The sequence below is a fragment of the Fructilactobacillus sanfranciscensis DSM 20451 genome (assembly GCF_001436035.1).
In the GTDB taxonomy this organism is placed as follows: Bacteria; Bacillota; Bacilli; order Lactobacillales; family Lactobacillaceae; genus Fructilactobacillus; species Fructilactobacillus sanfranciscensis.
In genome coordinates, this window is sequence record NZ_AYYM01000003.1 from 1 (window position 1) to 102,942 (window position 102,942).

Annotated in this window: 102 protein-coding genes, 1 tRNA gene and 8 pseudogenes; 70 read left to right on the forward strand and 41 right to left on the reverse strand. The window is 36.5% G+C overall.

Annotation, left to right across the window (positions count from 1 at the left end; translation table 11 throughout):
- The first annotated feature begins 336 nt into the window (after positions 1-336).
- From FD36_RS01575 to FD36_RS06855, 5 genes and pseudogenes are all read left to right on the forward strand, one after another.
- On the forward strand, positions 337-1,434 hold the full coding sequence (locus tag FD36_RS01575) for a carbamoyl phosphate synthase small subunit (RefSeq protein ID WP_056957669.1): 1,098 nt from the start codon (positions 337-339) through the stop codon (positions 1,432-1,434).
- Positions 1,434-4,607: pseudogene (gene carB / locus FD36_RS01580) on the forward strand (carbamoyl-phosphate synthase large subunit). Before FD36_RS01575 ends, carB begins: the two are co-directional and overlap by 1 nt.
- A gap of 201 nt (positions 4,608-4,808) precedes the next feature.
- Positions 4,809-4,946: pseudogene (locus FD36_RS07030) on the forward strand (LacI family DNA-binding transcriptional regulator); the annotation flags it as partial.
- Positions 4,947-4,951: 5 nt separating this feature from the next.
- Positions 4,952-5,260, forward strand: coding sequence for a type 1 periplasmic-binding domain-containing protein (locus tag FD36_RS01585; protein ID WP_056957670.1), 309 nt, complete (start codon positions 4,952-4,954; stop codon positions 5,258-5,260).
- A 93-nt stretch (positions 5,261-5,353) separates the two neighbouring features.
- Positions 5,354-5,497, forward strand: a pseudogene (locus FD36_RS06855) (phosphoglycerate dehydrogenase); the annotation flags it as partial.
- A 56-nt stretch (positions 5,498-5,553) separates the two neighbouring features.
- Here the strand turns inward: FD36_RS06855 and tyrS are convergent.
- Together tyrS and FD36_RS01595 are read right to left on the reverse strand one after the other, a co-directional pair.
- On the reverse strand, positions 5,554-6,807 hold the full coding sequence (gene tyrS / locus FD36_RS01590; RefSeq protein ID WP_056957671.1) for a tyrosine--tRNA ligase: 1,254 nt from the start codon (positions 6,805-6,807) through the stop codon (positions 5,554-5,556).
- A 237-nt stretch (positions 6,808-7,044) separates the two neighbouring features.
- A complete protein-coding gene (locus FD36_RS01595; protein ID WP_056957672.1) occupies positions 7,045-7,839 on the reverse strand; it encodes a tyrosine-protein phosphatase in 795 nt (264 codons plus the stop codon).
- Between the two features lie 145 nt (positions 7,840-7,984).
- Here FD36_RS01595 and FD36_RS01600 point away from each other — a divergent pair, with 145 nt between their 5' ends.
- From FD36_RS01600 to rbsU, 3 genes are all read left to right on the forward strand, one after another.
- Complete coding sequence (locus tag FD36_RS01600; RefSeq protein ID WP_082610573.1) at positions 7,985-8,236, forward strand: hypothetical protein; 252 nt, start codon at positions 7,985-7,987, stop codon at positions 8,234-8,236.
- A 100-nt stretch (positions 8,237-8,336) separates the two neighbouring features.
- Entirely contained in the window at positions 8,337-9,851 is a 1,515-nt protein-coding gene (gene glpK / locus FD36_RS01605) for a glycerol kinase GlpK (protein WP_056957673.1), read from the forward strand.
- 97 nt (positions 9,852-9,948) lie between these two features.
- Positions 9,949-10,860, forward strand: coding sequence for a ribose/proton symporter RbsU (gene rbsU / locus FD36_RS01610; RefSeq protein WP_103450350.1), 912 nt, complete (start codon positions 9,949-9,951; stop codon positions 10,858-10,860).
- Between the two features lie 41 nt (positions 10,861-10,901).
- On the opposite strand, the gene FD36_RS01615 is transcribed toward rbsU, so the two are convergent.
- Complete coding sequence (locus tag FD36_RS01615) at positions 10,902-11,333, reverse strand: hypothetical protein (protein WP_056957674.1); 432 nt, start codon at positions 11,331-11,333, stop codon at positions 10,902-10,904.
- Positions 11,334-11,347: 14 nt separating this feature from the next.
- On the reverse strand, positions 11,348-12,787 hold the full coding sequence (gene rlmD / locus FD36_RS01620; RefSeq protein ID WP_056957675.1) for a 23S rRNA (uracil(1939)-C(5))-methyltransferase RlmD: 1,440 nt from the start codon (positions 12,785-12,787) through the stop codon (positions 11,348-11,350).
- A 130-nt stretch (positions 12,788-12,917) separates the two neighbouring features.
- Here rlmD and FD36_RS01625 point away from each other — a divergent pair, with 130 nt between their 5' ends.
- The gene (locus FD36_RS01625) at positions 12,918-13,574 is read left to right on the forward strand and encodes an ABC transporter ATP-binding protein (RefSeq protein ID WP_056957676.1); all 657 of its coding nucleotides are present in this window, start codon (positions 12,918-12,920) and stop codon (positions 13,572-13,574) included.
- Positions 13,567-14,328 (forward strand): ABC transporter permease, encoded by a 762-nt coding sequence (locus FD36_RS01630; protein WP_014081595.1) that lies wholly within the window; start codon positions 13,567-13,569, stop codon positions 14,326-14,328. The genes FD36_RS01625 and FD36_RS01630 overlap by 8 nt, the downstream gene beginning before the upstream one ends.
- Before the next feature lie 53 nt (positions 14,329-14,381).
- Here FD36_RS01630 and FD36_RS01635 read toward each other — a convergent pair whose 3' ends face one another.
- The 4 genes and pseudogenes from FD36_RS01635 to FD36_RS01650 form a co-directional block, all read right to left on the reverse strand.
- Complete coding sequence (locus FD36_RS01635) at positions 14,382-15,311, reverse strand: NADP-dependent oxidoreductase (protein WP_056957677.1); 930 nt, start codon at positions 15,309-15,311, stop codon at positions 14,382-14,384.
- 153 nt (positions 15,312-15,464) lie between these two features.
- A pseudogene (locus FD36_RS01640) lies at positions 15,465-16,848 on the reverse strand (APC family permease).
- A gap of 225 nt (positions 16,849-17,073) precedes the next feature.
- Complete coding sequence (locus FD36_RS01645) at positions 17,074-17,856, reverse strand: DUF6198 family protein (protein ID WP_056957678.1); 783 nt, start codon at positions 17,854-17,856, stop codon at positions 17,074-17,076.
- Between the two features lie 21 nt (positions 17,857-17,877).
- A complete protein-coding gene (locus FD36_RS01650) occupies positions 17,878-18,891 on the reverse strand; it encodes a zinc-dependent alcohol dehydrogenase family protein (protein WP_056957746.1) in 1,014 nt (337 codons plus the stop codon).
- A 357-nt stretch (positions 18,892-19,248) separates the two neighbouring features.
- Here FD36_RS01650 and rbsK point away from each other — a divergent pair, with 357 nt between their 5' ends.
- The 4 genes from rbsK to FD36_RS01670 all read left to right on the forward strand — a co-directional run bounded on the left by rbsK (position 19,249) and on the right by FD36_RS01670 (position 23,032).
- Positions 19,249-20,871: a ribokinase gene (gene rbsK, locus FD36_RS06975; protein WP_056957679.1), complete on the forward strand. Its 1,623-nt coding sequence runs from the start codon at positions 19,249-19,251 to the stop codon at positions 20,869-20,871.
- Positions 20,872-20,952: 81 nt separating this feature from the next.
- Positions 20,953-21,201: a hypothetical protein gene (locus FD36_RS01660; RefSeq protein WP_014081602.1), complete on the forward strand. Its 249-nt coding sequence runs from the start codon at positions 20,953-20,955 to the stop codon at positions 21,199-21,201.
- Between the two features lie 140 nt (positions 21,202-21,341).
- The gene (locus tag FD36_RS01665; RefSeq protein ID WP_056957680.1) at positions 21,342-22,532 is read left to right on the forward strand and encodes an ammonium transporter; all 1,191 of its coding nucleotides are present in this window, start codon (positions 21,342-21,344) and stop codon (positions 22,530-22,532) included.
- Positions 22,533-22,540: 8 nt separating this feature from the next.
- A complete protein-coding gene (locus FD36_RS01670) occupies positions 22,541-23,032 on the forward strand; it encodes a GNAT family N-acetyltransferase (protein ID WP_041817576.1) in 492 nt (163 codons plus the stop codon).
- Positions 23,033-23,083: 51 nt separating this feature from the next.
- Here the strand turns inward: FD36_RS01670 and map are convergent, their stop codons facing one another.
- The 4 genes from map to FD36_RS01690 form a co-directional block, all read right to left on the reverse strand.
- Positions 23,084-23,881: a type I methionyl aminopeptidase gene (gene map / locus FD36_RS01675; protein WP_014081605.1), complete on the reverse strand. Its 798-nt coding sequence runs from the start codon at positions 23,879-23,881 to the stop codon at positions 23,084-23,086.
- Between the two features lie 72 nt (positions 23,882-23,953).
- On the reverse strand, positions 23,954-24,808 hold the full coding sequence (locus FD36_RS01680; protein ID WP_225361986.1) for a DegV family protein: 855 nt from the start codon (positions 24,806-24,808) through the stop codon (positions 23,954-23,956).
- A gap of 391 nt (positions 24,809-25,199) precedes the next feature.
- Entirely contained in the window at positions 25,200-25,553 is a 354-nt protein-coding gene (locus tag FD36_RS01685; protein WP_146038349.1) for a hypothetical protein, read from the reverse strand.
- Positions 25,554-25,893: 340 nt separating this feature from the next.
- Positions 25,894-26,412, reverse strand: a complete 519-nt coding sequence (locus tag FD36_RS01690; protein ID WP_056957683.1) for a hypothetical protein — start codon at positions 26,410-26,412, stop codon at positions 25,894-25,896.
- A 78-nt stretch (positions 26,413-26,490) separates the two neighbouring features.
- Here FD36_RS01690 and FD36_RS01695 point away from each other — a divergent pair, with 78 nt between their 5' ends.
- Positions 26,491-27,387 (forward strand): alpha/beta hydrolase, encoded by an 897-nt coding sequence (locus FD36_RS01695; RefSeq protein WP_225361987.1) that lies wholly within the window; start codon positions 26,491-26,493, stop codon positions 27,385-27,387.
- A 39-nt stretch (positions 27,388-27,426) separates the two neighbouring features.
- Here FD36_RS01695 and FD36_RS01700 read toward each other — a convergent pair whose 3' ends face one another.
- The 8 genes and pseudogenes from FD36_RS01700 to FD36_RS01740 all read right to left on the reverse strand — a co-directional run bounded on the left by FD36_RS01700 (position 27,427) and on the right by FD36_RS01740 (position 35,844).
- On the reverse strand, positions 27,427-29,346 hold the full coding sequence (locus tag FD36_RS01700) for a M13 family metallopeptidase (protein WP_056957684.1): 1,920 nt from the start codon (positions 29,344-29,346) through the stop codon (positions 27,427-27,429).
- A 103-nt stretch (positions 29,347-29,449) separates the two neighbouring features.
- Positions 29,450-30,151, reverse strand: coding sequence for a VIT1/CCC1 transporter family protein (locus FD36_RS01705; RefSeq protein ID WP_056957685.1), 702 nt, complete (start codon positions 30,149-30,151; stop codon positions 29,450-29,452).
- Positions 30,152-30,163: 12 nt separating this feature from the next.
- Positions 30,164-30,856 (reverse strand): VIT1/CCC1 transporter family protein, encoded by a 693-nt coding sequence (locus FD36_RS01710; RefSeq protein WP_056957686.1) that lies wholly within the window; start codon positions 30,854-30,856, stop codon positions 30,164-30,166.
- 78 nt (positions 30,857-30,934) lie between these two features.
- Positions 30,935-32,085: pseudogene (locus FD36_RS06870) on the reverse strand (DUF3290 family protein).
- 63 nt (positions 32,086-32,148) lie between these two features.
- Positions 32,149-32,598, reverse strand: a complete 450-nt coding sequence (locus tag FD36_RS01725) for a Fur family transcriptional regulator (protein ID WP_014081618.1) — start codon at positions 32,596-32,598, stop codon at positions 32,149-32,151.
- Positions 32,599-32,667: 69 nt separating this feature from the next.
- The gene (locus FD36_RS01730) at positions 32,668-35,019 is read right to left on the reverse strand and encodes an ATP-dependent DNA helicase (RefSeq protein ID WP_056957688.1); all 2,352 of its coding nucleotides are present in this window, start codon (positions 35,017-35,019) and stop codon (positions 32,668-32,670) included.
- 55 nt (positions 35,020-35,074) lie between these two features.
- Positions 35,075-35,416: a hypothetical protein gene (locus FD36_RS01735; RefSeq protein WP_014081620.1), complete on the reverse strand. Its 342-nt coding sequence runs from the start codon at positions 35,414-35,416 to the stop codon at positions 35,075-35,077.
- Positions 35,417-35,472: 56 nt separating this feature from the next.
- Positions 35,473-35,844, reverse strand: coding sequence for a hypothetical protein (locus FD36_RS01740; protein ID WP_056957689.1), 372 nt, complete (start codon positions 35,842-35,844; stop codon positions 35,473-35,475).
- 132 nt (positions 35,845-35,976) lie between these two features.
- Between FD36_RS01740 and FD36_RS01745 the strand changes: the two genes are divergently transcribed.
- The 3 genes and pseudogenes from FD36_RS01745 to FD36_RS01755 all read left to right on the forward strand — a co-directional run bounded on the left by FD36_RS01745 (position 35,977) and on the right by FD36_RS01755 (position 38,949).
- Positions 35,977-36,951: an asparaginase gene (locus FD36_RS01745; protein WP_056957690.1), complete on the forward strand. Its 975-nt coding sequence runs from the start codon at positions 35,977-35,979 to the stop codon at positions 36,949-36,951.
- Positions 36,952-36,966: 15 nt separating this feature from the next.
- The gene (locus FD36_RS01750; protein ID WP_056957691.1) at positions 36,967-38,136 is read left to right on the forward strand and encodes a hypothetical protein; all 1,170 of its coding nucleotides are present in this window, start codon (positions 36,967-36,969) and stop codon (positions 38,134-38,136) included.
- A gap of 1 nt (position 38,137) precedes the next feature.
- Positions 38,138-38,949: pseudogene (locus FD36_RS01755) on the forward strand (oxidoreductase).
- Positions 38,950-39,005: 56 nt separating this feature from the next.
- On the opposite strand, the gene FD36_RS01760 reads toward FD36_RS01755, so the two are convergent.
- From FD36_RS01760 to FD36_RS01780, 5 genes are all read right to left on the reverse strand, one after another.
- Entirely contained in the window at positions 39,006-39,476 is a 471-nt protein-coding gene (locus FD36_RS01760) for a universal stress protein (protein ID WP_056957692.1), read from the reverse strand.
- A 12-nt stretch (positions 39,477-39,488) separates the two neighbouring features.
- On the reverse strand, positions 39,489-39,998 hold the full coding sequence (locus tag FD36_RS01765; RefSeq protein ID WP_056957693.1) for a YbhB/YbcL family Raf kinase inhibitor-like protein: 510 nt from the start codon (positions 39,996-39,998) through the stop codon (positions 39,489-39,491).
- Positions 39,999-40,094: 96 nt separating this feature from the next.
- Positions 40,095-40,580, reverse strand: a complete 486-nt coding sequence (locus FD36_RS01770) for a hypothetical protein (RefSeq protein ID WP_056957694.1) — start codon at positions 40,578-40,580, stop codon at positions 40,095-40,097.
- A 59-nt stretch (positions 40,581-40,639) separates the two neighbouring features.
- The gene (locus FD36_RS01775) at positions 40,640-42,259 is read right to left on the reverse strand and encodes an APC family permease (RefSeq protein WP_056957695.1); all 1,620 of its coding nucleotides are present in this window, start codon (positions 42,257-42,259) and stop codon (positions 40,640-40,642) included.
- Positions 42,260-42,296: 37 nt separating this feature from the next.
- Positions 42,297-42,677 (reverse strand): VOC family protein, encoded by a 381-nt coding sequence (locus tag FD36_RS01780; protein WP_056957696.1) that lies wholly within the window; start codon positions 42,675-42,677, stop codon positions 42,297-42,299.
- A 121-nt stretch (positions 42,678-42,798) separates the two neighbouring features.
- On the opposite strand from FD36_RS01780, the gene FD36_RS01785 reads away from it, so the two are divergent.
- Both FD36_RS01785 and add read left to right on the forward strand, forming a co-directional pair.
- Complete coding sequence (locus tag FD36_RS01785; protein WP_041817583.1) at positions 42,799-44,349, forward strand: ABC-F family ATP-binding cassette domain-containing protein; 1,551 nt, start codon at positions 42,799-42,801, stop codon at positions 44,347-44,349.
- A gap of 129 nt (positions 44,350-44,478) precedes the next feature.
- Positions 44,479-45,495, forward strand: a complete 1,017-nt coding sequence (add, locus tag FD36_RS01790; protein WP_056957697.1) for an adenosine deaminase — start codon at positions 44,479-44,481, stop codon at positions 45,493-45,495.
- Positions 45,496-45,539: 44 nt separating this feature from the next.
- Here the strand turns inward: add and FD36_RS01795 are convergent, their stop codons facing one another.
- A complete protein-coding gene (locus FD36_RS01795) occupies positions 45,540-46,451 on the reverse strand; it encodes a proline iminopeptidase-family hydrolase (RefSeq protein ID WP_056957698.1) in 912 nt (303 codons plus the stop codon).
- Between the two features lie 141 nt (positions 46,452-46,592).
- Here FD36_RS01795 and FD36_RS01800 point away from each other — a divergent pair, with 141 nt between their 5' ends.
- From FD36_RS01800 to FD36_RS01815, 4 genes are read left to right on the forward strand one after another with little or no spacing between them, the layout of a single operon-like run.
- A complete protein-coding gene (locus tag FD36_RS01800) occupies positions 46,593-47,726 on the forward strand; it encodes a cation:proton antiporter (protein WP_056957699.1) in 1,134 nt (377 codons plus the stop codon).
- 59 nt (positions 47,727-47,785) lie between these two features.
- On the forward strand, positions 47,786-48,352 hold the full coding sequence (locus FD36_RS01805; RefSeq protein WP_041817586.1) for a guanylate kinase: 567 nt from the start codon (positions 47,786-47,788) through the stop codon (positions 48,350-48,352).
- Between the two features lie 56 nt (positions 48,353-48,408).
- Positions 48,409-48,924, forward strand: a complete 516-nt coding sequence (locus tag FD36_RS01810; RefSeq protein ID WP_056957701.1) for a hypothetical protein — start codon at positions 48,409-48,411, stop codon at positions 48,922-48,924.
- Positions 48,924-49,721 carry a DUF6681 family protein gene (locus FD36_RS01815; protein WP_056957702.1) on the forward strand — a complete coding sequence of 266 codons (798 nt, stop codon included), beginning with the start codon at positions 48,924-48,926 and terminating at the stop codon, positions 49,719-49,721. Before FD36_RS01810 ends, FD36_RS01815 begins: the two co-directional genes overlap by 1 nt.
- Before the next feature lie 32 nt (positions 49,722-49,753).
- On the opposite strand, the gene FD36_RS06645 is transcribed toward FD36_RS01815, so the two are convergent.
- Positions 49,754-49,900: a hypothetical protein gene (locus FD36_RS06645; RefSeq protein WP_153198628.1), complete on the reverse strand. Its 147-nt coding sequence runs from the start codon at positions 49,898-49,900 to the stop codon at positions 49,754-49,756.
- A gap of 106 nt (positions 49,901-50,006) precedes the next feature.
- On the reverse strand, positions 50,007-50,396 hold the full coding sequence (locus tag FD36_RS01820; RefSeq protein WP_056957703.1) for a hypothetical protein: 390 nt from the start codon (positions 50,394-50,396) through the stop codon (positions 50,007-50,009).
- Between the two features lie 26 nt (positions 50,397-50,422).
- Here FD36_RS01820 and FD36_RS01825 point away from each other — a divergent pair, with 26 nt between their 5' ends.
- Together FD36_RS01825 and FD36_RS01830 are read left to right on the forward strand one after the other, a co-directional pair.
- Entirely contained in the window at positions 50,423-51,796 is a 1,374-nt protein-coding gene (locus FD36_RS01825) for an amino acid permease (protein ID WP_056957704.1), read from the forward strand.
- Between the two features lie 100 nt (positions 51,797-51,896).
- Positions 51,897-52,841, forward strand: coding sequence for an NAD(P)H-dependent flavin oxidoreductase (locus tag FD36_RS01830; RefSeq protein ID WP_056957705.1), 945 nt, complete (start codon positions 51,897-51,899; stop codon positions 52,839-52,841).
- 37 nt (positions 52,842-52,878) lie between these two features.
- Here the strand turns inward: FD36_RS01830 and FD36_RS01835 are convergent, their stop codons facing one another.
- From FD36_RS01835 to FD36_RS01845, 3 genes are all read right to left on the reverse strand, one after another.
- Positions 52,879-54,201: an APC family permease gene (locus FD36_RS01835; protein ID WP_056957706.1), complete on the reverse strand. Its 1,323-nt coding sequence runs from the start codon at positions 54,199-54,201 to the stop codon at positions 52,879-52,881.
- A gap of 258 nt (positions 54,202-54,459) precedes the next feature.
- Positions 54,460-55,725: a GTPase HflX gene (gene hflX, locus FD36_RS01840; protein ID WP_056957707.1), complete on the reverse strand. Its 1,266-nt coding sequence runs from the start codon at positions 55,723-55,725 to the stop codon at positions 54,460-54,462.
- Between the two features lie 11 nt (positions 55,726-55,736).
- Positions 55,737-56,393, reverse strand: coding sequence for a histidine phosphatase family protein (locus FD36_RS01845; protein WP_056957708.1), 657 nt, complete (start codon positions 56,391-56,393; stop codon positions 55,737-55,739).
- Positions 56,394-56,511: 118 nt separating this feature from the next.
- On the opposite strand from FD36_RS01845, the gene helD reads away from it, so the two are divergent.
- Entirely contained in the window at positions 56,512-58,821 is a 2,310-nt protein-coding gene (helD, locus tag FD36_RS01850) for an RNA polymerase recycling motor HelD (RefSeq protein WP_056957709.1), read from the forward strand.
- 2 nt (positions 58,822-58,823) lie between these two features.
- A complete protein-coding gene (coaA, locus tag FD36_RS01855; protein ID WP_056957710.1) occupies positions 58,824-59,738 on the forward strand; it encodes a type I pantothenate kinase in 915 nt (304 codons plus the stop codon).
- Between the two features lie 132 nt (positions 59,739-59,870).
- Here the strand turns inward: coaA and FD36_RS01860 are convergent.
- Positions 59,871-61,198: pseudogene (locus FD36_RS01860) on the reverse strand (Nramp family divalent metal transporter); the annotation flags it as partial.
- A gap of 31 nt (positions 61,199-61,229) precedes the next feature.
- The gene (locus FD36_RS01865) at positions 61,230-61,496 is read right to left on the reverse strand and encodes a universal stress protein (protein ID WP_180337697.1); all 267 of its coding nucleotides are present in this window, start codon (positions 61,494-61,496) and stop codon (positions 61,230-61,232) included.
- Positions 61,497-61,559: 63 nt separating this feature from the next.
- Between FD36_RS01865 and FD36_RS01870 the strand changes: the two genes are divergently transcribed.
- The 8 genes from FD36_RS01870 (at position 61,560) to FD36_RS01905 (ending at position 68,042) form a co-directional block, all read left to right on the forward strand.
- The gene (locus FD36_RS01870; RefSeq protein ID WP_056957711.1) at positions 61,560-61,988 is read left to right on the forward strand and encodes a CopY/TcrY family copper transport repressor; all 429 of its coding nucleotides are present in this window, start codon (positions 61,560-61,562) and stop codon (positions 61,986-61,988) included.
- An 11-nt stretch (positions 61,989-61,999) separates the two neighbouring features.
- Positions 62,000-64,060: a heavy metal translocating P-type ATPase gene (locus tag FD36_RS01875; protein ID WP_225361988.1), complete on the forward strand. Its 2,061-nt coding sequence runs from the start codon at positions 62,000-62,002 to the stop codon at positions 64,058-64,060.
- Positions 64,061-64,106: 46 nt separating this feature from the next.
- Complete coding sequence (locus FD36_RS01880) at positions 64,107-64,412, forward strand: hypothetical protein (protein WP_056957712.1); 306 nt, start codon at positions 64,107-64,109, stop codon at positions 64,410-64,412.
- A 125-nt stretch (positions 64,413-64,537) separates the two neighbouring features.
- The gene (locus tag FD36_RS01885; RefSeq protein ID WP_056957713.1) at positions 64,538-65,425 is read left to right on the forward strand and encodes an RluA family pseudouridine synthase; all 888 of its coding nucleotides are present in this window, start codon (positions 64,538-64,540) and stop codon (positions 65,423-65,425) included.
- Between the two features lies 1 nt (position 65,426).
- Entirely contained in the window at positions 65,427-66,167 is a 741-nt protein-coding gene (locus tag FD36_RS01890; protein ID WP_225361989.1) for a DUF1003 domain-containing protein, read from the forward strand.
- Positions 66,168-66,246: 79 nt separating this feature from the next.
- The gene (locus FD36_RS01895; protein WP_056957714.1) at positions 66,247-66,660 is read left to right on the forward strand and encodes a hypothetical protein; all 414 of its coding nucleotides are present in this window, start codon (positions 66,247-66,249) and stop codon (positions 66,658-66,660) included.
- Position 66,661: 1 nt separating this feature from the next.
- On the forward strand, positions 66,662-67,102 hold the full coding sequence (locus FD36_RS01900) for a nucleoside 2-deoxyribosyltransferase (protein WP_056957715.1): 441 nt from the start codon (positions 66,662-66,664) through the stop codon (positions 67,100-67,102).
- A gap of 34 nt (positions 67,103-67,136) precedes the next feature.
- The gene (locus FD36_RS01905; RefSeq protein ID WP_056957716.1) at positions 67,137-68,042 is read left to right on the forward strand and encodes a cation diffusion facilitator family transporter; all 906 of its coding nucleotides are present in this window, start codon (positions 67,137-67,139) and stop codon (positions 68,040-68,042) included.
- Between the two features lie 53 nt (positions 68,043-68,095).
- Here the strand turns inward: FD36_RS01905 and FD36_RS01910 are convergent, their stop codons facing one another.
- A complete protein-coding gene (locus FD36_RS01910; RefSeq protein WP_056957717.1) occupies positions 68,096-68,443 on the reverse strand; it encodes a hypothetical protein in 348 nt (115 codons plus the stop codon).
- Positions 68,444-68,599: 156 nt separating this feature from the next.
- Between FD36_RS01910 and FD36_RS01915 the strand changes: the two genes are divergently transcribed.
- From FD36_RS01915 to FD36_RS01945, 7 genes are all read left to right on the forward strand, one after another.
- The gene (locus tag FD36_RS01915) at positions 68,600-69,376 is read left to right on the forward strand and encodes a threonine/serine exporter family protein (RefSeq protein WP_056957750.1); all 777 of its coding nucleotides are present in this window, start codon (positions 68,600-68,602) and stop codon (positions 69,374-69,376) included.
- 9 nt (positions 69,377-69,385) lie between these two features.
- A complete protein-coding gene (locus tag FD36_RS01920) occupies positions 69,386-69,847 on the forward strand; it encodes a threonine/serine exporter family protein (RefSeq protein ID WP_056957718.1) in 462 nt (153 codons plus the stop codon).
- Between the two features lie 67 nt (positions 69,848-69,914).
- Positions 69,915-70,208 (forward strand): sigma factor, encoded by a 294-nt coding sequence (locus FD36_RS01925; RefSeq protein ID WP_056957719.1) that lies wholly within the window; start codon positions 69,915-69,917, stop codon positions 70,206-70,208.
- A gap of 325 nt (positions 70,209-70,533) precedes the next feature.
- The gene (locus FD36_RS01930) at positions 70,534-70,737 is read left to right on the forward strand and encodes a DUF1659 domain-containing protein (protein WP_014081660.1); all 204 of its coding nucleotides are present in this window, start codon (positions 70,534-70,536) and stop codon (positions 70,735-70,737) included.
- A 14-nt stretch (positions 70,738-70,751) separates the two neighbouring features.
- Positions 70,752-70,985: a DUF2922 domain-containing protein gene (locus FD36_RS01935; RefSeq protein WP_056957720.1), complete on the forward strand. Its 234-nt coding sequence runs from the start codon at positions 70,752-70,754 to the stop codon at positions 70,983-70,985.
- A gap of 136 nt (positions 70,986-71,121) precedes the next feature.
- Positions 71,122-71,376, forward strand: coding sequence for an orotidine 5'-phosphate decarboxylase / HUMPS family protein (locus FD36_RS01940; protein ID WP_225361288.1), 255 nt, complete (start codon positions 71,122-71,124; stop codon positions 71,374-71,376).
- An 89-nt stretch (positions 71,377-71,465) separates the two neighbouring features.
- The gene (locus FD36_RS01945) at positions 71,466-71,981 is read left to right on the forward strand and encodes a GIY-YIG nuclease family protein (RefSeq protein WP_056957721.1); all 516 of its coding nucleotides are present in this window, start codon (positions 71,466-71,468) and stop codon (positions 71,979-71,981) included.
- 91 nt (positions 71,982-72,072) lie between these two features.
- Here the strand turns inward: FD36_RS01945 and FD36_RS01950 are convergent, their stop codons facing one another.
- A complete protein-coding gene (locus FD36_RS01950) occupies positions 72,073-72,282 on the reverse strand; it encodes a hypothetical protein (protein ID WP_225361990.1) in 210 nt (69 codons plus the stop codon).
- 210 nt (positions 72,283-72,492) lie between these two features.
- On the opposite strand from FD36_RS01950, the gene FD36_RS01955 reads away from it, so the two are divergent.
- Entirely contained in the window at positions 72,493-73,017 is a 525-nt protein-coding gene (locus tag FD36_RS01955) for a hypothetical protein (RefSeq protein ID WP_225361991.1), read from the forward strand.
- Between the two features lie 44 nt (positions 73,018-73,061).
- Here the strand turns inward: FD36_RS01955 and FD36_RS06875 are convergent, their stop codons facing one another.
- Together FD36_RS06875 and FD36_RS01965 are read right to left on the reverse strand one after the other, a co-directional pair.
- The gene (locus FD36_RS06875) at positions 73,062-73,325 is read right to left on the reverse strand and encodes a substrate-binding domain-containing protein (RefSeq protein ID WP_225361992.1); all 264 of its coding nucleotides are present in this window, start codon (positions 73,323-73,325) and stop codon (positions 73,062-73,064) included.
- Complete coding sequence (locus tag FD36_RS01965; protein WP_056957723.1) at positions 73,276-73,839, reverse strand: LacI family DNA-binding transcriptional regulator; 564 nt, start codon at positions 73,837-73,839, stop codon at positions 73,276-73,278. Before FD36_RS01965 ends, FD36_RS06875 begins: the two co-directional genes overlap by 50 nt.
- A 96-nt stretch (positions 73,840-73,935) precedes the next feature.
- On the opposite strand from FD36_RS01965, the gene FD36_RS01970 reads away from it, so the two are divergent.
- Genes FD36_RS01970 through pgmB form a run of 3 tightly spaced genes read left to right on the forward strand, consistent with a single transcriptional unit; the run spans position 73,936 to position 78,216 of the window.
- Positions 73,936-75,258, forward strand: a complete 1,323-nt coding sequence (locus FD36_RS01970; RefSeq protein WP_056957724.1) for an SLC45 family MFS transporter — start codon at positions 73,936-73,938, stop codon at positions 75,256-75,258.
- Positions 75,259-75,281: 23 nt separating this feature from the next.
- A complete protein-coding gene (locus FD36_RS01975; RefSeq protein WP_056957725.1) occupies positions 75,282-77,543 on the forward strand; it encodes a glycoside hydrolase family 65 protein in 2,262 nt (753 codons plus the stop codon).
- A gap of 1 nt (position 77,544) precedes the next feature.
- Positions 77,545-78,216, forward strand: coding sequence for a beta-phosphoglucomutase (gene pgmB, locus FD36_RS01980; RefSeq protein ID WP_056957726.1), 672 nt, complete (start codon positions 77,545-77,547; stop codon positions 78,214-78,216).
- A 426-nt stretch (positions 78,217-78,642) separates the two neighbouring features.
- Here pgmB and FD36_RS01985 read toward each other — a convergent pair whose 3' ends face one another.
- Positions 78,643-79,926 (reverse strand): IS1380 family transposase, encoded by a 1,284-nt coding sequence (locus tag FD36_RS01985; protein ID WP_056957727.1) that lies wholly within the window; start codon positions 79,924-79,926, stop codon positions 78,643-78,645.
- 172 nt (positions 79,927-80,098) lie between these two features.
- On the opposite strand from FD36_RS01985, the gene FD36_RS06650 reads away from it, so the two are divergent.
- A partial coding sequence (locus FD36_RS06650) for a tyrosine-type recombinase/integrase (RefSeq protein ID WP_156402033.1) occupies positions 80,099-80,398 on the forward strand: 300 nt, incomplete at its 3' end.
- Between the two features lie 348 nt (positions 80,399-80,746).
- Positions 80,747-81,669: pseudogene (locus tag FD36_RS01995) on the forward strand (IS30 family transposase).
- Between the two features lie 188 nt (positions 81,670-81,857).
- Here the strand turns inward: FD36_RS01995 and FD36_RS02000 are convergent.
- Both FD36_RS02000 and FD36_RS02005 read right to left on the reverse strand, forming a co-directional pair.
- Positions 81,858-82,688 carry a hypothetical protein gene (locus FD36_RS02000; RefSeq protein ID WP_056957728.1) on the reverse strand — a complete coding sequence of 277 codons (831 nt, stop codon included), beginning with the start codon at positions 82,686-82,688 and terminating at the stop codon, positions 81,858-81,860.
- A 94-nt stretch (positions 82,689-82,782) separates the two neighbouring features.
- Positions 82,783-82,856 (reverse strand) — tRNA-Asn (locus FD36_RS02005).
- 400 nt (positions 82,857-83,256) lie between these two features.
- Here FD36_RS02005 and FD36_RS02010 point away from each other — a divergent pair.
- A complete protein-coding gene (locus tag FD36_RS02010; RefSeq protein ID WP_056957729.1) occupies positions 83,257-84,783 on the forward strand; it encodes a ClC family H(+)/Cl(-) exchange transporter in 1,527 nt (508 codons plus the stop codon).
- 11 nt (positions 84,784-84,794) lie between these two features.
- Complete coding sequence (locus FD36_RS02015; protein ID WP_056957730.1) at positions 84,795-85,346, forward strand: SAV1803-related protein; 552 nt, start codon at positions 84,795-84,797, stop codon at positions 85,344-85,346.
- Between the two features lie 34 nt (positions 85,347-85,380).
- On the opposite strand, the gene FD36_RS02020 is transcribed toward FD36_RS02015, so the two are convergent.
- A complete protein-coding gene (locus tag FD36_RS02020; protein ID WP_056957731.1) occupies positions 85,381-85,992 on the reverse strand; it encodes an SGNH/GDSL hydrolase family protein in 612 nt (203 codons plus the stop codon).
- A 131-nt stretch (positions 85,993-86,123) separates the two neighbouring features.
- Between FD36_RS02020 and FD36_RS02025 the strand changes: the two genes are divergently transcribed.
- The 19 genes from FD36_RS02025 (at position 86,124) to FD36_RS02115 (ending at position 102,683) form a co-directional block, all read left to right on the forward strand.
- A complete protein-coding gene (locus FD36_RS02025; RefSeq protein WP_056957732.1) occupies positions 86,124-86,936 on the forward strand; it encodes a hypothetical protein in 813 nt (270 codons plus the stop codon).
- A gap of 43 nt (positions 86,937-86,979) precedes the next feature.
- Positions 86,980-88,242, forward strand: coding sequence for a NupC/NupG family nucleoside CNT transporter (locus FD36_RS02030; RefSeq protein ID WP_056957733.1), 1,263 nt, complete (start codon positions 86,980-86,982; stop codon positions 88,240-88,242).
- A gap of 74 nt (positions 88,243-88,316) precedes the next feature.
- Complete coding sequence (locus FD36_RS02035; RefSeq protein WP_338029790.1) at positions 88,317-88,724, forward strand: tautomerase family protein; 408 nt, start codon at positions 88,317-88,319, stop codon at positions 88,722-88,724.
- A complete protein-coding gene (gene rihC, locus FD36_RS02040) occupies positions 88,721-89,638 on the forward strand; it encodes a ribonucleoside hydrolase RihC (protein WP_103450351.1) in 918 nt (305 codons plus the stop codon). Before FD36_RS02035 ends, rihC begins: the two co-directional genes overlap by 4 nt.
- Before the next feature lie 128 nt (positions 89,639-89,766).
- The gene (rsmG, locus tag FD36_RS02045; protein WP_014081680.1) at positions 89,767-90,489 is read left to right on the forward strand and encodes a 16S rRNA (guanine(527)-N(7))-methyltransferase RsmG; all 723 of its coding nucleotides are present in this window, start codon (positions 89,767-89,769) and stop codon (positions 90,487-90,489) included.
- A gap of 15 nt (positions 90,490-90,504) precedes the next feature.
- On the forward strand, positions 90,505-91,272 hold the full coding sequence (locus FD36_RS02050) for a ParA family protein (protein WP_014081681.1): 768 nt from the start codon (positions 90,505-90,507) through the stop codon (positions 91,270-91,272).
- On the forward strand, positions 91,262-92,143 hold the full coding sequence (locus tag FD36_RS02055) for a ParB/RepB/Spo0J family partition protein (RefSeq protein ID WP_056957735.1): 882 nt from the start codon (positions 91,262-91,264) through the stop codon (positions 92,141-92,143). The genes FD36_RS02050 and FD36_RS02055 overlap by 11 nt, the downstream gene beginning before the upstream one ends.
- Positions 92,144-92,154: 11 nt before the next feature.
- Positions 92,155-92,343 carry a DUF951 domain-containing protein gene (locus FD36_RS02060; RefSeq protein ID WP_056957736.1) on the forward strand — a complete coding sequence of 63 codons (189 nt, stop codon included), beginning with the start codon at positions 92,155-92,157 and terminating at the stop codon, positions 92,341-92,343.
- A gap of 18 nt (positions 92,344-92,361) precedes the next feature.
- Positions 92,362-93,462, forward strand: coding sequence for a redox-regulated ATPase YchF (gene ychF, locus FD36_RS02065; RefSeq protein ID WP_014081684.1), 1,101 nt, complete (start codon positions 92,362-92,364; stop codon positions 93,460-93,462).
- 8 nt (positions 93,463-93,470) lie between these two features.
- Positions 93,471-94,205 carry a DUF1129 family protein gene (locus tag FD36_RS02070; RefSeq protein WP_056957737.1) on the forward strand — a complete coding sequence of 245 codons (735 nt, stop codon included), beginning with the start codon at positions 93,471-93,473 and terminating at the stop codon, positions 94,203-94,205.
- 137 nt (positions 94,206-94,342) lie between these two features.
- Entirely contained in the window at positions 94,343-95,029 is a 687-nt protein-coding gene (locus FD36_RS02075) for a response regulator transcription factor (protein ID WP_056957738.1), read from the forward strand.
- Between the two features lie 2 nt (positions 95,030-95,031).
- A complete protein-coding gene (locus FD36_RS02080) occupies positions 95,032-96,189 on the forward strand; it encodes a sensor histidine kinase (RefSeq protein ID WP_082610576.1) in 1,158 nt (385 codons plus the stop codon).
- Positions 96,190-96,377: 188 nt separating this feature from the next.
- On the forward strand, positions 96,378-97,148 hold the full coding sequence (locus FD36_RS02085) for an AzlC family ABC transporter permease (protein ID WP_056957753.1): 771 nt from the start codon (positions 96,378-96,380) through the stop codon (positions 97,146-97,148).
- A gap of 14 nt (positions 97,149-97,162) precedes the next feature.
- The gene (locus FD36_RS02090) at positions 97,163-97,498 is read left to right on the forward strand and encodes an AzlD domain-containing protein (protein ID WP_056957739.1); all 336 of its coding nucleotides are present in this window, start codon (positions 97,163-97,165) and stop codon (positions 97,496-97,498) included.
- A 131-nt stretch (positions 97,499-97,629) separates the two neighbouring features.
- Positions 97,630-98,460, forward strand: a complete 831-nt coding sequence (locus FD36_RS02095; RefSeq protein WP_056957740.1) for a hypothetical protein — start codon at positions 97,630-97,632, stop codon at positions 98,458-98,460.
- Between the two features lie 20 nt (positions 98,461-98,480).
- Positions 98,481-99,560 (forward strand): AI-2E family transporter, encoded by a 1,080-nt coding sequence (locus FD36_RS02100; RefSeq protein ID WP_056957741.1) that lies wholly within the window; start codon positions 98,481-98,483, stop codon positions 99,558-99,560.
- A 56-nt stretch (positions 99,561-99,616) separates the two neighbouring features.
- Complete coding sequence (locus tag FD36_RS02105) at positions 99,617-100,315, forward strand: 2,3-diphosphoglycerate-dependent phosphoglycerate mutase (RefSeq protein WP_014081691.1); 699 nt, start codon at positions 99,617-99,619, stop codon at positions 100,313-100,315.
- Positions 100,316-100,449: 134 nt separating this feature from the next.
- Entirely contained in the window at positions 100,450-101,928 is a 1,479-nt protein-coding gene (locus FD36_RS02110) for an MDR family MFS transporter (protein WP_056957742.1), read from the forward strand.
- Positions 101,928-102,683, forward strand: coding sequence for a DUF4811 domain-containing protein (locus tag FD36_RS02115; RefSeq protein ID WP_056957743.1), 756 nt, complete (start codon positions 101,928-101,930; stop codon positions 102,681-102,683). The genes FD36_RS02110 and FD36_RS02115 overlap by 1 nt, the downstream gene beginning before the upstream one ends.
- Positions 102,684-102,942: the final 259 nt, after the last annotated feature.

A 102,942-nucleotide genomic window follows, 5' to 3' on the forward strand; every position in this document is an offset into this window, starting at 1 on the left:
AGGAATCAGCTTACATCCAAAAAAGAGAAACGAAGATAAATAATAAATATTTTTTATAAATTAGTCTAAAAAAGCGATTGAATTCTATCTGAGTTAAATCGCTTTTTGTAATCTATCTTGACTTTTGCACCTTTTAAAAGTAAGATTATGAGAAAAGAACTGATGGTTTTAAGTGCATCCCGTGAGATGTCAAAATCATCTGATTAACACTACGCATATTGTCAATTTAAAGTTTCCAGTGAGGAACCAATTGAAAGCTAATAATGATAATCAATTGGGCTACTAACTCGGAAACTGGTTAGTAGCTTTTTATTTGTCTAAAATTTGGAGGATGGCATGAAAAAACGGTACTTAGTCTTAGAAGACGGAAATATTTATACTGGGGAAGCTTTCGGTGGCGACAAGGAAACAGTCGGTGAGTTAGTTTTCAGTACCGGAATGTCCGGGTATCAACAATCAATTTCAGACCAATCATACAATGGTGAAATTTTAATGTTTACCTATCCCTTGATTGGAAACTACGGGATTAATCGAGACAACCTAGAATCAGCAACACCTACTTGTAAAGGGGTAGTTGTCAGTGAAATTGCACGTCGAACTGCTAACTGGCGAATGAGTATGACCCTTCCAGAATATTTAAAACAAGAAAACATTCCTGGAATTAGTGGAATTGATACTCGTGCAATCACAAAACACATTCGTGAACATGGAGCAATGAAGGCTGCCATTTTAAATCACATTGATGATGATAGTGTTGCTAAATTAAAAGCGACTGAATTAAGTCATAATGAAATTCCAGAAAGTGCCACTAGTAATGCATATCCTGCTCCTGCAATGGGACGTCGGGTAGTCGTAATTGATTTTGGTCTTAAATATTCAATCTTACGTGAATTAGCCAAACGTGATTGTGATGTAGTCGTGCTTCCTCCAACTGCGACAATTCAAGACATCGAAAACTTTAATCCAGATGGGGTCATGCTTACAAATGGACCTGGAGATCCAACTGACGTGCCAGAATCAACGCTTGAAATGATTCGACAAGCTGAACAAAAATATCCTTTATTTGGAATTTGTATGGGTAACCAATTGTTTGCCCTTGCTAATGGTGCTAAAACTAAAAAAATGAAATTTGGTCATCGTGGGTTTAATCATCCCGTCCGTAACCTAGAAACTGGACGAATTGATTTTACTTCACAAAATCATGGTTATATGGTTGACCGTGACTCAGTTAAAGGAACAGATTTAAAAGTCATTTTAGAAGAAATCAACGATGGAACAGTGGAAGGTCTACAACATACTAAGCTACCAGCTTTTTCTGCACAATTTCATCCAGATGCTGCTCCGGGACCACATGACGCTGATTATCTTTTTGATGTTTTCATGAAGATGATGGACGATAAGCAACTCGATTGGACAAGAAAGGTGAGCGAATAATGCCTAAAAGAACAGATGTTAAAAAAATTATGGTAATTGGTTCTGGTCCGATTATTATTGGCCAAGCCGCTGAATTTGATTATTCAGGAACCCAAGCCTGTCTTGCTTTAAAAGAACTTGGTTATGAAGTAGTGTTGGTAAACTCTAATCCAGCTACCATCATGACTGATAAAGAAGTTGCTGATAAAGTTTATATTGAACCATTGACCCTTGATTTTGTTTCTCAAGTTTTGAGAAAAGAACGCCCTGATGCCATTTTACCAACGCTTGGTGGCCAACAAGGTTTGAACATGGCCAAAGAATTATCTGATTCAGGAATTCTTGATGAAATGAAAATCAAATTATTAGGAACTGATTTGAAGGCCATTAACGAAGCCGAAGATCGGGAACAATTCCGTCAATTAATGCGGGACTTAAAGCAACCTGTTCCCAAATCAGTAATTGCTAACACCGTTGATCAAGCGGTTGCTTTTGCTTCAAAACATGGTTATCCAGTGATTGTTCGTCCAGCCTTTACGATGGGTGGAACAGGTGGTGGAATTGCTGATAATGAAGCACAACTCCGTGAAATTGCTGACAATGGTTTATATCTCTCACCAGTAACTCAAGTATTAATTGAACAAAGTATCGCTGGTTACAAAGAAATTGAATTTGAAGTAATGCGAGATGCCGCTGATAATGCAATGGTGGTTTGTAACATGGAAAACTTCGATCCCGTTGGTATTCATACAGGAGATTCAATTGTTTTTGCTCCAATTCAAACTCTTTCTGATGATGAAGTGCAAATGTTACGTGATGCTGCTTTGAAAATTATTCGTGCCCTTAAAATTGAAGGGGGCTGTAACGTTCAATTAGCTTTAGATCCCAATAGTATGAATTACTATGTGATTGAAGTTAATCCACGAGTTAGTCGTTCAAGTGCTTTAGCATCAAAAGCAACTGGTTATCCGATTGCTCGAGTAGCTGCTAAAATCGCAGTTGGTTTAAACTTAGATGAAATTATGAATCCAGTTACGGGAACCACTTATGCAGAATTTGAACCTGCTTTAGATTATGTCGTATGTAAAATTCCTCGTTGGCCATTTGATAAGTTCACAAAGGCTGACAGAACTTTAGGAACACAAATGAAGGCCACTGGTGAAGCAATGGCGATTGACCGAAACATTGAAGGTTCAATTCTAAAAGCCGTGCGTTCATTAGATATTGATTTAACTGACATGGATGATCCTGAATTAGCTAACTTAAGTGATGAGGAATTAGATTGTGGCATTGTGAAGGCTCAAGATGACCGTTTATTCTATCTCTATGAAGCAATCAAACGGGGTTATTCAATTGAAAAATTAGCGGAAATGACTAAGATTCATATTTTCTTCCTTGATAAATTACTTCATATTTATGAAATAGCAGAGGCTTTACGGGAAGGGATTAACGATGTTGATCTTTTACGGATTGCCAAACGAAACGGTTTTTCGGACGAAAACATTGCTAAATTATGGAATCAAACCGCAGATGAAGTTCGTGATTTGCGAGTTAAAAACGACATTATTCCAGTTTACAAAATGGTTGATACTTGTGCTGGTGAATTTGAATCAGAAACACCATACTTTTACAGTACTTACGAATTAGAAAATGAAAGTGTGAAGACAGATCAAGAATCAGTTTTAGTCTTGGGTTCAGGTCCAATTAGAATTGGACAAGGGGTCGAATTTGATTACGCTACCGTTCATTCAGTGGAAGCCATCAAAAAGGCCGGTTACGAATCTATTATTATGAATAATAATCCAGAAACGGTTTCGACTGATTCTTCGATCTCAGACAAACTTTATTTCGAACCACTTACAGTGGAAGAAGTTATGAATGTGATTGATTTAGAAAAACCTAAGGGAGTTGTCGTTCAATTCGGGGGACAAACTGCCATTAACTTAGCTGAACCACTTGCCAAACGCGGTGTTAAAATTCTAGGAACTTCAGTGGCTGATTTAAATCGGGCAGAAGATCGGGATGAATTTGATAAAGTTATCAAAAAACTTGGAATTCCACAACCAACTGGGGGAATTGCTAGTACTGTTGCCGAAGCCATTAAATGTGCGGATGAAATTGGTTATCCAATTGTTGTTCGTCCTAGTTATGTGCTTGGTGGACGGGCGATGGAAATCGTTAACAAACGTGCCGACATGGAAAACTACATGCGGAATGCCGTAAAAGTTTCTAACGATCATCCGGTCTTAATTGATCAATATTTAACTGGTAAAGAATGTGAAGTTGATGCCATTAGTGATGGAAAAGACGTTTTGATTCCTGGAATTATGGAACATATCGAAAGAGCTGGTGTCCATTCTGGAGATTCAATGGCTGTTTACCCAGCGCAAACTCTTTCCCAAAAGGTTAAAGATCAAATTATTAAGTATACAAAAGAATTATCTCTTGAACTGGGTTGTATCGGTTTAATGAATATTCAATTTATTGTGCATAATGAAGAAGTTTATGTAATCGAAGTTAACCCCCGTGCTAGTCGGACCGTTCCGTTCTTGAGTAAAGTAACCGGAATTTCAATGGCGCAAGTAGCAACTAACATTATTTTGGGTCAATCCTTAGCAAAACAAGGTTACAAATCAGGTCTTGCACCAGAAAGTAAATTAATCCATGTGAAAGCACCAGTCTTCTCATTTTCAAAATTAAATGATGTTGACAGCTTATTGGGACCCGAAATGAAATCAACGGGGGAAGTGATGGGTTCTGATGTTACTTTGTCTAAGGCACTTTACAAATCCTTTGAAGCCGCAAAACTTCATGTCCCAGATCACGGTAAAATCTTGTTTACTGTTAAAGATGGCGATAAAGCAGAAACGGATGCTCTAGCAAAACGTTTTTGGGATTTAGGTTACCAAATTTTAGCCACTGAAGGAACTGCCAAAGCCCTTGAAAAGGCTGGTGTTCCCGTAACTACAGTTGGTAAGCTGGGCGAAGAAGATAGTTTATTAAAACAAATGATGGATTAGAAGATTCAAATGGTGGTAAATACTATTTCGAACGAAAAGGAAAGTGAAGATGATGGTGCTCGCATTCGGAGTGCTGCTATTTCTCACGATATTCCATTATTTACCTCTTTAGATACAGTGGAAGCAATCTTACAAGTTTTAGAATCACAATCATTTACAACGCAAAGTTTATAATTTAAGTAAAAAAAGACTACACTACCTGTTAGGTTAAATTAAGTAACATAGCAGATAATGTAGTTTTTTTTACCGAAGTTCAAAAGACTAAATAAAAATCGTATAATTAAAATAATTATAAAATATTATAAAAGTGGTGAAAAAATGAAAAATAATGTAACAATGCGTGATGTGGCTGAACTTTCATGAGTATCAAGTGCAACTGTTTCGAGATATCTAAATGGTAAAAATAAGCACCTATCGTTAAAAACAGCCGAAAAAGTTAAAGATGCGATTAAAAAATTAAAGTATACCCCTGATGAGGCAGCAAGAAATTTAGTAACAAAAAAAGTAATTTAATTGCTGTGTTAGTAGCTAACGTTAACGATTATTTTTCGACTGAAATATTTAAGGGAGTTAGTTCATCATTAAGAAAAAAAGGCTATACAGCAGTAATGCTTGACTCTAATAATGATTTAAAAAATGAATTGGAAATGCTTTTATCAATTAGTACACAGCATATTTTTGGTGGAATAATTTTGCAACCGTTAAATACTAACTTAAATCTTTTAGAAGAAAACTTATTCAACAATATTTCAACTGTAGTAGTTGATCGAGAGATTGAAAATGGTTTATGGTCGAGCGTTGTTACGGATAATTTTTATTGCCTTTGATGTACGTTCCTACACTACTTGCTGTTTCAACTGATATTACTCAGTCTTGGAACGTTTGGGGACTTGATTATATGAAAGTAGCACCACGTAGCTTACTTAAGTTTAGATAATGTATTATTAACTCCTCATATTGCTTCAAATACGGTTGAATGCATGAATCGGATGGCCTATGATGCCGCTAGTGAAATTGTTAGAGTTTCAGAAGGTGAACAACCTTTATGGAATGTTGCTAAATAAGAATATATAAAAAAAGCTAACCACAACAAATTTTGTGATTAGCTTTTTTCGTGATGTTATTTAACTTTTGCTAAGAAATGTTTCTTCTTTCCGCGACGTACAATTACGTATTTACCGTCAAAGTTGTCAGCAGGATTAATTTCAGTTTCGACATCAGTTACTTTAACTCCATTAACGGTGATAGCACCGTTAGTAACGTCTTCACGAGCTTGTCGTTTTGACTTGTCAACGCCTAGTTCCATGATTAAGTCAACGATGTTAATTGGAGTGTTACTAATTTCTGAAGTAGGAACCCCATTAAAGGCTTGCGCAACTTCAGCGGTTGAAAGTTTTTGGACATTACCTTTGAAGAGGATGGCAGAAATTCGTTCCGCATTTTCTACAGCTTCCTTACCGTGCACGAATTCAGTGACTTGTTCAGCTAGGACTTTTTGGGCTTCACGTTTCCAAGGCTCGGCCTTCACTTTTTCAGCTAAAGCATCGATTTGGTCTTTATCCAAGAAAGTAAAGTATTTCAAGTATTTGATAACGTCACGGTCATCTTGGTTAAACCAGAATTGGTAAAATTCGTAAGTAGATGTTTTTTCTGGATCAAGCCAGACAGCACCACCAGCTGTTTTACCGAATTTAGTTCCATCGGCTTTAACCATTAATGGAATCGTTAAACCAAATACTTTAGCATCAGGACCAGCTAAACGATGAATTAGATCAGTTCCAGCTGTAATGTTTCCCCATTGGTCAGAACCACCAATTTCTAGTTGTACGTGATGATTTTTGTATAGGTGGTAGAAATCAAAGGCTTGGAGAATTTGGTAAGTGAATTCTGTGAAAGAAATTCCTTGATCTAAACGACTAGCAACAACGTCTTTCGCTAACATGGTGTTAACGTTGAATAACTTTCCGTAGTCTCGCAAGAAATCAAGTAAACTAACGTCTTTAGTCCAATCGTAATTGTTAACGATGGTAATATCAGAGTTTCTACCAAAGAGTTTTTTCATCTGTTTGGTTAAAGCAACTTCATTATGATGAACTTGTTCCATGGTTTGAAGTTGACGTTCCGACTTTCGGCCACTAGGATCACCAATCGAACCAGTGGCACCACCGATTAAAATGTAAGGGTGATGACCGTAACGAGCAAATCGTTCCAAAATCATGAAGGGAATTAAATGACCGATGTGCATACTGTTACCAGTGGGATCAGTACCACAGTAAAGGGCAATTTTATGGTCAGCAATTTCTTTGGCTAAACCTTCAGCATCAGTTTCTTGATTAATGGCACCACGCCATTGTAAATCTTCTAAAATATCCATGTTATCCTCCAATTTGAGTGTAAAAAAATCCCTATAGCAACTGCTATAGGGACGCAAATTTGCGCGGTACCACCCACGTTTAGACCGAAGTCTACACTCATTAATATTTAATTTTTAAAGGTTAGGTAATTCATTTTATTTCCTGCATGGCTTGCAGCAACCGCCAATTCTCTGACATCACAGAAATAAAACTATTTAATACAGTAATCTTAACATAACACTTAAAATTCGACAATTTTAATCTAAATAATAAGTTTTAAGTTTATCAATATCTTCATCAGTTAAATCTAAACCATCATGTAAGAAATTCTGCATGTTACCATAATGTTTTGTGATTTCCTCTAAAGCAGCATCCAAGAAGACCATGTTAACGCTGTATAGGGTCTTTAAATTGTTAGCAGCGTGTTCAGAAAAACCAGCTGTTCGAACTTCTTGGACTTTTCGTCCAATCACATCTTTGACAACATCGTTGGTAAGAATATAGTCTTTACGGATGGTCTCCATATCGACACCTAATGCAGCTAAAATGAAAACAGCTGACATTCCGGTCCGATCTTTTCCAGCAGTACAATGGAAAAGGACTGATTGACCGTCAATTTTATTTTCTAATAAGACCATGAATAATTCATGGAATGCTTTACGACAAGGAGCTTGGGTAATCATTTGGCGATATACCTCTTCCATGTGTTGCATTCCATATTCGGGATGTTCTTCTACAAGTTGATGAAATTCTTCTGGGTCTTGGGAATTATCAGTTCGATCTTCGTTAAAGACGGGATCAAAAATATAGTGAAGTTTGCTACCATCAACAAGATCTTTAACATCTTTGACCTCTTGAGCAGAGCGAAGATCAACGTCATAACGGACTCCATAATCTTCTAAAAATTGAACTTCGCGATCATTAATGAAGCCTAAGCTACCAGAACGAAGTAACTTATGCCATTTAATGTGGTGACCGTCCATTGTTTGATAGCCACCTAATTCACGAACATTATCGGCATTATCAAGATTAATTACACGTTTGTTTTCCATTATTTCACGTCCTTTTATCTGTATTCAGTATGCCTATTATATCACTGTTTTAGACTCACTTTCATTTGCAAGCTATTTTTGTTTACAAAGCAGAACAATTGGACTAATCTATAAGGATAGAAAACAATTAAGGGGATACATAATTATGGAAATGTCTGAACGTCAAATGATTCAAGAAATTTTGAATACTGTCGATGTAATTTATAACTTTGAAAACGTTGATGAAGATACTAACGAATACACGATTTTAATTAATCGCCAAAATGGTGATGTTCGTGATCTTAACGTGATTAACGATGAAATGAAAAAATACTTTAAAGAAGCTGACTTTGACTACAAAGAAGAAGTTGAACCTGTAGAAGTTGATGCTGATATTCGTGTTCAAATTAAACGTTAATTAGTTAATCGGTAAAAGAGAAGTGACAAATGTCGCTTCTTTTTTGTTGCTAAACAGATCTGATGATTAAACAAATTAAAAGCAGAAAGGAGGGAAACTTGTGGAAGATGACGAAACTAAGTATGTACTAGCAATTGACCAAGGATCAACAAGTACTAGAGCCGTTTTTTATGATTATAGTGGTCGCAAGGTAATTGAAAGTACGAAACCATTGTCCCAAAAAAATGACAAAAATGGATGGGTGGAACAAGATCCTGATTTAATTTGGAGTTCTGTTTTATCAGCAATTTCTAGTGCCATGATTGACGCCCGAATTCATCCTGAAAAGATTAGAGCAATTGGAATTACTAACCAACGAGAAACAACCGTTGTATGGGACAAAAACACCGGTAAACCAATTTATAATGCGATTGGATGGCTTTCAAAACAAACTACTGGGATTGCTAAACAACTTCGTGAGGAAGGCTACAGTGATTTAATTCGGGAAAAAACGGGATTGGTGTTGAATGCATACTTTTCAGCCACCAAAGTTCGTTGGATTTTAGATCACGTTGAAGGAGCCCAAGAACGGGCTGAAAAAGGTGAATTACTGTTTGGAACGATTGACAGTTGGCTGGTATGGAAGTTATCAGATGGAAAATATCATATTACTGATTACAGTAATGCCAGCCGGACAATGCTTTATAACATTCACGAATTGAAATGGGATCGAGATATTTTAGATATTTTGCATATTCCAGTGCAAATGTTACCTGAGGTCCATGCTTCTGATGAGGTTTATGGAACAACCGAGAATTATCAATTTTATGGAGTTCAAGTGCCAATTGCAGGAATTGCTGGGGATCAACAAGCAGCATTGATTGGATCAATGGGGCTTGAACCAGGGATGGTAGAAAGTACCTATGGTGATGGTGCTTTTATCATGATGAACACTGGTACTAAACCAGAAATTTCAGATGAAAAATTATTAACAACGATTGCCTATGGAATGAATGGAAAAGTTTATTACGCATTAGAAGGATCGATTTTTACGGCTGGAAGTGCATTGAAGTGGCTTCGTGACAAATTAGGATTGATTAGTAGTATTCCTGGTTCACGAATTGCGGCAAAACGTTCAAATAATGATAATGAAGTCTATTTGGTACCTGCTTTTACAGGATTAGGTGCTCTATACTGGGATTCAAGCGTCCGGGGTGCAATCTTTGGAATTACTCGCGGAACAAATGATGATGATATCGTTAAGGCAACCCTCCAGTCGATTGCATATAGTACCAAAGATATTATTGATACGATGGAAGCAGATGCCAACATTAAAATTTCACAACTTGGAGCTGATGGTGGGGCTAGTCGGAATAGTTATTTGATGCAATTTCAAGCTGATATCTTAGATAAACCAGTTGAAAGAGCGGCGGATGAAGAAACGACGGCCTTTGGAGCAGCTGTTTTGGCTGGCTTGGCAACTGGATTCTGGAAAGATATTGATGAAGTAAAATCGATTCATGAACCTGGTAAGCTGTTCACCCCCGAAATTAGTTCTCAAGAAAGAGAAAAACTTTATCATGGTTGGAAACGAGCAGTCAAGGCAGCCCAGACTTTTAAACCAGAAATAAATTAAAGTTTTCGTTGAAACCGTTTTCATATAAAGTTTCAGTGCGTTACAATGAACGTGTAATTAAATTCGTAAAAACAGATAAATATTGGAGGATATAATAATGTTAGCTTTATTAATTGGGATTATTCCGATTCTTGGTTGGGGATTCTTTCCCACAGTTTCATCAAAAATTGGTGGTAAACCTTCAAACCAAATTCTAGGTGCAACAATAGGTGCCATAATTGTGGCATTTATTGTATTTCTCTTTACAGGATGCGGTTTCCCAATGGGTTGGAACTTAGTCTTCGGAATTCTTTCTGGTCTTGGTTGGGGATTCGGTCAAATCATGGCCTTTAAAGGATATTCATTAGTTGGTTCATCACGGGTTATGCCTATTACAACGGCATTTCAATTGATTGCAACTACTTCATGGGGTGCCTTTGCTTTAAGTAGTTGGCCTGGGATTATGCACAAAGTGATTGGAATTATTGCATTAGTAGTAATTATTCTTGGTGCTACTTTAACTACCTGGAGCTCAAACAAAGAAAATACTGACGTAGCTGCTTTAAGAAAAGCTACGATTTATCAATTAATTGGGGTAATAGGTTACTGGTTGTACTCAGCTGCACCACAAATTGAAAACCTAAACTGGGCACATAGTTTTATTCCTAGAACTGCTCCAATGAATGGTTTGGAAGCATTCTTACCACAAACTCTTGGAATGTTATTGATGGCTGTAATTTACAGTTTGATGAACCTTAAGTCAGAAAACGTCTTTAAAGAATCTGTTTCATATAAACAAATTGTTGCTGGTTTCTTCTTTGGAATTGCTGCGTTAGCTTACTTAGTAGCAGCTCAACCAGCTTTCTTAGGATTATCAACAGCCTTTGTATTTTCACAAGCTAGTGTTGTTCTTGCAACTCTTAGTGGAATTTACATGCTTCACCAAAAGAAAACAACCAAAGAAATGGTTGCAACGCTTATCGGTTTAGCTTTGATTATTCTTGCAGCAACAGTTACTGCATTCTTATAAAATTGAATAACAAAAAATCCTCTTCGTTAGAAGGGGATTTTTTATTTGCGTTTAACTTTGAAATAATGATTTTCAACTAGTAACTTGAGTGATTCTGGAGTGCCAGCTTTATAACCAATGTTTTGAAGATGTCTAAAATACATTAAGTTATAAATAAATCCCCAAATAACCTGAAATAAAAAGCTAAGTGATTCGGAGGCTTGATCTAAACCAATCCCAGTTACAAAGGTAACCAACATTGAAAAAAATAGTTGGATTCCAATCATACAAGCTAAGTTGTACCAATCAGATCTTAAAAAAGCAGGTAAAACACCAAAAAATAGGGAAGTATATGAAAATCCGACTTTATTTACTTTTGTGTTTTCACCATTAGTAACGATTGCATAGTTGCTAGGTAGTAAAGAATAGAATGCTTTCTTTTCTTCTTCATCTTGATTATTTTCATCATTATTCCCATTGAAAAATGGATCCATAAAACAGATTCCTCCTATTTTTTAAGGGTAAATTTAACGACGATTTCGACGTGAGGGGTTTGTGGCATCATATCAATTGGTTGTAGATAATCAACGTTATATGATTTAGTTAATTGCACTAAATTTTGGGCTAAAGTTGATTGATTACATGATACGTACACAAACTTTTCTGGACGAGTTTGTAAAATAGTATCAATCAACGCCTGATCTAATCCAACTCGTGGTGGATCAACTACTAAAGCGGTTGGACGCCAACCAGCTGCCATCCATTGAGGAAGGACATCTTCGGCTTTACCGTAGAAATATTCTGCATTATCAATGTGATTGATTTTAGCATTTTCGTTAGCATCTTCAATTGCTTCTTTAACCGTATCCATTCCACGAACTTCGGCAACTTGATTAGCTAACGTTAGTCCAATGGTTCCAACTCCGGAATAAGCATCAACTAAATAATCACTTGCATCGAGGTTCAAGGCTTCACCAGCTAAGTGGTAAAGTTTGGGCGTCATGATTGAATTTAATTGTAAGAAAGCTCTAGGAGATAAGTCAAAAGCTAAGCCATCAATTTTTTCGGTAATGGTTTCACTACCAGCTAAATGAATGGTTTCATCGCCCCAGATAAGTGGAGTTTCTCCAGGATTAACGTTTTGCATGATTGAAGTAACTTCAGGGAGTTCTTCGGCAATCCGCATAATTAATTTTTGCTTTTTGATTAACTTGTTTGAATTGGTAATGAAAACTACTTGAACGTCATTTGTGTTTAAAGCAGCACGCACGACAATGGTTTTTAAAATTCCAGAATTAGTCTTTTCATCATAAGTGGGAATCTCAAAATCTTCGACCATGTTAACTACAGCTCTCATGACCTTCATAGTTAATGGGTATTGAACAGAACAAGTTGGCATATTCACAACTTCATGAGTACCTTCTTTGTATAATCCGGCAATCACATAGCCATCAGCATTCGTCCGAACTTGGAACGCCGCTTTATTCCGATATTCATAGGGATTTTCCATCCCGATTGTGGGACGAACATCATACTTTTCAAAACCACGAGGGTGATAGCGACTAAGGGCCTGTTTAACCAAGTCTCTTTTGAATTTTAATTGTTGACTGTATTCTAAATCTTCGAGTTCAAAGCCACCGACTTCACTAGCGTAGGCATCTCGAGGTTCAATTCGGAATTGACTCTTTTTATCGATTTGAACGACTTCACCACGTAAAAATTTAGGCTGAATGTCAGTAATATCAGCTTGAACAACTTCAGTAGGAAGTGCACCTGGAATGAAGATTAACTTGCGACGGTAATATCCGACTCCTTCACCGTTAATTCCAAGCCGTTTGATGGTCACGGTTACCCGTTGACCTAATTTAACTTGTACTCCCGGATTGCTAGGACGACGATTATTAAAGTTGTTTCTTTTGGGCCGATAATTGTTATTTTCGTTTTTCATTTGTGCTCCTTTTGTTTGAATCAATTACTCTAATTATAGCATGATAACGGTAAACATCATTAATTGGCATTTTTCTTGATTATAAATATAGCGTATAATTAGATTGTACATAGAGAATAGGAGAAAATACATGGGACAGTTAGAGACTAAAAAGCTTTGTTATGATGTTGGCCAAACTAAAATCATCAAAGACATTAATTTTTCAGTTGACAAGGCTGATATTGTTACAATTACCGGACCTTCAGGAAGTGGTAAATCAACATTTGCCAAATTACTAGCTTCATTATTGACCCCAACTTCTGGTGCAGTCTATTTTGAAGGCAAGAATATTAAGGAATATGATTCGGTTTCGTATCGCCGTCAAGTTTCTTATGCTGTGCAACAGCCCACTTTATTTGGAGATACTGTTCGAGAAAATTTGGAATTTCCGTATATGATTTGCAAAAAATCGTTTGATGAACAACATGCGATTAAAGCACTTCAAACGGTTGACTTAGGTGCCGGTGATTTAGATCGACAAGTGACTAGTTTATCTGGTGGGGAAAAACAACGAATTGCGTTGTTACGCAATGTGATGTTTGTGCCAAAAGTCCTCATCTTAGATGAGGTTACCACTGGATTGGACAATGCTAGTAAAGATAGTGTCCATAAAATGATTGATTATTTTAACACCAAGCACCAAGTGACTGTCATTATGATTACTCATGATGATGAAGAAATTAAATTAGCAAAACATCTTTATGATATTACCGATGGAGAAATGAAAGAGGTGCGTGGCGATGCATAATTTAATTGTTTCGAATACAGCGTTGGCCCTAACTGGAGTTTTTGTACTATTTGCTTTATGGATTGGATATAAGCAAGATTTAGGGATCGCCAAGTCTTTAATTGTTGCGACAATCCGTTGTGTGGTTCAGTTATTTATCGTAGGATACGTACTAAAATACGTTTTTAAAATTGATAATTGGTTATTAACGATTTGTTTGATTCTCATTATTATCTTTAATGGAGCCTATAATGCTAAAGGCAGAAGTAATGGATTAAAGGATTCTTTCAAAATCTCGTTAACGGCCATTGTGACGAGTACGATTGTTATTTTATTAGTTCTAGTTCTTGATGGATCAGTTAAATTTATTCCTTCACAGATTATTCCATTAACAGGAATGATTGTTAGTAATTCGATGGTGGCTATGGGACTTTGTTTTCGGACGATGAGCTCGATGTTTAAAGATCGGCGTTCACAAGTTATGGAAATGCTTGCTTTAGGTGCAACTCCCATGATGGCTAGTAAAAATATTATTCGTGATTCTATCAAAACTGGGTTACAACCAACGATTGATACCGCTAAAACGGTTGGGTTAGTTGCGTTACCAGGAATGATGTCAGGAATGATTTTTGCTGGTGCCGACCCAGTCTTAGCCATTAAATATCAAATCATGGTCACGTTTATGCTACTCGGAATTACTTCCATTAGTTCAATTATTGGTTGTTACATGGGTTATAAGAGTTTCTTTAATCGTTATGCTCAATTAATTAAATAAGTAAAAAGACGTCATTTAGGCTTTTACCTAAAGACGTCTTTATTTTATTTCTGTTATTTATTAAAATCGATAATTAATTTGCCAACGGCATGATGGCTTTGACTTGTTTCAATTGCCTTACGGATTCCTTCAACTGAGAAGGGGAAGGTTTGACTGATGATTACCTTTACTTTACCTTTACCAATCAAATCAACGATTGGTTGTAAATCGAGATGGTTAAAGTCGGCACTCTCGTCAATCACCCGAATGTGCTTTTTGACTGCTAATTCATCAGCTTTAGCACCTAATGTAGAAACTAACAATCCTTCCGGTTTAAGAACAGCAAAATCATCTGCGACGCTTTCACCACCAATGGTATCAAAGACCACTTCTATGTCCTGTAAGACATCTTTAATGTTAGTGGTGTGATAATCAATGACTTGGTCAGCACCTAATGAGATTAGTAAATCTTTATTTTTGGCACTAGCAGTGGTGTAGACAGTTGCCCCAATTTGATGAAGTAATTGAATTCCAAATGTTCCAAGTCCACCAGCTCCACCTTGGATTAAAACTTTTTGACCGGGAATAATGTGGGCGTGGTTAAAAATTCCTTGCCAAATGGTCATGGATGCTTCAGGAATTCCAGCTCCAGTGACAAAGTCGACATTATCAGGTAAAAGAGCTAAGCGGTTTGGTTTGGCAGCGATGTATTGAGCGGATGCACCAGTTAAAGTAAAACCAGTTACGCGGTCTCCAACTTTAAAAGATTGGACATTTTTTCCAATCTTAGTGATTACACCAGCAAAGTCAGAGTTAGTAATGATTGGGAAGGTTAATTTTAACCAACTTTGAACCATTCCTTTGGCGATTTTCCAATCAAATGGATTAATTCCTTCAGCCTTAGTTTCCACTAAAACTTCGTCATCATTAATTTGAGGCTTCTCAACCTCTAATTCAGTAATATTTTCAGGACCACCGTATGATTTAATTCCAAATGCTTTCATAATTGATCCTTTTAAATTCCTATTAAAATACCATTCTTACCAAGTCAAGCATAGGTCTTTAATCTCAGTCTTTACAATAATATGACTTGAATAATTCCAAGCAAAAAATCCCTACCAAGTGTTGGTAGAGATTTTTAACTGTTTTTTATGTTGTTATTTATTTAAAACTGAATGTTTTCGGCCGTAAACAAAGTAGAAAATCATTCCGATGATCAACCAAACTATGAACCGCAACCATGTTTCCCAATTTAATCCAGCAATTAGAACGAAACAGAATATGATGGCCATGATTGGTGTGAATGGTACAAGAGGAGTTTTGAAACCTCTTTTTGCTTTTGGTTGGGTGTATCTCATTACTAAGATTCCAGCTGAAACGAGAATAAAGGCTGATAAAGTACCAATATTTACTAGTTCTGCTAAGATGTTCAAGTTAATGAAACCACCAGCTAAAGCAGTTACAATTCCAAAGAACCAAGTTACCACAAATGGAGTTTTTCTTTTAGCATCGACTTTACTAAATACTTTAGGGAAGAGTCCATCACGAGCCATTGAGTAACTGATTCTTGATTGACCATAAAGTATTACCAATAGAACGGTTGTCATTCCTAAGATAGCTCCTAGACTAACAATCATTGAAAGCCAGCTTTGACCAGTTTTTACTAAAACAGCTAAGATTGGTGCGTTAAGTTATTTGCTGTAAACTGTGTATTTAACTACTCCTGTCATGATAAGGGTCATCATGATGTAAAGAATTGTAGAAATTAATAATGATAAAAGAATTCCACGGGGGAGAGTTTTACTAGGGTTGATTGTTTCTTCAGCACTTGATGATACAGCCTCGAAACCGATGAATGAGAAGAAAACGATTGAAGCAGCGGGAATGGATTCCAGCTGCAGTACCGTCATGAACAGAGTACAAACCGTAAGGAACAAAGGGGTGCAAGTTAGCTGTTTTGATAAACCAAACAGTACAAACAATAAATAGGATAACTACAGCTAATTTAATAAGTACCATAATGTCATTAACCCGTTTAGTTTGGTTGATTCCCATTGAAAGAATCCACGTGATAAGGATAATAATCAAGAAAGCAGGGAGGTTAAAAATGGTGTGCACTCCCGGAGTAGTTCCAGCAGCTGCAGTTAAGGCTGTTGGAATATGAAGCCCAAAGTTATCGAGTAGGTTCACTAGATAACCCGACCAACCTATTGAAACGGTAGCAGCTCCCAGAGCATATTCCAAAATCAAGTCCCATCCAATGATAAAAGCAGTAATTTCGCCAAAAGCAAATGAGTATGTGTAAGCCGATCCTGAAATTGGAGCCATTGAAGCGAATTTAGCGTAACAAAGTCCAGCAAATCCACAACAGATAGCAGCTAACAGAAACGAAAGAGCTAGTCCTGGTCCAGCAACTAATGCTCCTTTACCAGTTAGCACAAAAATCCCAGTTCCAATAATGGCCCCAATTCCTAAAAAGGTAAGATCCCAAGTTTTTAGAGTTCTTGCTAAGGGAGTTTTTTGTTCTAACAAACCAGTGATGTCTTTTTTTTCTAAATAAAGATTTCATTTTTATTCCTCCTTGTTTGTTAAAATTCTAATTTTTAAGAATATACCACATAAATTAAAAATGTGTCAATGAAATTTAAACGTTTGTTCACGTTGCGAAAACGGACATGTCAAATACTGAAAAATAAAAGATTATATAGAATAAAAAAACGCGTAATCCGAAGATTACGCGTTTTAAAATACTTAATATTTTATTTTTTAATTCTTTTTATTGATATCATCATCAATATCAGTAGCTACAATTGATTCCTCTAGTTCAGGGTCAATATCAACTGCTTGATGCTTTAAGCTAGGAAAGACACGTTTGTCAGCCAAACCAGTGATATTACCTTGGAATAAGAATGCAAAGATGGTACCAATTCCGTAGTAAGTAAACTGATGAGTAATGGCAAAAGCAATTACTCCCATAATGGTAGGAGGAATGTATGAAGCCCACATTGCTTTTCCAGCAGCCCCTTTAAAGTACTTGAAACGCAAGATTTGCATCAAATCATCAGCAGGATGTAAAACAAGGTTAACTCGTTGATAAATTGAGATAGCAATCGCGATTAAAGAAACTCCAAAGAAGTTAATTAAGACATAAAGAATGATTAAGCCAATTGAATGTGCTTCTGGTAATTTGATGGTAGTGGTAAAGAGGGTGTAGAAAGTTTGAATCAACCATGAGAAAGGTACCATGAAGATTACGTTTCCTAATGCACGACCCCAATCCCAACGACCAACCAAAATGGCATTTAAGACGGTAATCACAATTCCTAGAATTAAGAAAGCCCAGAACAAGTTCCAATGGAAAGCAATTCCAAAGTTGGTTTCCGCAGCAGTCCAGTAGGCAGAACCTAAGAATGATGGGAAAACTTTGGCACTAGTAACTAAAGTTAATACGTTACCAAGTGAGTTAATTACTAAGGAAATTACAAAGTAAATAATTGAAGCTTTCATAGAGATTGTACGAGGGGTTTTTTTGTTTTTTTTAACAGCCATGTAAATTCTCCTCGTATTTAATTATTTAAGGTTTGGGTTAACTGCAACAACAGTCTTACCAGTCATAGGTGTAGTCTTGTTCAATACATCTTCAACTTGGTCTAAGCTAATTGTGTTAGCTTGGTATGGTTCAACTTCAACTGCACCAGTTTCAAGTAATGCAAGAGTGTCTTCGAATGAGTTAGGGTTAATCATTGAACCTTTAACAGTTAATTGTTTCTTGAAAATTTCGTAAGTGTTCATTGAGAAAGTTTGGCCTGGTTCACCAACACCGAACATGAATACTTGAGCACCATTGTTAGTGTGTTTAACGGCAGCTTCTTGAGTTTCAGGCTTACCAACGGCTTCGATTACGATATCGTAATCACCAGGAATTTCTTCTTTAGTTGTGTTAACAACGTGGGTTAATTTTAATTCTTTTTGTTCTTTAGCAAGAAGATCGTCATGACGACCAGTCATAGTGATGTTACGGATTCCGTAAGCTCTTAATAATTGAGCAAATAATTTAGCCATGAAACCATCACCAATGATTAAAGCACTCATATGTGGTTGGATGTTTTCCATGATGTGCATAGTGTGAACACCACATGAGATAGGTTCCATTGAACATGCAGCTTTAAGTGAAACTGCATCTGGAATGCGGTAAACAACAGTATCAGGAGCAGTGAAGTATTGTTCCAAACCACCATCACGAGTTACACCAACTGCAGAAAGGTTTTCACATTCTTCAAAAAGACCAGTGTGACAGTAGAAACAGTGACCACAGTAAATGTTAGGGTCAACGGAAACACGGTCTCCTTCTTTAAATTCAGTAACATTCTTACCAACAGCTTTAACAACACCAGAGTTTTCGTGTCCTAAAACAATTGGAGGAACAGCATCTGCTGAACCTGGAAGTCCATTAAAGAGGGCGTCATCAGTTCCACAAATACCAGCGTAAGCAGTTTCAATTAATACTTCGTTGTCTTTTGGAGTTGGAATGTCACGTTCTTCCATTTTCATTTCTTGTTTGCCAGTCATTACTAAAGCTTTCATTTTTTCAGCCATAATAGATCTCCTCTTAAATATAATTTATATAGTTACATTTATGAGCAAGCCTAACAAAATTGCTAATTTGTGTATTGAACGATAAAATTCTGTTTTGCTTGCCCTTTGCTCTTACAAGAGTAAGAGATTTCCTTACTGATTGCAAGGTGTTTTACTGATTAATTTTTATTTCACAAACTTTAAATGCAAAGGTTATAGGGCCAAAGCCTATCATGACAACCAAAAAATCAATTATGTTTTTTCAAAGCTTCGTTTAATATTTCACAAAGTTTTTTAAAATAAGAAAACGCTTACATTGATTAGAAAGTGCGTTATAATTAAGGTGGAAAAGAGGAGGCTACAAAGATGAAAAAAATTATTGTCGTCGGTTCGACTAATGTAGATAAAGTTCTAAATGTTGAAAAATATGCCCTTCCAGGTGAAACTTTGGCTATTAATACTTACCAACAATCACATGGTGGTGGTAAAGGTGCTAACCAAGCTATTGCAGCTGCTCGTTCTGGAGCAGACACTACATTTATTACTAAACTAGGTAATGATGAAGATGCGAAAATGATGGTTAAGGGTTTTAAAGCAGACGGAATGAATATTGACGATGTGATTACAACCACCGATCAAGAAACCGGAAAAGCTTACATCACTGTTGATAAATCAGGTCAAAATTCGATTTATGTCTATGGTGGTGCAAATATGGCCATGACTCCTACTGATGTTGACGCCCACAAATCGGCAATTATTAATGCTGATCGTGTAATTGCTCAATTGGAAATTCCTGTTCCAGCAGTTATTGAGGCCTTTAAGATTGCGAAAGAACATGGCGTACAGACGATTTTGAACCCAGCTCCTGCTAAGGAACTTCCAGAAGAATTACTAAAATTAACAGATATTATTACTCCTAATGAATCAGAAGCAGCAACCTTAACTGGAATTGAAGTTAAAGATGAAACATCGATGTTAGCCAATGCAAAATTCTTCTTTGAAAGAGGAATTAAGATGGTTATAATCACCGTTGGTGGGCGTGGCTCGTTTTTTGCTACCCCAGATGACCATGCTTTAATTCCACCATTTCCAGCAAAGGTAGTTGATACTACTGCAGCCGGAGATACCTTTATTGGTTCTCTTGCATCACAACTAGAAATTGATTTGTCAAATATTCGAAAAGCAATGCTTTATGCTAGTCATGCTTCATCATTAACTATTCAAGTTGCAGGTGCACAGAATTCAATTCCAACCAGAGAAGCAATTTTGAATGTCATTAATCAAGATCAGATGACTAAAACAGAAATTGAAAAACAAAAAGCTCAAGCTGCAGCCTATGCTGCTAAACTTGTTCCTGACCATATTGTATTGGGATTGGGATCAGGAACAACAGCTGCTTACTTTGTTAAAGCCATTAATCAACGAATCAATGATGAGCATTTAGATATTCAATGTGTTGCAACTTCAGTGGGGACAGAAAAATTAGCTGAAAAGTTGGGCATGCGGATGTTAGATGTTAACACTATTGATCAAGTAGATTTAACGGTTGATGGTGCGGATGTTGTTGATCATCAACTTAACGGAATTAAAGGTGGTGGTGCAGCACTACTATTTGAAAAACTTGTTGCTGATATGTCTAAGCAAAATATCTGGATTGTTGATCAGAGTAAATACACCGATTCTTTAGCTGGGCATATTTTAACAATTGAAGTAATTCCTTTTGGTGGAATGGGAGTCTTTCGTTATTTGAAGGAAAATGGATATCAACCAGAATTTCGCTTTAAAGATAACGGTGATATATTGGAAACTGATTCAGGTAATTATTTAATTAACATTATCATTCCAAAAGATGCTGACTTAGAAAAATTATCCATTGATTTGAAGAAGCAAACTGGAGTAGTAGAACACGGGTTGTTCTTAAATGTTTGTGACGAATTAATTATTGGTGGAGATCAAATTAAAACAATTAAGCGTTCAGATCTATCTTAAATAAAATAGTCTAATTTGTGTTAAATTAGAGTGTTAAATTAGAGATGAACAAAGTAAAAGAAAACGTTGGAGGTATACATTATGAAAGAAGTTTCAATTAACAAAATTATTGTGGGATTAATTGCTTATCGAATTGATGATTCACAAGTTATTTACAATGATGGTCAAGGTGTACTTAAATCTGATGATGATATTCTTGATGGTTACATTCGTGATAGCAAAATCATTACAGTCGTAACCCCTTCAGGTAAAGAAGTTAGACTTGAATACAAAGTAGATGTTCCTAACAAACGCGTTTTAATTAATAATTCAGCTGCTGAATTAGCTTAATTAATTTCAAGTAAAAGTTCGATTTTCTTTGGAAAATTGGGCTTTTTTGTTTGATGTCACGATTTATAACACTAAACCTATTCAAGCTAAAAATAAACAGATATACTTGCAACATTAATTGATTAGGGGGAATTTATTTCATGGCAACTAACATTGTGTTTATCTTTGTTTGTTCAGTATTAGTATTTTTTATGACACCAGGATTATCTTTTTTTTATGGGGGAATGGTTCCTAAGAAACAAGTTAACAATACATTGATGTCAGTTTTCATCATGTGTAGTATTCCTGTTCTATTATGGGTAATTTGTGGTTACTCACTTTCATTTTCTGGGAACAACTGGAACTTGATTGGCGATTTACATAATTTCATGTTACATAACGTTAAAATGGGTGCTGTTTCAGCATTAACGGATGGCAAATTAAATAATGTAACGTTCATTATTTTTCAAATGATGTTTGCTGTGATTACACCAGCTTTGTTTGTAGGTGCAATTGTAGGACGGATGGACTTTAAATTTTTGATTTCATTTGTTGTTTTATGGTCAATATTTGTTTACTATCCAATGGTACATATGGTTTGGGGTGGAGGATTTCTTCAAGGATTAGGTGCGCTAGATTTTGCCGGTGGACTAGTTGTTCACATTAATGCTGGTGTTACGGCGTTAATCTTAGCATGGTTCTTGGGACCTCGTTTAGTTAAGCAAAATGCTAGTCCAGCTAACTTAAGTTGGGTAGTTTTAGGTACTTCAATGCTTTGGGTTGGCTGGTATGGATTCAATGCTGGTTCTGCATTGGGAATGAACACGATTGCCATGCAAGCAATGCTTACTACCACAGTTGCAACGGCGACTGCGATGTTAGTTTGGATCATTTTAGATGTTTTCTTTAAGAAAAATGCTTCATTATTAGGAATTTGTTCCGGGGCAGTCTGTGGGTTAGTTGCCATCACGCCAGCCTGTGGTTACGTAACAATCACTGGATCAATGGTAATTGGGTTAGTTGCTACTTTGGCAAGTTACTTATTCATTAATAAGGTTAAGCCAATCATTAAAATTGATGATACTTTGGACGCCTTTGGTTGTCATGGAATTGCTGGAATTGTTGGAAGTATTCTAACTGGATTATTTGCCAGTAAAGCAGTTAATCCAACGATTTCAGAAAGTGGTTTTTTTGAAGGTGGATCTTTACATCTACTTGGAATTCAATTAGGAGCAACCATTTTTACCGTGATTTTCACTGTTGTAATTGTTTCAATCGTGATTTTGGGACTTAAACAAATCATCAGAATGAGAATTTCAAAAGCTGAAGAAAAGCTTCGCGAATTAATGTAGGAGATAAAATGGCAGAATTTGAATTTGCTGATCATAAGGACCTTCCACGGATTGTAGAAATTTATAATCAAGCGATTCCTGGTCGCTTAGCAACTGCAGATACCGAACCGATAACCGTTGCCAGTAGAGAAAAATGGTTTCAGGAATTTAATCATGATCATTACCCAATTTGGGTAATTAAAGTTAATCATCAAATCGTTGGTTGGATTTCGCTCGAAGCGTTTTATGGTAGACCAGCTTATGGTAAAACAGCAGAAATTTCAATTTACTTTGCTAATGATTATCACCACCATGGTTTAGGTCAACAAGCACTGCAGTTTGTTGAGGCTCAACTACCAAAGCTAAAAATTAATACAATTGTGGCATTTATCTTTTCTCATAATATTCCTAGTCAGGGATTGTTTAAGAAAAACGGTTTTGCAAAGTGGGCGCATTTGCCTGATGTAGCCGTGATGGATGATAAATTATATAGTGTCGATATTTTAGGAAAAAAATATTAATAAAAAAAGCTCGATGAATTTTAAAAAAATTCATCGAGCTTTTAATTTTGATTATTTTAATAAATATTTAGCATCAATATCAGGATCTTGAGAAGTTAAAATCTTAGGCCCATCATTAGTAATTACTAAAGTGTGTTCATATTGTGCTGAAAGGGAACCGTCAGCCGTAACGTAATAAGTCCAATCATCTTTAGCATCATAACGATCTTTAATTTTCCAAGTACCAAGTGTAACCATTGGTTCAATGGTAATCGTCATTCCGGGACGTAAGCGAAGCCCTTGACCTTTTTCACCATATGCAGGAACAGCAGGATCTTCATGAATTGAAGGTTGAATTCCGTGACCAATTAGTTCGCGGACATCACCCATACCATTTTCATCTTCAACATATTCTTGAATGGCAGCACCAATATCACCAATTCGATTACCAACTTGAGCTTGATCAATACCCTTGTAAAGGGCAGTTTTGGTAACTTTCATTAATTTTTTGGCTTCAGGACTTACATCACCAACGGCATAAGTCCAACACGAATCGCTTTCAAATCCATCTTTGTTGACACACATGTCAACTTTAACTAGATCACCGTTTTTGAGTTTTAAACCCTTACGGGGAATTCCATGAGCAACTTCGTCGTTGATAGAAATACAAGTTCCAAATTTGTAACCATCAAATCCCTTTTCAGAGGGAGTAGCTCCATGTTCGGTAATGTATTTGTCAGCAAATTCTTCAATTTTCCAAGTATCGAGACCTGGTTTGATAAGTTTACGTAATCCTTGGTGAACACCAGCTAAAACAGCGCCAGATTCAGCCATTTTTTTAATTTCACGATCTGATTTTAATGTAATCAAGTGAGTTTTCTCCTTTAATAGTGATTTATTTCTATATGTCTAATATACCACTAATTAAAGAAGAAACGATTACTAAAAGATTTGAGATTGTTCATTATAAATAATAGCAAAACCTCTAGGCCCAGCATGGAGCATTAAAGACGGACTAACATAACTGATTTCAGTGTTAATGTCTGGCCGAGCCTCTAAAATTTCAGCCGCAATTCTACGTACTTCACTGTCATCATCGACAAATGGCAAACCGACGTCTTTGACATTGGGATTAGTAATGATATCTGCGACAATTTGATTTTCAATCTTACGTTGTTGTTTTTTACCACGACACTTGTATTTGAATTGTAATTTATCGTTTTCTAATGTCAGTACGGGTTTCAATCTAATTACCGAAGAAATAAATCCGGTTGCTTTGCTAGCACGACCTCCCTTTACCAAATAGTCTAAATTATTAATGAATAAGTAGACTTTGTTATCAGAAATTAAATTTTTTAATTTTTGAATGATTGTTTCTAATTCTGCCCCAGTTTCTGCCAGTTGAGCAGCTTTTAAAACTAAAAAGGATGTTCCCCGAGCGGCCGATTCGCTATTGATTACTTTAATTTGATTAGGAAATTGTTGGGCGGCCACTGTGGCTGTACTACTAGTTCCACTTAAAACACTCGCAATGTGGATGGAAATGATTTGGGCATCTGGATCTTGATCAATAATGGATTGATAAGCTGCAACAAAATCTCCCATACTTGGTTGACTAGTAGTGGGAAACTCTTTTTTAGTTGCCAAAATATCAGAAAATTCTTTAGAACTAATATCGATTTGATCTTTATAAGTTTTCCCTTCGAACATAACTTGAAGAGAAACCATTTGAATTTTGTATTTTTTAATTTCTTCAGCATTTAATTGGGTAGTTGTGTCAGTTACAATATGAATCATTAGAATCTCCTTAGTTGCGCAAATGTAATTAGCTTAATTATATAAATTAGACTTCGTTAAAAGAGAAAATTGAGATAATCAATTTTACGAATGTGACTAAGTGGGGATTGGAAAACGTTTTGGAAGGTTACAGATTTAAATATCTGTAAAATAAAAAAGAAGCACTAGTCTTCTTTTTCACAGGATTATTATAAATTCAAAGCCTATTCATTGCTTATTTTTTCATATTTTCTAAAAACATTTATTATCATTGAAAATATAAAGAAAACTAATACAACAATATTTAAAACCATCATCAAATTACTGCTAGAAACAAAAGCCGCACTGAACCACAAAGTTAAGGCTGCCACGATCATTGATAAGAATTCCATAATAGAAATGAATGTTGACATCATTTTGCTGTTAACGTTATGTTGAAATTCAATGTTAATTTGTTATTGTGCTTCAGACTTTTTAGTCCTACCAACATCTGTTCCAAAGTAATTCGATCTTCCAATTTTATGATTTTTTTAGGAATTAAGATTTGAATTAATATAAATGCAATAATAAAACCTAATAACGACAAGAGATAGATGTTGATTCCGATGTAACTATAGATAGTTGCACCCACTCCACCACCAATTAAGCTACTGAATAACAGTGAGTAGTTATTTTTAACATTGAAATTTTTGATGCTTTCATGCTTTCTTTTGATTGTTTTAACAAAATATGTATCCAATGATCCAGTCATTCCCGCCGATGACATTCCATAAAAAAACCACGCTAAACTAATTAAAAGAAATGAACTTGTTGAAAAAATTAAAAAATAAGAGATGAAGATGAAAATTAACGATAATTGATACATGTTTTTTCTGAAATAATATCAGAGATTATTCCAGATGGAATTTCCATGATTAGTGCAGCAATCATGAAAATGCTTTGAATTAAAGAAATTTGACTGATTGAAAAACCTTTATCCAATAAAATTACAGATAATATGGCATGGGCAATACCCTAGAAAAGTTATACATGAAATTTCCAGTTAAAAAGCTTTTTATTTGTGTATTTAAAGAATCCATATGGATTTTCCTCCACCATATTAATCGTTATTTATTTGTTTTTTTGGAAATTTCATCTGAAATGAAGGTAGTTGCAATTCCTTTAATGAAATGCTGATGACGTTTCTTACTACAGAGATAGTCAACGTAGTGATTACCAGCAAAGAAAAAAATAACAACCACAATTAAGGTAGCTAATGTTGAAAATTCACCTAATTCAAGTTTTTCCATGACTTCATAGCTTGAAACAATCGCATGTAGAAAACCAGCATAGGAAACAAAGTACCAAGCAAATCCTTTATTATAAAAGCTATAAAAATTTTGCAAATCTTTTTTGTTAGAAGCCAGTCTAACTAACTGTTGATGGGTATTCTTTTTATAATAATGAAAGAGAAGGGGAGGAAAAAGCCAATAAACAAATGAAATGCTTTTTTTCTTTCCTTTGCTACCTTGATATTTAGCAAAAACCGTATTTGATTCCATTAATTCCATTTTCCCCTGATAAAGTGGAAAAATAAATAAAAGCCAATCAGCTACAAACGCACATAGTACAGTAAATTTTTCCACAACAAAAACTCCTTTATTTGTATGTTATGATAGAAGTTGACGAAGTTATTAAAATAAACACAAAAAGGTGATAATTGAGTGAGTAAAGTATTTAACAAAAAGGATTTTTTTGTCCTGATTGTCGGAATTTTAGCTGTCATTATTGGATTTTTCTATATTCAATTTGGAGTGGGCGTTGATGATAAACCTGAATCAGTTAATTCACAACAACCAATTATTTTTGTTTCTGATCAAAATCGAACTTCAAGTGCTGCACGACATTTAGTAACTACGACAAGCCGTTCTGGTGGATCAGTTGCTATGCATGTTGATGTTTATGATAATGGTAAGATTCAGTATCTTGCCAATAAGAAAGTGAAGGAAGCTAAGCAACCGATTATTGAGGTTAGTTACAGTAGTCGTTCTAATACAACAAAAGAACAGTCTGCTAAATTACAAGCAATTTTAGTTCATTTGAATAAAAAGTATGGATATAAAACATATGATGCAATTGGGTTCGGGTCAGGTGCATTGACGGTTTATGATAATGCAATCACATATGGAACAAAGAAAAATAAGATGAATTTAAGTCATTTTATTTCAATTGCGGGACCATATCAAGGGGTAATGGCTGATCATCCAAATGATCCGCATGCAACGCCAAATCAGATGACCAATGATCATCAGATACATTCCCATATCCAAGTTAATAATCAACAAATTACAAATAGTCGTTTCCCCAATTATTCTGATTTAAAGAAGAAATCAGGTAATTTGGACGAAAACACTAAGGTTCTTAATATATACGGAGTCTTAAGTCCAAGTGATAAATCAGATGGTCGTGTTAGTGAACAATCAGCAACTGCGATTAAAAAATTAGTTAAGTCTGATAATTACCAATCACTTCGCCTTACTGGGCCAGCCGCATTACATTCTAATATTTTAGATAATCAAATTGCTGAAAGACTAGTTAATCGTTTCTTATTCAGTGATTAAAAAAATTCCTCATCCATTTGGATGGGGAATTTTTGTTTATTACCAGATTTTTACTCGTTTTTCGGGAGCAAGATACATTTCATCTTGTTCAGTAACGTCAAAAGTTGTGTAAAAATCATCTAAGTTTTTAACTTGAACGGATGCTCTTAATGGTGCGGGAGCATGAACGTCAATTGAAAGTAATAGTTGTTGGTATTCGGGGGTAGCTTTCATCCGCCAAATTCTTGACCAATTAATGAAGAATGCTGCTAAATCAACATCATCTTCATTTTTAGCAGCTGCTTCGGCACAACTAAGACCACCGGCATCAGCAATGTTTTCAGAAACAGTTAGTTTTCCGTTAACCTTGCTGCCTGCAAATGGAATGCCATTAAATTCAGCAATCATTTGATCAGCTAATTTTTGGAAATGCTCATGATCAGCTTTGGTCCACCAGTTGTTAAGGTTTCCAAATTCATCAAAAAGTGATCCATTGTTATCAAAGGCATGAGAAATTTCATGGGCAATAACTGCTCCAACCCCACCATAGTTTTCACTTGAGCTTTGTTCCAAGCTATAAAATGGGGCTTGCAAAATAGCGGCAGGGAAGACAATTATATTTTTGAAAGGATGGTAATAAGCGTTAACTGTAGAAGCACTCATTTCCCAACGTTCTCTTTCAACAGGTTGATTCCACTTGGCAAAAGAATCTTGGGTAGCAATTTTGCCAAAGTTTCTAGCATTATTTAATAAGGATAATTTTTCATCAACGTGGAATTTACTGTAAAGAGGATCAACTTCGTCAGGGTAACCAACTTGAATTCCGAGACTTGTTAACTTTTTAACGGCCATTTGTTTTGTTTCAGGACTCAACCAATCGTTGTTTTCTAGTCTGTTTTTATAAACAGCAATCATATTTTCGACCATGTGATGAACATCTGCTTTGGCTTTTTCACCAAAGTATTTGTGTCCATAGTAATCACCAACAACTTGATCAAAAGTACCGGAAGCAAGGTAATAAGCAGCTTTAGTTGGGTTAGTAGCTTCTTTTTTACCAGACAAAGCACGACTGTAAATGCCACCAACTTGACGGAACTCTTCGCTAAGTAATGAACTGTAACCACTCACTGTTTTAACAATCATCCAAGCTTTCATCAAATCAAAGTTTTGTGGAGTTAATAATTCCTCTAAATGTTCAAAGTATTTAGGTTCAGTAACAATAACTGTATTAGGAACTTCGCCTACTAATTGATTAATTGCTGCTTTTAAGTTTAAAGCAGTCGTTGAACTAGCTAATTCATCAGTAGTTTGAGGATTGTACATCTTACTGTAATCGGCAGATTCTTCAGCTGACTTAACGTTTGGCACAATTAGCTTATCAAACGCTTTGGCTTTTTCAACGGTTTCAACTGCTTCAGCATGATTATAACCAATCATTTCTAATAATTTAACGTTCATATCAGTAAAAATTGGCATTAATTGTGCGTAAGCTGGGTTACCATCTTCATAGTATGTTTTATCAGGCATGAATAGAGAAGGACTTTCGGCAAATAAAGCATTAAGTTTTGCATTTTTCATATCAGGATCAATTCCTAGACTGAATGGAGTAGGTAATCCACTTAAAATCCAATCTGGGAGTTGATCATTAAGAGCTTGATAATTGGCAAGATTATTAATTCTATCGATAACTGGAAGTAATGGTGTGGCACCATCAGCATCACGACGTGCGTAATCTTCTGCCATTTTGTAAAACTTAGTATATTCTTTTAATTCGGGAGTTTTAGCTGGAAGTGAGCCATCAGCTAAAGCAGCGGAATCATGCATCAAGGTTTTGTCGATGCCGTCAACTAAATCCATAAAACCACCAACAGATGAGTGATCACCAGGAATGGTGGCTTGTTTAATCCAGACACCATTTACGGCATCATAGATGTTTTGCTTAATTTCATTTTTATCTACTGTAAACTTGTCTTTTGTCATATTTATCAAATCCCTTCAATGATTATTATTAATAGTAACAAAAAAACTACGTAAAAGTAACTTTAACGTAGTTTTTTCTAAATTTAATTTGGTTTTTAAATGATTAGAAGTAATGTCCGAAAATGATACCCACGAAATAGTGAATAAACATTGTTAAAATTCCGACGAAAACGTTCTGAATAATAGCAGTTTTAACGATTCCTTTTCCAAGAATTGCACTAAAGTAACCAGTTAAGGCAACTGCAATTACAACGGCAATAATGGTTCCTGTCCATTTAAATTCTGTGGGAAGTAGGGTCATTGCCAATAATGGAAGTGAACCACCAAGAGCGGCAGATACTAATGAAGAAAAAGCAGCTGACCAGGGGCTCATGTAATGACCAATTTGCATATCATATTTAACTGAGACCATAGTTTGAAGGGCGTTTTTACTTAATAAATCATCAGCAATTTCATCGGCAGTAGTTTCTGAAATTCCCCGTTCCATGTAGTAGTCTACAACGTCTTGACGTTCACCGGTAAAGTTAGTATCTAATAACGTTTCTTCTTCACGAACGGCAGATTCTTCTGTATCACGTTGAGAACTAACTGAGGCATATTCTCCTCCGGCCATTGAAAAGGCACAAGCAAGTAAGTCCGCAAGACCAGCAATGAAAATTGTATAGATGTCAGTAGTTGCTACTCCGACAGAGAATAGCACACCAACAACAGTTAAAATTCCGTCGTTAGAACCAAGGACCCCGGCTCGAAGGTTATTTAATCGTTCGTCCATTGTTAATTTATGATGCTTTTTAAATAGTTTCATGATTTATTCCTCCTAACCTGCTAAAATTCCAACCAATACCCCAACTGAGTATGTAACAGTCATGGTAACGATTCCTGAGATTACGTTTCGTAATACTGAATGTGTCTTGTTAGCTTTACTCAAAATTGCAGCTAAATAACCGGTAATTGCTAGAGCAATAATCACAGCAATAAAAGTCGTGGCAATATGCATGTTCTTAGGACCCACAAAGATTGAAATCAAAGGAAGTAATGATCCTAAAGGAAATGAAATCAAAGATGCCAAAGCAGCTGCATATGGACTAGTGAATTTACTTGGGTCAAATGAGTAACGTTCCCGTACAGCAGTGGTAAGTGCATTATTAGTCATCATTTCAGTAGTTGCTTTATGTGCTAATTCTTCAGCCATTCCAGTTGCCATGTATTTTTGTTGAACGAAATCAAATTCTTTTTGATAATTATCAGCTAAGGCTTGTTTCTCAGTAGCAACGGCTTTACGTTCGGAATCCTTTTGACTATTAACCGAAACATATTCACCCATGGTCATAGAAACACTACCGGCTAGCATTCCGGCTAAACCAGACACCAAGATGGCCCAATTACTGGTAGAGGCCCCAGCTACCCCTAAAACAATTCCAGCAATTGATAAAATCCCATCATTGGCACCCATCACACTAGCCCGTAAAACGTTAATTTTTTGGGCTAATGACATTTTTTTCTTTTTCATAATCGAAGCTCCCTATTTATAACTATTCTAATTTAGAATACTCTTTTATTTTACCTTAAAATTTAATTGTAGTAAATACTAAATTTGAGTTGGGTATTTAATTTTAAAAATTCTATTTAGAGATGGATATTTAACAATGTCTAATGTATGATCATTCATTTGTGCTAAATAGACATTTGAAATATTAGTGTGTTTAGCTTGTAACATTTCATTTAATTGTTCTTCCGTAATTCCTTCACGTTTTAAAGAATTTGGATTTAATTGTCCATCAGAAATAAGAGGGTAGCTGACAGAGTCATCATCGTAAGTGTTAACGGTAAGTTGTCCATTTTGTTCTAAAGTAGCATTTGGACATCTTTAATATCATTAACTCCATGAGTTCGAAGTTTGAATGTTAATTCACTGGCAGTTACACCATTTTTGAGAGCTCGACGCACGTTAATGATTCCATTTGAAATCAAAACTTGTGGGCTCCCGTTAATCAGCTTATTTAAAGTTGTATTCTGCGAGGTTAAAAATTTAATTGTAAAGACAATTACTGACCAAATTAACATAATGACAATGAATTGAAGGTTAGTAATTTGAGAATTGTAAATGGTTCCCCCAATAATTCCCCCAAAAATGTAGTTTTGAACCTGATCAATGGCATTAGAAGGGGCTAAGTTACCTTTTCCAGAGAGGTTTATTTGAAGCACAATCGTAATTAAACCAACGATAAACTTCAAGGCAATGTCCCAGTAATCCATTTCACCATTTGTTCCGCCAGCACTACCAAAACTAAAATCAGCAGATTTAACTTGATGGGGTTGATTAACTAAATTTGTTTTTGCTAATGAATAACTAGATTGATCACCATTGAAACTAACAGTATAGTATTTTTTCCCAATTTGTAAGGTCATGCCATCAGCAAGAGTAGTGCTACTTGAATAAATTTGATTAGTAGAAACATGATGGTCTTTGGCAACTTTTTTAATTAATTGGACAGTTTAACCAGTTTTACTATCAGAATTTTGTTGGTCAATTAAACGACCAGCTTGCATTGCGATGATTAATGCTCCAATCATCGAAACTAAAATAAATAAGGAACGAAAACGAGGATTATTTTGGTTTCGGTAGTAAAAAATTCCACTGATAATCATAACTAGGGCAATAAAAGCCGTTAGAATTGAATGAAAATAGGTGATTAAGTTAAAACTATGTTCAATGTATTGTAATGAATATAAATTCATAGTTCAGACTCCTTAATTAAAATATGTATTAAAAAACCTACGAAATTAATTCGTGGGAAATTTTTATTGGTTCGCAAGCTTTTCTTGGCATTCTTTACAAATCCCATGAATGGAAATGCTTGATACAGTTGGCTTGAAACCAACTGTGCGAGTTTTATCTTTCAAATTTTTTTCAATCTCTGCAAACTCAGGATCATCGATATCGATAATCTTATTACAGATATCACAGGCAGCGTGCAAATGAGGGTGATCGTAGAAATCGTAACGATAACCACTGTCAACACTAGGTAATTCAATAATTAAATTCAACTTTTTGAAGAGTCGTAAGTTATTGTAAACCGTTGCCATGCTTAAATTAGGAAAAGTTTTGTCTAACACGTTGAAAATAGTCTCAACAGTGGGATGATTGTCGTTTTCAATCAAATATTTTAAGATAATTTGTCTTTGCGGAGTAATGCGAACGTTATTTTCTTTCAACCGTTTCATCGCATTATCGTAATGTTTATTAGTCATACTTGCCTCATTTCTAAATTACTAATGTTGCATTAAAATTTTATTAAATGCGCTGAAATCAAGCCAAGTTTACTTCGACTGCCAAAATTTTTTGACAGAAGAAATTAGCTCATTTAAATTGTGCACTATGTTATTACTATACCATGATTTAGGAAAAAAGTCATGATACCGATTTTCAATAAAACGGTTATCCATCAACAGAATAATTCCCTTGTCACTTGTACCTCGGATTAAACGTCCGGCAGCCTGAAAAACATTATTTAGACCAGGTAATTGGTATGCATACTCGAAACCATGGCCATTTTTTTCATCAAAGTAATCACGAATTAAATTAGTTTCGTGATTTAAACCAGGTAAGCCAACACTTACAATTCCAACTCCAATTAATTTATCCCCAACCAGATCAATTCCTTCAGAAAAGATTCCACCTAAGAGTGCAAATCCAAGTACTGGTTTAGTATCTGGATGATCAAAAGCATGCAAAAAGTCGGCACGAGCATCATCGTTCATGGCTGATTCTTGTTTAACTAGGTTAATCTCGGGGTACTTTTGATGAAAAGCATCATAAATAGTCTGTAAATACTGATTAGAGGGGGCAAAAATAAGATAATTACCTCTTTTACCGTCAATTAGTCTTTTAATGGAAGCAACAATTTTTGGAATACTTTGATCTCTTTGGTTATAACGAGTATCGATATAAGAAGTTATTAATATTTCCCGATTTTTAGGATCAAAAGGTGAGTCAAGTTGATATTTAAGACTATCAACTTCATCTCCTAATACTGAACTGTAATAATCCATAGGAGAAAGGGTCGCAGAAAATAATACAGCACCGCCTCCTAAATTTAAAGTATCAGCTAAAAAGGTACTGGGATCCATACAAAACAAACGGACCGTCACACCAGCATCATTCAATAAGACGCGTAACCGATAATTAGGTCCAAAATATTCATTGATCTTAGTATAACTAATACATTGAAAAAAGTAGTCGAGTACGGTATCGCTAGTTTCGGATGGCTTGGCTTTCGCTAACCATTTTCGTAAAACTTTAGTTAGGTTAATAACTGCTTTCGTAAATTTTTCATTTTCTTCGAGGTACTCTGCTTGAGTTTGGTGTTCATCTTTTAAGGGTTTGGCAATTGCATTAAATGCACGGTTTAAACTACGTAATTTAGTTAAAATATTTTTATTTTTTTCTTTATCCTCACTAAAAATTTTGATTAGGTTTTTGATGGGTTCGGAGGTTAAATCAGTTGAATACATGTCTCGAGAACGATCAACTAGATTGTGAGCTTCGTCAATTAAGAAGAAATTATCAGGGTTTTCCACTTCAAAATAACGAGTTAGGTGAACACGGGGATCAAACAGATAATTATAATCGCCAATAATAATATCGCAAAATAGGCTAGCATCTAAAGAAAACTCAAAAGGGTCTAGGGTATGTTTGCGAGCATATTCTTCAATAATTGGACGAGTAATCTGATGTTCATGGGTTAACAAATCTTTTAAGGCAGGCTTAAGTCGATCATAATAACCTACCATAAAGGGATTTTGTTCAGGACGCAAATCCGCCTCTTCAGGGAATTTAATTTTATCTTTAGCAGTTAACGTAATGCTATGAAGTTGTAAGCCATTTTCACTCATCATGCTAATAGCTTCTTCGGCAACGCGTCTTGTTGACTGTTTTGCAGTAAGATAAAAGGCTCGTTCCGTTAGTTGTGAGCCCATCGCTTTGATAACCGGGAAGAGGGTAGAAATTGTTTTCCCAGTTCCCGTGGGAGCTTCAGCAAAAAGGTGCTTATGATATAAAACTGATTTATAAACTACAGCAGCTAATTCACGTTGTCCTTTGCGATAAGCACCAAAAGGAAATTTTACCTTTTGTGCTGACGTTACTTTTTCGGCTTGTAATTGATCTTGTAATCGAATCCATTCAGCATACTCATTAATTAACTTTTGGAAAAATTCAGTAGCATCTGCTTGAGTGATGGTTTGTTTGGTTTCTGTAATGATTTCATCAGGCGTCTGAACATAGGTTAGCTTTAGAGTAACTTCAATAATTTCTGGATTGGCCTTCATTAATAAATAAGCATAGGCCTTGGCTTGTCCCCAATACAAAGTTAATTTATTTTGAGGTAAATCTTTAAATTCAATATCTGAAGTTTTAATTTCTTCAATTTCAGCCGTTGTATCTTGTAAGATAACACCATCCGCACGACCATCAACCGTAAATTCGTGGCCATTAATTTGGGTATTATCAGCGAGATAATATTCAGCTTGATAGTTTTCGGTCCGATTTCGCTGTAATTTTTGGTGAATTCTGGTTCCTGCTTGAGCAGTATTAGTACTATTCATAGCGGAATTTAAGTCACCACTTCGTAAAATAAAGCCCACCAGATCACGAACACCAATTTTATTCATAAGTTTTCACCTTCTTTCTGTGCAAACAAAAAAAGTAACCATGTTACAGTTACTTTTATACTTCGGCCCAATGATTAAGTTGTTCAGAATGTTTACCAAGATATTGCATTGCTTCATGAACTAATTTATCGACATCGTTTTTGGTATTATCAGGAGCGGTGTGATAAAAGTCACTGACGAAACCTTGTGCGATGGCTTGGTATTTTTGTTTTCTTCCATAACCAGAATCATTAAAAAGTTGGTCAAGGCCAGTAATATCATTTTTGCCGGCTGCATAAATTTTTTGTGCTAAATCAGGTACGGGTCCCAAAATAGTCTTAGCATATGTAATTAGAAAATCATTCATATCAATTACAATTTTTTCTCTTGCTTCTTTTTCTATTTTTTTACCTGACATCTCTTTCACCTCACTTCTATTTTAGACCAGATTTTCCAGAATGGGAAATCATGTTACTAATGCCGACTACTTCTAAAATTATGATTACTTTTCACTTTAATTTCATGGCGTTTATAGTGTAAAACATCGCGATCAGATACAAAATGAAAATGTTGCATTTTACCGTGATAGTCTTTTCCAGCTAAACGCAAAGATAACCATTTTTCCATGATTTCAATAATACTTTGAGCGGCTTGAATGCGTTCAGGAACGTTTTCAGTTTTAGCAATGGGGAGAACATTTGTTTTAACTTGGTTAAGTAACTTAAAGTGATATTGGAGTAGTTCATTGGTCAATGGAGCTTGGCAATATTGGTTAAATAGTTTTTGAATTTTACGCATTGCATCTTTTGAATTAGTGGGTTGATAATAACGATTAGAATTTGGCATTGAAATTCCCTTTCTTTTTTGGACAAAAGCTAACTTAATTAAAAGAAAATAATGGTCTAGAATGTCTACTTGTAAGTAGGCTATGTGGTAAGATTAATGGTAAACATTAAGAACGATTAGGAGTAGTTTAAAATGAAAAATATTTTAGCAATCCATACAGGTGGTACCATCTCAATGTCACAGGACGAAAAAGGTGGCGTTGTTCAAAACGACGAAAATCCAATTGATAATAATGATATTTTAGGTCTTTCTGATATTAATGTCATTAATGATGAATTAATGAATTTACCATCTCCACACATGACGCCCGAAACAATGTTGCAAGTTACTAACCGAATTAAGCAAGCAATTGCGGATGGAATTGATGGAGTGGTTGTAACTCACGGAACCGATACCTTAGAAGAAACCGCTTATTTTTGGGATTTAACCCTACCAAATACGATTCCAGTAGTGGTTACTGGAGCAATGCGCTCATCTAACGAAATTGGTGCGGATGGAGTCTTTAACTTTAAATCTGCGATTCAAGTTACAGCTTCTGATGAAGCCAAAAATAAGGGTGTTTTAGTGGTTTTCAATACCGGAATTTACGCAGCACGCTTTGTTACCAAAACGCATACGACCAGTGTCGATACTTTTAAAGATCCAATTTATGGAGCTTTAGGAACCGTCGATCATGATCAAGTGATCTTTGCTCAACAACTAATCGGTAGTGAATATACTGCCATTAATCGAGTAGTAGACAACGTTTATTTGTTAAAGGCATATGCTGGTATGACTGAGTCGTTATTTGAAGCATTAGATAATGATCAAACCAAAGGAATCGTTATTGAAGCAATGGGGGCTGGTAATTTACCCGTTGTAACTTTACCTGCAATCAAAAAAATATTGGATCGTGGAATTCCAATTGTATTAGTTTCACGTTGTTTTAGTGGCTCTGCCCAACCAATTTACGCTTATCCAGGTGGGGGAATTGAGTTACAAAATCTTGGATTGTTATTTTGTACCCAGTTAAACGGACAAAAGGCGCGCATGAAATTAATTGTCGCTCTCAGTTGTGGGAAAAAAGGCAAAGATTTGAAAGATTATATGGCAAATGCTCTTTCTTAAAAAGGGAGGTTCAGCTTGGAATATTCACAAAAAATGCAGATTGTTAAAAATCTTCGTTACTCAATGGAAAATCAAACTTTAGTAAACGTTATTCAAACTGGATCATCCATTTTTTATACTGGAACTGTTTTTGGAGTTGATCGAAACGGGACGATTTTGAGCACTTTCACTGAGGACGGACTCAGTAATGGGTTTGTTTATTTAGATTATAATGACATTTTTGATGTTGATTTTTACAGTGAAGATTTAACAAAAATGGAAGAACGCATTAAAATGGCGCGTAACCTTCATTTGATTTCTGCTGAGCAACCAGACTTACAATTAAACGATAAAGGTGCTTTGTTAACACAAGTATTAGGTAGTTCTTTTGTGTATCAGCGTCCCATTTTGCTAATCAAAGAAGATGATACGATGATGGAAGGATTTGTCTCGTCACTTTCTGATAACGAAGTGGAGTTAACGACTTTTGATAAATTTGATAGTAGTGAAGTTAAGCATGCTAGAATGCCTCTTTACGACATTAAATTAATTGAGTTTTTAGGGCAAGAATTGAATTTATTGGAACACTCCAAAAAACTTTTGATGACTGGACACGTTGAATCACAGGATATTGGTGGTGATTTAGAGATTTTTGCTGCCCTACATCAGGCTTTAGAAAGTGGACGTCGAATTATTATGATTCCAAAAATCAATCCAGAGTTATTTTTCATTGGACAAGTTCGGGCAGTCAATGCTGATTCAGTTGTTTTTGCCGTGGTGGACATGAACGGGCAGTTTGGTGGTTATGAATTAATTCGTTTAAATGAGATTAGTAATCTTGAAATTAAAAGTGATTATTTACGTTTAATTAATCACTTTGTTTCTTTAAATATGGCACACGATACCTTTTTACAACCACTTTTAAATAATGAGCGGAGCTTTGATAGTACCGTTGATCAGTTTGTGGGAGTGATTAATCAAGCCGTTAAATTTAAACGTTTTTTGCGGATTAAATCAAATGAAGGTGAAACTTATTTTGGGGTACCCTTTAAATTTGAAAAAGGTACTGTTTCGGTAAGGTATCTGGATAAGGACAAACCAAATGAACCGCAATTGATTGAGTTATCAGTAAATGATATTGATGAACTAGCGTTTGATTATTTGGATGCTTTTCTGGCCAAAAAACGAATTATGGGAATGGATTAAGATGAAAACAATTTTAATCACAGGTGCTAGTTCTGGAATGGGATATCAAACCGCACTTTGCCTAGCTAAAGCAGGTTATCAAGTGTTTGGAGCTGCACGAAGCGTTGCAAAGATGCAACCCTTGAAAGAATTTGGTGTCGTCCCAATTGAAATGGATGTGACTAATGATCAATCAAGAAAGCAGGGATTGCTGAAATTATTCAACAAGCACATAAAATTGATGTTTTAGTGAATGCTGCTGGTTATGGATCTTTTGGTGCCATTGAAAATGTTTCTGATGAAGAAGCACAACGTCAATTTTCGGTAAATGTCTTTGGACTAGTAGTTTTAACCAAACTGGTTTTACCATATATGAAGCAATAACATCATGGTAAGATAATTAATATTTCATCGATGGCAGGTCGTTTCAGTAGCCCAATGGGCGGGTGGTATTTTGCATCTAAACATGCACTCGAAATCATCAGTGATTCATTACGGATGGAAGTTAAACGGTTTGGAATTGAAGTGGTTTTACTTGAACCAGGGGTGGTTCGAAGTGCTTGGGAAAAGATTGCCATGAAAAATTTGCAGTCAGCTTCTCAAGGAACCGATTACGAAAAAAGAGCTACAACATTGAAGCAACATTTAGATAAAATTTATGCTTCTAAATTTGCGTCTCAGCCGGAATTGATTGCAAAAACCATTCAAAAAATAATTGTCAGGAAACACCCTAAGTCACGGTATTTAATCGGGTTTATGGCAAAATCAATTGTTTTTCTATATGCATGTTTGCCAACCTGGTTATGGGATAAGTTAATTCCTCATTTTATGTAAAATAAACTCAAAATAAAAGAACTACAACAATTGTTGTAGTTCTTTTATTTGATTAATTATTTAGTGATTGGTTGATTTTTAAGGCTTGTTCTAACAATCATGACATCACACTTAGCATGACTATTAACGTAACTAGCAGTTGAGCCAACTAATAATCGTTCAGCCGCACTTTTTCCAGTAGCACCCATCATAATTAAATCAGTATGATAATCTTTAGGAAAATCATAGGTAATCACATTCTTGGGGTTTCCAAAACGAACGTGCACATGAATGTTTTCAAAACCAGTTTTAGTGCTAATCTTTTTCACTAAATCTTTAAGGTAATCAAGTTCTCCGTCAACTATTTGTGTGATGGCATCATCACTCAAAACGCCATAGGTAAAGCCAAATGATGTTGTGTTAATTACGCTTAAGATATCTAAGCGGCCTTCGTTACGAATGGCAACTTCAGCAGCCTTTGCTACGGCTGCTTCTGCATATTTTGAACCATCGACTGGAACTAGGATGTTTTTGTATTTGTTGTACATAATTTCCTCCAATTAATTTTTAACTGGTAAGATTACGTTAGCTTCTGCTAAAACGTGATCTGTGCTAGCTGCTTCTAATTCATTTAGCCAAAAACCATTTTTTAATGTTAATTTTTGATCTAAAGCATAAAGTGTCAAATGATAATCATGAGGTTTATCAGGTGGGGTAGGACCAACATAATGTTCATTGACCATTGGATCTTGAACATCAAGTAATTGACCAGCTAAACTATTGTGACCATAAGTCATGGGAATCAATTCGGCATGGCTAGCGTTTTCTGGAATTAAAGTTGTTTTAGGATCGATGTTTGCAGCTACCCAGTGAATATAAGTGAACCCACAAACAGGAATAGCGTCGTCGTCAGTTAGTACTAAAGCCAATGATTGGGCATTAGTAGGAACTTCTTCAATGTTAATTGGAAATGAAACATAAGGACGACCATCAATTTTATCAGAATCATTTGCGTGTTTGGTATAACGATCAGGTAACCAACCGTTTTGTAAGGGAACTGAAATTTTCATTATGTGCCTCCTCCTCAAGTTTATTATAAACTAACTAATTTCGAACATAAAAAAAGAAGTCTTAAATTATTTAACTTAATTTAAGACTTCTTTTGATTATTTAGTAAAAGTTAGTACATAGTAACCTTGACTGTTTTGTGTAACCGTCCAGTAATTATATCCGTCACTTGTCCAATCTGGCTTAGTTGCATTAGCCCAATCCTTTGCATCTTGAACTGAATTAAAAGTATGTGGTTCAGCAAATGATGAACTGGCAGAAGGACTCATAGCGGGACTAGCTGATTTAGCAGGTTGGGTTGCTGGAGCAGATGATGCAGTATCATTACCTTTACTATTTTTGGTGGAACTATTATCTGAATTGTCGCTACTATTTTTCGAAGTACTTTTCGAAGTAGCAGTATTATTTGTCACTTGGTTACTGGTATTTAAAGCATACCGAATTCCAAAAGTTAGAATAAGTACAACAATGACTAACCCTAAAATCCATGGCCAAATATGCGGCCGATGTTTGCGTTTGTTTTGCGAACGCTTAGGAGTAAAGTCATATCTTTGGAATCTAGTATCTTGATCTTGATTGTTCATAATGACCTCGATTCCCAGATGGAAGAATAGTTATATGATTAACTCATTATATAACTATTCTAATTGTTTTTCACTTTATTGTTAACATTTTTGGCATCTTGCATTTCTTTTGTTTCTTGGTAACTGTTAACACCCCAGTAATAGAATCCAAGGGATACAGCAATAATTACAAGGAAATCATAAGGATAATGAATCCAGTTTTGACCACCAAAAGGAGTTGAACCAACATATGAAAAGGCAGACATGAAGGCCAGATAGAATAACATCCAAAGGCTACCCTTTAATTTTTTCATTGAATTTTTCCAATTCAATTTATCTTCATAGAATAAGTAGAATGGTAATCCTAAAGCAATCACCACGATAACTTCCATGGTAGTTGGCCACATGGCCCAGTAAATTGCGAGACTGGCCAAAATAAATGCCAATGGTGCAACTACTTTAGCAAAGTTAATCGTAACGGGACGCTTGAATTCAGGAGCATGTTTTCTTAAGGCCATCAATGTAACTGGACCAGTAACGTAGGCAATTAACGTTGAAGTTGAAATAACACTAGCTAACACAGCCCAGTTTTTAAAGATAGAAACTAAAATACAACTGATTAACCAGTTGGCTACCATAGCAGTTCGAGGAGTTCCCCATTTTTGGTTTATTTTACCAAGAATTTTTGGCATATGACCGTTTTGAGTCATAGCGGCTAAAGTACGGCTGGTTGAAGCAACAAAGGAAACTCCAGTTCCAAATGGTGAAACAAAGGCATCTAAGTAAAGTAAGATAACTAACCAGTTAATGTTTAACATGATGGCTAAGTCAGCAAATGGTGATTCGAAGTTGATTCCATGCCAACCGTGTTTGGCTAACATTGCGGGATCAATTGCACCAATAAAAGTAAACTGAAGCATGATGTAAATTACGATACTAGCAAATAGGGCAATTACAATTCCACGCCAGATGTTTTTCTTAGGGTTAGTAATTTCGTCACCAACATTAATAACAGTTTGGAAAGCATTATAAGAAAAAATGATTCCAGAAACAGTCGTGGCAGCGAAAATAGGAGCAGTTCCGTAAGGTAAGAAACCACCAAAATTATGGTTAGTAAAGTTACCAGGATGAAATCCACTGATTAATAACATAATAATGGTTACTGATGGAACTACTAATTTGAAAATCGAAGTTAAACTGGTGAAACGCGTTAATAAATTAACTGACCAATAGTTTAATAAGGTAAAGACTAAGATGAATAAGAAAACCACCATTAGACCCTCAGTAGTAACAGTTCCGTTGGCGACAAAATGATTTGTCCAATTTGCCCAAGCCCAAGGCCAAGAACTCATGTACTGAACTGCAACAACCGCTTCAATTGGAAGCAAGGTCACAAGAGAAACCCAGTTTGCCCAAGAAGCAATGAAACCCAGAAGAGGTCCATGGGTATAACCTGCATATTTGCTCATTCCACCGCTTTCAGGAAACATTGTTCCTAATTCGATGTAAACGTAAGCGATGATTCCGATTACGATAGCACCAATTACCCATGAGATAATTGCGGCTGGTCCAGAGACTTTAGAAGCTTCCCAAGCCCCGAAAAGCCAACCTGATCCAATAATTGAACTTAAAGCTAACATTACGACACTGAACAAAGACATTTTTTGCTTTGCTACTTTGGTATTGTTATTTTGATTCATATAGATAAAATAATCCTTTCTTTAATCCTAATAGTTGCTATTTATGATATTCACGTATTTCAATTAAGTTTCCAGCGGGGTCATTAATGAAAAGTGAAGTCATTTTTTTCTTAGTTAAATCACTTTCAACGGGACCTGCGACAATATCAATAAAATAATTTGCAAGATGTTTTTCAATCGTAGCTAGTGAATCCTTAGCAAGAATGCTAAAGGTGGTTGATCCCACAGTTGGATTCATAGCATGCAAGCTATTATCAGCTAGGGTTTTGCAGACCAACTTCTGCTTACCTAATTGAAAAATCATACTTGTTTTTCCCTCGAAAAGAATGGGAAGGTCAAGTACTTCGTGGTAAAAACGCATGGCTTGTTCCAAATCATCAACAGTTAAGTCAATATGATCAATATCTTGAACTCGCATAATTTTTAACTCCTTTTCAAAAAGATATATACCATTGTAACATTAAACTAAAATAAACTGCAAAAGTTGCGGTGATATGTTACTGTATTATTTAGTGATTGAAAGGTTTAAAGGTGAACAAATGGCTCTTTTAGAAGTTTCAGATTTGAGTATGAGTTTTGCAGATAAAAAACTTTATTCAGATGCAAGTTTCCAATTGAACAAAGGTGAACACATGGGAATTGTGGGTCAAAATGGAGTTGGTAAATCAACTTTAATTAACATTTTGATTGGGAAAGAATTACCCGTCACTGGTTCAATTAATTGGCAAAAAGGTACCACGATTGGTTATTTAGATCAATACGTAGATATTCCTAGTGGAATGACATTAATTGATTTCTTACATACGGCTTTTGCAGAATTATATGATTTAAATGAGCAAATGACAAATTTGTATGAAGAATATGCTACAACCATGGACGATACGCTGCTTGAACGGGCAGGACGGATTTCAGCTCAATTAGAAGCAAAAAACTTCTATGATGTGGAAACCCAAATTGAACAAGTAATTACTGGTTTAGGACTCGATGATATTGGTCGAGATCACGAAATCTCCCAAATGAGTGGGGGACAACGGTCTAAAATTATCTTAGCTAAGTTAATTTTAGAAAATCCAGATGTTTTACTATTAGATGAACCAACCAACTATTTAGATACGACCCATATTAACTGGCTCGAAGATTATCTCAATAATTTTGATGGTGCTTTTATTGTAATTTCTCATGATTATGATTTTTTGGAACCCGTTACTAATTGTATTATTAACGTTGCGTTTGGAAAAATCACTAAATATCGAGGAGACTTTAAGTCAGCCATGCGTCAGCGGGCTGAAAAAGAAATGACCCAACAACGGGAATTTGAAAAGCAACAGGTTGCCATCGAAAAAGCTAAGAAATTCATTCAAAAGAATAAGGCTGGTAGCCATTCTAACATGGCTAAATCTCGGGAAAAGATGTTGGACCGGATGGACGTGATTGAGCCACCTAAGAGTAATGTGAAAGCTAACTTTAGTTTTCCTTATGACGAGACTGGTTCACAAAATGCCTTAGTGGTTAAAGACTTATCAGTTGGATACGAAAAACCATTACTTAGTCCTGTAACATTTTCCGTTGATACTGATCAAAAGGTTGGACTTCAAGGATTCAATGGAGTTGGTAAATCCACTTTGATTAAGAGTATTTTGAAAATTATTCCTGCATTAGGTGGGACAGCTGAATTTTCTCCATCAGCTAAAATTAATTATTTTAGTCAAGATTTAGTGTGGGAAGATAAAACAGAAACCCCAATGCAAATTATTCAAGATAAGTATCCTAAGTTAACCCAAAAAGAAATTCGAACTAAGTTAGCTCGTTCTGGAATGAATGCTTCCAATGCTTTTAAAGAAATTGGCAAGCTTTCTGGGGGAGAACAAGTTAAGGTTAAATTGACTTTAATGGAATTCGTCCCTAGTAATTTCTTGATTCTTGATGAACCATCTAATCATTTAGATGATGAAACCAAGGCATCATTGAAAAAAGCAATTAATGATTTCCCAGGGAACGCGATTGTGGTTAGTCATGAGGCTAGTTTTTATGACGGCTTAGTGGATAAAAAGATTGATGTTGAAAAACTTAGTCTTAAAGAAGACGAATAAAAATGAAAGCGAACTTTTTAAAGGTTCGCTTTTTATTTTGAAAAAATTTTAAAAAGTTCTTGCAAATAAGGTCAATTTTCGGTGACATGATAACAATTTAAAGCGAGAAAAAAGCGGGAGGAGATACCAATGTTAACAAGAGCGGAGATTCAAAGATTCCCAAAAGCTGAACTACATTGTCATTTAGATGGGTCAATTAGACCCCATACATTACGTGAAATTGCACGAGGACAAGGAGAAATGGTCCACTTTAATCTAATGGAATTAACCCAAAAAATGGTGGTATCAGATGATGCCAAGGATTTAGCTGATTATTTACGTCCATTTGATTTTGTGTTGCAATATTTACAGACAGAAGTTGCTTTAGAAAGAGCTGCTTATGATGTGATGGAACAAGCTTATCAAGATGGAGTAAAATACATCGAGATTAGATTTGCACCCACTCTTTCTACCAAAAAAGGATTAACAATTGCCCAGACAATCAATGCTGTTGTTAAGGGAATTGCACGTGCAGAAGCAACTTATGATATTTATGGAAATCTTTTAGTTTGTGGAATGCGGACTGATCAAGAAGCAGAGGTTGCAAAAGTATTTGCTGAATCCAAAGATGTAAACGAAAAATTAGTGGGTGTCGATTTAGCTGGACCTGAACAGGTAGGTTTTGTAGATATGTATAAAGCAGCTTTCCCGATGATTGTAGATGGTCAAAAAGTTCAGTTAACGCTTCATGCCGGTGAATGTGGCTGTGCTGACAATGTTTTGGCCGCCATTCAAGCTGGTAGTGAACGAATTGGACATGGAATCGCTGCCATGGGTAACGAAACCATTGAAAAAGCAATGTTAGAAAAAGGGACTTGTATTGAAGGTTGTCCTACTAGTAACGTGCAAACTCATGCGCTTCCCAATCATGCTGCTTATCCTTTCCAACGGTGGTTAAAACAAGGTCAGGCACTCTGTATTAATACAGATAATCGAACGGTTTCTGATACAACTTTAACAGAAGAATATTTCCAAATGGCTCATCATAATGACATGACTAAAGAGCAATTACGTCAATGTAATTTAAATGCGATTAATCATTCGTTTGCTAATGAATCCATTAAAACAGAAGTTGCTGATTTAATTACTAACTTTGAAAGAGAATAAAAAAATGTCCTATCGTTGAGATAGGGCATTTTTTAATGAAATATTTATTTGTTAAAAGTACCATTTTCCACTTCACGAATGAAAGTTGCTAAATGATCATAGTAAACGGGTGCGTTATCAATCATGTGGTGGTGACCACCTTCAGGAGTTGAAACAAACTTGGCATTAGGAATCATTTCTGCCATTCGTTTACCAGTTTCCATTGGCATGGTTTCGTGTTCACCAAAAGTAACTAAGGTAGGCACTTTGATGTCTTTAAGATGATCGGTAAAGTTCCAGTCTTTTAACTTACCAGTAATGACAAATTCATTGTCACCTTGGAAAGCGTTGTAAAGGGGAACACTCATTGTTTCTGTTAAATGAGCAATGGCAGCAGGTTTCTTACGATCAACGAATTGGTCGTTAAGTTTGCCAACCAATTCTTGATAACGGTCATTATCATAGTTGTTTTCAGCTTCACATTTTTTCATGTAAGTTAATTCATCAGGAGTTAAGGCTTTTTCTCTGATTTGGGCTAAATGATCAGTGTAGTCACCGATCCGATCAACCATTGATGAAATAATGGCACCTTTTAAATGATCACCATATTTAGCAGCATACATTTGGACTAAAGCGCCACCCCATGATTGACCAATGAGATAGAAATTATCCAAACCAAGTTTTTGACGAACTTCTTCTACTTCATCAACAAAGTATTCATAAGTTTCGATGTTTTTTGCTACAGCTGGATCATCCCAATCAGGAGTATCTGAGTACCATGAACCTAATTGATCGTACATATGAACTTGCACATCAAGTCCCTGTTTCTTGAGTTGTTTGGCAGTATCTTCCCAGTATTCGTGAGTTCCACCAGGTCCACCATGAAGAGCTAGAAGATGAATCTTTCCTTCACCTTGTGTGTTGGTCCATAAATGGTAGCCGTTATCTAATGTTAAAATTTTTGTTCCTTGCTTCATAATCATTTCCACCTACTTATTAAATTTATTTCTATGATACCACTAAAGCGCATCGTGGTATCATAGAAATAGAAATAAACCCAAATTGTCTTTTGTTGAAAGCTCTATTATTATAGTAGAAAAAATTTATTAAGGAGCATTATGAATTATTTAACTGAAATTATTTTAGTTTTATTAGCAACTTTAATCAGTGGTGAATTAGCACTGCGCATCCAATTACCACGGGTCGTTGGCCAAATTGCAGCAGGAATTATCTTGGGACCCTTACTTTTGAATCTAGTACATCTAGACCAGATGATTTCTAATTTTGCAGATTTAGGAATTATCATTTTAATGATGATTGCTGGATTGGAATGCGATTTTAAAGAAGTCACAAAACATTTAAAAGCGGCTAGTATCATAGCTGTTAGTGGGGTGGTTTTACCGCTAACTGCTTTTTGGTGCTTAGGAATGGCATTACAACAAACTACCCAAGAAGCAATCTTATGGGGCGTTATTTTTTCAGCTACTTCTGTTTCAATAACGGTGGCTGTCTTACAGGAAATGGGGAAGTTAAAAACCACTGCAGGAGCAATCATTTTAGGAGCAGCTGTGGTTGATGATGTAATTTCGATTATCTTGTTGAGTGCTTTTTCTAGTATTTATACCAGTAAATCAACCAACTTATTGGTGATTATCGGGTTACAACTTATCTATGTTGCACTTGTTTACGTGATGTTTAAGTGGTTAGTACCTGAAATAATTAAAATAGTGATCCATTTTCAAAGTCTCAGTTTAACGATTACAGTTGGCTTACTGATCTGTTTTGGAATGGCTGAATTAGCAGAACTTTGTCATTTAAGTTCTGTTTTAGGTGCCTTTGTTGCAGGAGTCAGTTTGGCAAGGACTCCTGTGAAACAAGATATTTCTAAGCAAATCGAAATTTTAGGTTCTTCATTTTTAATTCCATTCTTTTTCGTTTCAATTGGTTTAGAACTAAAATTAATTACTAACTGGCACGGCGTTTTGATTGTTGTTTTAATGACTATAATTGCGGTTTTAACCAAATGGATTGGCTGTGGCGTTGGTGCCAAACTGTGCCAAATTGATCTTAAAGATGCCAACGTGATTGGGATTGGGATGATTTCGCGAGGAGAAATGGCCTTAATTGTGGCTCAAGTTGCGATTAGTAGCCACTTGCTTTCGTCAGAACTTTATTCAGAGATTATTTTAGTAATTATTTTGACGACCGTTATTTCACCAATTCTTTTAAAATATGTTCTTGTTAAGTGGTAATCGAGAGTAATTACGGTTCAATAAAGAGAAACATTTAATTAATGCAAGGGGGAATTAAAATGCGAGAAAATCAACGGGTAATTGTGTTGACTGGGGCTGCCGGAACCGGCAAAACCACGGTTCAAAATTATTTGAAACAAGCTTATCAAATTCCATCAATTATTACGCATACTACTCGCTCAGCTCGTACCGGTGAACAAAGTGGAGTTGATTATTACTTTGAAAATAAGGCTAGTTTTGACCAACTTCACTTGCTAGAATCTGTTCAATACGCTGACAATCGTTATGGTTCTTCTTGGGAAGGAATTAATAAAGCCCTTCAAGAACATCAATTTGCCAGTATTGTTTTAGATACTGCCGGGGCGATTACTTACCAAAAACAGTTAGGTGAAAAAGCTAAAATTATCTTTTTGGCAGTTGATAATCAATGTGAAATCAAAACCAGAATGCTTAAGCGCGGCGATCGGTTAGCTGATGTAGAAAAAAGAATGCAAAGTAAAGAAGTTAATCGTGATTTGAATTTACCAAGTGAATTACAAGGACATGCGACAATCATTGAAAATGAAAATTGGCAAAAAACAAAACAATCGATTGATCAAATTATCAAAAAATTAAGTAATGATTAACCCTTTTTTAAGTTTAAGGGACAATAATAAGAAGATTAAGGAAAGGGGATAATTTTATGAAGAGAGTTCCACCATTGTTAACACCATTTGCAATTTTAACAATTTGTTTAGCCCTTGGTGCAACTAATGTTGTAACTAATACGGTGACCCATACCCAAGAAGGAGCCAAAGTTACTAACACAAATGTTCCAGCTAAAACGGATCCAAAGCAAGATACCCCCGATGATCAAAATAAAGACACAAATCAAACTAAAGATACCGATAAAACAGACGATACTAATAAAACAGACGATATTAATAAAACAGCGGATGACAGTAAAAAAACAGATTCTAATTCTACTACTCCAAACGCTGATAGCAATAAAAATAATACAACTGATAATAAAACAAATAATAATAGTTCTGATAATAGTCAAAAAACGGGAACAGATGGCTCAAATACATCAAATTCTAACAATAGCGGGACTAATTCTAATGCAACGGGTGGGAATGATAGTAGTAAACCAGCAGCAAACAATGATAGTTCAACTACGAATCCTGCGTCTACACCAACTTCAGGAGGTAATCAATAATGTTTAGTATTTTAGGTGGACTTAATTCTTGGTTATCTTGTATTAGTATTGAAGCGAAAACCAAGGCCCGCATTTATACGATTTTAGGGTTCTTTGGTTGGCTTTATATGATTTACATCACTTATCGGTTTTTAACCAATCAAGTATATACCCGAGGACTTTTAATGTTTGGTGTAACAGTCTTATTAGGTTATTTTCTTTATTTGAACTTTATTTATTATTTTACTAATAAAAGTTCAAAATTTGATATTACGCCAATTATTAATAAGACGCTTCACATTCAACCTAAAGAAGTAACTAACTCAACAAAACGATATCGGGATATTCCTGCTAATGGATTATTTGATGAACGACGGACAATGCCTGCTAAATTAACTAGTGACACCACTCAACAAGTTGCCATTAATGATTTAGCAGTGCAAATGATAAAAGAAAATTTAGTTAAAGATGATTATAATGGATTAGATCAACATCAAATTAAGGTTGCTTTAAGAGAAAATGATAAACCACTTTATGCCATTGGTGATGGGACAATTATTCCATACTTCTCTATGAAAAAGGTTAATGGACAATATGTTGTTTATGCTGGAATTAATGAACCAAATGCAAAAGCAGTTGGTCACCTTAAAACAGTGGGGCTACAGTCAATAAAACAGATTGATTCAACCGAAATTAATTTATATTTAGCAGCTGCCTATTTAACTGGTGGTAAATATAAAATTAAAGGGCGTAACGGTATCATCGAAACTGATGATAATTATCATGTTGAAGTTCAAGTGGCTTACACGAAAAAATAAAAAGAAACCGAAAATTTTCGGTTTCTTTTTAATTAGAGCATGTTAATTTGTCTAACAATTTCAGCTTTGTTTTCACTTACTTTTTGTTGTTGCTTTTCGGTGTAAAGTTTCAATCCTAACATTGCGATAAAGATAAGAATGAAGGCAATCCACACGATGCGTTTTCGTTTTTTTTGCATAAAAATTACACTCCTTTTTTTAATTGTATCATGGAATTTTGAATCGTAATTAGTTGACTGACAAAAAAATAGTTGTTACGATGGGTCTAGTTGAATTAAGGAATTTTTAATAAAAAACAATGGGAAGTGTCCCACCACCAAACCGAAATGATTTGATAGCAAAAGCTAACCTCGGAAGAATATGCGGTTGAAGTGTCCCACCACCAAACCAAAATGATTTGATAGCAAAAGCTAACCTCGGAAGAATATGCGGTTGAAGTGTCCCACCACCAAACCAAAATGATTTGATAGGAAAAGCTAACCTCGGAAGAATATGCGGTTGAAGTGTCCCACCACCAAACCAAAATGATTTGATAGGAAAAGCTAACCTCGGAAGAATATGCGGTTGAAGTGTCCCACCACCAAACCAAAATGATTTGATAGGAAAAGCTAACCTCGGAAGAATATGCGGTTGAAGTGTCCCACCACCAAACCAAAATGATTTGATAGGGGACATTTTTTATTTGAGAAAGGTGATGTACTATGACTGAAAAGAATCAAACAAATGATCAAGATTTGTCACGAGGCTTAACTTCTCGTCACGTTCAGATGATTGCGATTGGAGGAGCCATTGGAACTGGATTGTTCTTGGGTTCAGGAACTGCAATTAAATCGGCTGGGCCAGCGTTAATCCTTGCTTACTTGATTACAGGTATTTTTTCTTACCTAATGATGCGTGCAGTTGGTGGATTATTACTTTCCAATACTAAGTTACATTCATTTATTGACTTTGTACGTGAATATTTAGGTAACAAATGGGAATTTGCAATTGGTTGGGCTTATTGGTTAAGTTGGGCCAGTTTAGCAATGGCTGATTTGACAGCTTCCGGAATTTACTTAAGATATTGGTTCCCCCAATTACCACAATGGGTTACGCCATTAATTGTGGTTGCTATTTTGGTAACTTTTAACTTAATTAATGTGGCCTGGTTCGGAGAATTAGAATCTGCATTCTCAAGTATTAAAATTTTTGCTATTTTAGCATTAATTGTTGCTGGAGTTGGGATGATTGTATTCGGCTTCCATACTCAAGGTAATACAGCATCATTATCTAACTTAGTTAGTCACGGTGGCTTCTTTGCTACTGGTGGACTTGGTTTTATCTTGGCATTTCCAATGGTAATTTTTGCCTTTACTGGAATTGAAATGGTTGGTCTAACAGCCGGTGAAACAAAGAGCCCCGAAAAGGACATTCCAAAGTCGATTAACTCAGTTCCGCTTAGAATTTTACTATTTTATGTTGGATCAATGATTGTAATTATGTCAGTTTATCCTTGGAATAAAATTGATGCTTCTACATCACCATTTGTACAAGTGTTCTCAGGTTTAGGAATTAGCTTTGCGGCTAATTTAATTAACTTTGTTGTTTTAACATCTGCTTTATCAGCTGCTAATTCAGCAATCTTCTCAACTTCAAGAACTCTTTACATTTTAGGTAATAATGGTCATGCACCAAAATCATTTAGTAAGCTTTCTAAGGCAAACGTACCTTATGTTGGAATTTTAGTTTCTGCATTTTTATTCCTAGGAATTGTCTTATTAAATTACTTTTATCCAAGTAAGATTTTCGTCTTGATTACAGGAGTTGCTACAATTAGTTTTATTTTCGTTTGGATTATCATTATGTTAACTCATATCCAATACAAGCGGAAAAATCCTAATCCAGCTGACACCTTTAAGATGCCATTCTTCCCTGGATCAAGTTATTTAACCATTTTATTCTACTTAGCAGTCTTAGTTGTTTTACTTTTCAATGCAGAAACAAGAATTTCTGTGATTGCAACGGTAATTTTCTTTGCTACCATGATTATTGGTTATATAGTTTGGGAACGTAAGAATAAAAAAGAACTTAAATAATTAATTGAAAAGACCACTAGTCGAAGCCGATTAGTGGTCTTTTTTGCTCTAATCAACTATACTTTTAATTACTATTAGTTAGTGAATGGAGAATGAATTAATGAAAAATCGTGTCGCTGAAATTTTAAATACTAAATATCCCTTGATTCAAGCGCCTTTGAATTGGTTAACTGATGCAGAATTTGTAGCAGCAGTTTCTAATGCAGGTGGGCTTGGCAGTTTTGGCCCTAATGCTGGGCGTGATTCTTTGGAACAAGATTCAATGAAGGTGATGCGAGAACAAATTCGCAAAGCCCAACAATTAACAAATCGTCCATTTGCGATGACGATTGGGTTAAACCCACAAGGTAAAGACCAAACCTATGCTCACAAAATTTTGGATAATTCTTTGGCCGAAAATGTCAATTACTTTATCGTTGGTGGAGAACCTGATGAAGAGATTTATCGACAAATTAAAGCATCAGGAGCCGTGTTAATTGCGAGAAGTTATAATCCAACTCCAGCAGAAGCTCAACTTCAAGAGCATTTGGGTGCTGATTTGATTGTGGCAACGGGTTATGACGAAGGTGGTGTGATTCCAACCAAGGGAAACGGAACTTTTACCACAATTCCAAGGATTGTTGACGCTGTTTCAGTTCCAGTATTGGCAGCTGGTGGAATCACCGACGTACGTGGTGTACGAGCTGCTCGGGCTTTAGGTGCTGAAGGATTTTATATTGGAAGTCGCTTTATTGTGACTAAAGAAAATCGGACAGCTGAGAACGCCAAAGTTAAGATTATCAGTTCAACAGTAGAAGATATGGTTTTAGTTGCTCCTCAACAACGTTCAATTCGAAATGCAAAAATGGATGAATTAGCTAAACGATTTGCAGATGGTGATCATGATACATTTGCGGAAACGCGTAAAATGGGTGGAACACGTACGGCGATGTTAGAGGGAAAACTAGAAGATGGTGAAATTTCAATTAATACTGGAATTGACCTTATTCAGGATCAACCGAGTGTCGCTGAATTAGTTCAACGATTAATGCAAGACTATCAATAAACAAAAAAGGATCTCAGTTTTCTGAGATCCTTTTGCATTATTTACGTTTATAAACTTGATAATAAAAAACAGGAATCCCTAAGGCAACAATTGCTAGGGAAATGAAAACCCCGATTGGATCAGACATTACTTCTGAGATTAACACAAAGAGTGAACCGAGGATGGCTACAATCGGTGTAAAGGGGAAGAGAGGAACCGAAAATTCACGTTTCATTTCTGGATTCCGTTTCCGAAGCAGAAAGACCCCGACAAAGGCCATTACGTAGAAACAGTAAATGGTGAAAATACATAGTTCTGAAAGACGATCAGCGCTTCCTAAACAAATCATCACTGCTGCAATAAAAATGACAACAAAGATGGAAAAAATTGGAGTTCTTGTTTTAGGGTTAAGGTATGCAAGTTGCTTTGAGAAAGGTAATTGTTTTCTTTCAGCCATCGCATACATAATTCGTGGGAAGGTCATAATTTTTCCATTCATACAACCAATGATCGAAATGATGATCCCGATACAAATGATTTTTCCACCGATATTACCAAAATCATGATTGGCAATATAAGGAATTGATGCAGTACCCAATTCGTGGACTTTTTCTGCACCAATACTTTTTAAAACACCGTAAGCTACTAGAACGTAGATGGCTAAAACGGCTAAAATTCCAAATGAAATGGCTTGTGGTAAGACTTTACGGGGATTCTTAACTTCTCCACCTAAGTTGGCAATTAATATCCAACCATCAAAGGCAAATAAAGTTGCTAACATAGCGACTCCAAAACCACCAGTGGTTGAATGAATTCCTTTAATTGATTGACCAAGGGCATCGGCATGACCGTAGAAAAGACCAAAGATAATCAATGCTGCTACAGGGACTAATTTACAAGCCGTAGTAATTAAAGCAAAGCTAGCTCCATATTTATTAGGGAAAATGTTTAGAATTCCCACTAAAATGATACTTCCTAAAGCGATTGGTAGATTCCAAATCGGATTAGTATGGAAAAACGCCGAAGTAAGAATTGCTAAGAATGATCCTAGTGCGGCAATCATGGCAGGACCGTACACAATAATTTGGACCCAACCAGAGAGAAAGCCCCAAAGTTCGTTGTACATTTCTTCCATGTAGGCATAAAGTCCACCAGTACTGGGGATTTGGGAAGCTACTTCAGCGATTGTAAGACCCGCAGCTAAGGTTAAAATTCCTCCGGCAATCCAAGCTAAGATAGCTGCTTTAGCTGAACCGGCATCATTAATCACAGCAGCTTGTCTTACAAATACCCCACCACCAATGATGGTTCCAATTACTAAAGCTAAGGCAGCTGGTAATCCCAGCGCTCGATTTAAAGTAACGTTTTCTTGCTGTTTCATTCTTAATTCCTCCTAAAAATAAAAACGTCTCTGACAAATTAATGTCAGGGACGCTTTCGCGCGGTTCCACCCAGATTCTTCTACAAAGTTGGTAGAAGCACTTTTTAATATTCATAATGATTAATTAAAGGGGCTAAATAAGTTGTTTCATCCGAATTCCAGAATTCATCGGACTCTCTGTGAAACAGAGCTTAAATTTCTTCTTTAAGATTATGAAATTATTGTACATTCATAATAAACACTTGTCAACGCTAAATGTTAATCTTTATCTAAGTATTGTGAATAACGGGCAACATCTGGTTCAGGAAGCTCAACCGTCAATTTAGTTCCGTCTTCTGTATAGTCAGTTGATTGTACGTTAAATTTATGATTTAAGGTTGAAACCAAATCGCCTTTATCAAAGGGAAATAAGAAGGTTTTTGTTACATAGTTTTTAAATAGTTTTTCACTAATGACGCTGGTTAATAATTCAATTGATTGGTCATCAAGGGCAGAGATGATTAAATTATCACCTTCACGGGTTGGATAATTAATTCCAGCTAAGTCGGCTTTGTTGAAAACTTTAATCATTGGTAAATCAGGTACACCAATTTCTTTTAAGGTTGTTTCGGTTGTTTCCATCATGAGCTGTTGATCAGGGTCTGAATAGTCGACGACTTGGACTAATAGGTTAGCACTAGCTGCTTCAGCTAAAGTAGACTTAAATGCTTGAACTAGTTGATGGGGAAGGTTACTAACGAATCCAACCGTATCACTCAATAGGAACTGTTTATGGTCAGGCAAATGAAGATCACGAACACTAGTATCAAGAGTTGCAAATAACATATTTTTAACGAAGACTTGTTTTTCGTCATTTTCCCCGAATTTAGTAACTAATTGATTCATGATGGTTGATTTACCGGCATTGGTATAACCAATTAAGGCTACAGTGGGAATTTTATTTTCTTTACGACGCTTACTTTGAGTTTCATAAGCCTTATCAATTTCTTTTAGTTCGTGGCGGACATGATCAATTTGATGTTCAATTGTTCGACGGTTTAATTCTAGTTTGGTTTCACCAGCACCACGGTTGGCTAAGCCACCACCAGCTGATTGTTGATCAAGTCGTTGACTGGCACTTGTCCGTAAACGGGGAAGTTGATATTTCAATTTTGCCATTTGGACTTGGAGCTTTGCTTCTCGGGTTTGCGCACGGTTAGCAAAGATTTCCAAGATTAAACCAGTTCGGTCAATTACAGTAGCGTTGGTTTCGTTTTCGATATTTCTAATTTGACTGGGGCTTAATTCATCATTAGCAACAATCACTTGCGCACCAGTAGTCGTGACTAATTGGGCAAGGTATTCAATCTTTCCTTTTCCGAAATACGCCCGTGAATCGGGATGGTCTAATTTTTGCGTGACCGTTTCGACATTTTCCATGTTGTTGGCCATGACCAAATTTTTTAATTCTTCCATAGAATAGTCAAAGGCTTGATTATTTACGTTTAACCCAATTGTGATAACTGGGGTGGTTGTTTTTTCCATAGTGCTCCTTATTAATCTATATTATCAGTGTGATTGTAGTATTCTACCTGATATTCCCCGTTTTCGTAAACGAGTTTGGTAATACTACCATTTAAAATTCGTGCAGTAATGTCAATGTCACTAAATTTGCTGACAATACTTCTAATTAAAGTCCCGTGGGCTGCCACGAGAATGTTGTCACCAGGTTTAGCGTTGCTAACAATTTCATCCATTCCTGGTTGAACTCGAGCCCAAAATTGTGCATCATTTTCAGCTTCACCAAATGGATCAGCATCCGAAATCATATCGCGTGTTCTTTCGATAGAAAACATTTTAATCATGTCAGAATAATCGCTAGCACCTTTTGGTCCACCGATCATGTTCCAAGTTTGTGAAGTATCGTTTCCTTCAAAGTAACCAAAGTTTTCTTCACGTAAAGCCATGGTTTGCGTTGGTTCTTTGATGTCAGTGGGATTAGCCTTTAGAATAATTCGTGCTGTGCGACTAGCTCGTTTTGTATCGCTACTGTAGGCTTGGTCGAATTTGATTGGGGCAAGCACTTTAGCAGCAGCTTGCGCATCCATTACGCCTCGATCAGTTAAATCAGAATCAGCCCAACCCTGAATCCGACGATAATGATTCAAATGAGTTTGGCCGTGACGTACAAAATATAAATTAATTCCTGTCATAATTTCCTCCGTACTTGTGCTTTTCCTTAATTTTAGCATATTTCAGCCCGTTATTATCGTGTTTACCTTGTCGTTATGTTAGAATTATTAGTCGAGTTGAACGACTTGGAGGCGGAACATGACTGAATTAGAGAATATTAAAGAATATGAACAGAAACACTTAAACTTTGTGCGAGAAAAAATTGGCAAAGTCAAGGAAAAATTAACGAAAACAATTGCCAAGGCTAAAGCTGGTCAAAAAGACTTAGAAAAAGATTTTTACAATGACGTCCGAGTGAAAACTAGCACCTATGAAGGGATTATGGAAACTGGTGTTTCAGTTCGTCAGCAACAACAAATGTTGATGCAAAAGGAAAATCGCTGGCAAACGGCTACACGAGATATGGAAACCCTGGATAAATTAGACAAGAATTCCTACTTTGCTCGAGTTGACGTGCAAGAAGATGGTAATCAAACAGAAAAAATTTACATTGGACTCGCTTCATTTACGAATCCTGATCATCCTGATGATTATTTAATTTATGATTGGCGGGCTCCGATTAGTAGTGTTTACTATGATAGTGGAATTGGAAAAATGACGTATGATGCGCCAATGGGGAAACAAACCGTTGACGTTTCTTTGAAACGGGAAATTCAAATTAAAGATGGAATTGTGGAAAACGTCTTAGATACGGATGAAGCCGTTGGAGATCCTGTTTTATTAGAAAATTTAAGTCATCAATCAGCTACCAAGATGAAGAGTATCGTGGCCACTATTCAACAAGAACAAAATGCCATTATTCGAGATACGAGTTCGGACTTGTTATTTGTGCAAGGGGTCGCAGGTTCCGGGAAAACAGCGGCCGTATTACAACGAGTTGCTTATTTGCTCTATCGGTATCGCGGTAACTTAAATCCTGGTCAATTGATTTTATTCTCACCAAACCAATTATTTAATGATTATATTAACCAAGTTTTACCAGAACTTGGAGAACAAAATATGGTCCAGATGACTTATTATCAATTTATGAGTTGTCGGGTTCCACATTTACAAGTCGAAACTTTACAAGAGCGATTTGAGGAAGCATTAGATCCAAAACAACAAAATGTAACGACCTTTAAGAGCAGTTTGGCATTTTATGATTTAGTGAACCGATATGCTAAGACTTTGAATCAAAGTCACATTCAGTTTAAAAACATTATGTTTAAAGGCCAAGTTTTTATTTCTAAAGAAAAAATCAAAGAAATTTACTATAGTTTTAACGATAATTACACACTTCGAACTCGGTTAGAGTCAACTAAGGATGCTTTAGTTAAGATTTTAAACGGCCACATTAGTAGTGAAATGAAACAACGTTGGGTTGAAGAGACGATTGAAGGACTTTCTAAAGAACAACTTAAGTTATTGTATTCTAAATATGGTGACAAAATTGGCGATAGCGATAAGGAATATAACTTTTTAGCCAAACGAATTGTTAAACAGGCGCTTCGTCCCGTTTTAATACAAATTAAAAAACAACGTTTCTTTAGTATTAATCGTCAATTTGCCCACTTCTTGAAAACAGTGCCTCAATTAGTTGATTTGAGTAAATATCAAATTACTGAAGCAGATTGGCAAAAGAGTGTGGATAATACAATTGAACGGTTTAAAGCAGGTCAAATTAGTATGGCTGATGTTTCAATTTATTTAGCTTTATTTGATTTAGTGACAGGAAAACGCCCTGACTTAGAAATGAAATACTTGTTTGTTGATGAAGTACAAGACTATACTCCTTTCCAATTGGCTTACTTAAAGTGGAATTATCCCAGAGCAAAGTTCACCTTACTTGGAGATTTGAACCAGGCTATTTTTACTCGCCAAAACAGTCATACGGTGATGGATGATTTGAAGCAACTCTTTGATCCCGCTAAAATTCGGGTAATTAAACTCTTGAAATCATACCGTTCCACGATGGAAATTACTGATTTTAGTAAGTATTTAATTCCAGACGGAAAAGAAATCGAAGCCTTTGCACGTAAAGGACCAAAGCCGGTGCTTGCTGAGGTTCCTACCGAAATTGCCGCTATTGATTTAGTGGGAAAAACAGTTGCCAAAAATAATGAAGCTAACGAATCAACGGCCATTATTTGTAAAACACTTGCTGAATGTCGTGAAGTGGCACAACAACTAAAGGCTAAAGCAATTACTGCTACTTTAATTCAAACAGAAAACCAACGCTTGGTGAAAGGGGCCATTGTAGTGCCAGCTTACCTTGCTAAAGGACTTGAATTCGATGACGTTATCATGTGGAATGGTTCGGCAGAAAACTATCCAACCGCTGCAGATGACAAACTAGTTTATACAATTTGTACGCGGGCCATGCATAATTTAGCCATTGTCTCAATTGGGAAACCTTCACCAATTTTTGCCAATGAACCTAAAGACCAATATGAGCTCGTGAAAGGGTAACTATGGACAATTTTTATGCTTATGATAAAGCAACCTGGGAACAATTTTATCCCACTAATTTAAATCCAATTACTTTGGCTGATTTGGAAAATTTAAAGGCTTTTAATGATAAAGTATCGCTTGATGACGTGACCAAAGTCTATATGCCACTAGTTCACTTAATTAGTGAAGCACTAGCGAGTTATCGGCAATGGCAGGATAAAAAGAGTGATTTTTTACATCGTAAACCGGTTAAAGCACCTTTTATTGTCGGAATTTCGGGGAGTGTTGCCGTGGGAAAATCAACGACCGCTCGGTTATTGCAATATTTATTTGCTTATTTATTGCCGAATCGGAAAACCCAGTTGATTACGACGGATGGCTTTTTGTATCCAACTAAACTCTTAGAAGAGAAGGGGATTTTAGCACGGAAAGGTTTTCCCGAAAGCTATGACATGACAGCGTTAATTGATTTTTTAGTCAAAGTTAAAGAAGGACAACCAAAGGTGAAGGCTCCGTTATATTCGCATCAAGTTTATGATGTGATTCCAGATCAATTTGCTGAGATTAATAATCCGGATATTTTGATTATGGAAGGAATTAACACTTTACAAATTCCAGCAGAACAAAATATTTATGTAAGTGATTTTACTGATTTTTCGATTTACATTGATGCTGATGTTAACCTAATTGAAGACTGGTTTTTGAATCGTTTCCAACAATTAGTGAAAACGTCAGCTAACGATCCAGAAAACTATTTATATCGTTATACCAAATATAGCGATGAAGAAGCCTTAGCAATGGCACGTCACACGTGGGAGACCATTAACTTACCTAACTTAAATGAATTTATTTTACCAACTCGTGATCGGGCCAATGTGATTATTCATAAAGGACCGCAACATCGAATTGACCAAATTTATTTACGTAAATACTAAAAAAGTCCCAATTAGTTAGAAATTTCTAACTGATTGAGATTTTTTTTGTTAGTTTAGTTAAATGTTTCAGAAGCAGCTTTTTCTTTTTTCTCTAACATCTTTCCATTCTTAACAATTTCGTAGAGAACCCAAGTTAGTAAAGCGATGACCATGCATTTCAAAGGTGCTATCAGTTAAGATTAATAATGGCAACATCGCAAATGGCAAATCAAAGGTCAAGAAAACTTGTGAGTTGTTCATTAAGTCATTGAGGGCCTCATGTTGAGAAATTTCTGATCCCACACTCGACATCATTACACAAATGGTAACTGGAATAATTGAAATAATCCGAGTTACTAAACGACGTGCCCAAAGAGGCATTCTCATGTGAATGAAACCTTCCATAACTACTTGACCAGTTAAGGTTCCAGTAATCGTGGAGTTTTGACCAGAAGCTAATAAGGCAACGGCGAATAAAGTTGATAAAATTCCTGTTTTGGCAACATTTTTAAGAATTCCGTTACTCATCATACTTGGATCTGATAAGGCATGGAACAAACCAAAGAATGATGGATCCTTTACTACTCCAGATTTAAAGACAGCCACACCCATAATTAACAAGAGGGCATTAACGAAGAAAGCCATTGTTAATTGAACGTTTGAATCCATGGCCGCAAATTTAACTCCACGTTCCACATCATCTTCATCGTTATGGTCAACTTTTCTGGTTTGCGAAATAGCTGAATGCAAAAATAAGTTATGGGGCATAACAGTTGCCCCGATAATTCCAAGTGAACCGGTTAATGGTGACATTCCGTTCACAACGGGAGTTTCTTTAACTGTGTCAATGCTTGGAATTGTACCTTTAAAAATTCCTAACCAGTTTGGGTTAGATAGGGCAACTTCATAAGCAAAGACAAAGAAAATTACAAAAATTAAACAAACTACGATAGCTTCAACTTTTCTAATCCCAATCGAAGTTAATATTAGCAATACCAAAACATCTAGGACTGTAATGAAAACAGCGATTAGAATTGGAATATGAAATAGAAGGTTCAGGGCAATTGCTCCCCCCCAATAACTTCCGCAATATCAGTTGCACAAATTGCTAGTTCAGTAGAAATCCACAAAATAATTCCTAATGACTTACTAGTTCTAGCCCGAATTGCTTGGGATAAATCCATTTGACTCACGATTCCAAGTTTAGCTGCCATGTATTGCAATAACATCGCAACCAAACTTGAAATCAAGATAATCGACATTAGTAGGTATTGGAAATTTTGTCCCCCAGTAATTGAAGTTGACCAATTACCAGGATCCATATAACCAACCGTGACTAATGCACCAGGTCCTGAGTACATAAATAAGGTTTTCCAAAATCCAATGTTACGCGGAACGGTTACAGAACCATTAATTTCATCTAATGATTTCCCATTCGCATATTCAATTAGTTTATGGTGCTTTTTTGGTGTTTCTGCCATTCCACAAACATCTTCTTTAATTTTTAATGGCTTAACGAATTACAATTACAGAAATTTTAGCTTTTTTAGCTAATTTGATACTAATACTAGAATAATGGTGTTCACCATCTTCGTCAGCACCACATACTAATAAATCTGGACCAGTATCAGGAATAATGGCATCAAGAATTTCGTTGACAATTCCTTCACCTTCGCTTGTCATTCCGACTACTTTTTCAACACCAAAGTCTTTAGCCATTTTGACGTATTTTTGCACTACTTCAACTATAAAAGTAAATTGATGTTGTTTTAGTTGCAAAATCTACAAATGTAAACTATAATCAATTTGTGTTTACAACTGTAGATGAAAGTGCGGTGAAATATGAAAAATAACATTGAATTAATTACGGGAGCAGAATGGAATGTGATGCGAATCGTGTGGTCACTAGGTTCTGCTTCGACACGAACCATCATTGAAAATTTACAAGCAGCGTCAGATTGGAAAGATTCGACGATTAAAACATTGCTAGCTCGCTTAGTTAAAAAAGGTTTTTTAACGAGTGAAAAAGACGGCCGGCAGTTTGTTTATCGGGCTTTAGTACCAGAACAAACGGCCATGAACCAAAGCGCCGACGAGTTATTTAGCCATCTCTGCAAGATGAAGAGTGGAAAAACACTCATTGAGTTGGTGCAAAAAACAGAAATGACGAAAAATGATTTAGCTACTTTACAAAAAGTAATTACAGAAAAAATGAAGACGGCTCCTGATGAAGTTGATTGTAACTGTTTACCATCAGGTAGCTGTGAGTAGGAGGTTTCAAAATGGATATGAATAAGCAAGACATGCACATGGACCATTCGATGAAAATGGATCATAACATGAACATGAAACACGATGACATGATGGATATGGGCGGCGGTCACATGATGCACATGGATAATTTTAAACGTCGCTTTTGGATTTCCCTAATTTTGGCGATTCCAATTTTATTACTTTCACCATTTATGGGAATTGTTTTACCATTTCAACTTACTTTTCCTGGATCACAATGGGTGGTTTTAGTCTTAGCGACGATTTTATTCTTCTATGGAGGACAACCATTCTTTAGTGGAGCCAAAGAAGAACTAAAAGCCAAGGCACCTGCTATGATGACCTTGATTTCCATGGGAATTAGTGTGGCTTACATTTACAGTGTTTGTTCCTTTATTATGAATACCTTTGTAGATAAACATGTCATGGTTATGAATTTCTTTTGGGAATTAGCAAGTTTAATTGTCATCATGTTATTGGGTCACTGGATTGAAATGAGTGCCGTAATGAGTGCGGGAAGCGCGGTGAAAAAAATGGCTGCCTTACTTCCTAACACTGCCCACCTAATTCAACCAGATGGTTCGACTAAAGATGTACCCTTAAGTGACTTAATGGTTGGTGAAGAAGTCTTAGTTCAAGCCGGGGAAAAGATTCCCACTGATGGAGTGGTTGTTAAAGGAACTAGCGCTGTTAATGAAGCTTTAGTCACTGGTGAATCAAAAGCCGTTACCAAAAAGGTTGATAGCAAAGTAATTGGTGGTTCTATTAATGGTGATGGTGCGTTAACCGTTAAAGTTACGGCAACTGGTAAAAATGGATATCTTGCCCAAGTAATTGAATTAGTGGCAGATGCGCAAAAAGAAAAATCAAAAGCGGAAACTGTAGCTGATCGCGTTTCACGATGGTTATTCTACAGTGCCTTATCAATCGGAATTTTAGCCTTAATTGTTTGGACAATTATCAGTGGCTTTAGTTATGGATTGGAACGGATGGTAACAGTCTTAGTAATTGCATGTCCTCATGCTTTAGGATTAGCTGTTCCATTAGTGATTGCTCGAAGTACTTCAATTGCTGCGCAAAATGGTTTGTTAATTAGAAATCGTCAATCAATTGAAGCAGTGAAAAAACTTAGTTACGTCTTTATGGACAAAACTGGAACCTTAACAGAAGGGGTCTTTACCGTTAATGCTTTGGAATCACTTTCTGATTTAACAAAACAGGAAGTTCTCCAAATTCTAGCTGACCTCGAAGTCAATTCGAGTCATCCTTTAGCAGTTGGCTTAGTTCGCACTGCTAAAAAAGAAGGGGTAACCGTTGTTCCAGCCCAAAACGTTGATATTATGCAAGGGGTTGGAGTCAAAGGAACGATTGCTGGTAAAGACTATGCGATTGTTACCGCTGCTTATCTTAAAGCTCACAACATGGCTTATGATCAAGCCCAATTTGATAAATTAGCTGGTCAAGGTAACTCAGTTAGTTACTTGATTAGTGGTGACCAAGTCTTAGGAATTGTCGCTCAAGGAGACGTGATTCGTCCCGCTTCCTTTGAATTAGTTAAACACCTTCGCGCCATGCACATTGTGCCAGTTATGCTAACTGGAGATAATGATTTAGCTGCCAAACGCGTCGCTCATGAATTAGGTGACATTGCTTACAAAGCTCAATTATTACCAGGTCAAAAAGAAGAAATTATTAAAGAATATCAAGCTAAAGGAAATGATGTCATGATGGTTGGTGATGGGGTGAACGATGCTCCTAGCTTGTCACGTGCTAACATCGGAGTTGCCATTGGAGCTGGAACTGACGTAGCAATTGATTCAGCTGATGTGGTTTTGGTTAAGAGTGATCCAGAAGATATCATTGATTTCATTGACCTTGCTAAAGCTACTAATCGTAAGATGATTCAAAACCTTTGGTGGGGGTCTGGTTATAACATTATTGCCATGCCATTAGCTGCCGGAGTTTTAGCACCAATTGGAATTGTTTTATCACCTGCAATCGGTGCCATTATCATGTCACTTTCAACAATTATCGTGGCAATTAATGCGTTAACATTGCATATGCGCAGATAATCGGTAAAACTAAAGGTAAGCAAATAAAAAATGATAGGTGATTATAATGAATAATAAAGTTTATGCAGAAGTTTTAAAGTTAGCTGAAAATGCTGGCCTTCAAGTGAAAAAAGGTAGCGACGATGCTAATATCATGGGAACCATTGATGATGCTGGTACTTTACAACAATGTGCCAAAGTAGTTCCTCAAGGTGAAGATGCGGTTGCTGTTCGAACTTTTACTAACTATCTTTCAGATACTGGAATGGTAATTTCTAAAGACTGGAACGACACGAAAGAACATGTTTACAAAAAAGCAGACGATGCTTACAATTATTTAATTACTTCTGGGGTCTTTAATGATCAAGATTAATTAAAGTGTAAAAACTCTCCAATTTATTTGGGGAGTTTTTATTACCTAAAATTGATTGTGACACCTAATACACTTTGTTAAGATTGAGGTAACAAAAAGCCGAATTAAATTAAAGGGAGATTAGCATGCGAGTGGAATGGAAAAATGACGAGCAGCAACCAATTTCATTAAAGAAATTGGTCACGGAACATGGCGTTAGCCATCGAATGTATCAAACTTTGAAAGAAAATGCAGCTAGCTTTCAAATTCAAGGGCAAAGTATTCCCGCTAATCGTGAAATTGAACCACAAGAAGTGGTAACGGTCACTTTTCCGCCCGAAGCAGCTGATCCCCAAGTTACCGTTAGTCATGAGCCAATAGATATTTTATATGAAGATGACAATTGGCTAGTCATCAATAAACCAGCGGGATTGACGACTGTCCCTGGTCCCGCTAATTCAACAGATACCTTAGTAAATCGGATTAAGGGCCATTTAATTGATGAAAAAGCGATTGATTTACGCCCCCACATTATTACGCGATTGGATCGTTTTACGAGTGGCGTCGTGTTAGTGGCTAAAAATCGATTAGCCAACAGCTATGCCAATCAACAACTGGCTGATAAAACCATTGATAAACGTTACTTAGCGATTGTCAAAGGTCAAGTAGCTGATGAACACGGGATAATTGATTTACCAATTGGTCGCGTTGATGATCATTTCTATCGGGAAGTTACCGAGCAAGGGAAGTCGTCAAAAACCGAATACTGGGTTAAAAAACGCTTGCAGAATGCCACAGTTGTGGAAGTTAAATTACATACGGGGCGAACCCATCAAATCCGAGTTCATTTTACCCACCAAGGAAAGCCGTTACTCGGTGATGAACTTTATCATGGACCAATGAACTTCGGAATTGAACGACAAGCCCTCCACGCTGAAAGTTTAAAGTTTGTTGATCCCTTTCAAAAGCAAACTTTGGAATTTCAAGCACCAATTCCAGCTGACATGCAAACGGTAATGGAAGAAGGAAAATAGCATGAAAAATGACGATTTACAAACTTGCTACCTAGACGGAAAACATTTCTCACTGAGTGAAGGGAAATTATTTTCTGAGTTAGCCGCCCCAGTTCAAAGAATTATTCGAGTTAAGCATCCAAAAATAAAGTCGACAGATTTTGTTTGTAATCGGGATATTTTGCATTATACTTTGCAACACGTTGATACTTTAGTGCAAGATGACCATAAAAAATTAATAAAACTTGATCGCCGGTTAGCCAAAACGATGACTAAAGCCAAATTCAAAATTACCGACGTTAATGATGTGATGAAACACAGTTTGACGGTGGGTGAAAAGATTGCTAATGCTGTTGCGCGGTTTGGCGGAAGTTGGACGTTCATCATTATTTTTCTTATCATTTTAGCGACGTGGATGATTCTAAATGGAATGCAATTGTTTGGGATTCACTTTGATAAATATCCCTTTATCTTGTTAAATTTATTTTTGAGTTGTGTGGCTGCGATTCAAGCACCCATTATTTTAATGAGTCAAAACCGAGCTGCTGATTTAGATCGGATGAATGCCGAAAATGATTATTATGTAAGCTTGAAATCTGAACAAGAATTACGGATTTTACACGCTAAATTAGATTTACTTTCACGAGAACAAATGCCACATGCCATTTCGATTGCTCAAATTCAATTAAAAATGATTGGCGAATTACAACGTGAAGTTAATGAATTACATCATGATATTCGAGAATTAAAGGGTCAAAGATAAAGTTAAAGTTAATAATTATTAATTCTTTCTTAAAATAATATGCTAAAATATTTGTAAGAACTGTTTAGGAGGACTTTCAGTGGAAGATAACATTAAATTAGGCACCAAAGCCTTTGATAAGATGATGTTTACTTTAGCCGAACCAGTGACTGAAGAAAATCATGCAAAATACCATTTCGAGAATTACGAAATGATGGAAATTTCACCCAAGATTTGGGCGCTGCCAGTTTATATGACAGCCGATGATGATTTTACATTGTTTTTCATTATCACGAAGATTGCTACTGGTGAAACGGTCATGGCATTTTCGCAAGGAGATTTAGAGTCTGATGGTGATTTTAATTTAAGTCAACCAATGAATACGGGAGCTGGATTAAACCTTCTTGAAAAACACGATCAAACTCGTGCAGAAGCAGCTTTAGCTTATCTTGAACAACTAGAAAAAACAGATGAAGGTACTTGGCGGATTGTCGCAGAAAATGAGGAGGACTAAGATGGCTCAAATCTATTTAGCAAGTCCATTTTTTAGTGAAGAACAAATTACTAGAATTGAAATGGTCGAAAAAGCTTTAACCAATAACCCAACGGTGGCTGATTTTTATTCACCACGAAAACACCAAGAAGCTGAAAATGAAGAATTCACAAAACCTTGGGCTAAAGAAATTTACCAACGTGATATCGAAAACATTGAAGCAGCGGATGCTGTTTTAGCTGTGATTGATTTTGAAGGCCCAAACGTTGATAGTGGAACTGCTTACGAAATTGGAGCAGCCGTTGCCATGGGTAAACCAGTCGTGGTTTTCCAACAAAAAGGCAATACGGTTAACTTAATGATTTCAGAAAGTCTCCATGCTTACCTTAAAACCGGTGAAGAAGTGGAAAACTATGATTTTAAGAAGATGCCAACCAGTGAATATAACGGCGATCTTATTTAATTGAAACAAAGTCGAATGTGAAGGAGACTTATAAATGAGCGAACATGAACATAACGCAGAATTATCGGGAAAACGGTTCTTTGAAGTCACGGTTTTAAATGCTGTGATTACAATTGTGGAATTTTTAGGTGGAATTTTCTCTGGTAGTTTGTCACTACTATCAGATGCGATTCACAACCTTGGAGATTCTTTGTCGATTATCTTTAGTTATGGGGCTCACGTAATTAGCCAACGGAAACAAACCAAAACCAATACTTATGGATTCAAACGTGCTCAAATTTTATCAGCATTATTTAATTCAATCTTTTTGGTAGTAATTTCTCTATTTTTGATTATCGAAGCGATTGATCGAATTCAACATCCCGAAAAAGTGGATGGGGTCATTATGTTAGTCATTGCCGTAGTTGGAACGGTTGCCAATACTCTTTCAACTATTTTATTAAGTAAGGGTGCAGAGCATAATTTGAACATGAAGGCGACCTATCTTCATTTACTAAGTGATGCATTATCATCATTTGGGATTATCATTGGGGCCATTTTGATTACGTTCTTTAACTGGACTATTATTGATCCATTGATTACAATTGCTGTGGCTTGCTACATTATGTGGGAAAGCTGGCCTGTAATTCGTGAGTCAGTTGGCATTTTGATGGAATGTGCACCTAATTTAGATTACAAGGCCATTCATCAAGATTTGTTAGCAATCGATGGTGTGAAATGTGTTCATCACGTGCACGCTTTAATGGTTGATGAAAACAGTGTGGTTTTCTCAGCTCATGTTAATATGGATGATTTACGTTTAAGCCAAGTTCAAGAAATCTACGATAAAATTAATCATTTATTGACCACCAAATATGGGATTGACCATATTACGATTCAGCCCGAAACGGTGCGGGGCGAAAATGAAGATTTCTTTTATAGTTCGAAAAAAGATATTTAACCAACAAAAAAAGCTCGTCACAGTGAAGTGGCGGGCTTTTTGCATGCAGTTAATTAAAGCGTTGCATCTGGATCTAATCTGTTAGTTTCATCAACGTACCATTCTGACCAATCAGTCATAGGGTTACCGTTGTCGAAGTAAGTTTGAGGTAATTCGTTAACTAAGTCGTGAATTGCAGCGGAATTAAAGTTAATTACGTATGAGTAAATTTCTTCTGGAGTCTTGTTGCTAACGGTTTTGATAGTCCGGTTAATGTCAGCCATGACATGATCAAAGTCAAAAGTAGTCATTACGTCTAATTCGTTGTTAGCTAATAACTTGCCGTAAAATGGCATAAAACCAGTAATAGCTTTCATTTGTGCCTGTTCGTTTAAATCATTGAATGATAGATTGTCGCTCATGCTAATTCCTCCTGGATTTGAAACAGTAATGTATATTCTAATTATAGCGGTAAGTGACGATTACGTAAAATAATTTTGAAAAGGAATTGGAAAATGGATACAAAAACAGGCATTTTTTTGGTATTCTAGAAGAACATGAAGAAAGTTGGTGGCCACATGACTGAAACAGAACCAGTAAAAAAATCCAAAGAATATAAAAATAAAGTAGTCCAAACTTGCCTGTTAGCGGGTACGATTTTAATTGAAAACGGGTCCGAATTAAATCGAGTGTCTGATACCATCAAACGAATTGCGAAAAACGCTGACTTAAATGATTTAAATGCCTACGTAACCATTACTGGGATTATGATTTCGGCCAATGATGAAGCGGGAGCGCAAATTAAAGAAATTGAGAAACGAACCTTTAATTTACGGCGAATTGCGGCCGTGAACCGCTTATCTCGTGACTATGCGCAAGGTAAAATTTCAATCGGACGTTTTTATAACTTATTGAATAAAATTAATCGCTTTGGACTTTATTATCCTTATTGGATGATGATGCTCTCCGCCGCCTTAATCTCTGGATGTATTTCTGTCGTTTTCAATAACGATATTCATGATTTCTTCATTACTTGTCTAGTTGGAATGTTGGGTTGGGTAATCTTTAGCGTGATTTCCACCCGCGTGCAAGCCAGTTTTATTAGTGAATTTATGGCTGCCGCTTCAATCGGAGCAATGGCGATTTTTGCGGTTCATATTGGTCTCGGTCAAAGTACCGATAACATTATCATTGGATCCGTAATGCCGTTAGTTCCCGGAGTGCAAATTACCAACTCGTTTCGGGATTTGATTTCTGGAAACTTGATTAGTGGTCCCGCTCGAGGCATTGAAGCTTTAATATGTGCGTGTGCACTAGGATTCGGGGTTGCATTCTCTTTGATTTGGTTAGGGTAGGTGAATGAAATGGTACATCTATTAATTATTATTGCCGGTGTATATGTGGCAACCTTAGGATTTGCGGTTTTAATTAACGTATCACCGAAATACCTGAACGATGGGGGAATTGTTGGGGTTGCCGGCTACTTAGTTTATTTAGCTTACTATACATATATTGGCGGGTACGTTGGTGGCAACGTCTTAGGTGCGTTTACCCTCGGAATCTTTGGAATGATTGCGGCCCGTATCAAAAAAGCTCCAGTTATTATCTTTAACATTCCGGCTTTGGTGCCACTAGTTCCTGGAGGTCAGGCTTACCAAGTTATGAAAAACATTGCGATGAATAAACCACGCGTGGCCTTTGGCTTCTTGATGCAAGTTTTAATGATTGCCGGATCACTTGCCATGGGCTTCTTACTAGCTGAATTAGTGATTCAGTTGTTTAATTATTCGATGCGGAGTATGAAACGGAGACGGAAAACGGCTTAAGAAAAATTAAATAATAAAATTTATGCGTATCTCTTGTCAGAAACTATCAGACAGGAGATTTTTTTATTTGGATAATAAAACCGATTATCAAACGGCTTTTGATTTTATGTTAGAAGGTGATCATGAGGTGGTTGTGTTTGGGGTACTGAAACGTTTAAACGTCAGACCGTGGCATGAACATTATCAAGATTTAGTGCAAGAAGGACGACTCGAATTTGTGGATGCATACCAAAAATATCCCGACCAACGAGACGACGAAAAACAGATGTTGAGCTATATTTATCAGTCTGTCAAATGGCGCTTATTAGATAAGTTAAGGCGCTCAACCCGCGTCAGTACGCCGATTTTGCGGGGGGGGTAGAAACACTAACCAACCTATCCTTTGATGATGAAGCATTAGCGGATGTCGAAACCAAGCTAATTTTTAATAACGTGTTAGCAGTCTTAAATGAAAAAGAACAGTTATTAATCCGCGGACTATACCTGGAAGGCAAGACGATGTCACAGTTATCTGAAGATTTAAAAGTCTCGCGAAAAACACTGTACGTGTGGCGAAATCAAATTAAAACAAAAATAAAACCAATTTGGGGTAACACATTGGATGGCTAATTCGTTACTAGTATATGTAAGGGTTGGCCAACTGATTACAAAATATGATGATACCTACAAAGAGGAGAAAAAAGAATATGAAAAAGAACTGGTTAAAGACTACGGCAACATTCACAATGGTTGGGGAAGCACATCTTAAGGGACGTAAAGTAAACTACGCAAACTTAGTAGACAACATTTCTGATGAACAACTTGCCAAATTCGGTGCAATTTTGTCTGACTTATCAGGTGAAGCAGTCCAAAAAATTGTTGTAAATAACTCAAGCGTAATCGCTGAATAAGAGGAGAATAACTTATGAAAATTTTAGAATTTATTTTTAAATCAGAAGAACACAAAGTACGCACTATTAAATTCAATTATGCTAAGCAAGATTTAACTGAAACTAGTGCAAAAGCCTTAATGGAACGCATCTCAGCTTTGGAAATGTTTCAAAAAGATGGCGTTAAACTATACGCCACTCCAGTGAGTGCTCGTTACCTGGACAACAAGAATTATCCAATTTTTGATGATAGCAAGAAAACTGCATAGGTTTAGGTAAACGAAAAGGTCGATATCTGCGGATATCGGCCTTTTTGTGTGCACTGCGTTATAAACCAATTATTTTTAAACCTTTGAAATCAGTGGGACACTTATTACCCATTGAAATTAGAGGAGGAACAAAATTATGAAAATTCAACTTGCTATCGATTTAGAAGATGTAGATGGTGCAATTAAATTAATTGAAAAAACAAAGGACAGTATCGATATTTTTGAATACGATACTCCATTGGTAATTAACTTTGGTCTAGAAGGTTTAGCTAAAATCAGAAAACAATTTCCTGACATTACTTTACTTGCTGATTTAAAAATTATGGATGTTGCTGTCTATGAAGTAAATCAAGCCGTTAATATACTTATCGCCCCTAACAAAACCTATTAAAACAGCCCCCATTATCTGACTAGTAGATAATGGGGGCTGTTTTTTTGTTCGGCGGTATAATAGTGCCTAAAGAATAGGTCGATGATCACATGCCCAATCACATATTTATCAACCGAGAGTCAGGGAATGATAACATTTCAATATTCTATGACGAACCATCATTTGTGGTCATTGCGAATAAAGACGATTTAGCTAGCATTCAGTTGATTGATGAGTCTAAAAAACTTGGCATCTATATATTGTTAGGTGGTGATAAACGATATATAGGTCAAGCATCAAATGCTATTTTTAATCGGTTGCAGCAACATTATATTAATAAGCCTTGGTGGAATAAATTAATATTTTTTGGCCGCGAAGATGGCCATTTATCAAAAGCACAGTTAGATCTGCTAGAACGCAAAATAATTGAAAAAATGAAACGAGCAGAAATCGAACTAGATAATAATACCCAAGGTAATCAGAGCTATATTGATAAATTAAGCCAATTTTCTGCCTTATCATTGTTATTTGGTGGACAGTATTATACAGGAAGCTCTTACAGAGACGTCTTTACTAAATTAGTATCTACACTTGTTCTGTCATCAGATTGGGGAGTGTTTCGTTAGCTGATATTAAGTTTTGGGCGAATTTAGCCACCCGAATTGGTGTGAGTGCTGCTAATGGCAATTGGCAGGCCCGCGATAAGAAAATGTACGTCTAGTCTTGGCGGATAACCGCAATTTCCAATGCCACGTCGATTTCACGACCGAGCGCATCATAGTGCCCATACGTCGGATAAGTGGCAAGAAAGCCAATCGCAAGTCCTTCTGATTGCTGCGCTAAGTCGGCAATGAGTTGGCGGGTTTTGGCTTCATCAAAAGGGATGTTGCAAATGTCCGCCTCAAGCTCGACGTCGGCTAAAAACAAGTCTAAGTCGCCATTTCTGAAGAGTGGTGCGTGTTCTTAAAGTAGGGTGTATTTCATATCATGACCTCCTGGAAATTGTGCTATTAAGATAGTACTTATTATAAGAGGACATCAAGGGTGCGTGCTGTGCTTATGGTACAAACTACTTAGGATAGGGGGACAACAATTATGGTTGAAGCACAACATTAAGAAGCAATTGAGCAGGTCATTTTGAATTTGAAGGCCCAAGTTGCCGGGTTGAATCAACAAATCGAAGTGTTGTCGAAGTTATTAGAAGTTAAACATGAAGACATTAATATTGACGATGTACCAGGTCAATTGAAGTGGGCGGCGACTGATGTGATGAACAATGATCATTTGAAGATGATTTTAGTTCGTGGTGAAAATTACGAGTTCCGTGAACGCTTGATTAACCAAGCGTTCGATACCGGTGTGACCATCGTTGAAGTTGAACAATTCATGGAAGACTATGAAGCTGGTCAACGTGGTGGTCAAGTTGGGGCGCAAAAGTTCAAGGATCGTTATGACGATTACGATGTCCTGGTGATTGAAAACTTGGAGCAATTGGCCGGTAATCGTGCTAAGTTGCAAGAAAAATTATTTGATCGCGTCTACGCCCGTTCACACGCTGGTAAGTTGACGGTGCTATCAGGTAATGCGGCCTTTATTATTGCTGGTGAATCTGAAGAGTACTTGCAAATGTTGAGTTTGGGTAAGAATATTTTTGTGGGCTAACAATAGCCAAAAAGCCGGTGGAACTTTGTGTCTCACCGGCTTTTTTAGGCAGTTGTAGCCCCGTGCAGTAATTCTGGTACAACGTAAACCGATGTCACTGTTTCGCCAGCCAATTGCTTCATCAGTAAAGCAAACATATGTTGGGCAATGGTTGCAAGTGGTTGCTGAATCGTCGTAATCGGCAACTCCGCTAGTTGATGGACATAGATACCATCGAAACCAACAATGCTTAAGTCGGTGGGCACTGTTAGTTTCTGGCTACGACCAGCCCGCAATGCACCTAATCCCAATCGGTCTGTCGCAGCCACAATCCCGGTGCTGCCACACAGGTTTAAGGCCGGCTAAAAAGGCTTGGGCTGCGTGCTCATCATTTGGCAGATGATATATCTCAGTTGTCCGACCAGCTGTTAACATCACGTCACGGTAACCAACCTCGCGATTAACAACAAATGGTTCAGACATATCGATGCCAAGATAAATCAGGCGCGCATAACCAGCGTCGAGCAGGGTGTTGGTCGCCAACTGGGTGCCGGCCTTATTGGCGATATCCACTGACGGGATCACCGGTTCAGTACCATAAATGACGACAGGAACGGTTAAACTCTGCAAGAGTTCAAAATCTGATCCGAGAGCGCCACTGACTAAGAAACCATCCACGTTTGTTAAATCAAAATTACGATCGTGCCGCATTTCCAAGGTGTAACCAGCTTGCCGTAATTCATCCGTTAAATGCAGCAATAAATGCGCATAATATGGTTCAATTTCATTGATATCATCTAACAAGATGAAGGCAAACATGTTACCGGTAATTTCAAAAAACACTTGCATCTGATTTTAGAATCGGTTATATTTAAAATTGTGAATTAAACGCTTACATTTGCAAACAAAAATACAATTGAGTTTATAAGGGGAACGAAGATGATAAATGAGGAGACTCGTCAAAATCTACCAACATTACCATTACATACCATTTGGATGTTGAGTTTCGCATTCTTTGGTGTACAAATGGGCTTCTCATTGCAGAGCTCAAACTTGGGACGACTATTACAAACACTTGGAGCTGATCCGCACTCGCTGGGGTTTTTCTTTATCCTACCACCGGCCGCCGGCTTGCTCGTGCAACCAATTATTGGCCGTTTATCAGATAAGACATGGAATCGATTTGGTCGTCGTATGCCGTATCTGATGATTGGAGCGGTCGTGTCAGCTATCGTGATGTTCTTGTTGCCAAACGCAGGAAGCTTGGGATTCAAAGCAACGATCGCGTTGATCTTTGGTGCCATCACTATCCTGTTTATGGGCATGGCATTCAACATGGCGATGCAACCAATCCAGATGGTCGTCGGCGACACTGTTAACGAAGAACAAAAAGGTTACGCGTATTCAGTCCAATCATTCTTAGCCAATGCTGGTTCAGTGTTAGCCTCAATTTTCCCATTCGCATTGACGGCGATGGGGGTGGCCAACACGGCTAAGCCAGGCGTCATTCCAGATTCAGTGGCGATTTCATTCTACGTTGGTGCGGTTGTCTTGGTGATTACAACCATCATTGCGTTGATTAACGTGAAGGAATATGACCCAGAAACGTATGCCAAGTATCACGGAATTCAAGAAGAAGGACCAAAAGAAAGTGTGATGCACTTGCTGACGCACGCACCAAGCATTTTCTGGAAGTTGTCAGTTGTGCAATCCTTTAGCTGGATAGCTTTCCAATACCTTTGGACGTATGGGACTGGGACGATTGCTGATACGGTTTGGCATACAACGGCTGCTCATTCAGCCGGCTATCAAGCTGCCGGTAACTGGTTTGGTATGTTGAGTGCCGTGCAATCAATCGGCGCCGTACTTTGGGCTTTGGTTTTGACTAAGGTGAAGCCAGCGCAAGAGTGCTTCGCTTATGGCGGTAGTTTGCTGCTCGGGGCCATTGGGTTCGTATCGATTTTGTTCATTCATAACCAATGGGCTTTGGTGGTGTCATTCATGTTAATCGGATTTGCCTGGGCAGCAATTATGGCTTATCCATTCACATTTTTGACGAAAGCTTTGGATGGTAAGAACAACGGCACATATTTGGGTCTGTTCAACGGGGCCGTCACGATCCCACAAATTGTGGCGTCAGTTGCCTCATTTGGCTTGTTCCCATTGTTGGGTTCATCAATGCCACACATGTTGTTAGTTTCTGCAATTGCTTTAATCATTGCAGCATTGTCAGTGGGGCGTTTGCTCCGTAGCCACGTTTAAAAATTTAAAAATAGGAGAATATCATGAAGCGAATTTTTGAAGTTAGTCCTTGGACTATTACCTCGCATGAGTTGCAACCAGCGGACAAGCGTTTGCAAGAATCAATGACGTCACTTGGAAATGAGTATATGGGGATGCGGGGCATGTTTGAAGAAACATATTCCGGCGACTCTATGCAAGGCGTTTACATTGGGGGCGTTTGGTTCCCTGACAAGACGCGTGTTGGTTGGTGGAAAATCGGCTACCCAGAGTACTTCGGTAAGGCGATTAATGCGTTGAATTTTGTGAAAGCGATTATTCAAATTGATGGGGTCACGGTTGATTTAGCAACGGTACCTTACACTGATTTTGAAGTCACTTTGGATATGCAAGCAGGTGTCCTGCACCGTCAATTTACGGTTAACGGTGTGCGGGTACAAGTCGATCGCTTCATCTCGGTTGCGACGAAGGAACTGGCTGATTTGCGGTGGTCATTCACAGCTATTGATGGGCAGACCCACGATGTGCAGTTGACGGCATTGATTGATGGCGACGTCGTCAATGAGGATTCAAATTATGATGAAAAATTCTGGGACGTGCTTGATGCAGAAGTAACCAACGACACGGCGTTCTTAATGACGCGAACTGTGCCCAATCCATTTGGTGTGCCCCAATTTACAGTGGCGGCCCAGCAACGATTTGTGTCGGATTTGCCAGCAATTGATGTTGTGCAAGAAGACAAACAAGTTGGAAACGTTTTTGCGGGTCAAGTTGGTGCGGTAACACAGCGCATTGAAAAGCGTGTGATTGTCACGACTTCACGTGATTATGCAGATGATGCTGCTGTTAAGCATGCAACTGACACTATTTTTGCTAGCATTGCATCAGCAACCTATGACGACTTGTATGATGCACACACGGCTGGATGGGCGGAACGTTGGGAAAAGGCCGACGTTCAGATTACTGGTGACGAAGCGGCCCAACAAGGCATTCGCTTCAACTTATTCCAATTATTTGCCACGTATTATGGTAACGATGCGCGTTTGAACATCGGACCAAAGGGCTTCACTGGTGAGAAGTATGGTGGTGCGACGTATTGGGATACGGAAGCATTTGCCATTCCAGTTTACCTAGGGGTTACTGATCCAGCTGTCGTGAAGTCATTGTTGAAGTACCGTTATCAACAAATCGAAGGGGCTTACCACAATGCTAAGCAACAAGACTTGGCTGGGGCTTTGTTCCCAATGGTGACCTTCGATGGTATCGAATCACACAACGAGTGGGAAATTACGTTTGAAGAAATCCACCGTAATTCGTCGATCGCCTATGCCATCTACAACTACACGCACTTGACGGGTGACCGTTCATGGCTTGAAAACGAGGGTAGTGAAGTGTTGATTGGTATCGCACGCTTCTGGGCTGACCGTGTGCACTATTCAGCACGCAACGATGCGTACATGATTCACGGTGTTACCGGACCAAACGAGTACGAGAACAACATCAACAACAACTACTACACTAACTGGATGGCTAAGTGGGTCTTGTCATACGCTTTGGAAAACATCGACACGGTTGCACCAGAGTTCCAAACGAAGTTGAACGTTACAGCTGAAGAACGCAAGCACTGGCAAGAGATTGTCGACAAGATGTACTTGCCTGAAGCGGACGTTACTGACGTCAACGGTGTGCCACGTCACGTCTTTGTTGCGCACGACACATTCTTGGACAAGGAATTGGTACCAGTCCGTGATTTGGATCCAAAGCACTTGCCAATTAACCAACACTGGTCATGGGACCGTGTCTTGCGTTCACCATACATCAAGCAATCAGATACATTGCACGCGATGTACTACTTCCCAGATGCCTTTACGGAACAACAAAAGCGTGACAACTATGAATTCTATGAGCCATTCACGGTGCACGAGTCATCATTGTCACCATCTGTTCACTCAATTATCGCTGCTGACTTGAAGATGGCCGATAAGAGTGTCGAGTTCTACGAGCGTACAGCACGTCTTGACTTGGATAACTACAACAACGACACGTCAGACGGGTTGCACATCACGTCAATGACGGGTGCCTGGCTATCAATCGTGCAAGGATTTGCTGGCATGCGTGTCCGCGATGATCAATTGCACTTTGACCCATTCTTGCCTGATAAGTGGCAAGGCTACAGTTTCCGCTTCCTATTCCGCGGTCGCTTGTTGTCAGTCGCTGTTGACCAAAACGGTTCACACGTCGAATTGTTGTCTGGTGAGCCATTGACGATTGATTTGGCTGGTGAAAAGCTAACTTTGGAGGCCTAAGATGACGAAGTTTTCAGAAATTAAGGGATTTGCCTTTGACTTGGATGGCGTCATCACGGACACCGCTAAGTTTCACACGCAAGCTTGGCATGCGCTTGCTGACCAAGTAAACGTGACTTGGACGCCAGAATTGCAAGAGTCATTGAAAGGGATTGACCGCATGGGCAGTCTTGAGATGATTTTGAAGGCTGGCAACAAGCAAGATGACTACACACACGATGAAAAGGTGGCGTTGGCATCTTGGAAGAATAACCACTACGTTGAATTGATTTCTGGTTTGACGCCGGATGATATTTTGCCGGGGATGGCAGATTTCATCAAGGAATTGAACGATAAGGGCTACCGGGCGAGCGTGGCATCGGCGTCAAAGAACGCACCGTTTATCTTGGACAAGCTTGGCTTAACGGATAGCTTTGTCGGAATTGTTGACCCAGCAACGCTACATGCCGGTAAGCCTGATCCAGAAATTTTTGTCCGCGCAGCTGAAATCTTGAACTTGCTACCGGAACAAGTCATTGGCTTAGAAGATTCGGCAGCCGGAATTGCGTCAATCAACGGGGCCGGTGAAGTCTCGTTGGGGATTGGGGATACGACTGTACTGGCGGCGGCGAACCTTAATTTTGCTAGCACAGCTGAGGTCACCTTAGCTAACATTGCGGCAAAACTTGATTAACTCACCACGGTTGATAATCTCAAAAAAATAAACCACTCAAATAAGTTTGCCACTAAAAAGGCCATCGGTTTCCAGGTTCAAAGTCAAATGGTACTGATGATCGGTAAAATTTAATATTTTGAACCTTGCTTAGGCAGCTGATTTTCTACGCTTTGTCAACACAGATGTTGATATATAGCTATTCCGATCGTTCTAGTAAACTTGATTTATTCAACTCACTAGAACGATTTTTGTTTTGACCCGGATTATTCATGCACTAAATTTTTAACCACAGCTAAATCAGTAAAATACGATAAATCACCTTGAAACTGCCAGTACCTTGGCACGGTTTCAGGGTGTTTTTTTCGATTGAGCGTTTTTTGAAAAAAATGGGCACACTAAAACCAGCCAGATTTTGCTATTTTTTTGAAAATCTACTTCGTTGTTTTATTGCCACAAAGCATTTAGTCGTTCCCAAGCTCGCCAGAACAGACCATCGAATTGTTCTTGGATGCGGCTATCTAACGTCAAGATCACCTTGCGGGCGTGCTTAGTGACACGTCCCCCGATTTTTAACAAACGGTCTCGAAAGGTGTTGATTGTCCACGATTGTTGCTGGTCGTCCAATGCAATACTCTTCATCAACCGCATCAAGTTTGATGCAATTACTGAGATCCACATGCGCGCTTTGTTGGCGAAAAATGAACTGCTATCAGTTTTGCCGAAGGCAAATCCACCTTTAAGCTCGCGAATAATGTCTTCAATCGCCGCACGCTTGCGGTAAACACGGACGATGTCTTTTTGTGGAAGACTTAGGTTAGTGACGATGAACTGTGTACCGCCATGTTCATCATTTAAAACGATAACACGACGTGCTTTGTCCCATGAGGCGGCTTGATACTCAAATTCATCGGTCGTCAACTGACCTTCAATCGTCAAAAGATTGTCGAGATTAACATATCGTCCATCAAGTGCCATACGCTTCAATCGGGGATTTGACTTCAATCGGATGGTATAAAAAATATTGTTGCCTTCTAACGTTTCCATCAAGTCTGGCGTGGCGAAGCCACTGTCACCACGCAAAATAATTGTCTGATGTTGAGCGGATAGACCAGTTGACAGATACCCTTGCACAAATTCAGTTGCACCATTACCAGTATAGGTATTGCCACTTCGCAACGATACCTGACGCACGGTTACAGTTAAAGCATCGGTCATGATAAGCGGATGGTAACCGACGTTCAAGTAGTGATAATTAAAACCAATTTTTTCTTGATGACCAAAGGTCTCAAAGTAGGTTGAATCCAAATCTAGCACCAGTTCAGTGTTGGCTGATCTTTCATCAATTAAAGATACAATACGACGATTTAATTCTTGTAGCTCATCAATGTCTTCGTTCGTGAGATGTGATAGAAATCTGGAAATAGTTGGTTGAGATGCCATGTTTTGCGCATAAACAAGTCGATGTTCGATATCTTGGGTCAAGTAATCTGCAACGTTGTCGTTGCGATAACCTTCGATAACTTGAATGAGCATTTGCAATAACAATTCTACCTTAGCATAGCGTGGATTTTTGCGATTATCGTTGAATTCAACGTTATTAAAGAGCCTGGAAACTACAGGTGAATTCAGAAACATACTAAGCAGCACGTTGCCACCATCCGAGGTAATTGGTGCCCCATTGTCTGAAACTGCAACTAAATGGTTGCTAGGTAATACTTTTTGAGTCATAATTTTAGACGCTCCAATTTTTGAGTATTTGGTTTGTTTTTCACTAACAAAATATCATAAAAAAGAGCTCCTATGGTTTTTACCCAACGGGTGAAAGCGCAAAACCCGCTGAAACGGTATTAACTTGCTGTTTCAGCGGGTTTTTGTTTGTCTTGATGAATAATCCGGGTTTATTCATGATAAAAAGACCGGTAAAGCAAACACGTTATATTTAAAGCCTGTTCAGCAAGACTTATTGCAATATCATGATTGGCTGGTCCAAGAAAATATCAATTCTGAGTGGTTATTCCCCTCGACAGCCCATCATGATCGCCATATCACCGATAAACAGTTTTATAAAGTGATGGCGCGTGTTGGTGATCTACTAGGTATCAACTATTTAGGCACGCACACTATGCGTAAAACAGGCGCTTATCGTGTCTATACACAGTCAAATTACAATATTGGTTTAGTCATGCACTTATTGAATCACNTATGCGTAAAACAGGTGCTTATCGCGTCTATACACAATCAAACTACAACATTGGCTTAGTCATGCATTTATTGAATCACTCAAGTGAAGCCATGACACTGACTTATCTTGGGTTAGACCAAGCTAGTCGCGAAACGATGTTAGATCAAATTGATTTGGGTTAACCTATTAAAAAATTTTGCTCATAAGTCAATAATTCGGAATGTTTTTTATCTAGGTCTGAACTGATTAGGCAACTTTTATTTTTGGTAGATTGTAAAATTTAAGTTGAACATATTGGTGGACAGAAAAACCCATAAAGGTCTTTAATGGTGTCACCACAACATTCCACTAGAAAGAAGGACCTTTATGGGCACCACTATTTTATCATTTGAAGACCGCGTTGTCATCGAAACACTTCATCATGAAAAGCACTCACTTCAATATATTGCCGATTATTTAGGCTTTAGTAAAACCACTATCTTTAATGAGGTTCATCGCTTAGCTGGTGAGTATCACGCAGTTAAGGCTCAAACTGACCATGAAGTTAAACTTAGTCATCGTGGTCGTAAAACCATCTTAACGACTAACCTAAAGCGATTGATTGAAGAAAAAATCAAGATCCAAAAATGGTCAATTGAACAAGTGGCTCATGTAGTTAGAATTGCCTACAAAACCATCTATAACTGGATTGATCAGGGACTACTGGATATTAATGTGACTGATTTACCTGACCATGGTATTCGTCGCAAACGAGCTAAAGAAACCCGTGGTAGTTTTAGTCATGGACGTTCCATCGAAAATCGTCCAGCTGAAATTTCTGATCGTAATACTTCAGGTCACTTCGAAGCTGATACAGTTTTATCTGGAAAACGTAAAGGTCAAGCAGTAGCTACGTTTGTCGAGCGTAAGAGTCGGCTTACCATCGTTAAACGGCTTAATGGACGAGATAGTACTTCAATGACCAAGGCTATTTTAGAATTGGCTAACCAGTTAGGAGATAATCTCAAGACCCTTACTGTTGACCATGGGAAAGAATTCGCCAACTACAATTTGATTGAAGAACAGGCCGGTGTTCCGCTGTACTTTGCGCACGCTTATTCGCCACATGAACGAGGCAGTAATGAAAATCGCAACCGAGTACTACGCCGCTTCATTCCAAAGGTCAACCGATTGATGAGATTACCGATGATGAATTGATTCAAATTAACTGGTATTTGAATTCCCGACCACTCAAATGTTTAAATTGGCGAACACCGATTGAGATCTTTTTGCGTAATCTGCGTTACTAAATTTGTTCAAGTTATTTCTTGCAATCTGCCACATATTTAAAAATAGGATTTATTCTAAATTTAAAAAAATTCAAGTATCAAAAAAGACCAATCATAAAGATTGATCTAATACACTGACTTGCAATCTGGAAGTGATGTCCTACCATCGCTTCCTTTTTTTCTGAAATTATTTTACCATAATTATCCGACTATCTTATTCTTAAAATTAAACTACCCAGCCACATTTCCACTAAGCTGATTAACAAACAGACGAAAATTAGTATCAATAAGATGAGCCATAAAGCCGCAATGAGTAATAGGAGTCGGTCGATGGTTAAGTGAAACGAAAGACTGATAGTTTCTAAAATTCCACCGATGACACTCAGTACGGCAGTTACCATGAAGAAACTTGGTAAACCAGTATAACTAGAATGCAGATCTTCGCTTGATAAACTAAAGACTGTCGAGCTAATCATCCCAATTAAGATGATTAAAATAAGCTGATTGACAATGCCAGCGTTTAGAAAAGCAGTGGTAAAGTTGCCTAACCAAGTTGTGGTTATTTGCATAATAAAATTGATGAAATTGGTTGGACCTAATTGTTTAACTTCATCCAAAGGAATCGCAGTATAAATCGGGTGACACAAAAATTCTAATAAGAGCCAGCAGACCAATAAACCACTAAACAGGGGACCAAGTCCAATGAAAAAGCTGCCTAGGGTTTGGTATCGGCTTTTACGATTATACATACTGCCTACACTGCCTAGACTTCCATCTTCTGGATGAAAGTTTAGTAACTTAATTTGGGTAATTTTGTGGCCAAAAATTACTGCAAAAGCAGCATGACCTAATTCATGAATGATAACACCTAAGCCACCAAGCCAATATTGTGACTTGAAACTAAAATTATTGACCATGTACCCCTTCAAATTCTTAGCTAGAGTATAACTGATTAAACCATCTAATAATGGTAAGCCAATTAAGACAATTGCTAAAAAGCTGAAGAGATAAAAAATATTGAATACGAGATTTACTAACATATGCAATTCCTTTTTGGTTATTTGAATATGTTTTCATTATACTCCGAAGATAACAAAAAAGCCGTCAGTTCAATGAACTAACGACTTGGGATAACTGCTGTGGTTGGGCTCGAACCAACGACATCCTGATTAACAGTCAGGTGTTTCTACCAACTGAACTACACGTCAATGAATTGTCTTACTTGAGTACATGCACTATCTTAATAGCTATTATTCGTTTATGCAAACTGATTTCATTTACTTTAATTTTAATGTTCCACTTTCGTATTTAATCGTGTTTTATTAGTATGTAATGTTCGCATTTATAAAAATTATGACTAATATGTGGACCTTAAAAGATATGGTAAATTTATTATCCGTGATTTGTTGAATAAAATGCTAATAATGAGCATTAATTAAGCAAAAAAATAATTAATTTAGTAAATATTTTTTGATTTGTCTAAAATAAGAGGAATGTTTGTGTTTCAGATGCTTATTTTTTGGTTTGGTATAACCATAAACAGAAAAAATAACTTACTTTGTTTTCAAACTGATACAATTAAAGTATTAAGTTTTTGGAGATGAAGTTATGGATTCAAAAAAGAAAAATCTGCAGTTTGTTGGTATTAGTGCTTTAATTGGAGTTTTAACCGGAATTGTAATCTCCGTGTTTCGGATTTTAATTGAAAAAGGGCTTGATTATAGTGTAAAAGGCTATCTGTTGATTAAGCAGCAGCCTAATTGGTTATGGCTAATGATTCCACTTTTTATTGGATTAGGAATCATCGTCGGACTTTTGATGAAAGGTAATCCTAATATTCGGGGATCGGGAATTCCTCAAGTTGAAGCTCAACTAGCTGGTAATTTGGAAATGAACTGGTTCTCTGTTTTATGGCGGAAATTTATTTCTGGAGTTTTAACAGATGGAACTGGAGTTTTCATGGGACGTGAAGGTCCTTCGATTCAACTAGGGGGAGCAGTTGGGCAAGGAATTGCACAAGGATTTAAACAACACGGTTCTGATCGACGGCTTTTGATTACCACCGGAGCAGCCGCTGGTTTATCAGCCACTTTTAGTGCACCTTTAGCAGGAACTTTCTTCGTAATGGAAGGAATTCATCGTAATTTTCAGCCAACGGTGTGGTTGTCAGCTTTAACGGGGGCAGTTACGTCGAACTTTGTTTCATTCAATGTCTTTGGATTAACCCCGATTTTACCAATTTTCTATAATCGGGTCTTACCACCATTAGCCTATTGGCAATTAATTCCATTTGGATTAATTATCGGTTTATTAGGATATGTGTACAACAAAGGCTTGTTAGATTTTCCCTTATGGTATGCCAAAATTCGGATAGTTCCATGGTATTTTTATTGTTTAATTCCAATTTTATTGGTAATTCCGATTGGAGTATTTTTCCCAGAAACATTGGGTGGCGGAAGTAAACTAATTATGTTGGCTTCCACGCATAACTACCCGCTACAGTTACTCATTTTTTACCTAGTTTTACGGATTGGCTTTGGGTTAATTTCATATGGTGCTGGAATTCCTGGTGGTTTTTTCATGCCAATCTTGGCAGCAGGTGCTTTAATTGGTGCGGTGTATGGAACGGGGATGCAACAACTTGGTTTGTTGAACGCTGTTTATCTCAATAATTTCATCGTGTTTGGGATGGCTGGGTATTTTACGGCCGTCAGTAAGGAACCTTTTACTTCAATTATTTTGATTACCGAACTAGTAGGGAGTACGCACAACTTTATGTCATTAGCAATTGTCGTTTTGATTGCCTATTTGTCTTCTGATTGGCTTGGAAGTCAACCGATTTATCAAGCTTTGGCTGAAAGACTCACTCGGGTTAAACGTTATCTTGATTCTAAAGAACCAACTGATATCGCCAAAATGCCAGTCTATGAATATAGTCCTGTGGCACATGAATTTGTTAAAAACGTTAAATGGCCAGGTAACTCCATTCTAATTACGATTAAACGGGGTAATTTAACGATTATTCCCAAAGGAAAAACTAAAATCAAACCAGGCGATGTACTCTACGTATTAGTTCACAAAAATAACATTGGTTACCTTTATGAAAAAATGAAGGAATTAACTATGAGTAATTAAGGAGTAGGTCTATGGATTACGAAGAAAAATATCAAGACTACGTCAAGTTATTACGAATGACCTATGCAGAGGCCGTTGAATACTTATTATCTAAATATGGACCTGCGAAAGAAAACTATTTCAAAGAAGAGGGTTACGAAAAGTTTTTAGCAGGAATTAATAAGACGCTGACCAAGGCCAAAGGGGTTAGTCGCATCAAAGAGGGACTTTACTGTTATCACATCGATGAAATTAAAGCCTTGAATTTAAGTAATCCCCGCTTCATTTGGCATTACCGTTATCCTTATGCTTACCAAATCAAAAATCAATTAGTGTACTGTAATTTAATTGAACACTTGATTTTACACGCCTTGATTACCTATGAAACAAAACTGCAATTTGGTTTTCCTGGGTTTCAAATTTTAGCCCAACAGGTGAATGATTGGTACGTGAAAAAGCACGTCCCGGGTAAAACCAACTGGCAGTATCAACCATATCAAGCTGCTTATTTACCCAGTGAATTAGTGGAAAAATTAAATCCACTGCTTAATGAGGGGCCTCAATTTCAGTTAGATTTTGTCTAACTTTATTGAGGCCCCTCAGCCTTTGGGGTATTTTTTAATTTTCTAGAATAAATTGATTAATAATGGTTGCCATTTTTTGATAAGTAGAGGTATTCGGGTGTAAACGTCCATCACCAAGAGCATTGACATAGTTAGCAAAAGTTAAAAGTTGAGGAGCAATCTTGCGCCAGTTTAAAACAGGAATTTGGTTAGCTTGATAAATTTTAGTTAATTTATTTAACAATTCAGCAAAGGAATATTGAGCTAATCCACTGATGTGATAGTTATCAATTCCTCCATCGAAACGGTTAATTGGTAAAATTCCGTAAATTTTGATGGTGGGATTCTCTTGTTTAATAGTTGTGATATTTTTTTGTAAAATTCTGCCTAAAATTTCAAGGGTTTCTTCTCGATGGGCAAAATCATTTGTTCCATAAAAGATTGTAGCTAATTGATAATCAGCAAAATTATGATTACTTACTTGAAAAGTAAGGTCACGTTCTGTATTGCCAGTAATTGTACCGGCATTTACACCAGCATTTGTGATATTAAATTGTGGGTCTATTTTACTAAGATAGTAGGAGATGTTTTTTTCTAAATCTTTGTGACCATCAAAACCGTTCGTGATTGAGTCACCTAACATAATTAAATTTGCTTTTTTTAGCATGATTAAACTCCTTGATACTTATTATTTAAGTTCATTTTAACTTATTTTTCAGAAATTCTTAAGGAAAGATTGCTACAAAGAAATGCTTCATTTATAATTGAAACAGATGATTACTTTATGGAGGGTTTAAAGTGAGTTATAAGCGAGTGATTTTAGTTGATTTAGCTGCCTTAGGTCTTAGATCTGACAACGAATCTGCCCAATACAATTCAGATAATGATACCATGTTGACTCATGTTCTCAACCAGTCATCGGACTTTTCGTTACCAGCTTTGCATAAGTTAGGTTTCTTTAACGTCTTTTTTAATGACAATGAGGAAATTGACCCACATATTGTGGATACATATGGACTAGCTAGAACGAGATGCATCGTTAATAAACCTTGTTCTGGTTTGCGCGAAATGTTTGACTGTTCTTTGAGTTACCGAGTTTCGAGTGTATTTGAAGAAACTGCTAAGCATACAAATTCAATTATTATTTCTAAGTTTGTTAGTTATCTTTTTTCGCAAGAATTAAGTGATATCTACCAAGTTAGTACTGATGAAGAGGCTTTTTCTGAGCTTGACCATCAAATTGAAAAAAATGACGAAGGCTTTTTCTACACGCAACTACCTCAATTACAGGAATTAGCGCAAAGCAATGATTTTGATGCTTTTACTGATGAATTAACGGTGGTTGATCACCATTTGTCTAATTTGATGAATAATTTAAGTGATGATGATTTATTAATGGTTGTATCTAGTCGAATTGGAGATAATCGAACACGTGACGGTTTCCCAACGTACAAGATTTTACCAGTGATGATTCATGATAATCACTCTGATTGTCATCACTTCAAAAATGAACCTTATGTCTGTGAAGTTGGAGCAACTGTCTTAGCAGCAATGGGGCTTCAAGACCAAGTTATCTCGCCTAAACACAGCTTATTACCTTGCATGAAGTAACGATTAAAATTTATTGCTCTGATTTTCGAAAGGAATCTATCTCATGAGTACTTATTTGCTCGTTAACGTTTTTGGTGTCATTGTTTTTATGGCAATTGCTTTTTTACTTTCCAAAGATCGTAAAAATATTAATTGGCGATCAGTGCTAGTTGTTTTAGTACTTAACTTGTTCCTTGCATTTTTCCTTACTAACTTTAGTTGGGGACGTGACATTGTTAAAGGTGCCGCTCAAGGATTTCAATGGTTGATTAACGTTTCTTATACTGGAATTGCATTTGCCTTTCCAGATTGGGTACACGTTAAACAAATGAACTTCTTTACAGCTGCATTGCTTCCAATCTTAATGATTGTTCCAATGTTTGATATTTTGACTTATTTCGGAATTCTTCCATTCTGTATTAAATGGATTGGTCGTGGAATGGCATTTATCACTGGACAACCTAAGTTTGAATCATTCTTCGCAGTTGAAATGATGTTTTTAGGAAACACTGAAGCAATGGCTGTTTCAAGTGTGCAATTAAAACGAATTTCACCAGAACGAGTTTTAACAATTGCGATGATGTCAATGTCATGTATCACTGCTGCCATGGTGGGAGCTTATGCTCAAATGGTACCAGGTGAATATGTTTTGACAGCAATTCCATTGAACATTTTAAATGCTATCATTATTACGAACCTTTTGAACCCAGTTAAGGTTACCAAAGCTGAAGATGTTATTTACAAAATTGGTAGTCCTGCTGATGACAAACAAATCGCTGAAGAAGTTGTTGAAGATAAGCCTGGAAAACCAGCTAAAGAACCATTCTTCTCATTCTTAGGTGATTCAATCTTAGGTGCCGGTAAGTTGATCTTAATTATCGTTGCTAACGTAATTGCGTTTGTTGCTTTAGCTGCTTTAATTAGTAAGTTACTTGGTTTAATTAATCCTTGGTTATCACTTGGACACATTTTGGGAGTAATTATGTTCCCATTTGCTTGGTTAATGGGTCTTGATGTTAATCATGCTTTCCAATTTGCCCAATACATGGGAACTAAATTGGTAACCAATGAATTCGTTGTTATGGGAGAAATTGCTCCTAAAATTAACAATGTACATGTCTTCAGTCGTCACTTCCAAGCTGAACTAACAGTCTTTTTAACTTCATTTGCTAACATTAGTACAGTTGGAATGATTATTGGTTGTTTGAAAGGAATTGTTGACCGCAAGAAAAATGATATGATTTCGAAAAACATTCTTTACCTCTTTTTATCTGGAATCTTAGTTTCATTGATGTCAGCTGGAATCGTGGGAATCTTTGTTTGGTAAGATACTTTGAAGAGTGGTCTTGTGCCACTCTTTTTTGTTTGAAATTGTGGTAAAATTACCTTAATAAATGAGAAATGGATGTGAATGAAATGCCACTTATGCGGATTGATTTAATTAAAGGAAGAAGAACTCCTGAACAAATTAAACAAGTAATGCAAATTGCTTACGATGTAACTCGTGATACTTTTGGGGTTCCAGAAGATGACCGTTTCCAAGTTGTAACGCAACATGAACCTTACGAAATGTTCCTGTTAGATGCCGGATTAGGAATTGAACGAACTGATGATGTAATTTTAATTCAAATTCTTTCAACTCCACGAACAACTGGGCAAAAGAAAGCTTATGCAAAAGCTGCAGTTGAAGCGCTTCAACGTGAAATGAACCTTCGACCTGAAGATTTGATGATTGTCTTTGCTAATAACCATGCTGAAGATTTTAGTTTTGGTCTTGGTAAACATCAATTTCTTGATGGAGGATTATAATGACAAAAATTATCATGGATACCGATCCTGGGATTGATGACGCCGCAGCATTGTCAGTGGCAATTAACAATCCAGAACTAGACGTTGAATTAGTGACGATTGTGGCCGGAAATGTTACCGTCGATAAAACCACCATTAATGCCTTAAAAATTATTAACTTTTTTGGTAAAGGAACCGAGATTCCAGTTGCGGCAGGGGCGGTACAGCCGTTAATCAAACCATTTGAAGATGCTGCACGGATTCATGGTGAGTCTGGGATGAGTGGCTATGATTTTCATGGTGAATTACCTAAGCCATTAAAAGAAACTGCTGTACAAGCAATGCATCGCGTGATTATGGCTAGTGATGAACCAATAACTTTGGTAGCAACTGGTTCATATACGAATGTCGCTTTACTTTTTGCCGAATATCCAGAAGTTAAAGATAAGTTAGAACGGATTGTGGCAATGGGTGGTACTTTAGGTTGTGGTAATATGACGAGTGCTGCTGAATTTAACGTCTTTACTGATCCTCACGCAGCTAAGATGATGTACCAATCTGGCGTACCAATTGTGATGGTGGGGCTTGATGTTACTAAAAAAGCATTAGTGACACCAGAAACCTTAGCTGAAATTGAAACTATGAACCCAGCTGGGAAAATGTTGCATGACTTGATTATTAGCGATGGTGATCGGAACGAACATGGAGTGGCAATGCATGACGTTAACACCATTTTTTACTTACTTCATCCAGAATTCATGACTACTAAAAAGTTGTGGATTGATATTCAAACAGAAGGTCCCGCAAATGGTGAAACTGTTGCCGATATTCGGGGTGCTTATCATGACGGTCAAACGAACGCAGATGTTTGCCTTGATATTGATGCTGAGGCTTTCAATGATTGGTTTAAAGCAGAAGTTAAAAAAATGAAATAGCAATTTATTGAAAAAGATTGGAGAATATCCAATCTTTTTTGTTTTCTAGCTAACTAAAATCTTAAAATTTAGTTATAATGGAGAATAGATATGCAATTATTGTTCGATTAAGAAGTTAGGAGTTTCAGATGACACCAGAAGAATTTAAACAGGGATTAGCCAAACAAGGGTTTGCGTTATCTGACCAACAAATGCAACAATTTAAAGACTATTTTGAATTGTTAGTAGAATATAATCAGAATGTTAATTTAACCAACATTACAGAACGTAATGATGTTTACCTTAAACATTTTTATGATTCTATTTCACCAGCTTTTTACGTTTCGGAATTAAAAGAAGCAAAGAGTTTGGTAGATGTTGGTGCAGGAGCTGGATTTCCATCCATCCCGTTAAAAATTGTAAACCCTGACCTACAAGTTACAATTGTTGACTCACTTAATAAGCGAATTATTTTCTTACAAAAGTTGGTTAGTCAATTAGGGTTAACTGGAGTTAATCTAGTTCATGCTCGAGCTGAAGAATTTGGTGGCCGTCGATCTAAAGACCGTGAAAGTTTTGATTTAGCAACCGCTAGAGCCTTAGCTCGTTTGAGTGTAATGAGTGAACTTTGTTTACCATTAGTAAAAATTGGTGGTAAGTTGATTGCCATGAAAGCTGCAAAAGCTCCAGAAGAATTAACGGATGCTACCAAGGCAATTCATGTGCTTGGTGGAAAAGTAACAGAAGATTTTTCGTTTAAATTACCAGAAAATGATGAAGAACGTCATATTATTGTGATTGAAAAAGAACGGAAAACGCCGATTAAATATCCCCGTAAAGCAGGTACCCCAAATAAAGAACCCATTAAATAAAGGAGGACACAAACAATGGCACATGTAATTGCGTTAGCAAACCAAAAAGGTGGAGTTGGTAAAACTACCACTGCTGTTAACCTCGGAGCTGGCCTAGCCAGTGAAGGTAAACGTGTTTTAATCGTTGATTCCGATGCTCAAGGAAACGCTACTAGTGGTGTGGGAATTAGTAAACAAAACATTCAAAAGGATGTTTATGATGTTTTAGTTAATGAAGAACCAATGCAAAATGTAATTATGCATTCCGCACATGAAGGTTTAGATATCGTTCCTGCCACAATTCAATTATCTGGTGCAGAAATTGAATTAACCCCACAAATGGCACGAGAAACGCGGTTGCAAAATGCAATTAAGCAAATTAATGATCAATATGATTATGTGCTAATTGACTGTCCTCCTTCATTGGGGTTGATTACGATTAACGCTTTTACAGCTAGTGATTCAATTTTAATTCCCGTTCAAAGTGAATATTATGCGCTTGAAGGGTTGAGTCAATTATTGAATACGGTTCAATTAGTTCAAAAACATTTTAATCCTAATCTATATGTAGAAGGTGTTTTACTTACGATGTATGATGCCCGAACTAATTTGGGTGCCCAAGTAAATGAAGAAGTGCGTAAGTTCTTTAAAGAAAAAGTTTATAAAAGTATTATTCCACGTAATGTAAGACTTTCAGAAGCACCATCGCATGGACTTCCCATTATTGATTATGATCCAAATTCAAAGGGTGCCAAAGTGTACATGAAATTGACAAAGGAAGTGTTAGCTGCCAATGACAAATAATAGTAAAGGGCTTGGTCGAGGACTGGATGCCTTATTTGACGACAATGATATTAATTTGAGTGATGAAACTGTTCAAACTTTGAAATTGGAAAATTTAATTCCCAATCCTTATCAACCACGAAAAAAATTTGATAAGCGTGCTTTAAATGATTTAACTGAATCAATTAAAGCTTCGGGTGTTTTTCAACCAATCATTGTGCGTCAACCAAATAAAAAAGAAAACAAATTCGAAATTCTAGCAGGTGAAAGACGTTTTCGTGCCTCTAAAGCTGCTGGAAAAGAAACCATTCCAGCAATTGTTCGTGATGCAACGGATGAACAAATGATGGAAATTGCCGTGATGGAAAACCTTCAACGGGAAGATTTGAATCCTCTAGAAGAAGCTAAAGCTTACGAAATGTTGATGACTCATCTTGATATTACCCAAGTTGAAGTTTCCCGTCGTTTAGGAAAGAGTCGTCCTTACATTGCTAATTATCTTCGGTTGTTAAACTTACCTGCTGAAGTTAAAGAAATGTTACAAAAAGGTCAACTTTCGATGGGACAAGCTCGGACTTTATTAGCTGTGAAGAATAAAACTGAGTTAATTAAATTGGCAAAAAAAGTTGCTGACGAAACGTTAACTGTTCGGCAATTAGAAAAACTAATTGCTGCTTTAAATCCCAAAGAAGATAAAAAGAAAAAAAGTAATAGTTTTCGCAAATCTCCTTATTTAAAGGAAAGCGAAGATCGTCTACAAGATAAATTTGGGACTCGTGTTGCTATCAATGAAACACGTCCTAAATCAGGAAAAGGAAAGATTGAAATTGATTATCTTTCTAATGCTGATTTAACTCGAATTTTAGAACTACTTGATATTCATTTGGATTAAGGAGCGATTTTATGTACGAATTACATGACATTGTTGAAATGAAAAAGCCCCATCCTTGTGGAACAAATCGGTGGAAAATTATTCGCATGGGTGCTGATATTAAATTAGAATGTCTTGGCTGTGGACACGTCGTAATGTTGGCCAGACGTCAATTTGATAAGAGAATGAAAAAAATACTAGAAAAACATACAGAAGATTAAGAAAGAGGTAATGATAAAATGGCACTAACTGCTGGAATTGTGGGCTTGCCAAACGTCGGTAAGTCAACCTTATTTAATGCGATTACTAAAGCGGGAGCAGAAATGGCAAACTATCCGTTTGCTACAATCGATCCAAACGTTGGAATGGTTGAAGTTCCTGATAAACGTTTAGACCGCATTCAAGAATTGATTCCTGCTAAAAAAGTTGTCCCTACAACTTTTGAGTTCACTGATATTGCTGGGATTGTTAAAGGTGCCAGTAAAGGTGAAGGACTTGGAAATAAATTTTTGGAAAACATTCGTCAAGTTGATGCGATTGTCCATGTCGTGAGGGCTTTTGAAGACGATAACATCACCCACGTAGCTAATAAAGTTGATCCAGTGGCTGATATTGAAACAATTAATTTAGAACTAAGTCTTTCTGATTTAGAAGCCGTTAACAAACGTTTTGCTAAAGTTGAACGGGCCGCTAAAGGAAATGATGATGAAGCTAAAGAACAATTAGCTGTGATTGAAAAAATTAAGCCAGTTCTAGAAGCTGGTGGATCAGTGCGTGATGTTGATTTAGATGAAGAAGAACAAAAAATTGTAAAAGGCTTTTTCTTATTAACTTCAAAACCAGTTCTTTATGTTGCAAATATTAGTGAAGATTCAATGGGCGACCCAGAATCAGATGAATTATTCCAAGCGGTTAAAAAGTATGCTAACGAACATGGTGCTGAAGCAATTGGAATTGCCGCTGAAAGTGAAGAAGAAATTGCTGAACTTGATGATGCAGATAAACAAGAATTTTTGGATGCTGCTGGAGTAGAAGAACCAGGATTAGATAAGTTAATTCGGGCAGCCTACAAATTGCTAAATCTTGAAACTTTCTTTACAGCTGGTGGTAAAGAAACCAAAGCTTGGACTTACTTAAAAGGGACGAAAGCTCCCCAAGCTGCTGGAATTATTCACTCAGATTTTGAACGAGGATTTATTCGAGCAGAAGTAATGTCATTTGCAGACCTTGATAAATTGGGTAGCGAACAGGCAGTTAAAGAAGCCGGTAAATTACGAGTTGAAGGTAAAGAATACGTTATGCAAGATGGTGACATCGTTAATTTCCGGTTCAATGTATAGGAGAAAATATGAGCGAATTAGAAAATAAGCAGCGAAATGCTGCAGCACAACAACACCACAAAAGTGGAAGAAAAGCTACTTATGAAGAATTTGATCAGTTAGGTTTAACGAAACGTAATATTGAATATTTAGTACGTTTCAAAGCTGCTTTAGCTGAAACAAATGTGCTTGCTGAAAAACAAGCTGATATCATCAAAACTATGATTGATGAAATTCTTGCAGCACAAAAAAAGGGTATCACTGCTAAAGGCCTTTATGGGACTGTTACCGAAAAAGTAGCTATGACAGTTAATCCACCACGGAAACCAGCTGGACCCTTAACTAAGGAACGTTATTTAATCGATGCCTCTTATAATGTTTTGTGGTTCTTAATTTTATTCAGTTTTATGTATGCTGCGATGTTCTGGGTTTCTCCAGCGCAAGCCAAACAAGGTGGAGTAGCCGGAATCACGAGCATCATTCTTTCTTCAGTACTTGCTGGGATTGGAATGCCAGTTGTTACCCAATTGTTTGCACCTGGCGTTAAGCACAAACATAATGCCTTAATTCGTTCCATTATGATGGTTGGATTATTCATGATTTGGATGGTTGTATTCTATGGAACCAATTTGTTACCAGCTGGGTTAAATCCAGTAGTTTCACCAATTGTTGATGTTGTAATTGGGGTTTTAGCCTTAGTTGGAGTGTTATACATGCGGACCAAATATACGATTACTAGTGGATTGTTTGCTGGTCGTCGTTAAATTTAAAAGCCTTTTTCTGTGGAAAGAGGCTTTTTTAATTGCTAAGTTTTTCTTATAATCGCGCCATTTACTTTCTTTTGAGAATTCTTTTAGTTAGAATTAATTAAAAGTCAGATTCAGAAAGGATTTATTAAATTATGAAAATATTAGTTGTCGATGATGATCGTGAAATTGCTCAATTATTAGAGATTTACATTAAAAACGAAGGTTACACTCCAATTGCTGCTTATAACGGTGAGGAAGCACTTTCAATGCTCCATACTAACAGTGACATTGGATTAGTAATCTTAGATATTATGATGCCCGGAATGAGTGGAATCGAAGTAATTAATGAAATTCGGAAGGATTCACAAGTACCAATTATTGTTCTTTCAGCCAAAATTGAAGATATGGATAAAATTCAAGGATTGACATCTGGTGCAGATGATTACGTTACTAAACCGTTTAACCCTTTAGAAATGATGGCTCGGGTACACTCACTCCTTCGTCGAAGTCAAAATAATGTAACAAATGACGAACCAGATGTGATTGACATTGAGGGACTTAAAATCAATAAGGATTCTCATGAAGTAACCACGGAAAACGGAACCAAAATTCAATTAACAGCAATCGAATTTGGAATTTTATATTTATTAGCTAGTCATCCTAATCGAGTTTTTTCTGCTGACGAAATTTTTGAACGAGTTTGGAAACAAGAAAGTGTCATTTCTGCTAAGACAGTAATGGTCCACATGAGTCATTTACGTGACAAGATTGAAGAAGCAACTGATGGAAAAGACATCATTAAAACCGTTTGGGGTGTCGGATACAAGGTTGAAGGTTAATTTTGAAGAACAATACCGAAAGCTTTAAACTTAAACGAAATGAAAGACAAGAGCTCTGGATTGAAGGAATTTTAACGATGAGTTTGCTGATCTTGGCTGATTTTGCGATTGGTAATATTATCGTTAATTTCATTCGACACAATCAAGGTGTTACGGATGGTATTTTTATTATTAAACAGTCAGTGACATTTGGTCCATTTCGGCAACCAATTCTTAGTTGGGAAGGTCTTTTCTGGTTTATTATGTTGATAATCAACGGATTGATTGTTTGGTGGCGTTTGGTTAGAATCTATAAACGAATTGAAATTAGTCGAATAATTGATGAATTACATTATATTTCAGATGGCCATTTTGAGCATAAAATTCCTTTTCAATTAAGCGGGGATAATGAACGGGTGGTCAAAAGTGTTAATTTTTTAGTTGAAAATGTGATTAAATCAATGGACGATGAACGACGGATTGAAAAGTCAAAAGATGATTTAGTGACTAGTGTCAGTCATGATTTACGAACACCATTGACTTCAATTATTGGCTATTTAGGTTTAATTGAGGATCATCAATATCAATCTGAAGCAGATATCTTAAAATATTGTAAAATTGCTTATGAAAAATCGCAGCAAATGAAATTACTAGTTGACCAATTATTTGAATATACAAAGGCTAACAACTTGAAACAACGCAAATTAGAAATGAATCCAATTGATGTTAATCAACTATTGACTCAATTAGAAACATCATTTGCGTTAGAAGCTAGCAAAAGAGGAATTAAAATAGTTGTTAAACCACTCAAAAAAGATGTGATTATGTCTTCAAATGCTGAATTAGTTGGTCGAGTTTTTAATAATCTAATTACTAATGCAATTTCTTATGGTGAGGGTGCTAATAAAATATGTTTAAGTGCCAAAGTTAAAGGTGCTCAAATTCAATTTACAGTTGCAAATGATGGAAAGAGAATTCCTACCAGTGTAATTGAACGAATTTTTGAAAGATTTTATCGAGAAGAAAGTTCTCGAAACACCAATACTGGTGGAAGCGGGTTAGGTTTGGCAATTGTAAAAGAAATTATCCAAAATCAAGGTGGAACTATTAACGTAAATTCGACCAATAAATTAACTTCATTTGTGTTTACCTTACCAATTAAAGGAAAACAAACTGATTAAAAAGCTAATCATTTGATTAGCTTTTTTCGTTTGTCATTTAATTAAACGTTGTCGTTAACTTTTAGAAAAAAAGTTTTTTTACAAATGTTGGCAAAGTGGTTTTTTATTTTTACTTTTTACAATATAATTAAAGTATTGGACAAGAGTTATAAATGAAGTCACTATTTGGAGGATTTCAATTGACAAAAATGGTAGCAGATCCAAAAATTCCGGCATGGCGTCGAAATTTTCAGATTTCATTCCCACTAGATATTAGTTATATTCCGATTGGGTTAGCTAGTGGTATTTTATTACATGCAGCAGGTTTCAACTTTTTTAATACGTTGTTACTATCTATCTTGGTTTTTTCTGGTGGAGCTCAATTCTTGATTGCATCAATGTTAACCATTAATTCACCATTACTTACAATTGTATTAATGTTGTTTTTCTTGGAATTACGTTATGCATTATTAGGATCAAGTCTGTCGAAATATTTGCATGGGCAAAGCACGTTATTTACATTTTTATTTGCAGTTTCGATGAATGATGAAAATTATGCTGTAAACTATTTGAAATTTTCCACTGATAAAAAGTTCACACCTCGATATGCTTTGCAAATCGAGCACTGGTCACTATTCTTTTGGGCGATGAGTAACGTAGTTGGAAGCTTACTTGGTACAGCAATCCATATTGATTTAACGGTCGTTCATTTTGCTTTAACTGCTTTATTCTTATTTATGATTGTGATGCAAGTTAAGAACTTTTTGAAGATTTTTATTGCTTTATTAGCTGCAGGTTTGGCAATCTTTTTCTTAGTGATTACTAAATCAACGCTTGGTTTAGTTTGTTCGACGCTTTTGGCTTCTTTTGTTGGTTTCTTAATTGACAATTATCTCAGACGGCGACGGATTAAGACTCATCATAAGAGTCGCTTAATTAAGATGTTTAAGAACCCAGCTGGTACACCTAAAGAAGATTAGGGGAGGACTAAAAAATGGAATGGAACGGAATGCAATATTTTCTGTTAGTAATACTTTGTTTTTTTGTAGCGCTATTACCTCGATTTATCCCACTCTACATCTTCCGTGCTCGGAAAATTCCTAAATGGTTTAATGAATGGATGGAATTTGTGCCAATTTGTTTGTTTACTTCATTGGTAGTAAAAGACTTATTTATTACAAAAACTTACGATTTTACTTTACAAGGGCATTTTCCAGAATTGATTTCTAGTATAGTGGTAATTGCAATTGCTTTTTGGACGCGTTCCATGGCATTATCAGTTATCATTGGCTTAGGTTTGGCATTTCTACTCTCAATGTTTGTCTTTTAAAAATAAATGGTTCTAACTATTGGTTTAGTTAGAACCATTTTTGTTTAGTGAAGGAGTACGCTTAATTAAAAATTGGTATGATATAATGATAGGTAAATCAAGCCTTTTAATTTGTATGGAGGATTATTTTAATGAAAAAATGGATATCAGGGGTGATTACCCTAGTTGTAGTAATTTTGCTTGGTGGATGGATGTATATCGATCATGCTAACAAAGAAAATATCTACCAAACTAATCTTAAGAATGGGAATATAGTTTTGCAAAACCATGATTATAACCAAGCTAAAAAAGATTTTCAAAAGGCACTTGATGCTAAGCCAGATTCAAAAAAGGCCAACGGATCTGTTAGCCAAGTTGAAAAATATACTGATGGTGAGCGTCAATTAAGATCAAATGATTTTGTAACGGCTAAAAATTCATTTAAAATGGCAGCAAATGTTGAAAATGGATCAAAAGATTTAGCTAATCAGGCTCAACAAAAAATTAAAGAAGTTAAATTAATTACTGCTAATATTAATCAATTTAATAAAATTTACAAAGCTACAGTTCAACAACATAATGAAAAAAATTATCAACTTTCAAACGACACTTTGAATCAAATTTTGGATGACGATACAATTAATCAATCATATTATGCGGATGTATTAGCTAAAGCAAAAGATTTAAAAAAATCAAATGATAAATCAATCAATGCAGCGAATAAAGCAAAACTTAATAATAGCAACGCCAACAACGGTTCCAATAATGGGACAAACTCAGCAAATGGAAGTAGTAATGATTTAAGTCAATTTAATGTTTACACTAATCCTCAAGAATACGCAAATCGTTTTGTAAATAGTGGGACAAGTTCTAATACATCTACTGTTGATAATACTAATATTGCAAATGGTCCATTAAGTGTAACGAACGATCCTTACGATGTTTATACTAATCCTAATGAGTATTCAAACCGTTTTAACTAATTAGTAACAGGAGAAAACTGATGCAAGTACATTGGAATAATTTTATTAATAATGTTCGCTTAAGAAGAACTTTTGTATTGATGTTTATTATTTCAGTTTTGTATTTTTGTCGTGAAATGATGACAACTGTACTGCTGACTTTTATCTTTACATTACTAGTAACTAAAATGGTAGTAGCAATTCGAAAAAAGATTAAAATTCCAATTCCAATTTTGGTGATTATAATTTATGCCTTAATAGTAGGATTAATTACTTATGCTGCCATTAATTACTTGCCAACAATTGCTGATCAAACAGCTAAATATACTAAACAATTAGTTAATTTTTATCAGCATCCACGCCGAATTACTAATCCTCAGGTACGAGAAGTTGTTATCAAATTTATGCACAGCGTTAATGTTCCTCATCAAATTCAAGATAGTTTAGGAGTAATTTGGAGTTACATTACGAGCATTGGGACGGTTAGCTTTTCCTTATTTATGTCAATTCTTTTAAGCTTTTTCTTCACTTTAGAACTTGAACAAACGAAACGTTTTTCCGAGAAATTTCTAGATAGTACCTTTAGTTGGTTTTTCCAAGATTTACAATATTTTGGCAACATTTTTGTAAAGACTTTTGGGGTAGTGTTAGAAGTTCAATTTTTCATTGCAATTTGTAATACCGTGATTACCACTACTTGCTTAGCATTTATGCATATGCCGGAGTTAGCGTTATTCTCGCTTATGATTTTCTTTTTGAGTCTAATTCCTGTCGCCGGAGTAATTGTTTCTGTGATTCCTTTATCAATTGCGGGATACGCAGTGGGTGGTTTAAGATACATTGTGTATATTATGATTATTATTTTAGTGGTGCATGCAATTGAAGCTTATATTTTAAACCCTAAATTTATGTCAGCACGGACTGAGCTTCCAATTTTTTATACCTTTGTGGTGTTATTAATTGGAGAACATTTCTTAGGAACTTGGGGATTAATTGTTTCTGTTCCTATTTTTACTTTCTTATTAGATGTTTTTGGGGTTCAAAAGGTTAATCAAGTTAATAAAGATCGTGAAAAAAATCCCGGCTTCATAAGAAAATTGTTAAAAAAATATGTAAAATGATGTATTATGTAATACGTATACTAAATATAGATTTTAATTCGAAAGAGGTATAAACAATGGCTAAATTATGTTTAATTCGTCACGGACAAAGTGAATGGAACTTAGCAAACAAATTCACTGGATGGGTTGATGTTGATCTAAGTGAAGAAGGAGTTAAGCAAGCTAAACATGCAGGTAAGTTAATTGCCGATGCCGGTCTTGAATTTGACCAAGCTTACACTTCAGTTTTAAAACGTGCCATTAACACATTGCACTATGCTTTAGGTGAAAGTAACCAATTATGGATTCCAGAAATGAAATCATGGCGTTTAAATGAACGTCATTACGGTGCTTTACAAGGTCACAACAAAGAACGTGCTGCTGAAAAGTACGGTGCAGACCAAGTTCACATTTGGCGTCGTTCATATGATGTTTTGCCTCCACTATTGAGTGCCGATGATGAAGGTTCAGCAACTAAAGACCGTCGTTACGCTGATTTAGACCCACGTGCAATTCCTGCAGGTGAAAATCTTAAAACCACTTTGGAACGTGTAATTCCATTCTGGCAAGATGAAATTGCTCCTAAATTATTAGATCACAAGAACGTAATCATTGCTGCACATGGTAACTCATTACGTGCCTTAACTAAATACATCGAAGGTATTTCTGATGAAGATATCATGGATGTAGAAATTGCTACTGGTGATCCAATTGTTTACGACATTGACGAAAACTTAAACATCGTAAGCAAAACTAAGTTAGACGAAAACAGATAAATATTTAAAAAGTTTGTACTATAATTAGTGCAGGCTTTTTTATTGCACTAAAATCGTTGTCAGATTACTTGACAATCTTAAAAATGGTCGTATCATAGAACTTACTTTTAGTAATATACATGGGGGAATTTTATATGAACAAAAATCAAGCTGTTGATGCAAAGGGGAAACCGTACAATCGTACGATGTTTGTTCTTTTGTTATTAGTCGGGGCCTTTGTGGCTATCTTGAATCAAACGATTTTAGCAACTGCTTTTCCAACACTAATGCATGCTTTTAATATCAATACATCAACTGTTCAGTGGTTGACTACTGGATTTATGATGGTTAATGGTATTTTAATCCCGGTTAGTGCTTGGTTAAATACCAGATTTAATACTAAGTGGCTCTATTTAGGTGCCATGTTAATTTTTGAAATTGGGACAATCATGGCATATATGGCACCATCATTTGGTGTTTTATTTGCTGGTCGATTAGTTCAAGCTGTTGGAGTTGGTGTAATTATGCCATTACTTCAAACAGTTATGTTGACCATCTTCCCTGCTGACAAGCGTGGAGCTGCCATGGGAATGGCTGGAATGGTAATTGGACTTGCACCTGCCATTGGACCAACTCTTTCTGGTTGGATTATTGATAATTATCAATGGCGTGATTTATTTGGAATGTTAATTCCAATCGCAGCTCTTGTTTTAATATTTGGGTTAGTTTACATTAAGCCAGTCCTTAAAACAGAAAAATCAAAATTAGATGTACTATCATTAATTCTTTCTACCATTGGTTTTGGTAGTGCTTTATATGGATTTTCATCAGTTGGTAGCGACGGATGGGGTAGTCAAACTGTAATTGTTTCATTAGTTATCGGTGCTATTTTTGTTGGCTTATTCGTTTGGCGTCAATTAACCATGAAAGAACCATTCTTGAACCTTAATGTGTTCAAGTCTGCTGAATTTAGTATTGGGACAATGATTGCTTCAATCGTTTTCATGGCTATGATTGGTGTAGAAATGATTATTCCGCTTTACCTACAAATTGTACGTGGAATGACGGCTTTTGACTCTGGATTAACTCTTTTACCTGGTGCAATTATGATGGGAATTATGAGTCCTTTTACTGGTAAGATTTTTGATAAATATGGTGCTAAGAAATTAGCAATTGGTGGATTATTCTTAATATCATTAGGTACTTTCCCATTCATGTTCTTAACTAAGACCACTCCAGTTCATTACATCACAATGCTATATGTTGTTCGGATGTTTGGGGTAGCAATGGTTATGATGCCAGTTACAACTTCAGCAATGAATGCTTTACCAGTTACTATGATGAGTCATGGAACTGCCGTTAATAATACGGTTCGTCAAATCTGTGCTTCAATTGCTACTGCAATCATGGTATCAATTCTTGCTAATGTAACTACCGATAACATGCCAGCTAAACATATAATGAAGCTTAATCCAATTCACTATGTTAGTTTAGCAATTAATGCAACTTTGAAAGGTTATTCAGCTGCATTTGCGATTGCCTTTGGACTTAGTTTGATAGCATTCCTTGCTGGATTTATGTTAAAAAAAGGTCGAGTTACTACCATTAAAGTAGGTAAGGAGGACACTAAATAATGATTTTCTTACTATTAACGGTTTCCGTACTAGCGTTCTTTCTTTGCTGGAATTTGATTCCTAATCAAAAGGTTTCTAATGTTACTGGAGTCTTTTTTGCAATTTTATCAATTTTGTCAGTTCTTGCGATGATGGGTAATTTCAAATATCATTTTGGAATGGAACAACAAACCATTGTTACTAGAACAGAAATTGCTCCAGTAAAGCAAATGATGATTTTAAAACAACCAGTCGGTACTGATGGTTCTGAACAAGCTGTTATTTATAACAAAAAAGCAAGCCAAAAGAAACCAACTGTTGCTAAGCCAGCAATGGATACGAAAAATGTAATTAAAGAAAATGCTTCTAAGAATCAACTTGTAACTAAAGGAACTTATTGGGTTTACAAGAATGATTTTTATAAAGCGTTGTTTGAATTTGCTCAAAAGCATGAGTTAATTAAGCAAACCAAAACTTTTGAAGTTGAAAATGGAGTACTTGTAATGACACCTGATCAAGCCAAACGATTTGGTGCTAAGATGAAAGCAGAAGCTAAGGCAATGCAAACACCTGAAGCAATGGCAGCTGCCAAAGCTAAAGGAGCAGAATTTGTTCAAGGTAAGTTAACTGCTGACATGCAAAAGAATCCTAAAATGTCTGATGCACAAAAACAAAAGTTAACTAAAAAATATGCTGTGGAATTTCAAAAGCAAGTAAAAGCGCAATCTATGGCACAACTTTCACAAAAAGTTGCAGCTGAAATGAATCTTAAATAATTTAATTAGATTAGGAAGGAACTTCACATAAGTGAGGTTCCTTTTTTTATTTTTTGAAATTTTATTATCAGTTGAAAAATCATTTTAAAAAAATTGACTTTTCTTGACCATTTTTATTGACATTTAATTTGATTGGTAATATTATATTAATTGTCGCTGATAGTAAGACGTTTTCTATATAATTATTTTCTAAAAAAATTAATAATATATGTTGACAATTTCTCTATTAGCTAGTAACATATTATATGCACTGTAAATG

Excerpts from the sequence above, each read along its gene's own strand:
- FD36_RS01575 (WP_056957669.1), top strand. The coding sequence starts at position 337 with ATGAAAAAACGGTACTTAGTCTTAGAAGACGGAAATATTTATACTGGG.
- tyrS (WP_056957671.1), bottom strand. The coding sequence starts at position 6,807 with ATGGATATTTTAGAAGATTTACAATGGCGTGGTGCCATTAATCAAGAA.
- FD36_RS01595 (WP_056957672.1), bottom strand. The coding sequence starts at position 7,839 with ATGGAAAACAAACGTGTAATTAATCTTGATAATGCCGATAATGTTCGT.
- FD36_RS01600 (WP_082610573.1), top strand. The coding sequence starts at position 7,985 with ATGGAAATGTCTGAACGTCAAATGATTCAAGAAATTTTGAATACTGTC.
- rbsU (WP_103450350.1), top strand. The coding sequence starts at position 9,949 with ATGTTAGCTTTATTAATTGGGATTATTCCGATTCTTGGTTGGGGATTC.
- FD36_RS01615 (WP_056957674.1), bottom strand. The coding sequence starts at position 11,333 with ATGGATCCATTTTTCAATGGGAATAATGATGAAAATAATCAAGATGAA.
- rlmD (WP_056957675.1), bottom strand. The coding sequence starts at position 12,787 with ATGAAAAACGAAAATAACAATTATCGGCCCAAAAGAAACAACTTTAAT.
- FD36_RS01625 (WP_056957676.1), top strand. The coding sequence starts at position 12,918 with ATGGGACAGTTAGAGACTAAAAAGCTTTGTTATGATGTTGGCCAAACT.
- FD36_RS01630 (WP_014081595.1), top strand. The coding sequence starts at position 13,567 with ATGCATAATTTAATTGTTTCGAATACAGCGTTGGCCCTAACTGGAGTT.
- FD36_RS01635 (WP_056957677.1), bottom strand. The coding sequence starts at position 15,311 with ATGAAAGCATTTGGAATTAAATCATACGGTGGTCCTGAAAATATTACT.
- FD36_RS01645 (WP_056957678.1), bottom strand. The coding sequence starts at position 17,856 with ATGGCTGTTAAAAAAAACAAAAAAACCCCTCGTACAATCTCTATGAAA.
- FD36_RS01650 (WP_056957746.1), bottom strand. The coding sequence starts at position 18,891 with ATGAAAGCTTTAGTAATGACTGGCAAACAAGAAATGAAAATGGAAGAA.
- rbsK (WP_056957679.1), top strand. The coding sequence starts at position 19,249 with ATGAAAAAAATTATTGTCGTCGGTTCGACTAATGTAGATAAAGTTCTA.
- FD36_RS01660 (WP_014081602.1), top strand. The coding sequence starts at position 20,953 with ATGAAAGAAGTTTCAATTAACAAAATTATTGTGGGATTAATTGCTTAT.
- FD36_RS01665 (WP_056957680.1), top strand. The coding sequence starts at position 21,342 with ATGGCAACTAACATTGTGTTTATCTTTGTTTGTTCAGTATTAGTATTT.
- FD36_RS01670 (WP_041817576.1), top strand. The coding sequence starts at position 22,541 with ATGGCAGAATTTGAATTTGCTGATCATAAGGACCTTCCACGGATTGTA.
- FD36_RS01680 (WP_225361986.1), bottom strand. The coding sequence starts at position 24,808 with ATGATTCATATTGTAACTGACACAACTACCCAATTAAATGCTGAAGAA.
- FD36_RS01685 (WP_146038349.1), bottom strand. The coding sequence starts at position 25,553 with ATGTCATCGGCGGGAATGACTGGATCATTGGATACATATTTTGTTAAA.
- FD36_RS01700 (WP_056957684.1), bottom strand. The coding sequence starts at position 29,346 with ATGACAAAAGACAAGTTTACAGTAGATAAAAATGAAATTAAGCAAAAC.
- FD36_RS01705 (WP_056957685.1), bottom strand. The coding sequence starts at position 30,151 with ATGAAACTATTTAAAAAGCATCATAAATTAACAATGGACGAACGATTA.
- FD36_RS01710 (WP_056957686.1), bottom strand. The coding sequence starts at position 30,856 with ATGAAAAAGAAAAAAATGTCATTAGCCCAAAAAATTAACGTTTTACGG.
- FD36_RS01725 (WP_014081618.1), bottom strand. The coding sequence starts at position 32,598 with ATGACTAATAAACATTACGATAATGCGATGAAACGGTTGAAAGAAAAT.
- FD36_RS01730 (WP_056957688.1), bottom strand. The coding sequence starts at position 35,019 with ATGAATAAAATTGGTGTTCGTGATCTGGTGGGCTTTATTTTACGAAGT.
- FD36_RS01735 (WP_014081620.1), bottom strand. The coding sequence starts at position 35,416 with ATGTCAGGTAAAAAAATAGAAAAAGAAGCAAGAGAAAAAATTGTAATT.
- FD36_RS01740 (WP_056957689.1), bottom strand. The coding sequence starts at position 35,844 with ATGCCAAATTCTAATCGTTATTATCAACCCACTAATTCAAAAGATGCA.
- FD36_RS01745 (WP_056957690.1), top strand. The coding sequence starts at position 35,977 with ATGAAAAATATTTTAGCAATCCATACAGGTGGTACCATCTCAATGTCA.
- FD36_RS01760 (WP_056957692.1), bottom strand. The coding sequence starts at position 39,476 with ATGTACAACAAATACAAAAACATCCTAGTTCCAGTCGATGGTTCAAAA.
- FD36_RS01765 (WP_056957693.1), bottom strand. The coding sequence starts at position 39,998 with ATGAAAATTTCAGTTCCCTTACAAAACGGTTGGTTACCTGATCGTTAT.
- FD36_RS01770 (WP_056957694.1), bottom strand. The coding sequence starts at position 40,580 with ATGAACAATCAAGATCAAGATACTAGATTCCAAAGATATGACTTTACT.
- FD36_RS01775 (WP_056957695.1), bottom strand. The coding sequence starts at position 42,259 with ATGAATCAAAATAACAATACCAAAGTAGCAAAGCAAAAAATGTCTTTG.
- FD36_RS01780 (WP_056957696.1), bottom strand. The coding sequence starts at position 42,677 with ATGCGAGTTCAAGATATTGATCATATTGACTTAACTGTTGATGATTTG.
- FD36_RS01785 (WP_041817583.1), top strand. The coding sequence starts at position 42,799 with ATGGCTCTTTTAGAAGTTTCAGATTTGAGTATGAGTTTTGCAGATAAA.
- add (WP_056957697.1), top strand. The coding sequence starts at position 44,479 with ATGTTAACAAGAGCGGAGATTCAAAGATTCCCAAAAGCTGAACTACAT.
- FD36_RS01795 (WP_056957698.1), bottom strand. The coding sequence starts at position 46,451 with ATGAAGCAAGGAACAAAAATTTTAACATTAGATAACGGCTACCATTTA.
- FD36_RS01800 (WP_056957699.1), top strand. The coding sequence starts at position 46,593 with ATGAATTATTTAACTGAAATTATTTTAGTTTTATTAGCAACTTTAATC.
- FD36_RS01805 (WP_041817586.1), top strand. The coding sequence starts at position 47,786 with ATGCGAGAAAATCAACGGGTAATTGTGTTGACTGGGGCTGCCGGAACC.
- FD36_RS01810 (WP_056957701.1), top strand. The coding sequence starts at position 48,409 with ATGAAGAGAGTTCCACCATTGTTAACACCATTTGCAATTTTAACAATT.
- FD36_RS01815 (WP_056957702.1), top strand. The coding sequence starts at position 48,924 with ATGTTTAGTATTTTAGGTGGACTTAATTCTTGGTTATCTTGTATTAGT.
- FD36_RS06645 (WP_153198628.1), bottom strand. The coding sequence starts at position 49,900 with ATGCAAAAAAAACGAAAACGCATCGTGTGGATTGCCTTCATTCTTATC.
- FD36_RS01820 (WP_056957703.1), bottom strand. The coding sequence starts at position 50,396 with ATGTCCCCTATCAAATCATTTTGGTTTGGTGGTGGGACACTTCAACCG.
- FD36_RS01825 (WP_056957704.1), top strand. The coding sequence starts at position 50,423 with ATGACTGAAAAGAATCAAACAAATGATCAAGATTTGTCACGAGGCTTA.
- FD36_RS01830 (WP_056957705.1), top strand. The coding sequence starts at position 51,897 with ATGAAAAATCGTGTCGCTGAAATTTTAAATACTAAATATCCCTTGATT.
- FD36_RS01835 (WP_056957706.1), bottom strand. The coding sequence starts at position 54,201 with ATGAAACAGCAAGAAAACGTTACTTTAAATCGAGCGCTGGGATTACCA.
- hflX (WP_056957707.1), bottom strand. The coding sequence starts at position 55,725 with ATGGAAAAAACAACCACCCCAGTTATCACAATTGGGTTAAACGTAAAT.
- FD36_RS01845 (WP_056957708.1), bottom strand. The coding sequence starts at position 56,393 with ATGACAGGAATTAATTTATATTTTGTACGTCACGGCCAAACTCATTTG.
- helD (WP_056957709.1), top strand. The coding sequence starts at position 56,512 with ATGACTGAATTAGAGAATATTAAAGAATATGAACAGAAACACTTAAAC.
- coaA (WP_056957710.1), top strand. The coding sequence starts at position 58,824 with ATGGACAATTTTTATGCTTATGATAAAGCAACCTGGGAACAATTTTAT.
- FD36_RS01870 (WP_056957711.1), top strand. The coding sequence starts at position 61,560 with ATGAAAAATAACATTGAATTAATTACGGGAGCAGAATGGAATGTGATG.
- FD36_RS01875 (WP_225361988.1), top strand. The coding sequence starts at position 62,000 with ATGGATATGAATAAGCAAGACATGCACATGGACCATTCGATGAAAATG.
- FD36_RS01880 (WP_056957712.1), top strand. The coding sequence starts at position 64,107 with ATGAATAATAAAGTTTATGCAGAAGTTTTAAAGTTAGCTGAAAATGCT.
- FD36_RS01885 (WP_056957713.1), top strand. The coding sequence starts at position 64,538 with ATGCGAGTGGAATGGAAAAATGACGAGCAGCAACCAATTTCATTAAAG.
- FD36_RS01890 (WP_225361989.1), top strand. The coding sequence starts at position 65,427 with ATGAAAAATGACGATTTACAAACTTGCTACCTAGACGGAAAACATTTC.
- FD36_RS01900 (WP_056957715.1), top strand. The coding sequence starts at position 66,662 with ATGGCTCAAATCTATTTAGCAAGTCCATTTTTTAGTGAAGAACAAATT.
- FD36_RS01905 (WP_056957716.1), top strand. The coding sequence starts at position 67,137 with ATGAGCGAACATGAACATAACGCAGAATTATCGGGAAAACGGTTCTTT.
- FD36_RS01910 (WP_056957717.1), bottom strand. The coding sequence starts at position 68,443 with ATGAGCGACAATCTATCATTCAATGATTTAAACGAACAGGCACAAATG.
- FD36_RS01915 (WP_056957750.1), top strand. The coding sequence starts at position 68,600 with ATGACTGAAACAGAACCAGTAAAAAAATCCAAAGAATATAAAAATAAA.
- FD36_RS01920 (WP_056957718.1), top strand. The coding sequence starts at position 69,386 with ATGGTACATCTATTAATTATTATTGCCGGTGTATATGTGGCAACCTTA.
- FD36_RS01930 (WP_014081660.1), top strand. The coding sequence starts at position 70,534 with ATGAAAAAGAACTGGTTAAAGACTACGGCAACATTCACAATGGTTGGG.
- FD36_RS01935 (WP_056957720.1), top strand. The coding sequence starts at position 70,752 with ATGAAAATTTTAGAATTTATTTTTAAATCAGAAGAACACAAAGTACGC.
- FD36_RS01940 (WP_225361288.1), top strand. The coding sequence starts at position 71,122 with ATGAAAATTCAACTTGCTATCGATTTAGAAGATGTAGATGGTGCAATT.
- FD36_RS01945 (WP_056957721.1), top strand. The coding sequence starts at position 71,466 with ATGCCCAATCACATATTTATCAACCGAGAGTCAGGGAATGATAACATT.
- FD36_RS01970 (WP_056957724.1), top strand. The coding sequence starts at position 73,936 with ATGATAAATGAGGAGACTCGTCAAAATCTACCAACATTACCATTACAT.
- FD36_RS01975 (WP_056957725.1), top strand. The coding sequence starts at position 75,282 with ATGAAGCGAATTTTTGAAGTTAGTCCTTGGACTATTACCTCGCATGAG.
- pgmB (WP_056957726.1), top strand. The coding sequence starts at position 77,545 with ATGACGAAGTTTTCAGAAATTAAGGGATTTGCCTTTGACTTGGATGGC.
- FD36_RS01985 (WP_056957727.1), bottom strand. The coding sequence starts at position 79,926 with ATGACTCAAAAAGTATTACCTAGCAACCATTTAGTTGCAGTTTCAGAC.
- FD36_RS02000 (WP_056957728.1), bottom strand. The coding sequence starts at position 82,688 with ATGTTAGTAAATCTCGTATTCAATATTTTTTATCTCTTCAGCTTTTTA.
- FD36_RS02010 (WP_056957729.1), top strand. The coding sequence starts at position 83,257 with ATGGATTCAAAAAAGAAAAATCTGCAGTTTGTTGGTATTAGTGCTTTA.
- FD36_RS02015 (WP_056957730.1), top strand. The coding sequence starts at position 84,795 with ATGGATTACGAAGAAAAATATCAAGACTACGTCAAGTTATTACGAATG.
- FD36_RS02020 (WP_056957731.1), bottom strand. The coding sequence starts at position 85,992 with ATGCTAAAAAAAGCAAATTTAATTATGTTAGGTGACTCAATCACGAAC.
- FD36_RS02030 (WP_056957733.1), top strand. The coding sequence starts at position 86,980 with ATGAGTACTTATTTGCTCGTTAACGTTTTTGGTGTCATTGTTTTTATG.
- FD36_RS02035 (WP_338029790.1), top strand. The coding sequence starts at position 88,317 with ATGGATGTGAATGAAATGCCACTTATGCGGATTGATTTAATTAAAGGA.
- rsmG (WP_014081680.1), top strand. The coding sequence starts at position 89,767 with ATGACACCAGAAGAATTTAAACAGGGATTAGCCAAACAAGGGTTTGCG.
- FD36_RS02050 (WP_014081681.1), top strand. The coding sequence starts at position 90,505 with ATGGCACATGTAATTGCGTTAGCAAACCAAAAAGGTGGAGTTGGTAAA.
- FD36_RS02055 (WP_056957735.1), top strand. The coding sequence starts at position 91,262 with ATGACAAATAATAGTAAAGGGCTTGGTCGAGGACTGGATGCCTTATTT.
- FD36_RS02060 (WP_056957736.1), top strand. The coding sequence starts at position 92,155 with ATGTACGAATTACATGACATTGTTGAAATGAAAAAGCCCCATCCTTGT.
- ychF (WP_014081684.1), top strand. The coding sequence starts at position 92,362 with ATGGCACTAACTGCTGGAATTGTGGGCTTGCCAAACGTCGGTAAGTCA.
- FD36_RS02070 (WP_056957737.1), top strand. The coding sequence starts at position 93,471 with ATGAGCGAATTAGAAAATAAGCAGCGAAATGCTGCAGCACAACAACAC.
- FD36_RS02075 (WP_056957738.1), top strand. The coding sequence starts at position 94,343 with ATGAAAATATTAGTTGTCGATGATGATCGTGAAATTGCTCAATTATTA.
- FD36_RS02085 (WP_056957753.1), top strand. The coding sequence starts at position 96,378 with ATGGTAGCAGATCCAAAAATTCCGGCATGGCGTCGAAATTTTCAGATT.
- FD36_RS02090 (WP_056957739.1), top strand. The coding sequence starts at position 97,163 with ATGGAATGGAACGGAATGCAATATTTTCTGTTAGTAATACTTTGTTTT.
- FD36_RS02095 (WP_056957740.1), top strand. The coding sequence starts at position 97,630 with ATGAAAAAATGGATATCAGGGGTGATTACCCTAGTTGTAGTAATTTTG.
- FD36_RS02100 (WP_056957741.1), top strand. The coding sequence starts at position 98,481 with ATGCAAGTACATTGGAATAATTTTATTAATAATGTTCGCTTAAGAAGA.
- FD36_RS02105 (WP_014081691.1), top strand. The coding sequence starts at position 99,617 with ATGGCTAAATTATGTTTAATTCGTCACGGACAAAGTGAATGGAACTTA.
- FD36_RS02110 (WP_056957742.1), top strand. The coding sequence starts at position 100,450 with ATGAACAAAAATCAAGCTGTTGATGCAAAGGGGAAACCGTACAATCGT.
- FD36_RS02115 (WP_056957743.1), top strand. The coding sequence starts at position 101,928 with ATGATTTTCTTACTATTAACGGTTTCCGTACTAGCGTTCTTTCTTTGC.